At 39.2% G+C, this 115,343-nt stretch carries 98 protein-coding genes and 2 pseudogenes (2 of these 100 running past the window's edge); 35 read left to right on the top strand and 65 right to left on the bottom strand.

The features are described 5' to 3' along the window. Window positions 1–70, top strand: the 3' end of a protein-coding gene (locus AAGD16_RS18315) for a LysE family translocator (protein WP_377115696.1). It extends 575 nt beyond the left edge of the window; the window shows 70 of its 645 coding nt (coding positions 576–645); its start codon lies beyond the left edge, outside the window; it ends in the stop codon at window positions 68–70. 14 nt (window positions 71–84) lie between these two features. Here AAGD16_RS18315 and AAGD16_RS18310 read toward each other — a convergent pair whose 3' ends face one another. Both AAGD16_RS18310 and AAGD16_RS18305 read right to left on the bottom strand, forming a co-directional pair. Next, entirely contained in the window at window positions 85–621 is a 537-nt protein-coding gene (locus AAGD16_RS18310; RefSeq protein ID WP_377115693.1) for a DUF6942 family protein, read from the bottom strand. 1 nt (window position 622) lies between these two features. Further along, window positions 623–1,078, bottom strand: coding sequence for a YaiI/YqxD family protein (locus AAGD16_RS18305; RefSeq protein ID WP_008110780.1), 456 nt, complete (start codon window positions 1,076–1,078; stop codon window positions 623–625). 68 nt (window positions 1,079–1,146) lie between these two features. Between AAGD16_RS18305 and AAGD16_RS18300 the strand changes: the two genes are divergently transcribed. Then, window positions 1,147–1,680, top strand: a complete 534-nt coding sequence (locus AAGD16_RS18300; protein WP_262976780.1) for a lipocalin family protein — start codon at window positions 1,147–1,149, stop codon at window positions 1,678–1,680. A gap of 206 nt (window positions 1,681–1,886) precedes the next feature. Here the strand turns inward: AAGD16_RS18300 and AAGD16_RS18295 are convergent, their stop codons facing one another. From AAGD16_RS18295 to AAGD16_RS18285, 3 genes are read right to left on the bottom strand one after another with little or no spacing between them, the layout of a single operon-like run. Further along, a complete protein-coding gene (locus tag AAGD16_RS18295) occupies window positions 1,887–2,228 on the bottom strand; it encodes a DUF3325 domain-containing protein (protein ID WP_377115689.1) in 342 nt (113 codons plus the stop codon). Next, entirely contained in the window at window positions 2,225–3,814 is a 1,590-nt protein-coding gene (locus AAGD16_RS18290; RefSeq protein WP_377115686.1) for a PepSY-associated TM helix domain-containing protein, read from the bottom strand. Before AAGD16_RS18290 ends, AAGD16_RS18295 begins: the two co-directional genes overlap by 4 nt. Continuing rightward, window positions 3,811–4,155, bottom strand: a complete 345-nt coding sequence (locus AAGD16_RS18285; protein WP_377115683.1) for a hypothetical protein — start codon at window positions 4,153–4,155, stop codon at window positions 3,811–3,813. The genes AAGD16_RS18290 and AAGD16_RS18285 overlap by 4 nt, the downstream gene beginning before the upstream one ends. A 1,013-nt stretch (window positions 4,156–5,168) precedes the next feature. Between AAGD16_RS18285 and AAGD16_RS18280 the strand changes: the two genes are divergently transcribed. The 3 genes from AAGD16_RS18280 to AAGD16_RS18270 all read left to right on the top strand — a co-directional run bounded on the left by AAGD16_RS18280 (window position 5,169) and on the right by AAGD16_RS18270 (window position 9,795). Further along, window positions 5,169–5,678 (top strand): hypothetical protein, encoded by a 510-nt coding sequence (locus AAGD16_RS18280; protein ID WP_036955510.1) that lies wholly within the window; start codon window positions 5,169–5,171, stop codon window positions 5,676–5,678. Window positions 5,679–5,805: 127 nt separating this feature from the next. Further along, window positions 5,806–6,573, top strand: coding sequence for a hypothetical protein (locus AAGD16_RS18275; RefSeq protein WP_232311369.1), 768 nt, complete (start codon window positions 5,806–5,808; stop codon window positions 6,571–6,573). A gap of 141 nt (window positions 6,574–6,714) precedes the next feature. Continuing rightward, entirely contained in the window at window positions 6,715–9,795 is a 3,081-nt protein-coding gene (locus AAGD16_RS18270; RefSeq protein ID WP_290187431.1) for an SdrD B-like domain-containing protein, read from the top strand. Here the strand turns inward: AAGD16_RS18270 and AAGD16_RS18265 are convergent. After that, complete coding sequence (locus tag AAGD16_RS18265; protein ID WP_036955515.1) at window positions 9,782–10,111, bottom strand: hypothetical protein; 330 nt, start codon at window positions 10,109–10,111, stop codon at window positions 9,782–9,784. The genes AAGD16_RS18270 and AAGD16_RS18265 overlap by 14 nt on opposite strands. Before the next feature lie 163 nt (window positions 10,112–10,274). Between AAGD16_RS18265 and arfB the strand changes: the two genes are divergently transcribed. Further along, window positions 10,275–10,688: an alternative ribosome rescue aminoacyl-tRNA hydrolase ArfB gene (gene arfB / locus AAGD16_RS18260; RefSeq protein WP_013462803.1), complete on the top strand. Its 414-nt coding sequence runs from the start codon at window positions 10,275–10,277 to the stop codon at window positions 10,686–10,688. Between the two features lie 119 nt (window positions 10,689–10,807). On the opposite strand, the pseudogene AAGD16_RS18255 reads toward arfB, so the two are convergent. From AAGD16_RS18255 to AAGD16_RS18230, 6 genes and pseudogenes are all read right to left on the bottom strand, one after another. Continuing rightward, window positions 10,808–11,858, bottom strand: a pseudogene (locus tag AAGD16_RS18255) (DUF2955 domain-containing protein). Between the two features lie 11 nt (window positions 11,859–11,869). Beyond that, window positions 11,870–12,934, bottom strand: a complete 1,065-nt coding sequence (locus AAGD16_RS18250) for an HlyD family secretion protein (RefSeq protein ID WP_377115677.1) — start codon at window positions 12,932–12,934, stop codon at window positions 11,870–11,872. Between the two features lie 2 nt (window positions 12,935–12,936). Further along, entirely contained in the window at window positions 12,937–13,413 is a 477-nt protein-coding gene (locus AAGD16_RS18245; protein ID WP_008110790.1) for a MarR family winged helix-turn-helix transcriptional regulator, read from the bottom strand. A 91-nt stretch (window positions 13,414–13,504) separates the two neighbouring features. Beyond that, complete coding sequence (locus AAGD16_RS18240) at window positions 13,505–14,218, bottom strand: type 1 glutamine amidotransferase (protein WP_377115674.1); 714 nt, start codon at window positions 14,216–14,218, stop codon at window positions 13,505–13,507. 80 nt (window positions 14,219–14,298) lie between these two features. Further along, window positions 14,299–15,195: a spermidine synthase gene (locus AAGD16_RS18235; protein WP_377115671.1), complete on the bottom strand. Its 897-nt coding sequence runs from the start codon at window positions 15,193–15,195 to the stop codon at window positions 14,299–14,301. Continuing rightward, complete coding sequence (locus AAGD16_RS18230) at window positions 15,182–15,808, bottom strand: fused MFS/spermidine synthase (protein WP_377115668.1); 627 nt, start codon at window positions 15,806–15,808, stop codon at window positions 15,182–15,184. The genes AAGD16_RS18235 and AAGD16_RS18230 overlap by 14 nt, the downstream gene beginning before the upstream one ends. A 161-nt stretch (window positions 15,809–15,969) precedes the next feature. Here AAGD16_RS18230 and AAGD16_RS18225 point away from each other — a divergent pair, with 161 nt between their 5' ends. Continuing rightward, on the top strand, window positions 15,970–18,045 hold the full coding sequence (locus AAGD16_RS18225) for a TonB-dependent siderophore receptor (RefSeq protein ID WP_377115665.1): 2,076 nt from the start codon (window positions 15,970–15,972) through the stop codon (window positions 18,043–18,045). Between the two features lie 259 nt (window positions 18,046–18,304). Further along, window positions 18,305–18,913: a hypothetical protein gene (locus AAGD16_RS18220; RefSeq protein ID WP_335674466.1), complete on the top strand. Its 609-nt coding sequence runs from the start codon at window positions 18,305–18,307 to the stop codon at window positions 18,911–18,913. A gap of 292 nt (window positions 18,914–19,205) precedes the next feature. Here AAGD16_RS18220 and AAGD16_RS18215 read toward each other — a convergent pair whose 3' ends face one another. Further along, a complete protein-coding gene (locus AAGD16_RS18215; RefSeq protein ID WP_377115662.1) occupies window positions 19,206–21,287 on the bottom strand; it encodes a TonB-dependent hemoglobin/transferrin/lactoferrin family receptor in 2,082 nt (693 codons plus the stop codon). A gap of 137 nt (window positions 21,288–21,424) precedes the next feature. Between AAGD16_RS18215 and AAGD16_RS18210 the strand changes: the two genes are divergently transcribed. The 6 genes and pseudogenes from AAGD16_RS18210 to azu form a co-directional block, all read left to right on the top strand. Next, the gene (locus tag AAGD16_RS18210) at window positions 21,425–22,234 is read left to right on the top strand and encodes a hemin ABC transporter substrate-binding protein (protein WP_024602444.1); all 810 of its coding nucleotides are present in this window, start codon (window positions 21,425–21,427) and stop codon (window positions 22,232–22,234) included. Then, entirely contained in the window at window positions 22,231–23,283 is a 1,053-nt protein-coding gene (locus AAGD16_RS18205) for an iron ABC transporter permease (RefSeq protein WP_024602445.1), read from the top strand. Before AAGD16_RS18210 ends, AAGD16_RS18205 begins: the two co-directional genes overlap by 4 nt. Then, entirely contained in the window at window positions 23,280–24,068 is a 789-nt protein-coding gene (locus tag AAGD16_RS18200; RefSeq protein WP_029750413.1) for a heme ABC transporter ATP-binding protein, read from the top strand. Before AAGD16_RS18205 ends, AAGD16_RS18200 begins: the two co-directional genes overlap by 4 nt. Next, the gene (locus tag AAGD16_RS18195; protein WP_024602447.1) at window positions 24,065–24,808 is read left to right on the top strand and encodes a HugZ family protein; all 744 of its coding nucleotides are present in this window, start codon (window positions 24,065–24,067) and stop codon (window positions 24,806–24,808) included. The genes AAGD16_RS18200 and AAGD16_RS18195 overlap by 4 nt, the downstream gene beginning before the upstream one ends. After that, window positions 24,805–24,978 (top strand): hypothetical protein, encoded by a 174-nt coding sequence (locus AAGD16_RS18190; RefSeq protein ID WP_235190268.1) that lies wholly within the window; start codon window positions 24,805–24,807, stop codon window positions 24,976–24,978. Before AAGD16_RS18195 ends, AAGD16_RS18190 begins: the two co-directional genes overlap by 4 nt. A 257-nt stretch (window positions 24,979–25,235) precedes the next feature. Next, window positions 25,236–25,519: pseudogene (gene azu, locus AAGD16_RS18185) on the top strand (azurin); the annotation flags it as partial. A gap of 39 nt (window positions 25,520–25,558) precedes the next feature. Here azu and AAGD16_RS18180 read toward each other — a convergent pair. Then, window positions 25,559–26,491, bottom strand: coding sequence for a ChaN family lipoprotein (locus AAGD16_RS18180; RefSeq protein WP_036955592.1), 933 nt, complete (start codon window positions 26,489–26,491; stop codon window positions 25,559–25,561). Window positions 26,492–26,644: 153 nt separating this feature from the next. Here AAGD16_RS18180 and AAGD16_RS18175 point away from each other — a divergent pair, with 153 nt between their 5' ends. Next, entirely contained in the window at window positions 26,645–27,064 is a 420-nt protein-coding gene (locus AAGD16_RS18175; RefSeq protein ID WP_036955543.1) for a hypothetical protein, read from the top strand. A gap of 38 nt (window positions 27,065–27,102) precedes the next feature. Here the strand turns inward: AAGD16_RS18175 and AAGD16_RS18170 are convergent, their stop codons facing one another. Further along, complete coding sequence (locus AAGD16_RS18170; protein WP_033103202.1) at window positions 27,103–27,546, bottom strand: N-acetyltransferase; 444 nt, start codon at window positions 27,544–27,546, stop codon at window positions 27,103–27,105. A gap of 161 nt (window positions 27,547–27,707) precedes the next feature. Then, window positions 27,708–28,208 (bottom strand): lactoylglutathione lyase family protein, encoded by a 501-nt coding sequence (locus AAGD16_RS18165; protein WP_008130525.1) that lies wholly within the window; start codon window positions 28,206–28,208, stop codon window positions 27,708–27,710. Window positions 28,209–28,312: 104 nt separating this feature from the next. Between AAGD16_RS18165 and AAGD16_RS18160 the strand changes: the two genes are divergently transcribed. Next, on the top strand, window positions 28,313–29,179 hold the full coding sequence (locus AAGD16_RS18160; protein ID WP_024602450.1) for a LysR family transcriptional regulator: 867 nt from the start codon (window positions 28,313–28,315) through the stop codon (window positions 29,177–29,179). Between the two features lie 37 nt (window positions 29,180–29,216). Here the strand turns inward: AAGD16_RS18160 and AAGD16_RS18155 are convergent, their stop codons facing one another. Genes AAGD16_RS18155 through AAGD16_RS18130 form a run of 6 tightly spaced genes read right to left on the bottom strand, consistent with a single transcriptional unit; the run spans window position 29,217 to window position 37,316 of the window. Beyond that, entirely contained in the window at window positions 29,217–30,296 is a 1,080-nt protein-coding gene (locus AAGD16_RS18155) for a heparan-alpha-glucosaminide N-acetyltransferase domain-containing protein (protein ID WP_036955546.1), read from the bottom strand. Beyond that, complete coding sequence (locus AAGD16_RS18150) at window positions 30,280–30,918, bottom strand: hypothetical protein (protein WP_377115654.1); 639 nt, start codon at window positions 30,916–30,918, stop codon at window positions 30,280–30,282. Before AAGD16_RS18150 ends, AAGD16_RS18155 begins: the two co-directional genes overlap by 17 nt. Then, on the bottom strand, window positions 30,911–33,259 hold the full coding sequence (locus AAGD16_RS18145) for a GNAT family N-acetyltransferase (RefSeq protein ID WP_377115651.1): 2,349 nt from the start codon (window positions 33,257–33,259) through the stop codon (window positions 30,911–30,913). The genes AAGD16_RS18150 and AAGD16_RS18145 overlap by 8 nt, the downstream gene beginning before the upstream one ends. Before the next feature lie 24 nt (window positions 33,260–33,283). Next, window positions 33,284–34,462, bottom strand: a complete 1,179-nt coding sequence (locus AAGD16_RS18140; RefSeq protein WP_036955551.1) for an MFS transporter — start codon at window positions 34,460–34,462, stop codon at window positions 33,284–33,286. Beyond that, window positions 34,459–35,778 carry a lysine N(6)-hydroxylase/L-ornithine N(5)-oxygenase family protein gene (locus tag AAGD16_RS18135; RefSeq protein ID WP_036955552.1) on the bottom strand — a complete coding sequence of 440 codons (1,320 nt, stop codon included), beginning with the start codon at window positions 35,776–35,778 and terminating at the stop codon, window positions 34,459–34,461. The genes AAGD16_RS18140 and AAGD16_RS18135 overlap by 4 nt, the downstream gene beginning before the upstream one ends. Continuing rightward, window positions 35,778–37,316, bottom strand: a complete 1,539-nt coding sequence (locus AAGD16_RS18130; RefSeq protein WP_036955554.1) for an aspartate aminotransferase family protein — start codon at window positions 37,314–37,316, stop codon at window positions 35,778–35,780. Before AAGD16_RS18130 ends, AAGD16_RS18135 begins: the two co-directional genes overlap by 1 nt. Window positions 37,317–37,698: 382 nt before the next feature. Between AAGD16_RS18130 and AAGD16_RS18125 the strand changes: the two genes are divergently transcribed. Further along, window positions 37,699–38,148 carry a GyrI-like domain-containing protein gene (locus AAGD16_RS18125; RefSeq protein ID WP_013462788.1) on the top strand — a complete coding sequence of 150 codons (450 nt, stop codon included), beginning with the start codon at window positions 37,699–37,701 and terminating at the stop codon, window positions 38,146–38,148. 331 nt (window positions 38,149–38,479) lie between these two features. Here AAGD16_RS18125 and AAGD16_RS18120 read toward each other — a convergent pair whose 3' ends face one another. After that, entirely contained in the window at window positions 38,480–39,160 is a 681-nt protein-coding gene (locus AAGD16_RS18120; protein WP_036955556.1) for a haloacid dehalogenase type II, read from the bottom strand. 175 nt (window positions 39,161–39,335) lie between these two features. After that, window positions 39,336–40,001: an FMN-dependent NADH-azoreductase gene (locus AAGD16_RS18115; protein ID WP_036955558.1), complete on the bottom strand. Its 666-nt coding sequence runs from the start codon at window positions 39,999–40,001 to the stop codon at window positions 39,336–39,338. A 131-nt stretch (window positions 40,002–40,132) separates the two neighbouring features. Here AAGD16_RS18115 and AAGD16_RS18110 point away from each other — a divergent pair, with 131 nt between their 5' ends. The 4 genes from AAGD16_RS18110 (at window position 40,133) to AAGD16_RS18095 (ending at window position 43,498) form a co-directional block, all read left to right on the top strand. Further along, the gene (locus tag AAGD16_RS18110; protein WP_377115646.1) at window positions 40,133–40,984 is read left to right on the top strand and encodes a LysR family transcriptional regulator; all 852 of its coding nucleotides are present in this window, start codon (window positions 40,133–40,135) and stop codon (window positions 40,982–40,984) included. Window positions 40,985–41,333: 349 nt separating this feature from the next. Next, window positions 41,334–41,831, top strand: coding sequence for a hypothetical protein (locus AAGD16_RS18105; RefSeq protein WP_350608268.1), 498 nt, complete (start codon window positions 41,334–41,336; stop codon window positions 41,829–41,831). Window positions 41,832–41,915: 84 nt separating this feature from the next. Continuing rightward, window positions 41,916–43,076: a protein kinase family protein gene (locus AAGD16_RS18100; protein WP_377115641.1), complete on the top strand. Its 1,161-nt coding sequence runs from the start codon at window positions 41,916–41,918 to the stop codon at window positions 43,074–43,076. Window positions 43,077–43,144: 68 nt separating this feature from the next. Next, the gene (locus tag AAGD16_RS18095) at window positions 43,145–43,498 is read left to right on the top strand and encodes a hypothetical protein (RefSeq protein ID WP_377115638.1); all 354 of its coding nucleotides are present in this window, start codon (window positions 43,145–43,147) and stop codon (window positions 43,496–43,498) included. 249 nt (window positions 43,499–43,747) lie between these two features. Here AAGD16_RS18095 and AAGD16_RS18090 read toward each other — a convergent pair whose 3' ends face one another. Both AAGD16_RS18090 and AAGD16_RS18085 read right to left on the bottom strand, forming a co-directional pair. After that, window positions 43,748–44,788, bottom strand: a complete 1,041-nt coding sequence (locus AAGD16_RS18090; RefSeq protein ID WP_058553254.1) for a methionine synthase — start codon at window positions 44,786–44,788, stop codon at window positions 43,748–43,750. A gap of 31 nt (window positions 44,789–44,819) precedes the next feature. Next, window positions 44,820–45,794 (bottom strand): DUF1852 domain-containing protein, encoded by a 975-nt coding sequence (locus tag AAGD16_RS18085; protein ID WP_033103186.1) that lies wholly within the window; start codon window positions 45,792–45,794, stop codon window positions 44,820–44,822. 463 nt (window positions 45,795–46,257) lie between these two features. Here AAGD16_RS18085 and AAGD16_RS18080 point away from each other — a divergent pair, with 463 nt between their 5' ends. After that, window positions 46,258–47,067, top strand: coding sequence for a sulfite exporter TauE/SafE family protein (locus AAGD16_RS18080; protein ID WP_377115634.1), 810 nt, complete (start codon window positions 46,258–46,260; stop codon window positions 47,065–47,067). Between the two features lie 204 nt (window positions 47,068–47,271). On the opposite strand, the gene nhaR is transcribed toward AAGD16_RS18080, so the two are convergent. Continuing rightward, window positions 47,272–48,165 (bottom strand): transcriptional activator NhaR, encoded by an 894-nt coding sequence (nhaR, locus tag AAGD16_RS18075; protein ID WP_377115631.1) that lies wholly within the window; start codon window positions 48,163–48,165, stop codon window positions 47,272–47,274. Between the two features lie 109 nt (window positions 48,166–48,274). Between nhaR and AAGD16_RS18070 the strand changes: the two genes are divergently transcribed. Next, a complete protein-coding gene (locus AAGD16_RS18070; protein WP_008110823.1) occupies window positions 48,275–48,586 on the top strand; it encodes a hypothetical protein in 312 nt (103 codons plus the stop codon). Window positions 48,587–48,854: 268 nt separating this feature from the next. Here the strand turns inward: AAGD16_RS18070 and AAGD16_RS18065 are convergent, their stop codons facing one another. After that, a complete protein-coding gene (locus AAGD16_RS18065) occupies window positions 48,855–51,191 on the bottom strand; it encodes a S9 family peptidase (RefSeq protein WP_377115627.1) in 2,337 nt (778 codons plus the stop codon). Window positions 51,192–51,325: 134 nt separating this feature from the next. Beyond that, window positions 51,326–52,213 carry a LysR family transcriptional regulator gene (locus tag AAGD16_RS18060; protein ID WP_377115624.1) on the bottom strand — a complete coding sequence of 296 codons (888 nt, stop codon included), beginning with the start codon at window positions 52,211–52,213 and terminating at the stop codon, window positions 51,326–51,328. A gap of 104 nt (window positions 52,214–52,317) precedes the next feature. Between AAGD16_RS18060 and AAGD16_RS18055 the strand changes: the two genes are divergently transcribed. After that, a complete protein-coding gene (locus AAGD16_RS18055; protein WP_377115755.1) occupies window positions 52,318–53,181 on the top strand; it encodes an MBL fold metallo-hydrolase in 864 nt (287 codons plus the stop codon). A gap of 75 nt (window positions 53,182–53,256) precedes the next feature. Here AAGD16_RS18055 and AAGD16_RS18050 read toward each other — a convergent pair whose 3' ends face one another. The 5 genes from AAGD16_RS18050 to AAGD16_RS18030 form a co-directional block, all read right to left on the bottom strand. Continuing rightward, window positions 53,257–54,054 carry a class III extradiol ring-cleavage dioxygenase gene (locus AAGD16_RS18050; RefSeq protein WP_138561084.1) on the bottom strand — a complete coding sequence of 266 codons (798 nt, stop codon included), beginning with the start codon at window positions 54,052–54,054 and terminating at the stop codon, window positions 53,257–53,259. A gap of 104 nt (window positions 54,055–54,158) precedes the next feature. Next, on the bottom strand, window positions 54,159–55,628 hold the full coding sequence (gene rmuC / locus AAGD16_RS18045; RefSeq protein WP_028834611.1) for a DNA recombination protein RmuC: 1,470 nt from the start codon (window positions 55,626–55,628) through the stop codon (window positions 54,159–54,161). Between the two features lie 590 nt (window positions 55,629–56,218). Further along, a complete protein-coding gene (locus AAGD16_RS18040; protein WP_076923236.1) occupies window positions 56,219–59,365 on the bottom strand; it encodes a DEAD/DEAH box helicase in 3,147 nt (1,048 codons plus the stop codon). A gap of 426 nt (window positions 59,366–59,791) precedes the next feature. Continuing rightward, window positions 59,792–60,754 (bottom strand): transcriptional regulator, encoded by a 963-nt coding sequence (locus AAGD16_RS18035; protein WP_013462769.1) that lies wholly within the window; start codon window positions 60,752–60,754, stop codon window positions 59,792–59,794. 15 nt (window positions 60,755–60,769) lie between these two features. Next, window positions 60,770–62,008, bottom strand: a complete 1,239-nt coding sequence (locus AAGD16_RS18030) for an AAA family ATPase (RefSeq protein ID WP_008464468.1) — start codon at window positions 62,006–62,008, stop codon at window positions 60,770–60,772. 773 nt (window positions 62,009–62,781) lie between these two features. Between AAGD16_RS18030 and AAGD16_RS18025 the strand changes: the two genes are divergently transcribed. Beyond that, complete coding sequence (locus AAGD16_RS18025; RefSeq protein ID WP_013463357.1) at window positions 62,782–63,996, top strand: hypothetical protein; 1,215 nt, start codon at window positions 62,782–62,784, stop codon at window positions 63,994–63,996. A 62-nt stretch (window positions 63,997–64,058) separates the two neighbouring features. Here the strand turns inward: AAGD16_RS18025 and AAGD16_RS18020 are convergent, their stop codons facing one another. Then, a complete protein-coding gene (locus AAGD16_RS18020; RefSeq protein ID WP_377115617.1) occupies window positions 64,059–64,934 on the bottom strand; it encodes a DNA replication terminus site-binding protein in 876 nt (291 codons plus the stop codon). 591 nt (window positions 64,935–65,525) lie between these two features. Between AAGD16_RS18020 and AAGD16_RS18015 the strand changes: the two genes are divergently transcribed. Next, window positions 65,526–66,875 (top strand): class II 3-deoxy-7-phosphoheptulonate synthase, encoded by a 1,350-nt coding sequence (locus AAGD16_RS18015; protein WP_024602472.1) that lies wholly within the window; start codon window positions 65,526–65,528, stop codon window positions 66,873–66,875. An 89-nt stretch (window positions 66,876–66,964) separates the two neighbouring features. Here the strand turns inward: AAGD16_RS18015 and AAGD16_RS18010 are convergent, their stop codons facing one another. Further along, window positions 66,965–67,774, bottom strand: coding sequence for a pyruvate, water dikinase regulatory protein (locus AAGD16_RS18010; protein ID WP_008464475.1), 810 nt, complete (start codon window positions 67,772–67,774; stop codon window positions 66,965–66,967). Window positions 67,775–67,927: 153 nt separating this feature from the next. On the opposite strand from AAGD16_RS18010, the gene ppsA reads away from it, so the two are divergent. Further along, window positions 67,928–70,303 (top strand): phosphoenolpyruvate synthase, encoded by a 2,376-nt coding sequence (ppsA, locus tag AAGD16_RS18005; protein WP_016898933.1) that lies wholly within the window; start codon window positions 67,928–67,930, stop codon window positions 70,301–70,303. A gap of 47 nt (window positions 70,304–70,350) precedes the next feature. Here the strand turns inward: ppsA and AAGD16_RS18000 are convergent, their stop codons facing one another. Beyond that, window positions 70,351–70,569 carry a PGPGW domain-containing protein gene (locus tag AAGD16_RS18000; RefSeq protein WP_013463352.1) on the bottom strand — a complete coding sequence of 73 codons (219 nt, stop codon included), beginning with the start codon at window positions 70,567–70,569 and terminating at the stop codon, window positions 70,351–70,353. Between the two features lie 144 nt (window positions 70,570–70,713). Here AAGD16_RS18000 and AAGD16_RS17995 point away from each other — a divergent pair, with 144 nt between their 5' ends. Further along, window positions 70,714–73,761 (top strand): FAD-binding and (Fe-S)-binding domain-containing protein, encoded by a 3,048-nt coding sequence (locus AAGD16_RS17995; RefSeq protein ID WP_377115612.1) that lies wholly within the window; start codon window positions 70,714–70,716, stop codon window positions 73,759–73,761. 73 nt (window positions 73,762–73,834) lie between these two features. On the opposite strand, the gene AAGD16_RS17990 is transcribed toward AAGD16_RS17995, so the two are convergent. After that, window positions 73,835–75,034 (bottom strand): sodium:proton antiporter, encoded by a 1,200-nt coding sequence (locus tag AAGD16_RS17990; protein WP_013463350.1) that lies wholly within the window; start codon window positions 75,032–75,034, stop codon window positions 73,835–73,837. Continuing rightward, the gene (locus tag AAGD16_RS17985) at window positions 75,034–76,245 is read right to left on the bottom strand and encodes a tyrosine-type recombinase/integrase (protein ID WP_016898932.1); all 1,212 of its coding nucleotides are present in this window, start codon (window positions 76,243–76,245) and stop codon (window positions 75,034–75,036) included. The genes AAGD16_RS17990 and AAGD16_RS17985 overlap by 1 nt, the downstream gene beginning before the upstream one ends. A gap of 140 nt (window positions 76,246–76,385) precedes the next feature. Between AAGD16_RS17985 and AAGD16_RS17980 the strand changes: the two genes are divergently transcribed. From AAGD16_RS17980 to AAGD16_RS17970, 3 genes are all read left to right on the top strand, one after another. Continuing rightward, a complete protein-coding gene (locus AAGD16_RS17980) occupies window positions 76,386–76,949 on the top strand; it encodes a YSC84-related protein (protein ID WP_008108715.1) in 564 nt (187 codons plus the stop codon). An 86-nt stretch (window positions 76,950–77,035) separates the two neighbouring features. Continuing rightward, a complete protein-coding gene (locus tag AAGD16_RS17975) occupies window positions 77,036–77,224 on the top strand; it encodes a hypothetical protein (protein WP_377115607.1) in 189 nt (62 codons plus the stop codon). 376 nt (window positions 77,225–77,600) lie between these two features. After that, entirely contained in the window at window positions 77,601–78,674 is a 1,074-nt protein-coding gene (locus AAGD16_RS17970) for a DUF5677 domain-containing protein (protein ID WP_147154708.1), read from the top strand. Between the two features lie 72 nt (window positions 78,675–78,746). Here the strand turns inward: AAGD16_RS17970 and AAGD16_RS17965 are convergent, their stop codons facing one another. From AAGD16_RS17965 to AAGD16_RS17945, 5 genes are all read right to left on the bottom strand, one after another. Beyond that, on the bottom strand, window positions 78,747–79,790 hold the full coding sequence (locus AAGD16_RS17965; RefSeq protein WP_377115603.1) for a patatin-like phospholipase family protein: 1,044 nt from the start codon (window positions 79,788–79,790) through the stop codon (window positions 78,747–78,749). Window positions 79,791–79,892: 102 nt separating this feature from the next. Then, window positions 79,893–81,299, bottom strand: a complete 1,407-nt coding sequence (locus tag AAGD16_RS17960; RefSeq protein WP_377115600.1) for an alanine/glycine:cation symporter family protein — start codon at window positions 81,297–81,299, stop codon at window positions 79,893–79,895. A 330-nt stretch (window positions 81,300–81,629) separates the two neighbouring features. Next, window positions 81,630–82,625, bottom strand: a complete 996-nt coding sequence (locus AAGD16_RS17955; protein ID WP_377115597.1) for a patatin family protein — start codon at window positions 82,623–82,625, stop codon at window positions 81,630–81,632. Between the two features lie 224 nt (window positions 82,626–82,849). Beyond that, entirely contained in the window at window positions 82,850–83,842 is a 993-nt protein-coding gene (locus AAGD16_RS17950; protein ID WP_377115594.1) for an LLM class flavin-dependent oxidoreductase, read from the bottom strand. Between the two features lie 144 nt (window positions 83,843–83,986). Beyond that, window positions 83,987–84,733, bottom strand: a complete 747-nt coding sequence (locus tag AAGD16_RS17945) for a siderophore-interacting protein (RefSeq protein WP_377115591.1) — start codon at window positions 84,731–84,733, stop codon at window positions 83,987–83,989. Between the two features lie 102 nt (window positions 84,734–84,835). Between AAGD16_RS17945 and AAGD16_RS17940 the strand changes: the two genes are divergently transcribed. From AAGD16_RS17940 to AAGD16_RS17930, 3 genes are all read left to right on the top strand, one after another. Next, complete coding sequence (locus tag AAGD16_RS17940) at window positions 84,836–85,255, top strand: MarR family winged helix-turn-helix transcriptional regulator (protein ID WP_028834599.1); 420 nt, start codon at window positions 84,836–84,838, stop codon at window positions 85,253–85,255. 81 nt (window positions 85,256–85,336) lie between these two features. After that, window positions 85,337–85,750: a LexA family transcriptional regulator gene (locus AAGD16_RS17935; RefSeq protein ID WP_013463339.1), complete on the top strand. Its 414-nt coding sequence runs from the start codon at window positions 85,337–85,339 to the stop codon at window positions 85,748–85,750. Beyond that, window positions 85,738–87,000, top strand: coding sequence for a Y-family DNA polymerase (locus tag AAGD16_RS17930; RefSeq protein ID WP_096039104.1), 1,263 nt, complete (start codon window positions 85,738–85,740; stop codon window positions 86,998–87,000). Before AAGD16_RS17935 ends, AAGD16_RS17930 begins: the two co-directional genes overlap by 13 nt. Here AAGD16_RS17930 and AAGD16_RS17925 read toward each other — a convergent pair. The 6 genes from AAGD16_RS17925 to AAGD16_RS17900 all read right to left on the bottom strand — a co-directional run bounded on the left by AAGD16_RS17925 (window position 86,995) and on the right by AAGD16_RS17900 (window position 95,529). Next, a complete protein-coding gene (locus AAGD16_RS17925; RefSeq protein ID WP_058156080.1) occupies window positions 86,995–87,462 on the bottom strand; it encodes a hypothetical protein in 468 nt (155 codons plus the stop codon). The genes AAGD16_RS17930 and AAGD16_RS17925 overlap by 6 nt on opposite strands. Before the next feature lie 129 nt (window positions 87,463–87,591). Continuing rightward, window positions 87,592–93,903: a M4 family metallopeptidase gene (locus AAGD16_RS17920; protein ID WP_377115585.1), complete on the bottom strand. Its 6,312-nt coding sequence runs from the start codon at window positions 93,901–93,903 to the stop codon at window positions 87,592–87,594. A 281-nt stretch (window positions 93,904–94,184) separates the two neighbouring features. Next, the gene (locus AAGD16_RS17915) at window positions 94,185–94,703 is read right to left on the bottom strand and encodes a DUF4240 domain-containing protein (protein ID WP_215522212.1); all 519 of its coding nucleotides are present in this window, start codon (window positions 94,701–94,703) and stop codon (window positions 94,185–94,187) included. After that, on the bottom strand, window positions 94,700–94,894 hold the full coding sequence (locus tag AAGD16_RS17910) for a YwbE family protein (RefSeq protein ID WP_008468098.1): 195 nt from the start codon (window positions 94,892–94,894) through the stop codon (window positions 94,700–94,702). Before AAGD16_RS17910 ends, AAGD16_RS17915 begins: the two co-directional genes overlap by 4 nt. Before the next feature lie 131 nt (window positions 94,895–95,025). Further along, window positions 95,026–95,316, bottom strand: coding sequence for a hypothetical protein (locus AAGD16_RS17905; RefSeq protein ID WP_024601009.1), 291 nt, complete (start codon window positions 95,314–95,316; stop codon window positions 95,026–95,028). Between the two features lie 3 nt (window positions 95,317–95,319). Beyond that, on the bottom strand, window positions 95,320–95,529 hold the full coding sequence (locus AAGD16_RS17900) for a hypothetical protein (RefSeq protein WP_013463335.1): 210 nt from the start codon (window positions 95,527–95,529) through the stop codon (window positions 95,320–95,322). A gap of 100 nt (window positions 95,530–95,629) precedes the next feature. Between AAGD16_RS17900 and AAGD16_RS17895 the strand changes: the two genes are divergently transcribed. Beyond that, a complete protein-coding gene (locus AAGD16_RS17895; protein ID WP_174818639.1) occupies window positions 95,630–96,433 on the top strand; it encodes an ion transporter in 804 nt (267 codons plus the stop codon). Window positions 96,434–96,465: 32 nt separating this feature from the next. Here AAGD16_RS17895 and AAGD16_RS17890 read toward each other — a convergent pair whose 3' ends face one another. The 15 genes from AAGD16_RS17890 to AAGD16_RS17820 form a co-directional block, all read right to left on the bottom strand. After that, complete coding sequence (locus AAGD16_RS17890; protein WP_377115579.1) at window positions 96,466–98,424, bottom strand: methyl-accepting chemotaxis protein; 1,959 nt, start codon at window positions 98,422–98,424, stop codon at window positions 96,466–96,468. 178 nt (window positions 98,425–98,602) lie between these two features. After that, window positions 98,603–100,822 (bottom strand): EAL domain-containing protein, encoded by a 2,220-nt coding sequence (locus AAGD16_RS17885; protein ID WP_377115576.1) that lies wholly within the window; start codon window positions 100,820–100,822, stop codon window positions 98,603–98,605. Window positions 100,823–101,163: 341 nt separating this feature from the next. Continuing rightward, entirely contained in the window at window positions 101,164–102,033 is an 870-nt protein-coding gene (locus AAGD16_RS17880; RefSeq protein ID WP_058156069.1) for an MBL fold metallo-hydrolase, read from the bottom strand. A 148-nt stretch (window positions 102,034–102,181) separates the two neighbouring features. Continuing rightward, complete coding sequence (asd, locus tag AAGD16_RS17875) at window positions 102,182–103,321, bottom strand: aspartate-semialdehyde dehydrogenase (RefSeq protein ID WP_028834592.1); 1,140 nt, start codon at window positions 103,319–103,321, stop codon at window positions 102,182–102,184. Window positions 103,322–103,523: 202 nt separating this feature from the next. Beyond that, on the bottom strand, window positions 103,524–106,235 hold the full coding sequence (locus AAGD16_RS17870) for a TonB-dependent receptor domain-containing protein (protein ID WP_377115571.1): 2,712 nt from the start codon (window positions 106,233–106,235) through the stop codon (window positions 103,524–103,526). 93 nt (window positions 106,236–106,328) lie between these two features. Continuing rightward, the gene (locus AAGD16_RS17865; RefSeq protein ID WP_028834590.1) at window positions 106,329–107,930 is read right to left on the bottom strand and encodes a hypothetical protein; all 1,602 of its coding nucleotides are present in this window, start codon (window positions 107,928–107,930) and stop codon (window positions 106,329–106,331) included. A 314-nt stretch (window positions 107,931–108,244) separates the two neighbouring features. Further along, the gene (locus AAGD16_RS17860; RefSeq protein WP_377115567.1) at window positions 108,245–109,573 is read right to left on the bottom strand and encodes a tetratricopeptide repeat protein; all 1,329 of its coding nucleotides are present in this window, start codon (window positions 109,571–109,573) and stop codon (window positions 108,245–108,247) included. 37 nt (window positions 109,574–109,610) lie between these two features. Then, window positions 109,611–110,216: an energy transducer TonB gene (locus tag AAGD16_RS17855; protein WP_377115564.1), complete on the bottom strand. Its 606-nt coding sequence runs from the start codon at window positions 110,214–110,216 to the stop codon at window positions 109,611–109,613. A gap of 6 nt (window positions 110,217–110,222) precedes the next feature. After that, window positions 110,223–110,633 carry a biopolymer transporter ExbD gene (locus AAGD16_RS17850; protein ID WP_008111500.1) on the bottom strand — a complete coding sequence of 137 codons (411 nt, stop codon included), beginning with the start codon at window positions 110,631–110,633 and terminating at the stop codon, window positions 110,223–110,225. 53 nt (window positions 110,634–110,686) lie between these two features. Then, the gene (locus AAGD16_RS17845; RefSeq protein ID WP_008111501.1) at window positions 110,687–111,214 is read right to left on the bottom strand and encodes a MotA/TolQ/ExbB proton channel family protein; all 528 of its coding nucleotides are present in this window, start codon (window positions 111,212–111,214) and stop codon (window positions 110,687–110,689) included. A 3-nt stretch (window positions 111,215–111,217) separates the two neighbouring features. After that, window positions 111,218–112,585, bottom strand: coding sequence for a MotA/TolQ/ExbB proton channel family protein (locus AAGD16_RS17840; protein WP_064663210.1), 1,368 nt, complete (start codon window positions 112,583–112,585; stop codon window positions 111,218–111,220). 10 nt (window positions 112,586–112,595) lie between these two features. After that, the gene (locus AAGD16_RS17835; protein WP_016900178.1) at window positions 112,596–113,348 is read right to left on the bottom strand and encodes a DUF3450 domain-containing protein; all 753 of its coding nucleotides are present in this window, start codon (window positions 113,346–113,348) and stop codon (window positions 112,596–112,598) included. A 223-nt stretch (window positions 113,349–113,571) separates the two neighbouring features. Next, complete coding sequence (locus AAGD16_RS17830) at window positions 113,572–114,192, bottom strand: DsbA family protein (RefSeq protein WP_090494945.1); 621 nt, start codon at window positions 114,190–114,192, stop codon at window positions 113,572–113,574. Further along, entirely contained in the window at window positions 114,170–115,276 is a 1,107-nt protein-coding gene (locus tag AAGD16_RS17825) for a GGDEF domain-containing protein (RefSeq protein WP_377115559.1), read from the bottom strand. The genes AAGD16_RS17830 and AAGD16_RS17825 overlap by 23 nt, the downstream gene beginning before the upstream one ends. Beyond that, window positions 115,273–115,343: the end of a methyl-accepting chemotaxis protein gene (locus AAGD16_RS17820; protein WP_377115556.1), read on the bottom strand. 1,819 nt of this gene lie beyond the right edge of the window; the window shows 71 of its 1,890 coding nt (coding positions 1,820–1,890); its start codon lies beyond the right edge, outside the window — the gene reads right to left on this strand; its stop codon occupies window positions 115,273–115,275. Before AAGD16_RS17820 ends, AAGD16_RS17825 begins: the two co-directional genes overlap by 4 nt.

Below are 115,343 nucleotides of genomic sequence, written 5' to 3'. Positions count from 1 at the left end.
CATCCTATTTATTTTGGGTTCGCTCATGCTAGTTGATAGCGCTAACACACTGAGCGTAACACTTACCTAAAAAACGAAAGTGGCTTAGATTATTCGCAACTGAGCCACTAATTCACTCAAACGGGCAATTTTAATATTACTCAGCTGCCTATAATCAAAATAGGGGCATACAATAATATTCTGCCTTTTATCTATAGCAAACTCATCATCAAGCCAATTAAATTGGGCGTTTAATTTACCTTGTTGTATCAAGTTTTTAGCGTGAGTTCGCCCTGCTATAATGTGCAATTGATTTTTATGCTCAGTGAGCACCGGCGCACTAAAGAGTAATGCAGTCCCGCTATGCTGCTGTAACAACAGCTCATCTCGATATGCTTGCCAACTCACTGCTTGTTTAGCAAATGAGTAATACTCGCTTGGCAGCGCAAATAACACTTTGGCGTACACATTAAAAACTTTTCGCCAGCCATTGCCACAGTGCTGGTTTATGCTATTTATTTGCCCACTAACTACAGGCTCTAGCTGCGCAAGTGTTTCAAAGTAAGGCATAGGGGGCGCTTTTGCTATATACACAGCAACACTGAATGAGTCATCACCTAACCCTATTAACTGGCTGCTCACTTTAACTGCTCTTATTTTGCGCTAAAATACGATCAAGATTGTTAGCAAAGTTTTGTCTGTCACTTTGGCTTAATGGAGGCGGCCCACCACTCATTTCTACGCCACTTGAGCGCATAGTATCCATAAAATCGCGTACATTTAGTAATGAACGAATGTTTTCAGTGGTGTAAAGCTCACCGCGCGGATTAAGTGCTTGGCCGCCATTATCAATCACTTCACTTGCCAGTGGAATATCTCCTGTGATCACTAAATCGCCTTTTTCAATCCGTTTTACTATTTCATCATCAGCCACATCAAAGCCCGATGACACTTGTAGTCGGCTAATAAATTTTGACGGTGGGATGCGCATGGCATGATTTGCAACCAGTATTGTTTCTGTTTGCGTACGCTCTGCGGCTCTAAATAAAATTTCTTTTATTACCACCGGACAAGCGTCAGCATCAACCCAAATTTTCATGCTAAGTTCTTTAAATTGCTTTAGTATTAAGGCGATCCTATAGCAATTTCTAAAGAAAAGGAAACAACATGAAACTCGCTTTTAAAACCGCATTATTTATTACCACCGTGTTTTTACTCAGTGCCTGTACCAGCGCACCCGAAGGAATAACCCCTGTTAAAAACTTTGATTTAGAGAAATACCAAGGCAAGTGGTATGAAATAGCACGATTAGACCACTCTTTTGAACAAGGAATGGAGCAAGTAACAGCCACTTATTCAATTAACGATGATGGAACGGTAAAGGTATTAAACAAAGGGTTTATTAGTAAAGAACAAAAATGGGACGAAGCTGAAGGCTTAGCTAAATTTGTAGAAAACGCCGATACAGGACATTTTAAAGTGTCATTTTTTGGCCCGTTTTATGGTGCCTATATTATTTTTGAGCTCGACCAACCTGATTATCAATATGCCTTTATTACCAGTTATAGCAAAGATTACTTATGGTTTTTATCGAGAACACCTACAGTGAGTAAAGAGCTCAAGCAGCAGTTTTTAAGCCAAGTAAAAGCGCTTGGTTTTGCAACAGATGAGATTATTTGGGTAAATCAAAAATCGCTGTAAAGGGGGTTTACATGCCCCTAGGTTGTAATAAAACGTTCACCTTACTGTAAGGTAAACTAAATAAAGAGGGGCTATATTAGCCCCACTTGCAAAAGGAAAGGCAAGTACAAGACATAATGACAATCCCCCTTTTTAATTGGCAAGCCTGATGGCTTGCCATTTTTTACCTCAATTTAGCCTATTCTTTGGGATCAGGTTTTTACTAACTAAAGCCCATTTAAACCAAAAAATAACGTACTCGTGGCTAATATCAATAATACAAGCAAGTTAAAAAGCTTAGTTAAATTGACTAAAAAACTATAAAAAATCATTATAATTAAAGCACTTAACGACATAAACCCGCAAAACTGTAGAGCGCCATAGCCTTGTAATTCGCTAACACAAAGCAGCAAACTTAGTAAAATACTGATCCAAGCAACACTCAATAAAATTAAACGCTGCTGATCAGTCGGGCGCTTGTTAAAAACATCCTTAAAATGATTAAACTTAGCCAGTGCAAAGCAGTTAAAAGCCACCAAACATAAACTAAAAGGGAGCAATGCCATCATACTTTTTGCTCCTGAGTGTTTATCGGGTTAGGTTTTTTAGCTTGCAGTGCAGTACGTAATTTTTCGGTTTGTAACAAAAACAGCAAACCAAACAGTAAAAAGAGACTATCAAACATAAATAAAGCCCACTGTTCATTACGTAAATAACTGATTATATTCCCTTGTGTTGTTAGCGCATTAACCACTGGCACACTAAAACAAGCAATGCTGTTTATGGCAGCCATAACACACCACTGCAACTTGTCACGCTTTACAAAAGCGATAATAAGTACACACAGCCAAGTTAAAAAGAAGGCAAGTATCTCTTTATCCGCGCGCTCCATTGCGCGTGTGCTGATTAATCGGTTTGCTAAAAAGAACGCAGACGTTGCCAAGGGCAATCCCATTAAAGTTCCTAAATTAAGCGCTTCGACGAGTTTTAAACCCCATGATGGCTGGGCATTTTTTTTCATTCGCTCCCGAATACGCTTCGCCCACATAATACAGCCCGTGGCTATCATTATGCAGCCAGCAATGCCGCCTAAAAAGTATAAAACACGTAATAATGGCTCTGCTAAACGCCCAGTGTGCATTGAATTTAGTGACTCATACAGCGCTTTACTGCCGGTGAGTTCATCATCAGTTTGAGCAACAAGCTCACCACTCGCTCCACTAAATATCAAACGCGGTGCTTGATCCCTTAATGTTTTTCCAGGACTGACCAAAACCATAATAGTCGCAGCGGCCTTATTCGGCTTATTTATAATCACCCGAGTTATATCAGCCTCTGGCCACTTAGTATAAACCTGATCCAAAACAGTATTGATAGGCACTAACGGTGCAGTGCCTTGCAACGACTCTGTTGCAGAACTACTTGGCGAAACATCATTAAAAAAGCCTCGTATTCCATCCTCATAAACGGTTTGCGCGGGGTAGGGGAAAATCATAAATATCAGGGTAATAATGCCCGTATAAGTAATCATTAAATGAAACGGTAAGGCAAATACCGAACTTAAATTATGCACATCTAACCAGCTACGGCTGCCTTTATTAGCTCTAAAAACAAACATATCTTTAAAAATACGTTTGTGAATAACGACGCCAGATATCAACGCAATGAGCATAAATAAACTAGCAAAGCAGACAATCCAACGCGCCGTTTTTACATCAATATAATGCAAATCAAAATGCAGGCGATAAAAGAAATTACCCCCTCGAGTATCTACAAAGGGTGCTAAAGGCTGCATGGTATTTGGATTTAAACGGGCATTTTCAAACTGCGCTCTGCGTTGTCCAGGCTCTTTTGGTTTTGCATAACCATACGTTAAATAAGGTATACGCTCCTCAGGAAGCGTTATACGCCAATTAGGCGCATTAGGTGCTTGCGCATATAAATACTCAACACCCGACACGATTTGTTGTTTTTGCGCGCCAATACGATCTGCCTGCTGCTCAATATTATGGACACTTGGCTGATTCCATAAGCTCACTTCATCTCTAAAAAAGCTAATAGTGCCTGCAAAAAATATTAAATACAGTAACCAACACACGAGCAAACCCACCCATGTATGTAACCACGTCATTGAACGAAAAAAACTCCCTTTCATAACCATCCCTTCAATAGCGATAACAAGACAAGTTGCGCTGCAATACTTAGTAAAATACTGATCCAAACAGTTTTTAATGAATGAATATAAAAGCTATAAATAAACACTAGGGCATAAATTAAAATACTCGCAGACACACTAAGCAAAACCGCGTCAACTTTAGGCACAGGCACTACTGAACTTAATAGCGACACACTAACGGCTGTAAAAAAATACCCGCCAACAATAGCAATAAAAAAACGCGATAAAACCGCTAATTCATAGCTAAAGCGCTGCATAAATTGCCATAACATAGAAAAAACGGGTTTGGGAAAGTCTAAAAGACGGTTGGAGGCCTGCATAAACTGCAAATTCCTTTTAAACATAGCTAAAAAAAGATGGCGATATTATAACGCCAACAAATACAAAAGATAGTAATTCTTATTTGTATTTGAATGCAGCAATAGGCATTTAATTGAGTTAGTTAAATAGTGATCTATATAAAGATTAAAAGTCAGCTATAAAATAACCTATCTAAGTGAATGCTTGCTCTGGATGCGTTGCTGTTACCGGCTAAATACATAAAGACACAGTAAACACACGTCCGTGTATGAAATTAAAAGTTAAATAAAGCACTGTATTTAATAAGTTTTTCCATAGCCTTAACAGGTAATTTTGATATAAGAAGCTAATAATTAGAGACCTTTTAAGCTATAAATTTCTCTCAAATAACACTGGATCAGTATTTTACCAACAAGGCATAAAATACCGCTGGCATAAACCGATTTTTTACTAACTTATTACCAAAGAAAGCTAAAAAACAATCAAAACGATGAAAAAACAGGCTTGGAAAATTAAATTTTATACTTTTAAACCGACATGTTAGTAAAAATCTGATCTTTGATAAATGCAGTTTAATCCGTAATGATTTTAACTGGGAAGGTAACAATAGAGATACAACGCGTAAATTATGCTCAAAAAATAAACATTTCGCATAGATGTTGCAGTCACTTTATTTCACCGCTTAAGCACAGAGCGACTGCCATAAAAAACTACAAAGTGGTTATGAAAGATTAAAAATAGTTTATAAACATTCATATAGGCTCAACATCAATTAAGTCGCTTTGACTATGCCTTAAAATAACTCCCTCTAGTGTTAAAAAATAATTAACATCGGTGCTATTTTTCTTGTTGCATTTTGCTGGTCAAAATTAATAACTTCATACTAATTATCTCTTTTAAAAAGCCTTAATGTTAACAAAAGATTTCATTTTGATAACAATTGTGTTTAAATCCGAAACAATGGACTGAGATAACCCTCAAAACTAATTTGCACGGAAGTAAAAAAATAATAATTTTTAAAAATGGAAAAACTATGAATAAAAAAATCTTTGCTGCTTCCGCTTTGCTAGCAATTTCATCAACTTCTTTACTTGCATCTAACCAAACATTTCAAGCAAGTGTAAATGGTTGGACTGAGCCTACTTTTGCAGAAGATAGCCCACTGCACTTTGGTAAAATTCGCTTATCTACAAGCTCAACCTGTACGATGGATAATGCAGGCGCTGTATCGGGTGACTGTGATGCGTCAGATGCAAACATTCAATTAGGTGGAATTACTGTATCTGGTTTAGCGCCAAATTCAGCAATGAATATTACTGTATCTGGAAGCACAGGCACTAACTTAACTTTTGTTCCAGTAACAACGGCTACAGATGGCACAACCAGTGTAACAACTGCTGACAATGTTGCGTCTGCTTTCACTACTGATGCAAGTGCAACCGATATTACTGTTAGTGTATATGGTGATATGACAGTTGATTCTACACTGACAGCGGGCGCTGCTTACACTGTAGATTACACTGTAGATGTGTCTTTCCAATAAGACTATGAAAGCTGAGGCTAACTTACTTAGTTAGCCTCAGTTTATTTTTTTGCGCAATTGCGCATTAAAAATAAAATGTGTGGAGCAACGCGCTCCACTTTTTATTATCATGTTGTTGAGTTGTCCCATGATTCTTAAACTTTTTTGTTGGGCCGCCCTTTGCCTAACTCTTTTACTACCTGAAATTTGTAGTGCCAACCTTGCGCTGTCTGAATACCGTTTATACTTTGATGGACGTACTAAAAATAATTCACTACTTATCAGAAATACCTCTAATAAAAATCTCGATTTTAAACTTGTTGTTACCCATAAAGATATGACCGAAGAAGGAGCACTTATAGATGTTACTCCGCAACAAGTTGAAGGACGCTCTGCCAAAAACATGCTACGGTTTTCTCCACGTCGCGGCACTATTGCCCCAAAAGGGATGCAAGCTATCAGAATGACCGTTCGCAAAAAAGCTGAGCTTGCTGTAGGCGAATATAGGGCGGTGCTTAAAATCATAGCCTCTGAGTCACAAAACCCCGACATTGATGGAATAAGCATTAGACCTAAAGTTGCTTACAGCGTGCCTGTTATTGTTCGTCATGGCCAATTAGAGGCTGACTCAGAATTAATAAACCCGCAATTAATTACTCAAAATGGGCGTCCGACTCTAACATTTTGGCAAACACTCACAGGGAATCGCTCTGTGTATGGAAACTTTGAATTAGTCGATGAGAATAATGTAATGATTGGTGAAATAGCCAATGTGGCCGTTTATACCCCTTTATCACGTCGCAAGGTATACATCACTTTACAAGCCCCTGTGACAGGGCCTGTGACACTCAATTACAAAGAAAACGAGCTTTACGGCGGTAAAATCGAGTTAGCGATCCCTATTAATATCAAATAACAAATGCTACACATTAATGCCTTATACTATGGTATAACGGCTCGCTTGTTACTTTGTACATTACTGTTAATTGTACCCAAAGCAATCATCGCAAAGCAGTTACCGACTCTTTATCAATGGCCTATTGATGAGGAGTCTTTTGTGATTATAAATGTCAGGGTAAATGGGCGCTCAGTTGTCTCCGACTTAGAAGCTTACTACTCAAAATCAAATAAGTTGCTACTTCCCATAAGCGGCCTGAAATCGACCATGGGAATTAGCTTAAACGTGTCACAAAATACACTGTCTGCTAACGTTGACTCAAGTGAGCAGGTGCTGAATGCTGAGCTTTCCTCAACTTTAGCCCCCTCAGAAAATGTTTCATTGTGGGCTGTCGATGACTACGACCACTATGTTGATTTATCTGTTATAAATACACTTTTAAATACCGACTCGCGCTTTGATTACTCACTGATGCAGGTTTCATTTTCTAGTAACTTGCTTACTTATAATAACAACCAAGTAACGAGTGGTATTACAAAAAAAATTAAGTCCAAAGCACTGCAATACGACCACTTTATAGACGACCAATACCAAGCGCTAACCTACCCCGTGTCTGAATATTCGCTATCAGCAAGCTATAAATCGTCTAATAATCGTTATAAGGGACTACTCAGGCTTAATAGCTACTTTGACTTATTTCATCATCGAGCTGAACTACGATTCAACAAAAACGAAAACACCGCTAATACCTTTTTAAAAATAACTAAAGACTTTAACTTAAGTGAACAAGATCACTCACTGGCACGCATTCACTACCAATTGGGAGATATTCAATCTCAGTCAGATCAGCTTATTACTAGCTCAAACCAAGGCCGGGGATTTTATATTTCAAATGCTAACCCGCATTCGGCACAAAATTTTTCAACTATCACCATTGAAGAACCGGCACTACCGGGCTGGCAAGCAGAGCTGCATCGAAATGGCCAATTTATTGCCACGACTCAAGCTAACGACGAAAATTTGGTTCGATTTACCGATGTTGAAACTTTTTACGGCAACAATATCTTTGAAATTAAACTTTTTGGCTCACAGGGTGAGCAAATTACACGCACTCAAAAATATACAATAGGGCAAGACGCACTATCGCCCGGAAAAATAAGCTATCAGGTGGAGTTTTTAGAAACAGATAAAAGCGTTTTTAATCAATCCAGTAACTCCTCAACGGCGATGAGTAATGCCTTTAAAAGTAATCTCTCTTATGGCATTAGTGAGTTTATTACTTATGACGCTCAAATTACTCATTTGCAAACTGAACAAAATAACAGCAGCTACCTATCATCTGGGCTAAACACACTTACAGATCACGGCAGTTACCGTTTTTTAGCCACAAAACAACTCGATGCTGGCTATGCTTATTTTGCCGGTTTTAGAGGCCTACTTTCTAATAAACTTTATAACGATATCAATGTTAATGTTGAATACAGTGCCCTTAATAACTTTTCTAGCGCTTTATTTGTAGCAAAAGAGAACTCACTCAAAAATAGGCTGTCACTGAGCCTCAATGGCCGCACTGATTTTTTTAACTCCCTTAACTGGAATATGAGGTGGAACAATGAAGTACGTAAAAATACTAACACTAAAAATCGGTTCTCATTAGGCATCAATAAAAGTTATGTCGCAGGAACATGGTCAAGCCAACTATTTTATGATGACGATACCAATAACCTAATAAACCGGCTTTATTCTTCAATAGATATTGCCTCTTGGAAATGGACCAACACCTTAGATTGGCAGGCTAATAATGGCGCAGAACTCACTCGTTTGAGAAGTAGTTTACGCTGGCCACAAACACAAAGTACCTTTAATCAAACCCAGCTGACGTATCAGTCTAACTCTGCGGCAAGTACGCTTTTAAATCATCAATATACTTACCGCCATGAGATATTTAATATACAAGTATCAGGGCAAGTTGATAATCAAGGAGATTGGCGCTTATCTTTAGGTTTAAATGGCACATTTAGTTTTGATCATTTAGAAGCAGACTTTAACTTTGACACTCCTCGCTCATTAAATTCCGGGCAAATAGAAGTTAGTTCGTTCATAGATTGGAATGAAAATGAAATCTTTGACCAAGGCGATGAGCCAATTCAAGACGTTAATTTTACTGGCAACTACCTATGGCGAGATAAATACACCAATAATGACGGAAAGGTCTTGCTACCAAGCAGTTACGGTGGCCAGGTTTTAGATGTTAATTTACGCTCGTTGTCTAATCCTTACTTGCAGCCCTCTTTAGGAAAAATTAAAACATTGGCTCATAGAGGCGGACAAACCAAAGTAAATATTCCTTTAGTGGTCTACAACGAGGTTGAGGGGACTATTTATCTATCGAGCAATGAAAAGAGTAAACCTATCGCAGGACTGACGGTTGTACTTAAAGAAAAAGACGGCGAAAAGCATTATTCAACGGTCACTGAATATGATGGTTATTATTATTTCCCCAATGTTTCTCAAGGAAATTATATACTTGAAATAGAAAAAAATGAGCAACTCTCAGAAAACATAACTATAAAAAATCTTCCTGAGCAGGTCATCACTGAAAAAAGCGGCGATACCATAATATTGCAAGATATTATTGTATACACAAATAACGCTGATACCTTAACTGAACAAGCTACAATAGCGGCTGAATCAAACCAACAAACACCTTATTTTGTGCAATTAGGCGTATTCAAAAAGTTTCAATCGGCACTTACTGTTGCGAATAAAATTGATAAAGCAGCCTATGCTTTGCAGTTATATAAGCATGAACGTCGTGATAGCTATTACCTCGTTGCAGGCCCATATAACAATGCAGCTAAAGCACAACAAACCATTAATGATGTTTATTCAATACCAGCGCTTCATGGTAGCTTTATGGTTGATGCAAGGCGATATGCCTCACCACAGTGGCGAAAAATAGGGGAGTGGAGCGATATGCAAACCAAAAATACTGAGACTTATTTTTGCCAGTATGGTGCATATACCTCTAAAAAATCCGTTAACAAAAAACTACTAAGGGAAAACCCATCACTGTTCATAGCAGAACGAGCAATAAAAGGTAAAGCCCACTATTTGATGCTGTCAGGACCTAATAATGCAAAGCAAACAGCTTGTGATACGCAAGTGATTAAACAAATAAAAGGGCTCACCACCGCGATAAAGAAACCTTGGCACAGCATTTTTACTATAAATCAGTAGTAAAGTACTGCACCTGTGTTTTGCCATCACTGTTTAAATGCGACTCACATTTTATTTCACAACGCGCTCCCGCAGATTCAGCAACCCAAATCGATTGCGCGCTCTTTTTGATATAACACGCAGAATACAGAGCATCTTCTTTTTGCGCAGCAACAACAAAGCAACGCTGAAAATCACCCAAAGCTAATACTTTGATTGGATAAACTTGTTCTTGTGCAATTACACCAGCACTAAATGTTTGTGATGATTTAGCATAAACAGCATATGAAATAGCGAGCATACACACCAAAAACATTAAAATAGATATTTTTTTCATATAATTAAAGCGAATTAAAAAGCAATATAGTAAGTGTAGAATAAATTAGTTTTTATGTGTTTATTTAACAAATATTAGACTGTAAATAGCAATGACCGCTTGATTCACCACAAGTCAATGTACTGATGATATAATACATTTTTTGCAAAAAGAGCGGGGCACTATGTTAACTATTTCAAATACCGTAACCATAGATGAATGGGAAGTAGAGCTCAGCGCTATTCGCTCACAAGGTGCAGGCGGGCAAAATGTTAATAAAGTAGCCAGTGCTATACATTTACGCTTTGATATTAATCGCTCTAAATTACCTGACTTTTATAAAGAACGATTACTTGCTTTAAAAGATTCAAGGATCACCAAAGAAGGGGTATTGATAATTAAAGCGCAAAGCCACCGCACTCAAGAGCTCAACAGGGAAGATGCATTAAAACGGCTAAAAGATTTAATTTTAAGCGCGACTAAAGTTAATAAAGCACGTCGTGCTACCAAACCTAGCCGTAACTCACAGCGTAAACGCATGGACAAAAAAACCAAACACGGCCAAACCAAAGCCCTACGCGGTAATATTAAGCTATAACTTAAGTAATCTGAACTCTGGATAATAAATCTATCTCAAGCAGCTATTTTCAGCGCTAACTGCGTTGAATTTACTTGCAATAGGCTAGTATAAAAAAGGCTGCGGATGCAGCCTTTAATTTAATCATAAGTATGATGGCGGGTGACGCTAAATCGGTTGAGGATTCGATGCACTACATACACTGCACTTAAGCTTACTGTTACTGCAACAGCCACCGAGCTAAATCGATACATGGCGCTGTATATTAAATCTTGCCCTGGGCCTAACGACTGACCAAATAAAATGCCAAACGTGGTCAATACCCCAAACCCAACACCCGGTGGACCACCGCCTAAAATATGAAAACGACTGAATATAAAAGACAAAATCCATAATATAGCCACCGGAAAAAGCAAAACGTCAGTATGGTTATACAAAAACAATTGCGCAACTAAAGCAGCATTACAGCCTATCAGTGTACCAATAATACGTTGCCAACTTGCGGTGCCCGCAGCCTTAAAACACAACGAAAGCAAAATTAAAATAGACGCCGCTTGCGCCGAAATTGAATCTTGTAAGTCAAGTACCTGAAAAACAACGAATGATAAAGTCGCAACCGTGGCACATAACAACACCTCGTGACGAATACTTTCTTTATCCTTGTGCGGTACAGCCCGCATGGGCCGCGCTGTCACATCAGGAAACAAGCCATGCATCAAGAGCGCAATAATAATAGTAATAAAAATAGCCACACCATTACTTAAAATAAGTGGGTAAATGCTACTAGCTTGATCAACATGGCTGGCAAAGTGCAACTGAATCGATAAACTCACCGCACCTAACGCACCAAATAAAAATGCTCCACCAGAGCTCATTAAGTAAAACAATATACAAAAGCTGGCAAAAATAATGAGCGTCATTAACACCGGCAAGTGTGAAAATAAGCCCTGTAAAATAAGCACTATAAACGCACTGTAGGCAGCACTGGCAACAAATTGACGGATCACGCCTTTGTTAATACTTGGCACTAAACCGAGTAATAACATAGGGTAAACTGTAAAAAATATTCCATTTGGGCCAATTCATTAACTTGCACAAAGTAAAACCAATAGTGCAACCACCGGCAATCCGCAGCGCTTGGCGTAAGCCATTTGAATCGAGTTGTGGCGCTTGGCTAACATGTTGTGTCATTACTCGCCCCACTAATAAATGTAATGTAACCAACTAATAAAGCGGATCTGTACTGATCCCAACCATTGACCTATAGCCGATTGTGGAAGTAACTGCACAGTGGCACGCGCACCACTGGGCATATTATTTATAAGCTGAGTGTTATTTGGCAGCACTAAATGAATACGTTGACGCTGAGCGTCACGAACCCAGCGGTTGCTGGTTTCGGTGGTGCTAAGTAATCCATTCGCACTAAGTTGCCCGTCACTAACACCTGCTTCGAAGGTTTCAATTTTTGCGTCGAATACTTCACCTGGTCGGCTGTCAAACACTACTTTTGCTAAACTGCCTGGCTGCATATTTAATAGTGACTTTTCACGAAAATCAGCCACTAAATCTGCTTTTCTTGCCACAATAGCAAGTAATGGCTTACCCGCAACAGCATAGGAACCCTCAAGTAACTGTAAATTAGCCACTACACCATCACTTAAAGCACGCACTTGCGTATAGGATAAGTTAAGCTCGGCTTGCGCTAACTGATTGGCCGCATGGCGCAGCGCTAAATTATTTTGCCCCGAGTCGCCTCGCGCCAAAACAGCTTCAGAAAGCTGTGCTTCAAAGGCGGCTAAATTAGATTGGCTTGCTGCAAAATTTGCACGAATGCTTTCAAGCTCTTGTTCCGAAATAGAGTTTTGTTTATAAAGCGTTTCGCCACGCTTTTTTAATAGCTGCTGTTCATGCAATTTAGCGTTAGCTGCACTTATTTGTGCCTCAAGCGCTTTTACATTGGTATCAAGGCGTTTATTTTGCAGTTTGGCATCATCAAGCGCGAGCTGTGCTTGCTCAAGTGCTAGTTGGTAAGTATTTTTATCTATCTCAAATAATACATCACCCGCTTTAACCGCTTGGTTATTACTGATCAATACATCGGTAACACGGCCATTTATTTGCGGTGATATTTGCACAACCGGATGATAAACCCGTGCTTGTGGCGTAACCGGCAACCACACATCGGCAACAATATAATAAAAAAAGACAACAATAAAACCAACAAGCGAAACTTTAACGTAGCGGGCAAATTTTTGATCAGGTGTCATACTTATTTATCTCCAGATAAGCTTGCAATACAACGCCGCGCGTTTTCTTCCATTTGCACTAAACTGTGCGCCATACCATCAAGTTGCTCAGTACTTAAACCGGCATATAAACGCTGTTTAATATCGCTTGTTAGCTCTTTTAAGTGTTCTAATAACTTTATACCCTCATCGGTAAAGTACAATTTTTTACTACGTTTATCGTGTTCATCAACTTGTCGAATAACCAGATTTTGCTGCTCTAATTGCTTAATGGTGCGCGTTAATGAGGGCATTTCAATACCTAAACTGGTCGCCAACGCTTGCTGTGTTGCCCCTAAAGGTAAATGATGTAAGTGAATCATTGCCGTCCAGCGCGACTGAGTTAAACCTAGCGGCTCAACCGCCAGTGTCACCGCTTCTCGACATAAGCGGTGCACTCGACCCATATTGCCGCATAAGGTTAAATCGAGTGTTTCATGAAAAGGAATAGTGCTGCTCATAGGAACTCTTACTTGTGAATATCCAGCAAATTTTAGCATTAGTTAGCAGGCTAAGTAAATATTTGGTATTTTAACTTCACGTAAATAAGTATTATTTAGATAAATAGTGCGCAGCAAGCTTGTTTAAGAAGGTATAAAGCTTATTGTTCATTTCACTATAGTCGTGACTTAAGAGCTTTTCGGGCTGTTCAACAAAGCGGTAATTATGGGCATTGGTTAAATCATCGTTGGCAATGAGGAGGGTAACCACCTCGGTGGTCAATTCCATGTGGCATTGAAAACCAAATACTAAATCGCTATAAGCGACTATTTGCCTTGGACAACCTTCGCTATAGGCAATAATACTGGCCGTAGCAGTCAGCCCTGGCATATCGTTATGCCAATGCCCCACATTAAGCTCACTGCCAAAATGGCTAAATAACGGATGATTCAAACCTGCATCAGTGAGGGTAATAGCAAACTTACCAATTTCCTTTTCTGGACTAGGTTGATAAGCCGCGCCTAACGCTTCACCAATTAATTGCGACCCCAAACAAACGCCCAACACTACTTTGTTTGCCGTGATCATGCTGGCAATAAAGGCTTGTTCTTTTTTGCTATCAAAATAAGCGCATTCTGCAAGCAATGTAGCGGGCGATTGTGGCCCACCCATTACGATTAAAAAGTCTATATCATCAGCATGTTGCGGTAAGTTTTCAGCTAAATAAATACGGGTATAAGACAGCGTATGACCATTCATTTTAGCCCAGGTTTCATAAGCGCCTGGCGCTTCAAAATGTTCGTGAATAATAAAGTGAATGTGCATTATCGCTTCCTTAAAATATTATCTTTTTAATAATACCCTAAAGTAATGGCCACCCGATATAAGTGACCATGTAATAGCAATCAAAAATTAAGTAAGTTGGCAGGTGAATATTGATCTGTCAGCACCTTAGTATCACTCGGCCAATCTTGGCCATCTTTAGTGAAAAACATGCGCTGACTTATTGCCTCTATATCAACATCATAAGGGGCAAGTAACGGAGCTAGCTGCGTGACCCGCTGTGCTATTTGTTGCTCTGTAGGGATATTGCTATAACCGGCCAAAATAATACGATTACTGTTATTATTGGCTGTTACATTAATAAAATCGCCAAATACCGCATGATAGGTTGCCGACTCATGTTCATAGAGTTTACTTGATGAAAACGTGTTAGCAGCAACAATTCCGCCTTCGGCTAATACGCTTTTTATCTCTTCAAAAAACTCTTTTGTGAGTAAGTGCTCAGGAATGTAATCGCCATTAAACGCATCTAAAATAATCCAATCAAATTGCTGACTTTTAAGCGCCGCACGTTTAATAAAAATACGCCCATCTTGTACTTTAGTAGTTACGTTATCGGTTTCTATAAAGTTAAAATAATCGCGCGCCACTTTAATTACCGAAGAATCTATTTCAACATTTTCAATGTGTGCCTTTGGGTATAGCTCATGAATCATATTAGAAAGCGTACCGCCACCTAAACCAATAATGAGCACATTTTTAGGGTTATCAATCAGTAACAAACTAGAAATAGCCAGCTTAGTGTAGTTAAACACGAGTTTTTTAGGGTCGCTAATGAACATGCAACTTTGGCTGCTTTGTCGGGTTTTTTCATCAAACTTTAAACAGCGTAAATCGCCAGTTTCTTCAACGAGTAGATTTCGATACAAGGAGCGCTCTTTATGCACAACATTAGCTGCACTGTATGATGAAAGCAGTAGCGCCGTAATACAAACAAACAATAATTTAAGCTTGTGCATAAACGATCTCTCGCACTTTAAGTTTATCAAAGCTAATAGCAATTAGCCCAAGCGTGCCTAACACACCAGCAAAACCTAAAATAATGGTGTTAACATCAAACGCCAGTACCATATAAAAAGAGGTAATAATGGTGCCCAGCGCACTGCCTAAGGTACTTACAAAATAAAGGCCGCCAGCCACTTGGCCGCTGCGCTCACTATTGGTAACCAGCAAACGTACAGAGTAGGGCGAGATCATGCCTAAAATAATGGTGGGTATAAAAAATAACGCGGTTGAGGCGAGTAACGAGCCGTAGCGGCTGTCTTCAATATGCGAAAAAATAAATGCCATAATTGGCTCAGCAAACAAAGCAATGGGCACCACCATAATACTGGCAACTAAAAAGATTAACCCATATTTGGTCAACGAAGGATGACGAATAGACAGCTTCCCTCCCAGTAAATACCCGAATGATAAGCTAAGCATAAATACCGTAATAATACTGCCCCAGATATGTACGCTACTGCCAAAGTAAGGCGCTAAAATGCGCCCACCTAACAGCTCTATTCCCATAATACTAAAGCCACTGCTAAAGGCTAAAAAGTAAATTAATGCATTTGTTTTTGTTAACATTATATTGTTCTTATTGTGTTATTTTTATCCATCTTAACGTGATAGCTGTATAGCCGCTAGTGTAAAAATTAGACGCACACATAGAGCGCAAAAAAACATTTTGTTATAAAGTAACACATGCTATAGTTTTAGTTATAATATAACGTTACCAAAAACATTTTATGAAGTACTCATTAATTTACTTAGCCTGCTTAAGTGCAAGCGCACAAAGCATTGCCCAAAATCAACCAATAGAGAAAATTGCGGTTACATATAAACAAGCTTACCGAGGCGATATTCCTCAAAAGCAAATGCCACAATCAATCGAAACCCTCGATAACGCGATACTTGATCAAAAAGGAATAACTCAATTACAAGATGCGCTGGACTTTTCTGCCAGTATTTCACGTAAAAATAACAGTGGCGCATTATGGGATAGCTTTTCGATTCGTGGATTATCGGGTAACGAAAACATGCCATCGGGTTACTTAATTAATGGTTTTAGCGGTGGGCGCGGATTCAGCGGCCCTCGTGATGTATCAAACATTGAGTACATTGAAGTATTAAAAGGCCCAGGCTCCGCACTTTATGGCCGCTCAGAGCCCGGCGGTACAGTTAATATCGTGACCAAAAAACCTCAGTTTGAGCAACAGGGTGAGCTAAAGCTCAGCTTAGGTAGTGATAATTTTAATCGCGTTGAAGGTGACTATACAAACGGCATTAACGATAACACTGCATTTAGAATAAATGGCGCATGGCAAGATAGCGACAGCTACCGCGATGAGGTGTACACCCATAAAAAGGTGGTTACACCATCGATTTATCATCAAATAAACGCTTCAACCAGCATCACTTATGAATTTGAATACGTTGATTTAGCCCAGCTATTTGACCGTGGGGTTGTTGTACTTAATGATAATTTTAATACTGTCCCTAACTCGCGCTATTTAGGCAATCCAAACGATGGTGACACGCAAGTATATTCTCGTGGTCACCAAGTGACTTTAAATCATGATATAAACAATGAATGGTCACTCGTTGTAGGCGCAAACTACCGCAGCTCTACACTAACTGGGTTTTCGTCTGATGCTGAACTTGCACCCTCGCGCCAATCATTATTCGATGATGGCCGCACACTTACCCGCCAACAGCGCTACCGCGATTATGAAGTTGATGATACCAGCCTTAAATTTGAGCTAAGCGGGCATTTTGATACCGCAGGAATTACCCATCATTTATTAATGGGAGCCGATGCATACAAATACGACTTACGCACTGGACTTTATCGTTATCGCGGCGGTAACGGCACCTACACAATTGATATTTATCAACCTAATTATAACGTTGCGCGTCCTGAAGTAGGTTTACTCTACGAAAACAACGAACAACAAGATGCTTATGGTATATACGTTCAAGATCAAATAGATCTGACTGATAAATTTAAGCTATTAGTTGGCCTTAGGTTCGATAGCGTAGATCAAGACATTTTAGAAACCAAAAGTGCTGTGCTTTCAAGTAGCTCACAGAGCCAGGTAAGCCCGCGAATAGGCTTATTATACGAGCTAAACAACGCTGTAACCTTATACAGCAGTTACTCTGAAGGCTTTTTACCATTAAGTGGCACAGATGCAAGTGGCGACCCATTTGGCTTTGAATACAGTGACTCATTTGAAGTAGGCGCTAAATTTAGCTACCAAGGCATAACGGGAACCCTAGCATTATTTGATGCCACTAAAAGTAATATGTTAGTAGCCGACCCTGTAAACGTTGGTTTTTCAGCGCCTATTGGTAAAGCAAACAGTAAAGGTGTTGAACTCGATTTAAGTACTTACATTACTGATGATACAAAGTTTAATTTATCTTACGCTTATATAGATGCCAGTACGGCAAACGACATAATAAATGCTGATTGGGGCGTGCCAATAAAAAAAGGCAGCCCATTAGTCAATGTGCCTAAAAATAACTTAAACCTAACGCTTAGCCATCAAACAGCCTTGCTTGGTAAAGAGCTTGAGCTAGGGGCTAGTTATCAGTACACCAGTGAACGATTAGGCGATGCCGCCGATTTAACATTTAACTTACCGAGTTATCAACTAGTTGGTATTTTTGGGCAGGTAAACTTAACCGAGCGCACCAAGTTAAATATCAGTGTTAACAATATTTTTGATGAAGAATATGCTCAAAGTAGCTACAACGCATTATGGGTTTACCCCGGTGCGCCTACTCAATTTAAGATGTCATTGGCCTATCAATTCTAACAATTTCATAGTCCCGATTAGCTATTTTAACGTCTAGTTATTTATAGTTTTTCATCCAAAGCGTCTTAATGTAGTGGTTAAGGCGCTTTTTTATTTTTTTGTATAATACATAGCCGCTGTTAACCCCCTTTACAGTCACTTTCATATCATAAAATAGCTGTCTGCATTATGACATTTTAGGTACGCTGTATTATAAAACATGTTATAAATATCACACTAAAATACAGCGACTCCGGTTAGATTTAAAGGACAAAAATAAATGGATACAAGCAGCAATAATAGCTCGTTAATTATTTTTCTTATTTCTGCATGTTTATTGTTACCATTCCTAGAAAGCATGCACGGGGGAGCGCTATGGGGGTTAAATTGGCACTCACCACGGCTTATGGATACATTAAGCCATAATCTACTTTATATAAAATTAGTGTTGGTAATTACGGGTTTAATACTGCTTTTCACCAAACCTAAAAAAATTAAAAGCATAATTAAAAATAAAATAGCCCAGTGGTTGTTCTATATCATTCTTACATTAGTCGGTGTAATACAAATTCCTTTTTTGTGTTTAGGGATTTTAGTCAATGGTTCTTCATTATCAACGCCTGATTATATTCACAAACAAAGCACGTTTACTGATCGTACTATTTATATTTATACCGCAGACCCTGGGGCAATGGGGAAAGCCTATCATTATGCGTATTTAAATTGCCCGCTAGCATTTGGTCGTTATGAGCTAAAACAAATTGCTAAACTCAATTGGATGCGCGAATACACTTTTTACATTGAAAAGAATAACCTAATAGTAATTGATAAAAATTCTGATGGTTTAACGCATACTTTTGATATGAGTGATGTAACCTGTTCGAGCTGATACCTCCTTTTTATAATCAGCTTAGGTTTCTCGTGTTGAATACGCATGCCATAAGTGCCTTTAGTAAACCAATATTGATTTAAACGCACTCTTTTGAAAATGTATGCATAGTGCTATTGAAATATATGAGCAGTACAAAATTATAGAGACGTAAACCCCCTTTACACTATGGTGCAATACGCAGTGTTTTCTAGTGCTTTATATACCAATCAGCTTAAACATAAAAAAATTCAATCCGTTAAATTATTCAGATATTTATGCCGATTGGTATATATACAACTTTTAATATTAATTAAAACTGATAGCTTATCCGAGCCGAAACATTACGTCCTGGTTGGCTATATTGGCTAAAATCAGTACCTTTGGATTGACCAGCAATAAGTTCAAACGGTACGTACTCTTTATCGAGTAGGTTAAGTAAACCTACATTCATTTGCCATGCTTGCCACTGATAATTTGCATATAAATCAACAACACCATAACCGTTACCTTGTGTTGTTTTATTACCATTAGTATCAAGTACTACATCAGACTGCGCCTTAGCTAAACGCCAAGCAGCGGTCCAATTAACATTGCCAAACTCAGTGCTTACTAATATAGAACCATTTAACGGGCTAATACTAGTGAGTGGCTGGTCAGAGTCTTTGTTTTCACCATCTACGTAAGCAACATTGGCTTCTAATAAAATATCGTCGGTAACATACATAGCAATACCAGCTTCTACACCGCTGATCTGGGTTTCGCTAATATTTTGATATTGGTAAAATGTTTTATTTACATTAGGAATATAAGTTGGTTCAACACCCGCGATGGTTGTTTCGATAAAGTCATCATAGGCAGCATAAAAAGTACTTAGATTTACACTAATATCGCTACTTGCGTATCTTAATCCGATCTCGAATGAGTCACTGCTTTCAGGGTCTAAATCTGCGTTTGGTAATATTTGATAAAATGGCTCAACACCATGGCTTTGATAAGCTTGGTCATGTGGCGGTATTTTAAAGCCTCGAACATATTGCCCATACCAAGATAAATTATCGTCTACCTGATAAATCACACCCAGCTTTGGTGAAAACGCAGACTCGGTAATATCATCAAGCTCGATGTCAGCGTATAGCGCATCTTTTTTTGCTTCAAGTGCATAATAATCGTAACGAATACCCGCAACTAACGACCAATCAGTCTCATTAAATTTAATACTGTCTTGCATATATACACCAACTAAAGAAGTATCGGCGCCAGGAAATGCTTTTTGTTTTTCATTCGTAAAATCAACAGTACCATCATTTAATACACGGGTTTTTAAGCGTGGTCGAGTAGTATCATATAAATCAATATCTACTCCATAGACAAATTCATGCTCGGTATTTTCTCCTTTAACTTCCTTACTAAATACCGCTTTTAAGCCTAAAATATCTTGCTCAAACCCGTAGTCATTATAATCGATGTAATTTCTAGCTGCGCTTATTTGGTCACTTTGTTGCTCGTATCGACTATAAGATAGTTGCCCATACCATTTATCAAATATAGCTGTTGCCATATCTGAATCATAATCGAGTGCAAATGAGATATTTGTGTCTTCGTCTTCGGTTTCTTGAATGGATGGAGTGATTACTTGCTCTGTTGTTTGATTAAAGTAATCTAAGGTATATTTAAGGGTCCGCTTTTCATCAAGTTTTTGCTCAACTTTAAGCAGTAAAGCATCAGAGCGGGCATCGTAACCTGGTAAATCTTCAACGTAGTTTTGTACTTCTTCACTATCGCGATGGCTATAAACAGCGCTAATAGCAACGTCACCTAAATCTTTTGCTGCTGTAATATCAGCAGCAACCTGATTGCTTTGGCCTTGATAACCTAACGCTACTTTTACTAAGCTTTGTTGATCCACTAAATAATCACTCGGGTCTTTAGTTGTTATTACTACAATTCCCCCTAGTGCATCAGAACCATATAGCGATGATGCCGCCCCTTTTGCAACTTCAACTTGTTTAACACCTGCAACATCAAAGTAGTTTCGACCCACTAAATAACCGCCGCCGCCAGCGTAGCCATCGTTTGTGCGTCTTCCATCTTTAATAAAAACAACTCTGTTGCCACCAACACCCCGTACAGTTAATGTTTGCGCGCCTGCGCCACTGCCAGTACTTGAGATACTTGGATCGTATTTAAACATAGTTTGTAAATCTACAGCGAGCTGACGCTCAATATCTTGTTCGGTAATAACCGTTACTGAGCCAGTCACATCTTCAAGCTTTTGTTCAAAACGAGAGCCACTAACCACAATATGATCGTCAATAACATTTTCGGCCAGTGCGCTACCAGAGCTAATTAACAAAGAGGCTAATGCTGTAAATTTAAAAGAAAAGGGATTCATCTCCACTCCAAATGATAATAGTTATTATTTACTTTCAAATGGTACAACTAACCCGAAATAAGATCAATTGATTATGATAATCATTTTCATTTAGATTAAAGTGGTTATAATACTAAAAAATAAAATCGGAGTTTGTTATGAAGTACCTAATTTTTTTTCTGGCTTTAGCCACTCAATCAGCACTCGCGAAAGAGCGTGTGATCAGTGCTGGCGGCACATTAACTGAAATAATCTACGCACTAGAAAAACAAAATAGTTTAGTCGCGGTTGACCAATCAAGTATGTATCCGCAACAAGCAACACAGTTGCCACAGGTAGGTTACTATCGAGACCTAGCCGCTGAGGGAGTGCTTTCAATGCGCCCAACTACGTTACTTGCACTTGAAGGTGCAGGAAGAGAGCAGGCGCTCAAGCAAATAGAAGCGACCGGAGTGAAGGTTATTCACTATAAAAAACCGACTTCTGTAAATGAACTACTTGAGCTAATTAAGCGCCTTGGTAGTGATTTAGATGCAAACCTAAAAGCTCAAAACCTAATTACTAAAATAAAAAAATCGTTACCTACTAAAGCAAAAACACAGACTCACAACGCTTTGTTTTTACTTTCAGCTAATGAGCGTGGGCTCGTCGCAGCAGGACAAGAAACGGTGCCCAACTTGCTGTTTAATTATGCGGGCATTACCAATATAGCTGCTACGCATACAGGCTTTAAAGCAATTAACAGTGAAGTACTGGCTGTAAGTCAGCCCGATTTTTTAGTGGCGCCAGCGCATGTTGTGCAAAGCCTTGGTGGGAAACAAGCCTTTTGTAAACAACCTACACTTCGTTTATTAAAAGCAGCGCAAGAGTGTCAGTTACTGGTCATGGACAGCTTACTTTCACTGGGCATGTCGCCGCGTATTGCAACTGCGATTCAAGCATTGCATGAGTATAAAACACGCTTATGAGCACGTTAACTTTGAATCGTTTTAACGCCATAACACTGAGTAACCCGCATAAGTGGATGCTATTAAGTTATGGCTGCATTTTTGCTTTAGCATTACTTAGCATAGGCTATGGAGCCGCAGGATGGGATTGGCGTTTAGCTATTGCGTGGCTAGCTCCTGAACATTTTAGTCAATTTGATGCGCTACAAATCAATGTGGTTACACAAATACGCCTGCCTCGTTTTGTCCTTGCAGTGATGGTAGGTTTAGTACTTGCACAAACAGGGGCTGCAACCCAAGCGCTATGTCGTAACCCGCTTGCTGATCCCTCTATTATTGGTATAAGCGCAGGCGCTGCAATGGTCGCGGTTGCTTTTATCGCCCTTAGTGCACAATTTAATTTTAACGCCCAACACTACTTACCTTATGCCTCATTTTTGGGCGCACTCTCAGTAACGTCGCTGGTATATTTAGTCTCAAAACAACAAAAACAAATTAATATAAATACGCTTATATTAGTCGGTGTCGCCATTAATGCATTGGCATTCGCTGTTATTGGATTATTAAGTTTTTATGCCGATGACAGCGCACTGCGGTTAATTAACTATTGGACCATGGGCTCATTAGGCGGTGCGAGCTGGGATAATATAAAACAGGCGAGTCCTTTGCTTTTACTGAGCCTTATCGGGCTATGGCGATTAAAAGAGCCAATGAATCTACTTCTTATCGGTGAATCACAAGCTCAATACTTAGGAGTCGATACCAGCAAGCTTAAATTATACGTCATTATATTAGTGGCATTGGGCGTAGGTGCGGTGGTTGCGCTAACAGGTTTAATTGGCTTTGTTGGTTTAGTTGTCCCTCATATTGCACGCCTAATGGTTGGGCCTCATTTACGAAATATGCTGCCACTTTGTATGCTTTTAGGTGTCATAGTGTTGCTACTTTCAGATTGGTTAGCACGCTTGGTTGTTATGCCTGCGGAGCTGCCGATAGGCATTATAACGGCGTTACTTGGGGCTCCACTATTTATATATTTGATCATTAAAAATAAGCGAGATTGGTCATGATCACGTTTAACAACCTCAATATAGGCTTTAACACCCATCGTGTTTTAGAGGGTATTAGCGGCAATATCCAAGCAGGACAACTTGTCGCACTGATAGGCGAAAATGGCGCAGGTAAATCGACCTTACTGCATACTTTGGCAGGCATGCATCCCTTTGAGGGAGATATACTATTTAATACCAAACCTTTGCATTCATTTTCTAAAGAGCAATTAGCTAGCAAGCGCGCTGTAATGATGCAAAGTAACCATGTTGGCTTTGATTTTAGTGTAGTTGAACTCATTGCTATGGGTCGCTATCCCTATACAGAGTCTCTTAAAACACAAGCCAATAAAGTTCAAAAATATGCCTCACTTATGGATTTAACCCATTACCTAACACGTCGAATGAGTGCGCTTTCGGGCGGCGAACAACAGCGTGTTCATATGGCGCGCACATTAGCACAGTTAGATGCTTTTACTGCGCAAACGGGGCCTAAATTAATGTTGCTCGATGAGCCAACATCAGCGCTAGATATGCGTCATCAACATACTTTACTTAGCTGTGTTAGAACCTTTGTAGAGCAAGGAAACAGCGCCATTATTGCTATACACGATCTTAATTTAGCAAGCCTTTATGCAACCAACGCTATTTTATTACACAACCAAAAAGTGCTGCAAAGCGGGTCTATAAATACCGTTTTAACAGCACAAAACTTACAACAAATGTACGCCATGAAATTGCACGTTAACCCTCATCCTTATAACGATGCGCCCATGGTTTTTTCTCAACGTCAGGAGTTTTCATGAGAGAGCAAGCATTAAACGACGCACGTACGCTCGTTTTTAAAACCCATGCCGGCGTAATGTCGACCATTTCAAATAATTTACGCGGCTATCCGTTTGGCTCTGTTACACCTTATATGTGTGACGAACAAGGTCGCATCTACTTTTTTATTAGTGACATAGCTCAGCATACCAAAAATTTAAAACAGGACTCACGCATGAGTCTGACTATTTTTGATGCCGCCGATTATGGCGATCAAAACGAACATGGGCGAGTAACACTCGTAGGTGATGGCTCTATTGTGGCAAAAGAGCAAAGCGAAGTGCTACTTGATAAATATATAGCTTTGTACCCTGAGGCTGCAAGCTATCGCAATGCGCATGATTTTCAGCTTTGGCAATTAGATGCAGTACGGGTGCGTTATATTGGCGGTTTTGGAAAAATATTTTGGCTTGAGCAAAACGAGTGGCAAGCTCAGCCTAAAAAGTGGGATGAAAGCCAGCAGCAAAGCATGATCACTCATATGAATGAAGATCATCAAGATGCTATGTCGCTGATATTAATGCAGCACTATAACGTAGCCGATAACACCCCAATAATGAGCGGCCTACTACCCACAGGCTTTTATATACAAAGCCACAAGCGTAATTACTTTATTAATTTTGCGAACGAGTGCGATAGCCCATTAGCCGTGCGAAAAGCACTTGTAGCCTTAACAAATAAAGCTCGAAACAGCTCAAACCAACTAGCACAGACAGTATGAAAAAATTAATAGCCTTACTAAGCACTACACTGCTACTGAGTACCAATGCTGCATATGCAGACGAATGCACACTAAATATAGATGCAAACGATATGATGCAGTTTTCAACTAAAACACTAAGCGCCCCTAAAAGCTGTAAGCAAGTGACCGTAAAGCATAGGGCGTGTTGAACTTTGCGGATTGGAATTTGTTCAATCTAGGGGCGATTAAGTCGCGGCGCGAGATTTGTAACCTGGTGGGCTAAGTAAAAATCGAGCAACAATGAGTTTATCGCCCCTAGGCAGAACCCGAAGGACAGCGCATGTTTGGTATTTATGCTGCGTTATCGCCTATTTATGTGGAATAACCACACTTCATAGGCTCTGTCTTGCCTAAAAACCAAACACACTGCTGCAAATTCAACCATCAAAGATCAACACGCCCTTGCCACACCGGTAAATTACCTGCCAATGTAATGGGTCATAACTGGGTACTATCTACGATTAAAACATGCAAGGTATTATCACAGATGGCAACGCTGCAGGGCTTAGCAACCACTACATAAAGCCTAATGATAGTCGCGTGATTGGTGCTACAGACATTATTGGCGGCGGTAAAACAACCGAAGTTACTTTTAAAACCAGCGGCTTAACCGCCGGAACCGATTACACTTTCTTTTGCTCTTTTCCTGGCCATTACGCCATGATGAAAGGCACATTTACGCTTAAGTAAATATTAAAAAGTGTATTACACAAACACAGTGCCAACCTATTATTGGCACTGTGTTTTCTCCCCTCGTTTGGCTAAAGCTTTAAATGCAGCTTGTTGATGTGCTTTTTGCACATAGCGAGCAGGCAAAGCGTTAACTTCTAATTGATAACCACTTTGCTCAGATTGTACTTTTGATACTGGCGAAACCCATACAACATTAAGCTCTGGGGCAATTCGCTTAATTACCCGCGCTATGCCTTCACCATTTCTCACATGAAAGTCACCGGCTAAATGTATAACCTGCGTGCCCTTATTTTGACTAATATAGTTAACGATAGACTCAGCCATGGTTTCGTCCCAAGTAACTTGCGCGGCGTAAAGTTTTTCGTTTTTACTCGCCGTTCCATGATGCATGGATTGCATAAAGCGTTCTTTATAAAGGCTTGGAGAAGTATCTATCTCTTTTGCAATAAAACTACGCTGTTGTGGGTCGAGTTTATTAATATAATTAATACCTTGGCGACCAATACAGGTAACAATATGCTTAGGCGCATTTGCAGCTATTACATCGCTATTTTGTATCTTCGCCAATTCCACTAACGCACGATAATCGCTCTTATAATTAGGCCAAGCCTTAGTATTATCAATTAGGTATTGTTCACCTATTTTACTCTCAAGATAAAGGTTTAGTGTTTGCTGATCAGCGCGACTAAATTGCTCAAGCGATAAGGCAATAGGCTTATTTTGTGTGCTTAATTGCTGAAATAGCTGAGCCTGAAATAAGTGCACACCGGGGTGTGTATGCCATTCACCGACTAAAACAACATCGGCATTCAAAAGCGTGGACTCTGACAATATTGAATTAACTCGCTGACCCTTTGCATTATAAAGCCCATAATTATACAAGGATGAATTTTGAGATACTGATACTGTGTTTATACTGCAGCCTGATAATCCACTGAGTAAAAGAAGTGCTAAAAATGGGTTTTTCATATCGGTTTTTATAAAAATAAGAATCAAAACAATGACATTAGTATACACAACAAACTGCTTCAAACCCACAAATACAAATAAAAACAATTATCATTTGGTTTTTAGGGGTTTCTGTTTTACAGTCTTAAAAAATATACAGATATGGAACGCCCCATGGCCTTACCTTTTTTATGTGCTCGACACAAACAACATGTTTTATGTCAACCAGAACAAGCAATTATAGATATTCAAAACGCACAGCTAAGTGGCGAAGCGCTGTTTAAACGATACCAATTTGCACAAGCATTGCCATACTTGGGGTGTGCACTTGAAAGTGCGTCCTTATTAGCTCAAATGTATAACTGTGCGAATAAACAGCAAATCATACAAATTACCTCTCTTACAGAGCGCCTTTATTCCACACTTCACTTTTTAGGCGAACAAAGTGCTGCGCACAATGCACTCATACAATCTATTAATCTGTTAAACGAGATATTGTATAGTGACGATGAATATCATGACTTAGCGCTTTCATGCATTACACAGCTAAAAAATTTAGCACTGCAACATCCTCCACATCTTACTCAGCACTAATTTTTATGGCAATAAGCAACGCGCTAAACAAAATTGGGTTAACTTTTTATATTAATAATGGCCAACATATCTTCTTCATCTTCATCTAGGCCAACTTCTTCAAACCCAAAACTAGAATAAAAATCCTTAGCAACAGGGTTTTTCGGGTTATAACAAATCTCGATTTGTTCAAGCTTAGAAGTCGTTTTAATCTCTGCAATTGCCATGGTAAGTGCTTGGCGGCCAATACCTTTATTTTGATGATGTTCATCTACCATAAAACGCCAAATAGAAACTTTTGTAGGGGTTTCTTGCACCCACATAAAAAAGCCTACAGGCTCATTATTTTGGTAAATAGCTTTACAGGTATGCCCAACATTATAATGAGACTCAACAAGCGACCACATATTACACGCTACATATTCTTGTTGCGCTTCGGTAACGTCTAAATCGCATACCTCTTCGTAATTAGCAGAGGTGATATCTTCCAATAAAATGTTCATTATTGTCCTTAATTTCAAACATGGAGTTATAAGTAGTTTTGTTTTATCACGTTATCAGCACTAATACATCTAGGCAATGTATTCTTTTTAGGCACAAAAAGGCCGCAGTAATAAATACTGCGGCCTTTGTTTTTAGCTAAACTTTTTTAGACTAGCTAAGTTTAATAAGCGCCTGCGCTGTATATAAGCTCATAGCTGTGGCTGTAAATCTCAAGGATGTTACCAAACGGGTCTTCCATGTAGATCATGCGGTACGGCTTTTCGCCAGGGTAATAGTAACGTGGCTCTGGCATACGTTTTTTACCACCTGCAGCAACAATACGATCCGCTAAGCCTTCTACATCTGGGTCTTGTACACAGAAATGGAAGATACCGGTTTTCCAGTATTCAAAGTTGTCTTTAGGGTTTTCTTGGTCTTTAAATTCAAAAATTTCTACACCAATACGATCGCCTGTTGAAAGGTGCGCTATTTTAAATTTTTCCCAATTTGGACCAAATACATCGGTACACATTTCGCCAATTGGGCTGTTATCTTCAGTGATCACGGTAGGCTCCATTATGGTGTACCAGCCCATCACCTTAGTGTAAAACTCTACGGCTTTTTCAACATCCGGTACTGAAATACCAATGTGCGAAAAACTACGTGGATATGTATGACTCATAATAAATACTCCTACTTAACTATGTTTAGTTGATGGAGTTAGTTTACGAATTGACCAACATTAAGTAAAATTATCATTAATCATCATTTTGAGTATATTTTGTAATGATAAATCCGACATGGTTAAACACGTTTTGTACTTTAGTTGATGTAAATCATTTTACCCAAACCGCCGAGCGCCTTTATATGACCCAGTCAGGCGTAAGCCAACATATAAAAAAGTTAGAGCAGCAACTAGATTGCGCCTTGCTTGAGCGTCACGGTAAACAATTTACTCTTACTATTCAGGGTCAAAATTTATATCAGCAGGGTAGTCAGTTACTCAAAGAATGGCAGTTTTTAGAGCAGCAATTAAAAGATGATTCACCTTACAGCGGTTTAGTTAAAATACAGTCGCCAGGCAGTTGCGGGCTAAAGTTTTACAATCAACTATTAGCATTGCAAGTAGAGTACAAGGAGCTAATTATAGATTACCGCTTTGCTCCAAATACCAGTGTTGAACAAGCAGTGGCCAATCATAGTGCCGATATTGGCTTTTTAACTCAAGCGCCTACCCTTAGTGAAGTTACCAGCCACAAAATTGGTAAAGAATGCCTATTATTAGTAACGCCCGCACATATAGAAAACCCAACATGGAGCGCATTAAATCAACTAGGTTTTATTAGCCACCCCGATGCAAAACATCATGCACAGCTTTTATTAAGTGAAAATTTCCCAGAATTTGAACATGTTGATCAAATTAAGCAAACGGGGTTTTCTAACCAAATAAGTTTAATACTGGAGCCGGTAAGTTTAGGGCTGGGTTTTACGGTTTTACCAGCACACGCAGTAAGTGCTTTTAATAAACCTGCGCTTATTAAAACGCATCATTTAACCAAACCAATTAGCGAAAATATTTATGTGTGTCACCACCGAAATAGACCATTAGCAAAGCGTATGCATAGCGTTATTAACGCAATAAAAGCAGGCTAGGGCACCCAAATCAGCGCCCGTAAAGCCCCTTTACAGCTTAAGCTGTACGTTTAGTTTTTTGCGTAATGTCTGTGAAGCTCTGTTTGCTTTTTAAATAAACCTTATGCACAGCAAAAGTCAGTAAAGTCATTAGTACCATCATACAAAGTGTCGGCCAAAGGCTAAGGGTATGATAACCAAGCGCCCCCATAAACCAGCAAATAAGTACCCATTGAATAACATATAGCGCGGTTACATGTTTACTGGCATATAAAAGAGCACGTGTAATAGGACCATTATATTTATCAGCAAAAATATACTGTATAGCCGCTAGGGCACATAAATTTAAGCCAACTAAATAGCTAATACCGCCGCCATTTAAATGGAAAAAGTTGCCAAACTGTCCTTTAAAATCAATGGCTAACCATATGCCGCCAATAACAAGTAAAGCAGCACCAAGTTGTGCACATACTTTATATAAGTAATCGGCATTTTGTTGATTACTAAGGTATAAACGACCAAGTACATACCCCGTTAATATCGCACTTATCCAAGGAAATACCGGAAAATACACTTGATAGTTATTAGCAAAAAACAAATCGCTAATATAAGGTGAAAGCGTAAATTGTTGCCCCCTCACAAACTGGCTCATAACTGCAATTGCAATGGCTAAAACCGCAATCCATATTGTTTTCCAACGGGCAATATTAAGCACACCAAACAGCAATAAGCTAACTCCAGCCAGTTGTAAAATATCACCTGTTAACACCATAAATTGTAACTGCCCAGCACTGAGCGGACTTTGCCAGCCATAAGCATTTATAAACGCCTCGGGCATGGTATTAAATACTTCAATAGGTAGCCAAAACTTGGCCGCATTCATTAAATAGGCAAGCAGTAAAAGCTGTAAACCACGCTTAATTAATAGCAAGGGTGTTTGCCTGCGCGAAAGCGCCATAGATAGCCCCATTGCCACCAAAAACGAGGCGGTGCCTTTGCCAAGTATATGTACAACCGTACCAAATGCGCTTTCACTTTGAAGCGCTGTGGTGGCATACATCCATAAGGTATGCACAATAATCATAATGAAAACGCTCGCACCACGCGCAAGATCAATCGTTTTAAGACGTTGGTTCATTGGTTTTAATATCCTTTTTAGGGCAGGTTTGGCATTTGCTATAACCGGCTAAATAATAGCGGCAACAGGTTAAACGCTGGGGGTTTTCAGTAAATGGCGCATCAAGGCTAAAGTGCTCACAAATAAGGGTATGCAGCTGACGATGGCAATTATTGATATGTAAAGTGGTTGCAAGGGCTAAGCTATGAGCTCGCTCAATAGCACTACTTAACGAATCGAGTAATAACCGTGCTTGTTCTTTTTTACCCAGCGCGTAGTCGGTATTTACCCATTCACCAACTTGGCTTATAAAATGAGTAAACGCTTTGGTTTGCTCAGCTTTACTTACTAACACGTCATTATTCAGGTTAAACCCACGACAATAAGCGCCATTTACCGCTAACGGCATGTTAATGGGGTCAGCCGTACTTTGCTTGCAAGCAAACCAATAGCAATAAGCGTAAATAGCTTGCCAACAAAGCTGCAAATACAAATGCCGACTAATAAATTGCTTAGGCGCAGTCGGGTACTGCGCCTTACAATGAACTGTTAAAGCGCGCACTAATAATAAGCTCGGTTTAAAAGTTCGTTGTACGGGTTGATGGCAATATAAAAACTGCGCAAGGGTAATCGGTTTAGCCATACAGCTTTGCCGATACGGGGTTGTTTAAGTTACCAGCAAACTGCAAACTACCTGCCGGATCCGTTAAATCAACCATTTGCTCATTATTACCCAGCTGTAAGCGGTTTAAACAAGAGTGAGCAAACTCATCACTAAAAAAGTCATACTCTTTAAATCGCTCATTTAAAGCAGGGTTAGCATGTTGATATGCTTTAACACTTTGCGTAACACACTGCCAAAAGTCATGCTCTGTAATACGCTCTTCTCGCACTAAAATTGCCACTAAGTATCTAAAGAAGCAGTCAAATACATCGGTAAATATACTTAACAGCTCAAGCTCTTTAGGCATAGAAACATGAATACGTTCAACCCCTGCAGGCAATACTTCAGTGCTATTAAGTAAGGCAACCTCTTCACCTATGTCTTTCATATATGCGCCCACTGGCACCGAATTTTTAAGCTTTAAAATGAGGTTTTCACCGTGGGGCATAAACACTAATTTATGCGCGTAAAAGCAATGTACTAGCGGAATTAAATAGGCATTAAAGTACTCATGTAACCACTGCTGCGTGCTCAAACCACTTTGCGCTATCCATTCGCCCACTAAACTTTGGCCATTATTATCTAAGTGTAATAACGCTGCCATAGTGGTCAGTTGTTCATCACTATTTAAATTATGGTTTGGGTTTTCTCGCCATAAGCAGGCAAACATTTTACGATAGGGTGTATCCCCAAGGGCGTGTTGCTCAAACGTATGATGGGCATAACCTAAGGTGGCGTATTCTCTAAGCGCTGTAAAATTAGCGCCTGCGAGTTGTTGATCTTGGCTAACCTTTTCAAATACCCAATCGTTAATGGCAGGAGTCACCGCCATGTAAGCACGCGATAGGCCACGCATAAATCCCATATTTAAAATCGACAACGCCACTTTTAAATACGGCTTATGCGGGTGCGAGCAATTATATAAGGTCCGAATTGATTGTTGCGCTTGATATAAATCGTCACCTTCACCTAAATACACTAATCGCTGATTTGCCAACTCATTTGCAAATACCACACTCAATTTATGTTGGTACTGCCAAGGGTGAGCAGGAATGAGTAAGTAATCACCGGGGTTTAGGTTTTGAGCTTTTAGCGCTTTGTTAAACGCATCTCGGGTGGTTAAATCTAGCTCATCACTTATATGGCTTGGGTAATCGGCAAAGTATTCACTATGGGCAAAGTCGCATACCGCTTTATGCGCTGCTAACCACAGTACTTTAAACGGTTTGCCTACTTCTGGCGCATAACGTAAAAAGTCAGCTTTACTAAAACCAATGCGGCCATTATTAGCAACAAAGGCAGGATGCCCTTCACTCATTGCGGCTTCTATTTTTTGCAGCCCTAAATTAGCTAACTGCGCCGCTGTTAACGTGTTATTTTCACGTTTAAAGCACGCACTGGCTAAAGTAGCATTTAGCTCTTCAAGGTAGGTGGCAAGGCGCTTACCCGTTAAACCTAGCGCAGGCCCTTGCATACTAAAAAAGTTCAACACATCTAGTGGTTGCAGCTCTTCGTTAAGATTGTAAAAGCATAAGCTTGGCTCGTCTATATCAATGTGGTTTAGTGCCATAGCACGGCCATTAAAAATAAAGTAACCGCCTTCAACATTCACTTTAAAGCCTCGCTTTGTTGTCTCTGCGGCCAATAAACGCTCGTGCAATAGCTCGGTGAGTGCTTTAGCTTGTAAATGCCGATTTGCCCATTGCCAATGTGGCTGTATCACGTAATCAGTTTGCAAAGGCGCTAACGAATCAGTAAATAGTTGGCTGTGCCTATCAAAGGCTGCTTTATTACAAAAGCCTAAATAAGCGGCTTTTTCGCCCAGTTGAATTTGCTGGGTATGCACAAACCCCAAACGTTTATTTAACGTATGAATTTTACTATTAGCAATGTCGGGCTCAACCACAACACGGGCGGCACTGTTTTGAGCAAAAATACTTTGCAGCACGCACTGCATCATTTCAAAACTAAAATGGCGCTTAGGTGCCGTGTTAGGCGCTAATAAAATATGCATACCCACATCATTCGGTTCCACCTCGTACGCCGCTTTCATTAAGCTTTCGTGCTCAGGGCTATAAAGCTCAACTAAAGCCAATAGGTTATTATTTTGCTCGATCACGTATGCCTGATGATGAGGCGTATCAATAATAGCTTGATACACTTTAGTTATTTGTTGCTCGGTTTGCTGCTGCATCCCCCAAAAGTGCGCATACGGTTGCTTAAGCCAATCGCATATTGTTGGCATATCTGTTTGTTGTAATAACCGCATCGTCACTTTGCCGGTATGCTGTAGGGTGGTTACAAAAGATGAAAAATACATAAAAACTCCAATAAATCTTAAAAACTAAGACGCTGAACGCGCAGCTCGAGCAACAGCCTTAACCCGCCAAAGCAAAATAAAGGCAAGGCTTGCAAAGCCAATGGCAGCAAAGTAAAACACAACCGTAGTTGAAAGATGCTCTACGCTCATACCCACTAGTAACGACGCTAAAATAACCCCGACATTTTGAGCAATGTGCACTTTGGCAAAGTCGCTGCCGTAATGTGCAGGCTCACTTTTAGCAAATAGCATTACCTCTAGTAGTACCATCACTTGAAATAGCGCAAAGCCATATAAAACACGTGATAAAATCACTAACCCCACCGACGCCTGCGCTTGTAAATAAAGCCCAAGCGCCCCTAAAATAAGTGCACATAACAAAGTGCTAGTGCGGCTTAATGTTGGCAGTGGTAGATGCTGCCTGAAATGGTTAAAAACCAGCATAACAAGCGCTGCAAAAGCAGGAATGGCGTATACAACAGCGCTTTGCAAGGTGCTGCTTTGTGCGTTTAATGCTTGCCAATGAGTAGTAAAGAAAGGGCGAATTAAAAACGCGCTAAAATAAACCACCACACTTAAAAAGCAAAATTGCCAAATAAAATAGGGAATACGTTCTCGCGGTTTTTCAGTCGCTATTGCTTGTTGATAAATACCGGTTTTTAATGAATACATTAAGTAGGCACACAATAAAACCTGCACCATATCACCGGCACTACTGAGTAATAACGCATAGCGTGGCTCAGCTAAACTAAAGAAATAACCACCAATTAAAGCACCACCAATCGCACCAAAATGCATCAATACAGAAAACAAACCAATAATAGATAAATGCTTAGTTTGTTGCTCTAATCGCAGTGCAAATGGGTATATAAGTAGGTAGCTTGCCTTTAGCACCAACATTAGTTGGTAGTAAATCCAAAATTCCCACACATTGGTAGCAAAGTAGCAAAGCAGGCCAAAACCAGCGGCTACCACTTGGGTTACTAACCACAAAGCCAACTCATTGTATTTTTTAGCGACCTTAGCCCATAGCGGTAAAGCCAGCATTACAGTAATACAACAGTTAGCCACAAAGAGGCCGATTAGAGTGGCGTTACTAATAGCAAATTCACTAGCAAAAAATTGCGGATAAAACGGTAGCAACAAGGTATCGCATACCACCGAAATAACCGTCAGCAAAATTAGCGCTAAACGAAGACTCATGCGGCGCTACTCTGCTGTTGTGTTGATAGGGTGACATCGCTTAAATCAAAGTTTTGAAAAGCAATTTTTTGCTCAACCTGATAAGGCGAATAACCTAAAATTTCACGTAAAATAATACTATTACGGTAGCAAGCCATACCTAAATCTGGAGTTACAAAACCATGAGTATGCTGCTCGGCATTTTGTACAAAAATACGTTTTTGTTCGCTATCTACCGCATATTCACGACTCACTAAATAACGACCTTGCTCATCTTGGGGTAGTTGATGGGCAATATTATTTAAAAAAGCAGGGCGCTGATATTTAAAGCCTGTAGCACAAATTAAAAAGTCGGTTTCTATTGAAAAGGGCTGCTCAAGCTCCTGATGATAAAACTCAGTCAGTAAACGCTTACCTACTTTTTGAGTGCTTGTTAGCTTGCTGTTAGTTTTAAATGTAGTGGAAATTGGCCCATCAAGGCTTTGTGCGTAGAGGGTGTCGAAAATGTCGTTAATTAAATCGCCGTTAATGCCCTTAAATAGATTTTTTTGGTTTTGATTGAGCCAATCTCGCTGCTCAGTTTTTAAATTATAAAAGTAATCTACATACTCAGGAGAGGTCATTTCAAGGGTGAGTTTAGTATACTCAAGCGGAAAATAGCGCGGTGAGCGTGCTATCCAATCTAACTGCAAGCCTTGCGGTACTGCTTGCTGCAATAAGGTGTGGTAAATTTCTGCTGCACTTTGTCCAGCCCCTACCACGGTAACCCGTTTAGCCGCTTTTAATTCATCAAGCCGATGACAAAAATCGCTACTGTGCATTACGTTATTTGAGTTACTTTGCACAGCGCAATCAGGAATATACGGTGCAGGCCCTGTGCCCAAAACAATATGGCGAGTCACATAATGTTGTATGCCATTAGGGGTGTTACAGCTAACGGTATAACACTCACTTTGCGGGCAAAACTCAACTTGAGTCACTGTTTGTTCAAAGTTAACATTTGAAAGCTGCGAGCAAACCCATTGGCAATATAAGTTGTATTCACGGCGCAATAAAAAAAAGCTTTCGCGAATATAAAACGGGTATAAACGATTATTTAATTTGGCATAATTTAAAAAGCTATACTGGCTGGTTGGATCTGCCATGGTTACTAAATCCGACATAAACGGAGTTTGTAATGTAACGCCCTCAAGCATCATTCCTGGGTGCCAATCAAATTCACTGCGTTGTTCTAAAAATAAGCTTTTTACATCTTCGAGCGGTTCACTTAAACACGCTAAAGATAAGTTAAATGGGCCAAGGCCAATAGCTATAAAATCGTAAGGTTGATTATCCATTATGCAATTTCCCTATAAGTTTGCCATGCAATGTGGCTAATTTTCTCAATAACAGCGCGTACATCTGTTAATTGGCACTGCGCATTAAGCAATGTAAATTTAAGGTAATGGCGGCCACTTATTTTTGTACGGGCAACCATGGCTTCACCGGTTTGTAAAAACGTTTGTCGTACATGCAAGTTTAAAGAGTCGAGTAAATCAAGGTCATGTTTTAAATCATCAGGGGCAAATCTAAATACCAAGGCACTAAGCTCAGGGTAGTTAACTACTTCAAAGTCGGGGTGATCGTTAAGTACAATATGCGTTTGGCGCGCAAGGCCAATAACTTTATCGAACGCGCGACCAAGCGGTGCTTCTCCAGTGGTGCGCAGTGTTAGCCATAACTTTAAGGCATCAAAACGGCGAGTGGTTTGTAGGCTTTTATCTACCAAATTAGGCGTGCCATTACCGGCCTCTGCTAATGGGTTTAAATAATCAGCATATAAAGTAATGTGGCTAAAATGGCGTTTATCGCTTAATAAAAAGGCACTACAACTAACCGGTTGCATAAATGATTTGTGATAATCAATCGTTATTGAATCAACCAACTCAATGCCATTAAGCGTATTGCGGTGGTGCTCGCTCACCAACAAACCGCCACCATAAGCGCCATCTACGTGGCACCATAGCTGCTCTTCTTTAGCTAGCATGGCAATATTATGGATTGGATCGATTGAGCCAAAATCGGTTGTGCCTGCGGTAATAACCACTGCAATGGGTAAATCACCTTGCGCTTTGCTTGTTGCTATGGCGGTTTTAAGTGCCTCCATATCCATTTGCATTTCGCTGTTTGTAGCCACCGGCACCACGGCGTCGTAACCTAAGCCCAATAACGCCGCTGCTTTTTGAATACTAAAGTGCGCCACCTCAGAGCAGTAAATTTTAAAGCGCGAGGCAACAGCTGGTAAGCCCTGAAGTTTTACCTGATGTTCTGGCGCATAGCGGCTAACAGCCACTTCACGAGCAACCAACATAGCCATTAAGTTTGATTGCGTGCCGCCACTAGTAAATACCCCATCGGCAGTGCTTGGCAATGCTGCTTTTTGGCATGTCCAATCAATCAGCTTTTGCTCAATTAAGGTCGCACCTGCACTTTGATCCCACGTATCTACTGAGGTATTAATAGCAGCAATAATGTGTTCGGCCACCACAGCAGGGTAGGTTACAGGGCAGTTTAAATGAGCCATGTAGCGAGGATGATGAAAATACACGGCATGATCTAAATACACGCCTTTTAGCTCTTCAAGCACCGCTGGAAAGTCAGCCAAAGGCTTTGATAAATCAACATCGTTTACTACTTTTGCTAACGTATTTACCGACACACCTGAAAATGGCTTTTGGGCTTTAGCCATCGCTTGCTGTACTGCCGACAGCCCTTGCAATGACGCTATTTGATAATTAATGAACTGCTCTAAATTGAATTGTGGGGGCAGGCCGCTTTGTTCAAATACAGCCTGTTTTTCAATGGTATTAATATTTAACACGTGAGATTGAGACACATCAACATTCCTTTAGTACACTTTTTAGGTGCAAGGATCTTAATGATAATGATTTCTATTTGCAATAATGAAAAAAGATTAGATAGCAACTTTTTTTTAATTAGAGCTAATAAGCTTGTCGTATATTTTTAACAAAATCGATAAGCCATATTATTAAACGACAAGCATTACATGCAAAAATAAAGTTAAAAAAGAGGGAAGTTGAGCAATTATTTTAGCGGTAGCAAAGCTACGTTTAGCGATTGGCACCTATTTAAACATGAGCAATAAACACGCAATTGAGGTTAATAATCACTGTTTATGAAATATTTAATACAAAATTTAAAGTATTGGCGGTTTTTCTGTTACGTTGGTGTTTGTATTAACGCTAAAGGACGTCATGATGGAAGTAAAACAATTAGCAAGTCAGACCTTAATCGGCTTAAAAGTAAGAACCTGCAACGCCAATGAAATGAATGCTGGCACTGCAAATATAGCTGAACTTTGGCAAAAATTTGGTGAAAAGTTTGCCAACAGCCTTACAGAAAACACCAAAGTGTATGGTGTGTATACTAATTACGAAAGCGATCTCACTGGGGACTTTGACGTAATTGCCTGCTGCGATAATTTATCAATTAAACTCCCTGAAGCTAAAAAAGTAACCACCCAAGCGGGGCGTTATTTGGTATTTAAAGGTGAAGGTGAAATGCCCGATGCAGTAATCGATTTATGGGGCGAAATTTGGCAATACTTCAGCTCAGACGATTGCCGTTATGCCCGCACCTACACTAGCGACTTTGAGTACTATAAAAGCAGTAACGAGATAGAAATTGCCATTGCAATTGAAGACTAGGGTCTGTTGACCTTTGCGGATTAAAATTTGTTCAAACTAGGGGCGGTTTAATCGCGGCGCGAGGTTTGTAACCTAGTGGGCTAAGTAAAAACCGAGCAACAAAGAGTAAATCGCCCCTAGGCAGAACCCGAAGGGCACCGCCTGTTTGGCATTGATGCTGCGTTATCGCCTATTTATGGGGAATAACCACACCACATAGGCTCTGCCTTGCCTAAATACCAAACAGACTGCTGCAAATTTAACCTTGAAAGATCAACAGACCCTAAAACGGCTAGGTTTGTAAGCGCAAACCTAGCCTTTCATTGGTGTAATTTAACCCCTGCCCACTAAATCATTGGTTATTACTGGCTAGCTTGGTTTTTAAATCATGTATATCGCACGCCGTTATTGTAGGCTCAAGTTCCCAGGGGTCAAAAATAGCCTCACTTGAGCGCTGTATCCACGCAGCACGCATACCGTGCGATAACGCCCCAATAACATCAAACGGGTTACTCGATATAAGCCAGGTATTAGCGCCGGTTGAATTTGCCTCGCGTAAAAAATGACTATAAACACCGGGGTTGGGTTTAAAGGTTTTAATGTCATCGGCGCTCACTACGCCTTCAAAAAGCTCACTTATGCCTGCGGCTTCGAGCAAGGTATTTACCGCACTGGCCGCACCATTAGAAAACGCAAATAACCGATAGTTTTGTGCTTTTAAGCTCTCAAGCCCTGCTTTTACATCATCAAATGCGGGTAGGGTTTTATAGCGTGCTAATAACTGTGCTTTTTGCTCATCGCTTAAAGTTACCTTGTGCAGTAAACACGCATAATTAAGTGCCTGCTCAGTACACACCGAAAACGGCACGTAGTTTTGCATTAAGCCACGTCTAAACGAATATTCGAGTTGTTTTTCACGCCAAGTGGTCGAAAATGCGTGCGCGTTATCACCAACCATATTTTCAAGTAACGACACAACGCCATGGGTGTTTATAAGCGTACCGTATACATCAAACGCCAGTGTAGTTGCCATTAATGACTCCTGTTTAAATCGTTACTAAAACGCAATTTTATTGCTAAGTATTAATTACCTTATCAGTTAATAAAGTGCAGTAACAGCACCCGCGTTTTAAGCAGTTGCTGTAAACCCCCGTTACGGTTTGGGTAAAAATACCGCAAGGTAAATGCGGTATTTTTATATTTAAATATTATTTATTACTTAACTGTAGCCCTAGCGCTGCTGCTTGGCTATAAGCATTATCGAGCGATAGTTGATGGCGTACATCGGCAAACTCTTGATATTCTGAGGCAATTTCATGAATGGTGCTCACGCCTAAATATTTACTCAATGTACGTAAGTGCGGCACTAAATGGCTCATATGCTCACGTATACCACCTTGCTCAAAACCAAACTCACCGGTTGAGGTGATCACAACTAATGTTTTACCTCCAAGTAGAGGTTGTAGCGGAAAGTCACCACGGGAAAGATCAAAATCAAAAGTTTGGTTAATACGTATTACTTGATCAAACCATGCCTTTAACTGTGCGGGCATACCGTAGTTATACATAGGCGAGGAAATCACAATAATATCGGCAGCGGCAATTTCAGCGATTAATGTGTCTGACAAGGCCAGTAACTGCTGTTGCTCTGCGGTTTTTTTATCATCAGGGGTAAATACCGCACCTATCCAGTCTTGAGTAATAAAAGGCGGAGGATTCACACCAACATCACGGTAAAAATACTCATCTATAGCTTGGCGCTTTGCAAAGCTATCAATAAATTGCTTAGCAATATTTTTAGAAATTGAATCGTGATCTGGGTTGTCGTTTTTAATAGCTCTTACGCTTGCATCAACGTGAAGTAGGGTAGTCATACTGTTTATCCTGTTAGTAAATGTAGGTTAATCATCTTACTAACAGGCATATTTCACAAACGAGTAAATCTTAACTATAAATAAGTTATACTCATCTATAAGTTAATTCTATTTGGTGTGAATAATCCCCCATGCAAGTATCACTACAAGCACTCAAAGCCTTTGAAGCTGCGGCGCGTTTAGGCAGTTTTAAAGCCGCCGCGGATGAACTATCGCTCACCCCAACCGCGATTTCGCATCATATAAATAACCTTGAGAACCGTTTAAATGTGGATTTATTTTACCGCCAAGTTAGAAAAATCACTCTTACACCCACCGGTGAATATTTAAGTGAAGCAACATGCAATGGCTTTAACCTTATTAACCAAGCGCTAACTACCGTACAAGCTAAAGGCACCGCCGTTAAAATAACCACTACGTCATCACTGGCCGCACTGCGTTTAATACCCGCATTACAGGAGCTATCAAAAAGTCAGCCCAATCTTGAAGTGGATATATCAACCAGTGAAGCCGTTGATAAGCAATTACACACCTTACCGATTCGCTTTGGTCAACAGCAGAATATAAACGCATATGATATTATTAAAACCGAGCAATTTAACCTGTTTGGATCATACAAAGCCGCGGATATCCCATGGCAAAATGGCCCAGTTACGCTCTATACCACTAAATGGAAAAACAACGCGCTGAGTGAGCCACCAATTAAACAATGGCTTACTCAAAACAACTTAGCTCCTGCTTTATTTAGTATTAAAACATTTGACCAAGAGCTATTTGGTATTCAAGAAGCTATGGCAGGCTCAGGACTGGTTTTTTGCTCAACCACGCTAGTACAACGATTATTAGACACCGAGTTACTTAAAAACTTTAATACCCACGTAGTTGAATCTGACTTTTGCTACTACATACCTAATAAGCAGCGCTTTCAAACCCGAAATACTCGCCTCGTTTTAGAATGGGTAGAAGGGTTGTTGAGTTTATAAGTTCTGAGCAGCAATCAAAGTACGTAATAGCTAAAAGTAGTGTTTATTAGCCTATCTTTTCGGGGTAGGCTTGTGAGCAGTCAAATCTGAGCAAAAACTGAACATTGAGATTAAATAAATATAATAGCTAATCAATTCATCAAACAGCTCTTTGCTCACATATTTATAAAAATTAGCAAATAGCGCATATTGTTTTATTTAACTTTACTTTAAATTTTTAGAAAACTTAATGATAGTAATACCTTAGGTTATTTGCTAAAACTATATAAACTAGGTAAATGAGCGTTAAGTCTGCAGAAATATGCGCGATGAGCGCACTATTAAATTATGATATGTCAAAGGAGAGCCTGTGGTTCAATTAGCGAATATTGCAAGAATAGCTCCCGGTATTGAGCATCTTTCACTTGACGAGCTCCACGCCCTGCAAAGGTTTACGCTACTATGGACTTTGTTTGAGGCTCAAGTGCTAGATACTAACGCTTATGTTAGGAATATCTCCGAAAAAGTTGCAAGTATTGAACCGCACATCATTGATGGCGGATGGTTTGAAGAGCACTTAGCCTATTTTTCAAATAGGTATATTGAGAATGGAAAGACGAACTACCACTTTGAACACCTTAACTTGCGAGACAATGACAACCCAAGGTTGGTGCGTGCCGCGCTAGCCGGAGAGGATACTCGTACCTCTTCTCAGCTGATAGCCTGTTTAACTATAGTTTATCGATTTAGAAACAACTTTTTCCATGGTATTAAGTGGGCTTACGGCCTACGTGATCAACTCGCCAACTTAACGCACTCTGCAAGCCTACTTGAAAAGTATTTAGAGAAGGTGCCGAATGGCGTATAACATTACATTCTCTCCTGCGATCATACCTCGCGCCATTAATGTGAAGCATTATGGTTCAATCAAATTCAGGCTATACAATAATTTATGAATGCTGAAAACGCCATAGAGAGCCACTACAGAAAGCTCTCTGATATTATAAGTAATGAGTTCGAAGATCTTTACAAATCAATAAAGAATGACAAATTAAGAGTTTTATTCTCTACTCTTCACTCTAGTGTTACTAGTCTTTTTGATTCGATGAATAATAGACTTCCAACATATGAAAACCCCGCTCACTTTTGGGCAGAACCAAGCAGAGAATTAATTAGCTCTATAGAGATAATTGAAGCTCTAGAGAAATCTTTAAAGAACTCTGAACATGCATTCTCTATCGAGGATTATCATCAAGAGAGACTTACTTTTTGTAAGAGCTTTCTAAGCAAGAGTGGTGGGAGTGCAATTCCCGCTCATACTGAAAAATTAGAGATTTATTATACTATCCCAATATTTTTTCCACAAAGCTCAATAAAAATTGAGAATAAAAACAACACAGCTGACTTAAAAGCGCTTGGTAGTGGTTCTTATGCAAACGTCTATAGATATTATGACAGTTTCTATCTTAAAAATTTTGCTTTAAAACGAGCAAAGAAAGATCTAAATGCCAAGGAAATTGAAAGGTTCAAGCGTGAGCACGAACAAATGAGTATGCTAAGCTCGCCATATATTCTTGAAGTTTATGGGTATAACGAAAAAGATAATGAGTATGTTATGGAGTTTATGGACAGCTCTTTGGATAAATACATGTTAAAAAACAATTCCAAATTGTCGTTTCAAGATCGAGTTAAGTTGGGATTACAAATCCTCAGAGCTTTCTCTTACATACACTCCAAAAATATTTTACACAGAGATATTAGCCCTAAAAATATTCTACTTAGGGAATATGATGATGTAGCAGTTGTGAAAATAGCAGATTTTGGACTAGTGAAAATTATTGATAGTGAACTAACTTCGGCGAATACAGACTTTAAGGGGTATTACAACGATCCTAGCCTAATAACAGAAGGCTTTGATACCTATAGCATCTTGCATGAAACATATTCGTTGACTCGTATTTTATATTACGTCTTAACCGGAAAGAGCAAGACTGAAAAGTCACCAGAGAATGTACGTGCTTTCATTGATATAGGTCTTAGTAGTAATAAGTCTATTAGATTTAAAGATATTGATGAAATACGCATAGCTTTTCTAGCTATCGCACCAATGTGATTTAGCCGTGAACCATAACAGAGCCCAGCAGTTCGACGCTGAAGGCGGCGTTATGAGATAAGGAATATATGCATCAGATTAAGCACTCAGCAAGTCCATATCTTTATAAGATTGTATTAGATAGTGAATATAAATTATCAGACGCGGACATAAATAAATTTAAGAAGACGGTGAATCAAGGTGTCGCTGTTTATGGTTTTACTCCCAATATTATAATTATTTCTAATTCGCATTATGCTTACTGGTGCTCCATTTCGTTGTTTGCAAAAGCTATGGACACAGGTAAGTTAGCTATTTGTAGTAATGATAATTTAGATGATGTTATTAAAAATATCTCTACTGAATTTGCACCCATTAATGTAAAGCAGTTTAGTAAGAGCAATATTATAGACTGTAATAAGTGGGTTACCTCCAAAGTTTAGTTTATAGCAAATAGCTATAGTGCCAGCTTCTGCAATTGACACTCTCCACTCAGCCATTAATACCTTGCGGTTCGGTTAGGTTTGATTACTTAAGCTAATTTGTTGCACTCAACCAATATTCAACTAACTTAAAACCTTTTCCCTTTGACCTTGCACTTTAACTGTAAACCCCCATGACATTTTGATTAAAAAATCCACACTTTAACTTATGTTTAGGTGTGGCTTTTTTACAGCAGCTGTAACTAAAAATTAAGCAACATTCGCTGCTAATAGTTCGTTACGTACTAACTCTGCGCCTTTGCTTAGGGCGTTGAGCTTACCGTTTGCAATATTGCGGGGCAGGGGGGCCATGCCGCAGTTGGTGCATGGGTAGAGTTTGTCGGCATCTACATATTTAAGTGCTTCGCGTAGAGTTTTGGCCACCTCTTCGGGGGTTTCTATGGTATTGGTGGCTACATCGATTGCGCCCACCATTATTTTTTTACCGCGTACGAGTTCGAGTAGCTCTATAGGTACATGTGAGTTTTGGCATTCTAGCGAAATAATATCAATATTAGATTTTTGCAGCTTAGGGAATACTTCTTCGTATTGTCGCCACTCTGTGCCGAGGGTTTTCTTCCAATCGGTGTTGGCTTTAATGCCGTAGCCGTAGCAAATATGCACGGCAGTTTCGCATTTTAACCCCTCTATGGCTCGCTCAAGGCAGGCTATGCCCCAGTCGTTTACCTCGTCAAAAAACACGTTAAAAGCGGGTTCATCAAATTGAATTATATCGACCCCTGCGGCTTCTAGCTCTTTGGCTTCTTGGTTGAGTATTTTAGCAAATTCCCATGCTAGTTTTTCACGGCTTTTATAGTGATCGTCATACAGGGTGTCGATCATGGTCATTGGCCCAGGCAGTGCCCATTTAATTGGTTGGCTGGTTTGCTGGCGTAAAAACTTAGCGTCTTCAACAAATACCGATTTAGTGCGAGACACAGGGCCAACCACTGTGGGTACGCTGGCGTCGTAACGGTCGCGAATTTTAACTGTTTTACGGTTTTCAAAATCAACGCCATTTAAATGTTCAATAAAGGTGGTTACAAAGTGCTGACGAGTTTGTTCGCCATCGCTGACTATATCGACGCCTGCGGTTTGTTGCTCGTGCAGGGAAATACGCAGAGCGTCGTGTTTGCCATCTACCAGCTCGCTACCTTGTAATTTCCACGGTGACCATAAGGTTTCGGGTTCGGCAAGCCATGACGGTTTTGGCAAACTGCCTGCTGATGATGTGGGTAATAGTTTTTTCATAATAAATGCTGCCTTTAATTTTGTTGTGTGGTTAAGCGATACTTGCCGAGAACTGCTGCAGCACTGACTGATAAGGCTTAATAAAATGCTGCTCAGTAAATTTACCTTGCTCTACCGCTAATTGACCTCGCTCTGCGCGGTCATACACAATTTGCGTTAACGAATGGTCGTCATTTTTTAAATTCGGTTTATAACGGCTACCAGCGGCGGCGTTGGCGTTATAAATTTCTGGACGATAAATTTTTTGAAACGTTTCCATGGTGCTAATGGTGCTAATTAGTTCAAGGTTGCTGTAGTCGTTTAGTAGGTCACCAAAAAAGTAAAACGCTAACGGTGCAACGCTGTTTGGTGGCATAAAGTAGCGCACTTGTAGGCCCATTTTTTTAAAGTATTGCTCTGTTAACGACGACTCATTAGGCTGATACTCTACGCCTAAGATAGGGTGTAAGTTTTCGGTTTGCTGATAGGTTTTGTTATCAGACACGCTTAAACAAATAACCGGTGGCTTTTTAAAATGCTGTTTATAGGTATTTGAGTTTACAAAGCATTTAAACAACTTGCCGTGTAAGTCACCAAAGTTATCGGGAATGCTAAATTGCGGTTTGCTTTTGTTATGCTCAAGCAATAACACACTAAAATCGTAGTCGCGCACATACGATGAAAAGTTATTACCCACTATGCCTTCAATTCGCTCGTTCGTTTGGCGATCAATAATATTGGTTTTTAATACCTCAATTGACGGAAATGCTTGGCCACTGCCTGCAATGTCTAAATCAACCGAAATGATCTTGAGCTCAACCGCGTAACGATCCCCTTGCGGGTTATCCCAACTGGCCAGTGCATTAAAACGATTATTGATCATTTTTAGGGTATTACGTAGGTTTTGTTGGCGGCTTTCCCCCCTTGCTAAATTAGCGAAGTTGGTCGTAATACGTGTGTTATTTGATGGATGGTAGTTTTCATCCAAGTTAGTGCTTTTAATCGTAAATGTAAGATCAGTGCTCATAGCCGTATCCTTTCAATTTGAGTTGTTGCTGCTTTTATTGATGGCGCATTACTCGCTGTTAAAACCGACATAACGGGTTAGCTGTAATGGTGCTCTGCAGAGTTAATAAATTTATACGCGGTATGTAGCATGAAGAAAAACGGTATTATTTCAGGTAAAACATGAGCCAGATTCATTCTGTAGCAAAGTTAAATGGGTAAATTCAGCTAATTACCTATGACCCTCTCACAAAAACCACTTTAGAAGTCTAGATTTCTAGATGTTTTTACGGGTATTGTGATTTATTCATACAAAACGTGAGTATTATTCAATACTTATAAGTACTTAAAGTGCCATTTGCATAAACGGTTGTTGATATACTCGAATAAACCTTGGTGAGCTTAGATGTTTTATTAAACGTTTTTTACACGCAACTCACCGCCACAGAGCATAACAACCCTTAACATAAGAAGAGACAAAAGGAATGAGTGATTTAATAGTGTTAATTATATACTGCGCCATATTAGGTAGCGGTGTTGGTTTTTTAGCAGGCTTATTAGGAATAGGGGGCGGGCTGGTAATTGTGCCTATACTCAGCATGATATTACTGCACTTTAATGCTTTGCCACCTGAACAAGTAGTGGTAGTTGCCATTGCGACCTCGCTGGCCTCTATTTTATTTACCTCGACCTCGTCGGCTATTGCGCATCATAAAAATGGCAATGTACCCTGGAATATTGCACCTTGGGTGATGGCGGGCGTTGCCTTTGGCGCGCTCATTAGTGGCTTTATGGCTGCGCTATTACCTGAGCATGTAGTGCGTTTGGTATTTGCAGTAAGTGTGGTGCTAATTGCACTAAAAATGATTTTTTCTGGTAAGAGTGATTCAGCAATAGCGCGCCCGTTACCAAACAAAGGGTTACTCAGTGTTTATACGACCATAACCGGTGGCTTGTCTGCCATGATAGGTATTGGCGGCGGGGCAGTATTGGTGCCGTTACTGACGTTTTTTTCTGTTGATATGAAAAAAGCCATAGGCTGCGCCTCTGCCTCAGGCATTGTGATAGCGCTGTTTGGTTCACTGGGTTATATCAGCTCAGGCAGCCAGTTATTTAGCCTAAAACAAGGATTTGCAGGCTTTGTATATTTGCCCGCTTTATTGGGTATTGTATGCACCTCATGGTTTACTGCGCCACTCGGCGCTAAAGCCACCCATTATTTACCAGTTTCAACCATAAAGAAAATATTTGCCGGCTTATTAATTGTAATGGCAATCAATATGTTTACTCGATAAGGGCATTTATATGAGCCTTAAAAAGACGCGGCATAAAGCCGCTGCTACCGTATTAGCTACTAGTAGCAGCGGGTTCACCCCGCGTAGGTGTTGAGCGTTAGAGTCGGAACCCTTTAACCTTTAACCTTTAACCTTTAACCTTTAACCTTTAACCTTTAACCTTTAACCTTTAACCTTTAACATCATAAGACGATTAACTAAAATCTACGTCATTTGCGCGTGCTTTATAAACTCGTCATAAATACTGTCTTTAATGAGCCTGTCGGGTGTAAAGGCATAATAATGCTGATAAACATTATCAATTGTACCAATGTAATTAACGCCGTAATGGCGCTCCACTTCGGCTCTTACCAAAATAGGCGCAGGGAATATCCCAAACCCTTGCTCACCTAACGACTTCATTAATGCGCTGTCGTCAACATGGCCTGCTATTGTCATTTCAATGTCTTGCTCTTGCAGCCAATAATAAATAGCCCGCGCGACGGGGCTTTCTTTTGCAGGGAGCACTAGAGGCTTGTTATTTAAAGACTGCGGAAACTGCTTATGTAACTGCGAATGCCATGTTTCGTTACTAAAAAGAGCAATTTGGCTTTTACCTATTTCATGGCAAAACGCCTTAAATGGCAAGGTGGTATCGAGTGGTTTATCGGCTAACACTAAGTCGAGCTTATGAATCGCCATTTGTGCAAGCAGCTCATCTTGTTGGCCGTCAATACAGTGTAAGTTGGTAATACGGTCGTTATTAATTAAAGGCGCTAGCCACTTCGACACCAGTGATTTGGGTAACACATCTGAAATACCGACCTTTAGTGTTCGTGAATAGTGCGTGGTATCACCTTGCGTGGTTTCTAGCCATTCGTGAGCAATAGCAAAAATATCATTAGTGTATTGCTGAGTTACATGGCCAAACTCCGTTAACTGTAGGCCTCGCCCTTGACGAATAAATAGCGGTTTTCCTAGTCGTTGCTCTAAGTTAGTAATTTGCGAGCTGACCGTTTGCGGCGTTAAATTAAGTATTTTACTCGCCGCTGCAATACTGCCGTGCTTACTTACTTGCCAAAAATAATATAAGTGATTGTAGTTGATGTTGGTAATCATTCGAAAATACCTGTTTTAAAGTAAGAAATAATCAGCTTTTTCCTTTGCCACTAAGTTAGTAGATTACAGTCATGCCTGCAACATAGTTACTATTAAAAGGTGTAATTGCATGAAGCTAAAACTTACAGTTAAAAACAAGATAATTAACGCAAGTGAAAAGATGTCGCTTTTGAAGTTGATAAAAAGCCAATTGGCAAAACATGCTTTAAATATTCGTAAAGTTGAGATTCAAATAAATGATCTTTCGAGTGAGCGCCACGGCACTTTGCAGCAATGCAAAATTAATATTCTTTTACCTGGGCTACCCAGTATTAATGTAAATACAAAGGGAAGAAGTATGCTGCAAGCGATAAAGCGGGCACTTAAAAGTTTGCAGCACATTCTCGTTAATAAGTATCAACCTTCGCAACCAAGCTCTTAATATCGCACTTGTAGTAGCAAGGATGCTACTTTTTTAATGCCTCTCTAATTCCAAGTTATGTTTAGCAATAAATGATTCAATTATTGCCATTGAGCAGTATTTCCTTGTTGGGTTTTGTTCGACTCTACCCAACTCACCATAACTAAAAACCTTTGCCCTTTTTCCTTTAACCTTTAAACCCAGCTGTAAACCCCCGTTACACTTTGATTAAAAAAGCCGCACACTAATAATTAGTGTGCGGCTTTAGTATTTTATTTTTTTAAAGCGATTACTTGTTTAATAAGTGCTTTTCAAAAAAGTCGGCCATCATGGTGTGATAGTGCAAGGTGGTGCCTTTGCCTTCACTTAAGCTATGTGAGCGGTTTGGGTATGAGAAAAATTCAAACTGCTTATTGTGCTTTACAAGCTCGTCAATTAATCGCTCTGAACCTTGATAATGCACGTTATCATCGCCTGTACCGTGAATAAGCAATAGCTTACCAGTTAGATTTTTAGCAAAGGTAATCGGCGAGGTGTTATCGTAACTCTCAGGATCGGTGTTTGGGTTGCCTGCATAACGCTCTTGGTAAATGGTGTCGTATAAACGTATATCTGGCACGGGTGCTGAGGCAATGCCTACTTTAAATTTATCGCCATGGCGGAACAATAAATTAAGGGTTGAGCTACCGCCGCCTGAATGACCCCACACGCCAACGCGCTCGGTGTCTATTACATCCCAACGTTTTGCCATGGCATCTAGGGCGTCTACTTGGTCTTGCACGGTAATTGAGCCAATTTTTTTATAAATCGATTTGCGCCAATCGCGGCCTTTTGGTGCACGTGTACCGCGGTTATCAACCGATGCCACAATAAAGCCTTTTTGCGTTAACAACGATTTGTATAAGTAACTGTTACCTTCCCAGCGGTCTTGCACAGTTGAACCCCATGGTTCGCCGTATACGTAAAACACTATTGGGTATTTTTTACTTTTATCAATGTTCTCAGGGAACATAATGTAGCCGTCAAGCTCGGTACCATCTTGCGCGTTTACTTTAAAAAATTCATGCTTAGGTAAGCTTTGTTCAGCAAGCTTTTGTTTGAGCTTTGTATTTTCAACTAAGGTTTTTACATTACTATGATCGCTCACTTTAATGATCTCTTTAGTCGGTGGCGTACCAAATTTTGAGTAAGTATGCATTGCCCATGAGGCATCTTTTGACATGTAGTAGCTGTTTGATCCCTCAAACTCAGCAGGTGTTACCCGTACCGGTTTGCTGCTGCCATCAAGCGGTGTGCTGTATAAATAACGCTGACCAGGATCGTTTGGCGAGGCAATAAAATACATCACGTTTTTATCTTCATTGATGGTAAGCATATCAATAATGTCGTAATCGCCAGGGGTTAGGTCGATAATAGTTTTGCCATCGCGCGATACACGATAAAGATGACGCCAACCGTCGCGTTCGCTATGCCAAATAAAAAACTCGCCGTCTTTTGACCAGTTTGCTTTATAAAACCATTCGATAAACGCATCGTCTTTGTCTTCTAAAATCTTGGTCAGTTGCTGCTTTTGCCAATCAAACAACCACACTTTGTTATGGCTTTGCGGGCGGTTTAAGTCTTGAATCATTAATTCATTACCGGTGCCAGCCCAGCTAATACGCGGAATATAACGGTCGCGGTTATCGCCTTCAAGCTCAGCCCAACGGGTTTGTTTATCAGCAAGGCTTACCACACCAACACGCACGGCAGAGTTGGTTTCACCGGCCTTAGGATAAGGGAATTCTTTAAGGGTAGGGTACAGTTCGTCGGTGTTGTTAATCATAGTGAAAAATTTAACGTCACTGGTATCAAGCTGCCAATAGGCGATTGATTTGTTGTCGGGGCTCCAACGAAAACCATCGGCAATAGTAAATTCTTCTTCGTATACCCAATCAAAATTACCGTTAACTATGGTGGCGCTGCCATCGGTTGTAAGCGCGGTTACATCGTTACTGCCAACCGCTTGCATATAAATGTTGTTGTCGCGCACGTAGGCTACTTTTGAACTATCTGGCGAGAACTTAGCAAACATTAACTTAGTAGGCTCAACATCCAAGCCACCTAATTGCTGTAACTGGTTAGTCTCAAGGTTGAGTAACCAAAAGTCGCCTCTGCTGCGCGAACGCCAAACTTGCTCGCTGTTGGTAAATACCATCAGCCATTTACCGTCTTTTGACCATTGGTAGCTTTCGATTGCAAATGGCTCGTCTGCACCTTCTGGCAACAGCTTTTCAAACTCAACCAGTACTTTACGGCCTGTGCCGTCAGCATTGTAAAATACAATGTCGTTGCCTTTTACGCCGTGCTCTTTTTCATCATCAACGTTGTTATCGTCAGCTTTTTCTTTTTCGCTTTCGCGCTCTTCAAGCACTGTGTAGCCAGTGCCATCATCTAGCCATTTAAAGTAAGTGCTTCGCTGGGTTTTAAATTCTTTATCTTTATAAATTTGCGCTAGGCTTAATGGATTATTCACGGTACTCATCGCTGCATTATTGTTGGTTGTTATGCTGGTACTTGAACATGCTTGCAAGCCTAAGCCCGCAACAATGGCCAGTGCCAAGCCCGATGTTTTGATCAGATTCATTGTTTTTGTTCCTTGGGTCTGTTGACCTTTATGGATTAAGGCGCTTATTACATTTACTGTAACAAAATAACGTACACAATATCAGCATGCTTAACGCACAAAGCTATGGTTTAAACCCAAAATTTTATAATTAATTACCATGCTGGATTTTTAAATTCTTCACTGAGCGTGTCGATTAGTGCTCTTACTGTTGCTGATAAATGCTGACGAGAAGGGTAAAGCACATATATTTTCATTGGGTTTAATGTCCATGGCGCTAATACACGCTGCAAGCGACCATCAAGTATATATTGATTTGCCAAATACGTAGGCTGCACTGAAATACCAGCACCGGCTATGGCTGCATGAAGTAATGTGGTGGCCTCGTTTGCACTTAAATTACATTTAACATCAACCGATTGAAATTCATCCCCGTTGTGTAAATGCCAAATATATCGGTCAAAGTTTTTATAGCCTAAACATTGATGAGTGCTTAACTGTTGTGGTGTCGTTATTGGCGGATAATCAGCAAGGTAGCTGGCTGAGGCCACTAATATAGATTCACACTCGGCAATAGGTTTACCTATTAACGAAGGATCAGGATTGGCTGCAATACGTATTGCCAAATCAACACGTTGCTCTATTAGATCTGTGGTTGAGTCTTCAAGATCTATGTCTATTTGCACGTTAGGGTGACGTTTCATAAAACGTGTAAATATAGGGGCTAATTGTGCAAAACCTAACGACATACTGGTCGCTACTCGTATTTTACCTGACAACTGTTGCTGGCTTTTAGTTTGTTCAACTAAACGGTTAGCCTGTGCTAACCATTGCTCTATTTCGGGTAAACAGGCCTCGCCGGCGGTGGTAAGCGTTACTTTACGGGTAGTGCGATGCAATAAGCGCGTATTTAACCAGGCCTCTGCCGACTCAATATGACGAGTAACCATAGGGCGTGACATTTCAAGCCGATCGGCAGTGGCAGTAAAACTGCCTGAGTAGGCAACATCAACAAAAACCTGCGCTGCGGTGAGTTTATCCATAGTATTTGCACTATTTATGAAACAATGATGCTAATTATTGGTTGTTTTTCTGAACATATCAAACCTTTATTATGCTCGCATTAGCAACCAATGATGAGAATACCATGAACCTACGTACGCTTTTATTAAGCACACTATTAACCAGCAATATCGCTATTGCAGACGAAACCCCATTAACCCTTGATGTGTATAACGCTGACAGCAATAGCTTTCATGTTAATGCCACGCTGGTTTATGGCCGTACCGATGCAATTTTAATTGATACCGGATTTACCAAAGCCGATGCACTGCGCATTGCCGCTAAAGTAATTGACTCTGGTAAACAACTAAAAACTATTTTTATTAGCCAAGCCGATCCTGATTACTACTTTGGCGCTGAAGTGTTACAGCAGTTTTTCCCAAATGCAGAGGTTATTACCACACCGGCAGTGCACCAAAAAATAGCAGCAAAGCTTAAAGGTAAACTTGCTTTCTGGACCCCAAAAATGGGTAAAAACGCACCAAAAAACCCCGTCGTACCTAAGGTATTTAATGGTAATAGCTTAAAAATAGAAGGCCATACCATTGAAATTCGTGGCACAGAGGGTGAGCATAATCATCGCCCATATTTATGGATACCTGATAACAAGGCCATTTTAGGGAATGTGGCTGTATACGCTAATGTTCATTTATGGATGGCCGATGCACAAACTCAAGCAGAGCAAAATGCATGGGCAAAGCAACTTAATGAAATGAAAGCACTTAAACCTGACGTGGTGATCCCAGGGCATATGAAAGCAGGCACCCAATTAGATGCTGTAAATATTGATTTTTCAATCCAGTATTTAAAGGATTTTGCACACGCTAAGCAAAATAGTGATAACAGTAAGCTGCTGATAGATAAAATGACCAACTCATACCCAGAGGCTGTATTACCTATGGCTCTTAGCATTGGCGCTAAAGTGCATAAAGGCGAAATGAAATGGTAATTGCTTACGCTTAACCACTGTAATAAATACAGTAGAACCAAAAAACACGCCTAGCAAAGTCTGGCGTGTTTTTTATTATTGCCACAAATACATACTGGCTCGCTTATTGGCAATATTTAATTCAAATACCTCAGTGCTTGCACACATAGCAGCGCCATAGCATACATGTAGCGGTAACAAGTGCTCTTCTCTGGGGTGATTAAAGCGTGCAGCTGGAGCTTGCTGCCATGCTAATAATTGCTGTTCACGCTGCTGCTCGGTTAATGTTTGATCTGCGATTGTGCTTACCAGCCAATTTTCAAATGCCTGATTTTGCTGGTTAACATCGTTTGATTGAGTAACACCAAAAGCGCGCATATTATGGAAGGTAAAGCCTGAGCCTATAATTAATAAGTTATCGTAATCAATACTTTGCAACGCTTTACCAATTTCAACATGCAACAGCGGATCAAGGCTTGGATGCAAGGATATTTGCACACAAGGAATATCGGCCTCTGGGTACATAATTTTTAACGGTACAAACATACCGTGATCAAAACCACGCTGTGGATCGAGTTTTGAGTCAATATTATGTGTTGCGAGCGCTTGCTGCACTAAATTAGCAAGTTGCGGCTGGCCAGTACAAGGGTAAGTTAATTGGTACGCCTGCTCAGGAAAACCATAGTAATCATAAATAAGCGGCGGTGAAGAGTGCGCCGTTATACTAATTGGTTGAGCTTCCCAATGCGCGCTGACCATTAAAATAGCGCTAGGCTTTGGGATTGTAGCGGCAACTTGTTCTAAGCAGGCTCGCATTTCTGCATGGTTGGCATCACCTAGTAATGGCATTGGGCCGCCACCATGAGAAATGAAAAAAACAGTTGGGCGTTGCATGTGGTTAATCCTAAAGGACAGATATTATTATAGTGCCTGCGCAGTTAGTAAATAACTAGCCACATAAACGCACAACCTTAGTGCGCAAATATTATATGTGGTGTTTATTCATCAAGCTCTAAGTGAGCGCGTTCAACGCTTTCTTGAGGTAACTCTTTTTGCACCGATACACCCAACTCTTTAAATTCTGAGGCTTGTTTAATTAAGTTACCTTTACCACGGTATAACTGAGAAAATGCTTTATCGTAAGTTTCTTTGGCTTTATCAAGCTGTTTACCCACGCCTTCCATACTGGTTAAAAAGCCGTTGAGTTTACTGTAAAAACGCTCAGCACGATTAGCCAGCTCTTTTGAATATTTAGTTTGCTCTTCAAAGCGCCATAACTGCTTAACAATATTTAAACTGGTTAGCAGGGTAGTAGGAGTAGCAACCAAAATGTTTTTTTCGATTGCTTGCTGGTAAATGTCGCTTTGGTATTTAAGTGCTTCTACAAAGGCGGATTCAATCGGTACAAACATAATAACAACCTCAGGCGAGTTTATCCCTGGTAAACGGTCATACGATTTACTGGCCAGCTCATTTATACGGGCAGTTACGGCATTTACATGCTCTTTAATCGCTTGTTGAGACTCAAGCTCTGTTTCGGCATTTACATAACGGGTATAGGCATTTAACGATGTTTTTGCATCAATCACTAAGTGTCGACCTTGAGGTAAATACACCACTACATCAGGGCGCAAACGGCCGTCTTCGGTATTAAACGACACTTCGCGTTTATAGTCTGTGCCAGCTCGAAGTCCTGCGCTATCAAGCACGTTTTCGAGCATTAACTCGCCCCAATTACCTTGGGTTTTCTTTTGTCCTTGCAGCGCATTACTGAGCTTATCGGCCTGCTCGGTAATGGCTTGGCTTTTGGCTTGTAAATGCAATAGCTCGGTTTTAAGTGCTGCACGTTGTTTTAAATCTTCAACGTGAATAGATTCCATTTTATCTCTAAAGCCTTTTAGCTCACCTTGAACCGGCTTGAGTAACTGCTCTATGCTTTCTTGATTGAGGGTTTTAAATTTTTGCGATTTTTCTTCTAAGATTTGATTGGCTAAATTTTCGAATTCTTTTTTAAGCGTTTCTTTACTTTGCTCTATATGGGCGAGTTGCTCGCTGAAATGTTGCTGCTTTTGCTCAAGGGTAGTGCGTATATTATTAAGCTCGACATCGCGCAGATTGTATTGCTCGCGCAGGGCGGTTAGCTCAGCTTCGGTTTTACGCCAATATTGATTATAAAGTTGACTTTGTTTTTCTTGCTCAGTTAATCGCGTTTTAAAATGTTGCGCCTGATCACGTTGCTCTTGATGAGTAAGCCCTAACAAGTCGTGCTCTTCCACTAAAGAGGCATATTGATTTTGCGTATGCTCATACTGGCTTTGTAATAACAATAACTGTTGTTGCTGCTCACTCACTTGGCGCTTTATTTTTTTGCTTAACTGGACTGATACAACGCTGAAAATAGCCATACCGGCTATAGCGCCAGTACCAACACTTAACCAATCTAAATGGGATAAAAACGAAGTAAACATAGAATAAACTTTTAAAATTTAGTGACATGCCATCATAACGAATTACGCTCTTTAGCAGTAGGGTAAAACACTAAATTAAGCGCATAAAAAAAGCCAGCTAGTAAAGCTGGCTCAATATTACTAAATTAGTAATCAAACAGGGAAATCAACATGAAACTTGTAAAACAACATATCAACTACAAGCATAATTGTAGACGCGCTCTGATTAAATTAGTTCAAAATAATTTTAAAAAAGTTGAATTTGAGGCATAAAAAAAGCCAGCTAATAAAGCTGGCTCAATATTACTAAATTAGTAATCAAACAGGGAAATCAACATGAAACTTGTATAACAACACATCAACTACAAGCATAATAATAGACCCAGCCATTTGTGATTAGTTCAAAATAAATTAAATAAAAAAATAAATATTTTTAAAAGCAAAAAAAAAGCCAGCGCATTACTGGCTGGCTTAATCATTACTATGTCTAGTAACTACTATATGGGATATCAACATGAAAGCTTGGAGAAACTGCAATTTAACCAAGCATATTAATAGACGCCTACAATTTAAATAAGTTCAAAAACTCGTCATGATTTTTTAAAATTATTTTAGCTTTTAATTAAAGACAGCATTTGTTGTTCGTCAAACTGGGTAAAACTCATTGATTTTTCGGTAAATAATGCATCTACAAGCGCTTGCTTATCTTGCTGCATTTGAAATACTTTTTGTTCAATAGAGTTAGCCATAATTAGTTTATAAACAAACACTGGGTTTGTTTGTCCAATTCGATAAGCACGATCGGTGGCTTGTTTTTCAACGGCTGGGTTCCACCATGGATCAAAATGAATAACGGTGTCGGCTTGGGTTAAATTAAGCCCTGTACCACCGGCTTTTAAGCTAATTAAAAACACAGAAGTGTTACCACTGGTAAATTCGTCTATTACTTTATCGCGATGACGCGTTTGCCCAGTTAGCATACTAAAATTAATATTTAGCTCATTTAAACGCTCGGCAATTAAATCAAGGGCAGAGGTAAACTGGCTAAATATAATCACTTTACGGCCAAGGCTAAGCATTAAAGGTAAGTGACTCGACAACCATTCTAATTTAGCACTGGCTGCCTCAGTTTCAGGTTCAATGAGTTTAGGATGACAACAAATTTGGCGTAACTTTAATAGAGCTTCTAAAAAAGCGAGTTTACTTTTTTGTACGCCTTGCTCGGCAAATAAATCAATCAGTTTTTCTTCAAGCGCACGAGTTATACCTTGGTACATATCTTTTTGTTTAGGTTCAAACTCAAACTCTTTTATAAGTTCGGTTTTTTGCGGTAGCTCTTGAGCCACTTGGGCTTTAGTACGGCGCAAAATAAACGGCATAATTAACGCTTTTAGTTGCTCTGCACGTTCAATGTTGCTTTCGCGTTCAATAGGGCCTTGAAAATGCTGCTTAAAGTGCGCCTGTGAACCTAAAAGCGAGGGCATTGCAAAGTCGAGCAATGACTTTAATTCAAATAAATTGTTTTCAATTGGGGTGCCACTTAAACAAAGCTTAAAGTCGGCATTTAAACGTTTTACCAACCGCGAAACTTGTGCGGTATCGTTTTTAATATACTGGGCTTCATCAAGAATAATGTTTTCAAAATACAGCGGTGAGTAATAAGCAATGTCACGTTTTAATAGCGGATACGTGGTTAAAATACATTGCGCTTGTGCCAAATGCTGCAACGAATCATTTCGGTGTGCACCAAAAATAGTGGTCACTTTTAAGCTTTTTGCGAACTTGGTAATTTCGTTTTGCCAATTACTCACTAAACTTGTAGGGCACACAATAAGCGTAGGCCCTGCTTGCGGTGTATTGTATGAGCTTGCTAAGTAGGCAATCACTTGTAACGTTTTACCCAAGCCCATATCATCCGCTAAAATCCCACCTAACTGATTACGCTTTAAAAAGTTAAGCCAAGCCACGCCTTCTTGCTGATACTCTCTTAATACTACAGAATCGTGTAAGCCATGAATGGCAGTGTTAGGTGATAGCAGTGCATCGTTATTTAGTTCATCAAGGTAACGCTCTAGTGACGGGTCATGTAGCTCTACATTAATAGCTGTGTGCTGAACTAATTCAGGTAAGTATGAAAGCGGAATGTTAAATTCGTCACGGGTTTTAATAAATTCAAACCGCAGTTTAAACTCAATTAATAAATTAAACGCTGCTTTATCAATAACCCCAAATTGACGGCCAACAGGGTAGTAATAAAATAATTCACTTTGACGGTTTAACGATTCATACAGTTTATTATTTACATTTAATAGGGTGGCTACTTTGGTATCGTTTAGCATTACTTTACTATGCATTTGATGATTTGCAGCTCTGTTTACATGCAATGAGATTTGGCTTTTAGTATCAGCAACATTAACTTTGCTCATTGATACTTGCCAACCGCGTTGTTTAAAGCTGGGCAGTACCTCGTGCACTAGCCAATGTAAGTGAATAGCCGATTCCTGACTAAAAATAAACTCGCTGTGTAAACCCCCTTTACAAAAATCGAAGCCTAAGTTGACTAACTCATTGGTAACGGTGTTTTCAAAGGCGCTATTAATTAACTTTGCAGGCGCGGTACCCGCTAAATAGTTTTTATTTTTATACTTAAACGATAACGAAATAGCCATTACTGAGCCCGACATGCTGACTTTAAGTATGGCATTACTCAACGACTTAACAGGCGTGCTTGGTGTATTAGTAGGGTGGGGAATAACACCTACTCCAAAGTTATCAGCAAGCTGCTTATAAATTCGGTCAAAGTTTGTATCGTGCAGCGCCGGTATAGTTTGTAAGTGCGCAATTTCATCAGCACTGAGGGGCGTGCGAATACGGCCTAATTTATATTTATCTAAATCTAAGTAGATGGGCGGCGTTGTTTTAATTAAAGCCCAATTAGGAATTTGATCCAAGTGAATTTTTAACTGGGTTACCTCTTTTTGTTTTTCCCAAACAAAGTTAAGAGGTAAACCAGGTTGCGCTTTAATAGGTACTCGAGAGCGTTGTAAAAATAATCTGTCTGTGGCTAGTAATTGCTGCAGCGCATTAAAACCCCATTGACCTTTAAGCTCAATATTACCGACCGCATTTTGCGATCGGATCCAGCTATATAATCTAAAATCACTTTCGAGCAAATCGCTAGGGGTTACAAAACTATTAAGCTGTTGCTCAGTTAAATTTCGCCCAAGTGCATAATTATTATTTTTATCGTAGTTGGCAATTTTAGGGGTTAAAAATACTTTGTTGTTTTCTATGTCTAATACAAACAGTAATACTTGCGAGGGTTGAGCTTGGTCGGTGTTTTTAAGTGCGCTTAGTTCACTAAACCAATCATTAATAAAATAATCTTCACCGTACTCACCAGAATGCTCAATTTTAAGCTTTAACAAAATAGCGGCCAAATGGCGGCATTTAGTTTTAACATTACAGGTACAGTGGGTATCGACCGAATAACCAGTTGGTAATTTACTGATCTCAATACGTTGGTTGAACGCGATTCCTTTATCACCTTGCACCGTAGAGTCAACCACAGAAAAATCTGCATTATGTTCTAACCAACTGATTTGGCCGTTTTTATAGTACGATTTTCCTTTGGCCAACACCGCGGGTTTAAATAATTTTTTTATGAATCGCTCAGAAAGAGGAAACTGGGTAGCCTGCTCATTTTTAATTTCTTCAAAAATAGCCATTAAATCATTTTTTGATAAGTTAGCAGACATGTCACTCAAAGTATTAAAATTTAAAAACAATTTTTCCAGTATATGCCTTATCAGCGCTGAGCTAAAGCAATATTATTTTTAAAATAAACTGGTTGGATCTGATTGGTTAGTAAAAAATTGGTTTATAGCGAATTGGCGATCATTGTTTAATTTTGCTCACTAAAAAAGCACGTTTAAATTACAAAATAAAAACAATTACTTAACTTTAAAAGGAGGTTTAGTTAGGCTTAGATCAGGTTTTTACTAACAAGGTGAAAAATGGCATTAAAAGGAGGTGTTTAGTTAGTAAAAATATGATCCTTGATGGTTTAAGCCATGTTTTTAGCCTTTTTATACCACTAAAGATCAGATTTTTACCAACTAAAAAAGAGGTCTAGATCATGATTTAACTAACCCAACCCCTTTTACAGATCACGATATTACTAACTAATTAAAGGCACTTAATAACTTAGTAAGTTGCTCTAAGCGCTTGTCTGTCATCACTTTATTATTTATTTTAATTGAAACGTCACCACTTTTAAGGTTGCGTTGCACACTAATAAAGTCATTTTCTAAAACCGCTTCACGTTTTGATGCTGTTTTAGGCTCTGCAGTTAGATATTTAGTAATTAGCATAGCGCGCTTGTCGTCGGCTTCTAAGGCGTTAATTTCATCATTGCTGGCAAGTGCAACAACTAACTCGTTAAATGCTTCCTCATCGCGCTCCTTTGCGTTAATCAGCTTTTTAGCAACTTCTCTACCAACATGATTAGCTGTTGGGTAAAGGGCTATAACATCTGCAGATATTTGCTCATACGCTTTTATCGCATCAGCAATCGCTGTATGCGATACCCCTTCAATAACAGCAATCTCACGGTACGAGCCTTTTTTGCCTTGTTGAATAAGATCGTTTCTAGTTTGCTGATACGCTTGACCCAACTCCCAAAGACTAGGGGCAATGTATTGATCTGATGAAACCGCAAGTACTTTGGCATCTTGCTCGCTAAAGTCACTAGAACTCAATACGAGGTAGTCTGCGCCACCTAAAATACAGGCTTTACGACGTCTAGAGCCAGCTAATACAAGGCTCATATCACCTTGCTCCCACAATAGGGCAGGGTGCTGATTACGGCCATCTTCTTTAATAGCAGGAAGAATATCTGCGACTGACTTTTCGTTTAAAAGCGCTTGTACGCGACGATTTTTACCATAAACCTGAGTTGAGTTTTCAATCTCGTTATGTGCTATCACTTTACAAACAAGCGTAATTTCCCGATTAGGATCACTAGGAGCAGGCATACGAATAACGTCGCCTGCATTGGCTTGCTCTAAAAGGGCATCTAAGCTGCTACTGCCAACAGCGGTTGCAAAGGGATCTAAGCGGGTGTCATTTTTACGTTTTTTAGCCATTTTTAGTCAACATCCTTACTTAGGCGTATTTAATTTAGATTGAGTGGATTGCCAATTAGAACGAATTAGCATTTCGAGTTCATCCACTACATCTTTGATATTTTCTTGTGCGCGCATTAATGACTCTCTACTTGCTAAGCTGTCAGATGCTTTTTGGTCAAAGATAGTATTGAACGACGATGAACTGGCGGTAATTGCTGAACTATGATTAATAGGATAGCTCATTACTTGGCGACCAAAAGCACTACGCACATCTTTAACTATGTCGCGTTGTGAGTGATTGCCTTTCACATAATTAGTAACTAAAAATTGCATGAAATCCCAACCATCATGGCCAAGAGCGGCAACGGTATGATAAATCTCACCTAAGCGTTTTAAATATTTATTATTTGCATCAAAGTCTACCGCTTCAGGGTGAACCGGAATTAGCATCGCCGTTGAAGCCATTAATGCATTGTAAAACATAAAGTTAAGCGTTGGCGCTGTATCAATTAAAAGAATGTCAAACTCATCTTTTACCGGATTTATTACTCGTTCTAGTAGTTTGTGGTAATGGCGTGTTTGCTCATAATTGGAGGTGTCTTTGAGTAATGTTGCTGTTTCGTGCTCAAAATAAAAGTCATCCATACCTGATGGTAAAACACGAATATTAGGAATATGTGTTGGTAAAAAAGAGTTAGACACAAATTCAGGCCATGTTTCACCTTCATCAAGGTCAATGCAATCACGCATCAAATCACCAACGGTAATTGGATCGGGCTCTGAAGATGGGAAAAAGCTTGATGATGACCCTTGAGGATCTAAATCAATTATACCGATACGGTAACGTTTAATGTTAGTGGTAGCGAGTGCAGCAGCAATGTTAACCATGCTTGTTGTTTTACCACAACCACCTTTTAATGAATTAATAACAATAACTTGGAGTTTGTCTGTTGATGCGCGGTGATCAGGCTGTATGTCCATAATATCAGCCATAGCAAAAATATTAACTAAGGTGTAGGCATAGTGGCCGTTTGCACCGCGTTTTATATTTAAATCGTCAAAGTCACCATTGTCATGGCGTCTTTTTAAGGTACGATTATTACAGCCAAGTAAATCAGCTGCTGCTTTTTGGGTGTAAGTTCTTAATTCTTTTTCTTCAGATTTAAGATGGGCGCGATAATGTTGGATACGTCCTTCTAGTGATTTTTCAGCAACTTCTGCGGTTGCTTTCAAAAGTCGATAAGTATCTAGCGCGTTTTTATTGATAGACATACTTTATTCCTCAAAGTTAGGTGTTTAGTATAATGTCCATTCAATTAGCTGTAAACAACTATTTAAGGCGACATGTGTTTTAAATACATGACATATAAAATAATTTTTACCCTTTTAAGATTGCTTAGTATAAATAAAGAAGTTTAAGTATGGTTAAATATATAAGGTATTAAAGGCTAAGGGTGTAAAATACATATATAACGTAATGATTTATATAAATAATATTAAAAATAGTGGATCAGCATTGTACGTGGTTAAGATCAGATCCTTATCTACTTGCAGATCAGCTTTTTACTAAGCGAATATTTACAATCTAAGTTACGCACAGGTTAAGCACTGAGTTACTCACAAATACCTACCTGTAGATCATATTTTTACTAAGTAAATTATAAAGTTATGCACTAAGCAATAGTGATAATGCATGGTTTAATTAGTATAGATCTGATCTGTAGTAAGTACAGATCAGATCTATGCTAACTCGAACTAAGCTTATCCACAGGGGGTTAAGATTTTTATATAATTTGTCGTGTAAAATATAAAAAAAAACACTTTGTAATGGACAAAATTATTATTTAGTTAGTAAAAATTTGGCTTATCAACACTCAGTTAGTAAAAATGTGATCTGAAAACGCTTGTCTTAAGTTTTCCTTAGTAAAATACTGATCTGAGCATTTTATTTGAAGTCAGATCACTTTTATACTAACTTAAACATTTAACTTTTGTGGCTTTATGTGTTGTTATTAGCTGTCACAATAAAAACGGAAATAAAAACCATGAGCCGAAAGGTCAACATCTCGGTAGATAACTTGCCCGATACACTTAGGGGCCAAATTCACGGGGTGGAAAGTGCGATCGATAACGAAAGCCTAGCACTATTTACAGATAATAAAGATGTGCGAATTTCGATAGAAAATGCAGCCCATGGGTTACGCGCTTACTCTAACACATTTAACCATTATGATCTGTGGGGACGTTTTGTTCGCTCAGGCCACAAAAAACTGCCACTTGAAGAAGCCCCTAAAAAAACCATCATTACGCGTAAGATATCTGAAAAAGTAGATGGTATTTTATATGATGGCGAAATAAAAATAACACCGGCTGTGGTCAGTACTCGTAAAGATGGCGAAGATGTAGAATATTTAGTGTGGCCATCAGATAGAGAAGAAAAAGTAGAGCGCGCATTAATTCGCCTAGCTTCAAAAGGTAAAATTGTAAAAATTAATTTTAAGTCCGGTATTCAATATGCCGTTGTGTTTTCTATGAACGAATTAGCACAAGAGCTTAAAGCGGTTGGCCAATCTATGCCATATCCGCAAATTAAAGAGTCGCTTGAAGCATTGCAAGGTTCTAAACTTTCTTTTAAATATTCTGCAACGGATACTAAAAATTCTGATATTGATGATTCGTTTTACGAGTCGAATATGAACTTTTTATCGTCTTTGCACTTTAGTGGTAAGAAAGGCCAAGGCGGAAACGTAAAATGTGTTGCGTGTTTAAATGCATTTGTACACAACATGATTGATAACCTTGAATACAAAGGTTATTACTTTAACAGTGCACAAGAATTAAAACGCGGATTATCGCGTTGGATGATGCTGCGTTTATATCATTTATGGCGTTATGCAGCACCAGGAAAAACCTACCATTTTAGATTACTTTCTATTATGGAAAAATATGGCTCTATTTACTCAACGGATGATATTACCGAAAATAAATTAAAAGCACTGCGTCGTGATATGACAACCACGATGAAAGATTTAATTGAAAAAGGAGCAATATCTGAATACAGCATTACCAATGTTAAAGATGATAAAACCGGCAACATAGTCGATTACACTTATGAAATGCATCCGTCTGATCAATTTTGTGATGAGATATTGGCATTAAATAAACACAATAAGCGTATTGAAATACAAGGCGGCAAACGCATTGTTGAAAATGCGGTATTGATTGATGAAGATAAGCTGGAAGAAATTGTAGAAAAGTAATTCTATTTATTTTTACCAACAAATATATTAAAGGCCACATAATGTGGCCTTTTTAACATAATTTATTTAGTTACTTGTTCTAAATATAATCGGTCCACTAGAAAATCATATTCGCGTTTTCGGGGATGCGATAAGGGTTTTTGGTAACTCGGTAGTTCGCCAAATTTTACGTCGGGCTGTGGGTTAATTAGTATAAAAGGTAAAGCAGCACTAACATGATAGCGATTTTGTGCAGTGTACCTCACATTAACTTGAGGACTAACTCGAGTAGGGCGCCTAATTCGCAATTTTTCTTTTTCACCCAAACTGGCTACTCGAACCTGTTCTTGTGCAACCAGTGACTGCCATTTTTGCTGATCAATCATTCGCGGGTTTTTATAGCTTGCCGATTTTTCTAACATTTCAAGCGCCATTTTTTTTGTAAGTGTTTTGGTTGCGTGTTTATGCATCCAAGTAAAGCGAACAGAAAAAGGGGATTCAATTTCACTATGAATTTTACGATACGCCGCAAGCGTTATTAAATTTGGCATTGCATTATGCACCGCTTCAAATCGCGCGTCGTTATTATCTATTGCTAAAATACAATTTTTAAAAGCTGCTTTTGCACTATTTACCTGTGCTATGCGATCAATAATGGCTTGTTTATTCGCCTCTTTTATTACTAGCAAACCAGGGTGTCGCTTTAATACTCGGCTGCTTAGCCCTGGCTTTTTATAAATATCTGAGAAAGCATTTAAAATTGCCTTATGTGCCAATTCCCCTGTTATTTTTGAAACGCTTATAGACTCAGGGACTATATTTTCTTCAGTACTACTAATCTCAGGTAATTGAAAATACTCTGCTTTAGCAAAGCCAACCTCTTTAAGCTCATCAATTAAGCTAAGTGTTAATTCATTGAGTAAATCAAACTGACTTCTTATTTGTACCTTTGTAACCATTAGCTACCTACCTAGAACACATCTTACTTATCTACTATTCTCGCAAACAACCCTTTCTTTTGATAGTTACTTCTTTAAATAATATGATATAGCTAAGATTTACAATAATTTAATTTAAGTATGATGTGTTCTTTATTGTTTTTTAAAGTACTTTTGCTTCACATACTTTAAAGGAAATAATAGAAGGGCTGAGTTAAGGCACTGAGCTTTGTATGCAGCGTTAGCATAAATATTTAAAAGCGCATAATTGAGTAGCATTTTTTTTAAAACCACCCGTAAAGTTAAGATTACATAAGTGCAAATTAAGTATGATGTGTTCCTATTACTATCTGTATCACCATCGCTTAGCTGTTAAGCTTCTACTCAAGCCATTATAATGCATACTCTACCTACTTAGATTATTGTTTTTAAATGTTTATTTATTTTTGCTTTATAAACTTGCTCATCATAAGTAACTCAAAATAGGCTCTTAAATCTTATTAAAATTTAACTAATAACTAAATAATTGGTAAATAGTGTATTTAGTCCTTGAACAAAGCACACTGCATACGTTAATTTCATTACATCAGGTAATAGGAATGAGGAATGAACATGCAATCGTGGAACCCAAATAGCTGGAGAGAACTGCCAATACTGCAGCAACCACAGTACCCAGATCAAGACGTATTAAAGTCGGTAGAAAGCCAGTTGAAAAGTGCACCGCCTTTAGTATTTGCCGAAGAAACAAGAAGTTTATTTAAACAACTTGAAGACGTATGCGAAGGCCGTGCCTTTTTACTTCAAGGTGGAGATTGTGCAGAATCGTTTAGCGACTTTAATGCCGCTAATATTCGCGATACATTTAAAACCATCTTACAAATGGCTGTAGTATTAACCTATGGTGGAAAGTGCCCGGTTGTTAAAATTGCACGTATGGCAGGTCAATACGCTAAGCCACGTTCAGCCGACTTAGAAACAATAGACGGCGTTTCGTTGCCATCTTACCGTGGTGATATAGTAAATAACTTTGAGTTTACTGAAGAAGCACGTATACCAGACCCTCAACGTTTAATGACGGCATATCATCACAGTGCGGCAACGCTAAATTTGCTACGCGCTTTTGCACAAGGTGGACTTGCCGACTTACATCAAGTTAACCGTTGGAACATGGGCTTTGTTGCTGCTAATCCACAAAAAGCAAAATACCAACAACTTGCAGACAAAATTCAAGACGCGTTAGAATTTATGGAAGTGTGTGGTATTAATTCAACTATAGCGCCAAGCTTAAAAGAAACAGATTTATACACGTCACACGAAGCGTTATTACTAGGCTACGAAGAAGCATTAACACGTAGAGACCATTTATCAGGTGACTGGTACGATTGTTCAGCACACTTTGTTTGGATTGGTGAACGTACTCGCCAGCTAGACCATGCCCATATTGAATTTTTTAAAGGTATTAAAAACCCAATTGGCGTTAAAGTTGGACCAGGTATGGATCCAGACGAGCTTATCCGTTTAATCGATGCGCTTAACCCGGATAATATCCCAGGCCGATTAACACTTATCACGCGAATGGGTGCGGATGTATTACCAGAGAAGTTACCTGCGCTGGTGCGTAAAGTACAGCAAGAAGGTCGCAAAGTAATTTGGAGCTCAGATCCAATGCATGGTAATACTGAAAAAGCCAGCTCAGGTTACAAAACGCGTAGCTTTGATAATATCATGCGCGAAATTAGCCAATTCTTTGCTGTTCATAAAGCAGAGGGTTCTTACGCAGGCGGTGTTCATTTAGAAATGACCGGCCAACATGTAACAGAGTGTACTGGCGGTGCATACGGTTTATCTGATGATGACTTAGCCCAGCGCTACAAAACACAATGTGACCCACGCTTAAATGCTGATCAAGTATTAGAGCTTGGATTTTTAGTAGCTGATTTACTAAAAGACGCGCGTAAATAATACCCGCTCATAAATACCAAAAGCCGCTTTTATTTAGCGGCTTTTTTGTGTTTAACTGTGATTACGCGCTTAAATCACACATTAGTTTGTTAGTACTTACGACGCTCAAGGCCTGTATCAGAAATGATTTTTGCTGAAATTTCTTCAACTGAATGGTGAGTTGAATTTAAATGGGCAATTTTATGTTTTTTATACAGCATTTCAACTTCGCGTACTTCAATACGACACTGCCTAATTGATGCGTATTTTGAATTTGCCATGCGTCTGTCCCTTATTGCAGCCAGACGCTCTGGATCAATAGTTAAGCCAAACAGTTTGTGCTTATAAGGCACTAAGCATTTTGGTAAACCTTCGCTTTCTAAGTCGTCTTCAGTGATCGGGTAATTGGCTGCTTTAATGCCATACTGCAACGCTAAATAAAGACTAGTGGGTGTTTTACCACTTCGACTAACGCCAACTAAAATAATGTCAGCCTCCGCAAAGTTTTTAATGTTGCCACCATCATCATTCATTAACGCGTAATTAACGGCATCAATTCTAAAATCATAACTTTTTTCATGAATAGAGTGTGTTCTGTGTACTTTTGGTACTGGCGCCACATTTAATTCTTTTTCAATTTTTTCACTATAGGTACTTAAAAAATCGTATGAAACTGCATCCGCTGAGCGAATAATCTCAGACAGCTTATGATTCACAAAAGTAAAAAACACCAAAGGCTTTTCACCTTGCTTAGATGACGTTGCGTTAATAAGCGCTTTTATTTCATGCGCTTTTTCTTCAGTTTCTACAAAAGGGATTGTTTTATGATTAAATTCGACAGGGAATAAAGATAAAGTCGCATGACCAAACACTTCAGATGTGATTGCTGTGCCATCTGAAATATAAAACGCAGTTCTCATAAAGCCTCTTTTTTATTACATTTAATTTAAAATCAGTGTATCACGGTTTACGTGGGGACGTTTGCCAGTGTAGAATGGTGGCGACCTTTATAAAAGGTTTTCTTTCTTAACTCTCACAGTTACTACTACAATTTGTTTTTTGGAGAAAGATCCGTGCAAGAATACGTTCTCTGGTATCAAGAGCTTGGTATGCAAGATGTTCCTCGAGTTGGCGGTAAAAATGCCTCACTTGGTGAAATGATTTCAAACTTAGCTAACGCAGGTGTGCAAGTCCCAGGTGGTTTTGCTACTACCTCAGACGCTTTTAACGAGTTTCTAGAACAATCAGGACTCAACGCAAAAATTCATGACATTTTAGATACACTCGATGTTGATGATGTAAACACACTCGCCAAAGTCGGCGCCGATATCCGCCAGTGGATTATCGATACCCCATTCCAACCTAGTCTAGACAAAGCAATCCGCGACGCATACAGCCAGCTACATGGCGACACAACTGCAGATGTTTCATTCGCTGTTCGTTCATCAGCAACCGCTGAAGATATGCCAGATGCCTCTTTTGCAGGCCAACAAGAAACGTTTTTAAACGTTGTTGGTATTGATTCTGTAATGACAGCCATCAAACACGTTTTCGCTTCGTTATTTAACGACCGTGCAATTTCTTATCGTGTTCACCAAGGCTACGATCACCGTGGTGTTGCCTTATCAGCAGGTATTCAACGCATGGTTCGCTCAGATAAATCAGCATCAGGCGTTATGTTTAGTATTGATACTGAATCTGGTTTTGAAGATGTTGTATTTATTACATCAAGCTATGGTTTGGGTGAAATGGTTGTACAGGGTGCTGTAAACCCTGATGAATTTTATGTTCATAAACCAACGCTGCTTAAAAACAAGCCATCAGTAGTTCGTCGTAATATTGGCTCTAAAGCCATTCAAATGATTTACTCACAAGACAAAGCTCACGGCAAACAAGTAGAAATTGTTGACGTAGATCCAGCGCTTTCAAACAAATTCTCGATTACAGATGAAGAAGTGCAAAACCTTGCCAAACAAGCTGTAATCATTGAAAAACATTACGGTCGTCCAATGGACATCGAATGGGCAAAAGATGGTAACGATGGCAAACTATATATAGTTCAGGCGCGTCCAGAAACAGTTCGTTCAAACGAAGACACTAACGTAATGGAACGCTTCCAACTTAATGGCAGCAGCAATGTTGTTGTTGAAGGCCGTGCAATTGGTCATAAAATTGGTAGTGGTGTTGTGCGTGTACTTGATTCAATCAAAGAGATGGACCAAGTACAAGTAGGTGACATTTTAGTTACCGACATGACCGACCCAGATTGGGAACCTATCATGAAACGCGCGGCTGCGATTGTTACAAATCGTGGTGGTCGTACATGTCATGCTGCAATTATTGCACGTGAGTTAGGTATTCCAGCCGTTGTTGGTTGTGGTAATGCAACAGATTTAATTAAAGCTGGTCAAGAAGTTACCGTATCATGTGCCGAAGGCGATACAGGTTTCATCTATGAAGGTATTTTAGACTTTGAAGTGTTAACTTCACGCGTAGACGAAATGCCTGAACTGCCAATGAAAGTAATGATGAACGTAGGTAACCCAGATCGCGCATTCGATTTTGCTCGTTTACCACATTCAGGCGTTGGCCTTGCGCGCGTTGAGTTTATCATCAACCGTATGATTGGTGTTCACCCTAAAGCGTTATTAAATTTTGATGCACAAACAGATGCATTAAAAGCAGAAATCACAGACATGATTGCCGGTTACGAATCACCTGTTGAATTCTATATTGGTAAACTAGTTGAAGGTATTTCTACCCTAGGTTGTGCGTTTGCTCCAGAGCGTGTAATTGTTCGTATGTCTGATTTTAAATCAAACGAATACGCAAACTTAGTGGGCGGCCAGCAATACGAGCCAGAAGAAGAAAACCCAATGATTGGTTTCCGTGGTGCTGCGCGTTATATTTCTGAAGATTTCCGTGATTGTTTTGCCCTTGAGTGTGAAGCAATAAAACGCGTTAGAAATACTATGGATATGACTAACATCGAAATCATGATCCCATTCGTACGTACCCTTGAAGAAGGTAAACGCGTTATTGAATTACTTGAAGAGCATGGCCTTAAACGTGGCGAAAATGGTCTTAAAGTAATTATGATGTGTGAACTTCCGTCAAATGCATTAATGGCTGAAGAATTTTTAGAATACTTCGATGGTTTCTCTATCGGCTCTAACGATTTAACGCAGTTAACGCTTGGTCTTGACCGTGATTCAGGTTTAATTGCGCACTTATTTGATGAGCGCGACCCTGCAATCAAAAAGCTTCTTTCTATGGCTATTAAAACAGCAAAAGAAAAAGGTAAGTACGTAGGTATTTGTGGTCAAGGTCCTTCAGATCATGAAGATTTTGCTGCATGGTTAGTAGAGCAGGGCATTGATTCTGTCTCGCTTAACCCAGATACAGTACTAGAAACATGGTTATATTTAGCTGATAAACTCGCTAAATAAATTACCTTGTTAAAAAAATGCCAGCATCTGCTGGCATTTTTTATGGCTTAAAATGTGTGTTTTGCTAATTTTTTATCTAAATAGGCACATGAGCGAGTAAGCGCTTTTTGACACCACGCTAAATAACCTCTCGCTTTTGGGTAATACATAGAAAAGCACAGTAAACCTGCAATAAAAAATATTAACGAGGGTCCAGGTACTACGGCAAATAGTAGTCCTAATAAAATAAACAGTGTGCCGCTGATCTGTATAAGTAGTTTTTTCATATAAACCTCATAGTAGGCGTTTAATTTGATTATAATTGCAGCAGCTCATATTACGATTAAAAGAGTGTTACAAACTGTAAAATCTTCAATTTCTATTAGCCATCACCATGATATAATTACACAAATGCATTAAAAAGCGCCGCCATGATAGCAACGATTACACAACAAGATGCCGCGACCGAATTGGTTGCAAATTACTTAAATACCATACAAAATCAAGGATTTACTGGAGATACAGACGCCAGTTATGCAACGAGGCTGACTGCATCAACCGATAACAGTATTTACCAGCAGCTTCCACAAGGTGTTATTTTTCCAAAAAACGAAAAAGACATTCAAATTGCCTTACAAACTGCATCTCATGACCCGTTTTTGTCGTTAACTTTTGGTCCTCGCGGTGGCGGCACAGGCACTAACGGACAATCTTTAACCCCTGGTATTGTGGTTGATTTATCACGTTACATGCGTGAAATCCTCGAAATAAATGTAGAAGAAGGTTGGGTACGAGTTCAAACGGGCGTGATAAAAGATCAACTTAACGACTTTTTAAAACCGTATGGATTTTTCTTTTCACCCGATTTATCTACTAGTAACCGCGCCACTATTGGCGGCATGATCAGTACAGATGCATCTGGCCAAGGGTCATTAGTTTATGGCAAAACCAGCGACCATGTTTTAGGGCTAACCACGTATTTAGTCGACGGCACAGCAATGTCTACCAGCCCAATAGACATTGAAAAAGCAAAAATAATTGCCGATCAAGACACATTAATTGGTCAAATATACAAAACAGTTTTAGATATTTCAATTAGTGAACGCGACGCTATATTAGCCAAATTCCCACGATTAAATCGCTTCTTAACTGGGTATGACCTAGAGCATGTACTAAGTGAAGACTTACAAACTTTTGATATGAGTCGACTAATTACAGGTTCTGAAGGCTCATTAGGTATAGTTACTGAGGCGAAATTAAACCTAACACCCATTGCTGAATTTAAAACACTCATCAATATAAAATATGACAGTTTTGATTCTGCACTTCGCCATTCACCATTTTTGGTTGATGCCCGTGCTACCTCGGTTGAAACCGTTGACAGCAAAGTTTTGAATCTTGCGCGCGAAGACATTATTTGGCATTCAGTATCGGACTTAATAACCGATGTACCAAATAAAGATATGCAAGGACTCAACATGGTTGAGTTTAATGCTGTATCACCACAAGACATAAAAGACAAAGTAGACACTTTATGTAAATTATTAGATGAATGCGTTGAAAACCAAACTAATGGTGTTATTGGCTATCAGTTAACCAGCGATAAAAGCGATATACTAAAAATTTATGCAATGCGTAAAAAATCAGTGGGTTTATTAGGTAATGTAAAAGGAAGCCAAAAGCCCCTCGCGTTTGCCGAAGATACCGCCGTACCGCCTGAAAATTTAGCCGATTACATTGTCGAATTTAGAGCATTACTCGACAGCTATAATTTACAATATGGTATGTTTGGCCATGTTGATGCCGGTGTATTACATGTTAGACCTGCACTGGATATGTGCGACCCAGAACAAGAAAAATTACTACGTACAATTTCAGATGAGGTAGTAAAACTCACCGCTAAATACGGTGGATTAATGTGGGGCGAGCATGGCAAAGGATACCGAAGTGAATACGGCCCTGAATTTTTTGGTGAGCATTTATTTACTCAATTACGAAAAATAAAGTCAGCTTTTGATCCTAATAATAAAATAAACCCCGGTAAAATATGTACGCCAATTGAAAGTAAAGACTCACTAGTTAGTGTTGATGGGCAGAAACGTTCTTACTTCGATAAGCAAATTTCTATTGATGTTAAAACCAGTTTTAACAATGCAATGACCTGTAATGGTAACGGCTTGTGTTTTAATTATGATGAAAACTCGCCAATGTGCCCATCTTATAAAGTGACCGGCGATCGTCGTAACTCACCTAAAGGTCGCGCGGGTTTAATGCGTGAATGGTTACGACTTCAAGAGTCAAAAGATGTTAATTTGCTTGAAGTAGAAAAAGAGCTAAACAAAGGTGAAGTGATCACCTGGTGGGAGCGTTTTGTTCATAGCCGTGAAAAAAATAAAGGCATTTACGATTTTTCTCACGAAGTAAAAGCATCAATGGACGAATGTTTAGCATGTAAAGCGTGTACTACCGCTTGCCCAATAAAGGTAGATGTACCAACTTTTCGAGCTCGTTTTTTAAATTATTACCATAGTTATTATGCGCGCCCACTGAAAGATTATTTAGTGGGTAATATCGAAAATAGCGCACCGTTAATGTCAAAATTTGCTCGGATTATTAACCCAATTGTAAAAACATCATTGGTTAGTAGCATCATTAAAAAAACGGTCGGTTATGTTGATACCCCGCAGCTAAGTATTCCGGCACTCGGTAAACGTGTAAACAAAGCGCAAAAATTCGATTTAGATTTACTTAAAAAGTTAAGCGCCGATGAGCAAAATGATTATGTACTCATTGTTCAAGACCCATTTACCAGCTTTTACGAAGCAGAATTGGTTGAGAGCTTTATTACACTGATCACACAGCTTGGAAAAAAACCCATGTTGTTACCATTTAAACCCAATGGTAAACCTCAGCATGTAAAAGGTTTTTTACATGAGTTTAAAGTGACAGCTAAAAATGCCGCAGAATTTTTAAATCAACTTAACGAAATAAATGCGCCATTAGTTGGTTTAGATGCGTCTTTAGTTATGTGTTATCGCGATGAATATAATACAATTTTAGAAAATAACCGTGGTGATTTTCATGTGCAACTTGCTCATGAATGGCTAGAAACACAATCATTTAAACAGTTAACGGCTAAACAAAATTTAAATACTGAATTTACATTATTAAGTCACTGTACTGAAACAACCGCATTACCAAAAGCAGCAAACGTTTGGAAAACTATTTTTGATGAGCTTGGTTTAACATTAAAAACAACAAGTACTGGTTGTTGTGGAATGGCGGGTACGTATGGCCACGAAGCACAAAACCAAGATAACTCTTTATCGCTTTACGAAATGAGTTGGAAACCTATTATTGATAAAAATAAACCTGAGCAACTTTTATCAACGGGATTCTCATGTCGCAGCCAAGTTAAACGTTATGAAAAGTTTAAACCCAAGCATCCGATAGAGTTACTGGCAAATGTACTTAGTTAATAATTTAATTAATTAAGCTGAAAATAAAAAGGCGTAACTTATTATTAAGTACGCCTTTTTATTTTGCTTATATTTATTTAGTTTTTTTAGCAAAACTATCTGCTATAGGTTTTGTACTAATACCGTGAATAAACACACTAAATAAAATTGTTGTCATGGCAATGGTCGCAATTTGAAATTTGTTTTCTATTTGTGTGTCTATTACCATTAAGGTAAAAACAATTGAGGCCAATCCTCTTGGCCCAAACCAAGCAAATGTAAAACGCTCTTTAATTGTTAGTGCTGTAAATTGCAATGACAGCATAACCGGTATTATTCTAATTAAAGTCGTACTTAATAATGCATACGTTATTATCGCTAAATTTAATTTAGGTAAAACTAAATAAGCACATACAAATCCAAACAAACACCAGATCATTAAAGAAGTAAAGTCAGCAATATGCTCTGAGTCTTCTATCAACTCTTTGCTTATTTTAGTAGTGGCGTATTTATCAAATAATAAACCCGCAACAAACACCGCAATAAATCCACTGCCATGAAAATATTGCGTAATCGAAAACACCGCCATAGCAAAACCTAATAATAAAAAAGGACTCGTGTTTTGCGCAAAGTAATGGCGCTTCATTGCAAAATTTAAACACGGAATAAAAATAGCGGTACTTGTAAAGGCAATTAATAAGGCTAAACCAAGTTCTCTGCCAAACACACTTAACGTTTGCGTTGCTGTGATTGCAGATTCAGGATTTTTTGCCAGTAATATAAATATTAAAAAAATAGGAACACATAAACCATCATTCAAACCACTTTCGGTATTAATTCCTTCACGAATTTTTTCAGGTACCTGCGTACTTGCCAATAACCCTTTACTCAACGCCGCATCGGTAGGCGTTAATATTATTGCAAGTAACGCCGCTTGAATAACAGATAAATCGGCAAACAAAAATAACCCAACGGCAATCCCAAGTAATAACGTTAAGGGGAGGGCGATAAATAACAGTAAACTTGGATACTGAAAGCTATGTCTTAAAACACTTAATTTTGACTTAGCCGCATCAGAAAATAAAAAAATACTGAGTGTCAATTCTATAAAGGGCAGTAAAAAATCTATGCCGGTTTTTATTCTGCTACTTTCGTTAGGTAAAAGTGTGGCAAGCAATATCCCACCAATTACAAAAAACATTGGCCCCGTTACTTCGGTTTTTTCTAGTTGGCGAAATGTTAAGGAATAAACTAAAAATAAAACGCCAATAAATGAGATCACTAAGTATTCCATTAAATTTTCCTTTTAATTCCAGATTTAGCCCGCTCTTTTATATTTGTTTGAATATAAATTTGATCGGTTGTAGCAATTTTTGCATGGCCTAAATCTTCAGATAAATGTTTTAAAGGGCGAGTTTGCGCGTCATGCGTTGCCCCCGTATGGCGTAGCCAATGCGCAGTGGCCGCTTCTAATTGTTCCGCGTCATCTTTAAATCCATCATCAAGTAAAGATTGTTGCGCAATATCGAAACTTTGTTGTACCAATCTGCGAATTTGTCTTACGGTCATTCCACCCTGACCACGAATTTTATGAACTAGAGGGTCTGACTCATCAACGCGGGGCAGAGCAGGCAAGCCTCGATACAAGCGATAACGTTTTAAATACTCAAGAAAATCATCACTTAATGTTACATCGCGTAATTTATTTCCTTTGCCCATTATTCGTAAAAACCAAAAGCCATCATTATCTTGCCAAAAATGAGACATAACAGGTGACCATTGTGGTCGCTCTGATAATTCTGAAATACGAAGATAGAGTCCTTTTAAACAGGCGAGGGTAAATAAGTTTCTTTCATACTCTGGTTTTTTTTCGCATATATCTCTGGTAACGCCAAATACATATTCCCATTGAATATCACTTAATGTATCGGGGATTTGTATTTGCGATTGCACAACCAAGTAGGGACTATTTTTTTTAACAACAGGTACAAAGTTAGCAAAGGTTTTTTCTTCTAAAATAGCGAATTTATAAAATACATTGAGGGCAGTAAACATGGCCGATAATGTTTGCTGACTCGCAATAGATTCTTTTAACATGAAAGGGCGCCAATTTTGATTTAACCGACGAATTCCTTGCTCATCTTTATAACGCCATTGAACAGATTTAGATGCCCATTTTTTATCCGGTTCAACCATAAAATCAACATAGGCTTCAATATCTTCACGCTTAAGTTCAAATACAGATTTTTCAGCTATAAGCCATGACCATAAATAAAAACGTTCCAACTCATTACGAAAACGACTATAGGTTGCCTCAGATTTTCGTCCATAAACATATAAAAACTGGTATAAAAAATTAAGATCAGCCTTTGATTCAGTTACAGTCAAGCTGACTTGCTGTATAAAAGAGGCTAGTTCTGGATATTCTGATGAGAGTGTATTATCTTCAAGATGAGCTATTTGATAACGTAATTGTTTTAATGTATCGACCAGAGCAACAAGCATAATAGTAAAATATATAAGAAAATAATAGACTTATAGGTTAACCTTAAAGTCCGATACTGTCTAGTATTGGACATAATGAATTTTTGATATTTATGCTAAACGCAGATTTATTAACCATATACCTTATTAAAGGAAAAATCATGAAAAAATTACTTCTGTTGAGCATGTTAGTTATTAGCGTTTTATTAACAGGTTGCGCTACTACAGGCAGTGCTTCCCCTGGAGAAAAACGTGCTTTAGTACAAAGTATGAAATCGAATACATTAACTGCTCTATACGAAAAAAAACCAGATGTTAAAACCCAAATCGCAAACTCTGCCGGTTATGCTGTATTTGATAATGCCAATGTAAACGTTATTTTAGCCAGTTTTGGTGGTGGGTACGGTGTAGTAAAAAATAACCTAACCGGAAAATCTACCTATATGAATATGGGTGAAGCTGGTTTAGGCTTAGGTTTAGGTGTTAAAGATTTCAATATTGTGATGGTTTTTCACGATCAAGCAGCGTTAAATAGATTTATTAAACATGGTTGGGCGTTCGGTGGTAATGCCGATGCTGCTGCAAAATACCAAGATAAAGGTGGTGCTTTAGTTGCCGAAGCTATTGCTGACCAAGTTACTGTTTACTCTTTAACCGAAAGTGGCCTTGCACTGCAAGCTGTTTTAAAAGGTACTAAATTTTGGGTCGATTCTGAGCTAAATTAAGACCTCAAAACCCTATCATAAGTGGGCTAGTTTTATGGATTACGCCCACTTTAATTTAAATCACTCAATTTAACATAACGTAATTTATGGGTTTTCAGCTATCAGCTATCAGCTATCAGCTATCAGCTATCAGCTATCAGCTATCAGCTATCAGCTATCAGCTATCAGCTATCAGCTATCAGCTATCAGCTATCAGCTATCAGCTATCAGCTATCAGCTATCAGCTATCAGCTATCAGCTATCAGCTATCAGCTATCAGCTATCAGCTAAAATAATTTAACGCTTATAATTTCAAAGGTAAAATACTTATTATTATTTTCTTTTTATTACTTAATAAACTCTCTATTATTTAATGTTATTAACGTATATTTTCATTATTAATTACGTCTCCTTTCCCTAACTTGCCCATGCCCAGGTATAGAACTCCCTATTAAGACAACACTATGTCTAAACATTGAGGAAAAGTAAATCATCTGCGGTACATTAGTTAAGTGATATAAACTGGTCAGCAAAAAATATGAAACCATGTACAAAAAACTTATGGAGCAAATTAAGACTTAAGACCAATATTTATTTGATTTGCAAAGTCAATTACTAGATATTGTAGGTGTTCTAGCAAAAAACAGTAATCAAATAATTACAGGGAAATTCATGAAAGACATAAAAGATATTCTTACTCAGGCTCTTTATGATTTGTATGAATACGAATCAAAAAATGGGAAAAATACTTACCAAGAATATACTGAAGCTGATTTTCGGACTTATGTTCAAGAGTCCGTTGATAGCATTCTACCTAAACTATCATTTTATTTTATAGATGATTCTATCCTGAAATTTAACACAGAATCGGACGACATTTTTTTTAAATCCCATAATAAACAATGGGGTACTTTAATTGAAAAGCTTGAGCGCTTCATTTCATTTTCTGTTTTTGTGGGTTCAGAAATTAATGAAGAGTTCAGGTTGAGTGCATCTGAAACAAATGATGTAATGTTTGATGTTCTAATTAAACTTCATGCTAGAGCATCTTTAGCATCAAATGAAATACTATGCTTAATAAAAAATGGCTATCCTGATGCTGCTTTATCAAGATGGAGAAGCCTGTATGATATATTGGTTATTTTTATAAGCATTTTTACATATGGCCCTGAATGCGCTGAAAAGTTTTATCATCATCATATTGTTGATAAGTTTAATAATCTAAATAAATCTAAGCAAGCCAAAGATAATTATCCAGAAAAGTATAAAGACTTAGTCGTCGATGACGACCAAGCCAAACAAACAGAAGAACTTTATAATTATTTATTAACTACATATGGTAAAAAATACAGATTTGATTATGGCTGGTTGGATGGCTTTGTAGAGCCAAGTAATAAGAATGGTAAAATAACCTTTGCAGATATAGAAAAGACTTTGTCTTTAGATCATTATGCACCTTACTCTAAAATTGCTAGTCAAAATATTCATGCTAGCTCTCAAAGTTTAATTTTGAACCTTGCAACGAATGGTTCTTCTTATGATCAACTTTGTGTAGGAAGAAGTTCTTTAGGTGCTAAAGTCCCAATAGAAGGTCTTACTCTGTGTATGTTTCAAATAACAGCAAATCTTTTAAATTATTTTTCTACTAAAGATAATAAGATTTTTTTAGCCATGCTTCACTATCATTTTAAAAATATTATGAATTTTTTATCAGACGACAAACTGTCACTCAGGCAGAATCTATAAATATCTAATAAAAAAAGGCTTACGCCCTTTTATTTATACTGCATACCGTAATTTATGTATAGTAAGTAATAATTAAAAAATTTTTAAATCAAAGCTTTCATTTTCTAAATTATTATCAAATGTTTCGGCCAGTTTCTCAGTTTCACTAAACACGGTGTTCCAATATTTAATCCGCGTGTCTGCATCAAGATCAGTAAAGTCGTTTCTATCTGGGATTTTCCCGTAAGGTAAACCCGCGACAAATTCTTTTGATGGGGTGATCATCACAACGTTATCATAATTTTGTGGTGCGACTTTTCGTTTTAAATTTTTATCGAACCACCCTGCTTTTGGATCTGAATTAAAATGCGGATATAAAATTAAGCCTGGGTTATTAATTTTTAAATCAAAGTGGTAATCAATAATGCCGCCATCGCGGTAAATTCCTGGTGGGGAACCGGCAATATTTTTTATGCCTTGCATTATTAGTGGTATAGAGCCCGATGCCAATAAGGCATCTTTTAAATTAGTTTGGCTAAGGACTATGTTTTGCGTTTTAAAATTGTAACTGTCGGTAATACTTAAATTACTATTGGGCGCGCCAAAAATAAAACGCTCATATTGCCCGCTTAATAATTTTCGATTAACACGGTTAAGCATATAACTTTTTGATAAACCCAAAAGCTGTATTAATTTATGTTCGCTGGCAATAAACCCGTTAGATTTTGCCACTATAAAATGCGCTTTAAAAACGGGATTATTTATAATTTCAGTGACACCGTTATCACCAAACACATCTTCAAGTAATGCGCGGGCTTTAGTGGTAATTTCAGTTGGGGTGGGTTTATTACTAGAATATCGGGTTTGCGAATACGATTTTGCTAAACGTTCAATGGCTTTAACTGGATCGTTTTGTGCAAAACACGCAGAACGAAAAGCCCCTGCCGATGAGCCAATTAAATTAAGCGGTTGGGTGCGATGTTTAAAAAATTCGCCAAATATATATTTGTCTAAGCCAAATAAGGTAAACCATTTAGGGCCACCACTTGCCCCTAAAAACGAGGTAAAAAGCTCAGGTTTAAACCCTTGTTCGTTTATTATTTTTGCTGCAGTTTTACCTGCAAAAATGTCGATCATCTAAAAATACTACCTGTAGAGTCGCAGTTTAATGTTGTTAAAGCCAAACTTAAAAGTGAATACTTATGCAATAAAAAACTTTTAAACTTTTAAACTTTAATCTTAATCCCAAATTCCGTCTTCACATTTTCCCTGCACTTTTACGTTTTTTACCTTAAATTCAGGCTCTATGCCTTTGTCTCTTTGTGCGTGGTAGTCGTTAGTAACAGACAAAATAGTTGGCGTTAACAGTATAATAGCGATTACGTTCACCACTGTCATTAACCCTAGGGCAATATCGGCTAAATCCCATACTTGTTTTAATGTGGCTGATGCGCCCCACAACATCATTGATAAATAAAGCAAAGTATAAATACCGCGCCCTACTTTGTTATCAAGCTTAAATAGGTGCAGGTTACTTTCAGCGTAGGCGTAGTTAGCAACCACCGAGGTAAAAGCAAATAAAGTAATGGCAGCGGCTACAAAATACACGCCACCTTGTGCTAAATGTGAGGTCATAGCAGTTTGGGTTAAACGAATGCCTTCCATTTCGCCGCTTATGTTCACATCGGCCAATAAAATAATAACCGCGGTACAGCTACAAAGTACAATGGTGTCGAAGAACACGCCTAGCATTTGTATGTAACCTTGAGTAACCGGATGATTTGGGATGGGGCTAGCACTTGCCGATGCATGCGGCACACTACCTGCGCCCGCTTCGTTTGAATATAACCCCCGTTGAATACCATTTTTAATCGCCGCCCCCATGGCGCCTGCGCCGGCTTCTTGTAAGCCAAACGCTGATAAAAATATATCTTTTAGCATGCTGGGTACTTGGGTAAAGTTAATCAGTGTGATTATCACAGCAACCAGCACAAACACGATGCCCATAACAGGGACTACTCGCTCAGCAAAGCGGGCGATGGCTTTAAAGCCACCTAAAATAATTGAACCGGCTAACAAAGTGATCACGATGCCGGAGTAGTGAGTGGGAATTTCAAAGGCATAATTAAGCGCATCGGTAATGGTGTTGGTTTGCATGGCGCTAAAGGTAAAGCCGTAACCTAAAAATAAGCATAAAGCGAAAACAATGGCAAAGCCGCGACTGCCTAAACCTTGTTGAATGTAATAAGCAGGCCCGCCTCTAAAATCGCCATTACTATCTCGAATTTTATAAATTTGCCCAAGGATGCTTTCTGCAAAACCGGTCGCCATACCCAGTATGGCAATCACCCACATCCAAAATATGGCGCCACTTCCACCAAGTGATATAGCAACAGCCACACCGGCTAAATTACCAGTACCAACACGCGCACAAAGCCCGGTACATAACGCCTGAAAAGAGCTAATGTTATTTTTATCACACTTGCTACTACCTTTTAGCAAGCTAAACATATGTGTAAATTTAACGAGTTGAATAGCTTTTAAACGCACAGAAAACCATATGCCAGCAAAAAGTAAAATGTAAATGAGTACTTGGCCTTCGCCCCATAAAAGGCTATTTACACTTTTGATCAGCGTGTCGAACATCAGGCTTCCTTTTTATTATTATTTGCCACGGTATTAATTTAGCGACGTGAGTGTTTAAGTTTAGTAGAGACTTAGCCACTTTATAATAAAGCTAATTAGATGTGAATTATTTTTCTTTATTTGTGAATATAAATTCATCCAATAACTAATTTATATTGCAGTGTAATTGCTGATGTAAAAGGAATGTTTTAGGAAGGAATTAGTCGCGTGCTTTAATAACCGTTCGCGCGTTATTTTTGAGGTAAAAAAAACGAAAATTTCTCACGGCTAAATGACTGCCATGAGAACAATAAATGATGATTTATTACCTTGCTGATAATAAACACACAGCTACGCTATGTAGCTGTGTTTATTATCATCCTGATCTGGGTGATGGTTTTTTAAGTAGTTATGGCCTGCTGCTAAACCAAGTTTATAGTCAAATCGTAAGTCATCATTTGAGCTGCCTAATAACTTACTATACAACTTTTGATTTGCAAAAATTTGGATTATTTCTACATCTTTTGGTGGGTTAGCAATAAATGCTAACTCATCTTCGTAAGCTTGCTCATGTTGTAATAAGTAGTCTATTGTTTTTGGGCAATAGCCAGATACTTCAACAAATGATTTTAATTTACTTTCCCATGCTGATTGAGCCTGAAAGGCTTCATCAACGGTGCGTATAACCACAATTTTGCGTGCGCCACGATTATATGCTTCGCGTACAGGAAGCGGTGCGGCAAGGCCACCGTCTAAGTAAAAATCAGACTCTGACTGTATCTCGGTCTTACCTAATTCATTTGCGGCTAATGCATTTAACCACGGCGTCAATTTTACACCTTGCTTATATAAAAATGGCAGTGCACTTGACGCTTTTAATAGCTCTCGCCATTGCTGGCCTTCCCCTGTTGGGGATAAAAAATAAGGTTTGCGATCACGGGTATTAGTTGCAGTAATTAATAGCTCACGGTCGCCTAAACTGGCTTTTGCGGTTTTAAAATCAAGCGCTCTGTTCACTTCGGTAGTTTTATCAAAGTACCAATCTAGGTCAACAATATGTTTACCCATTAGGCCGCGACCTAATTGAAAAAAACGTTTATGACGCGAAAGGCCTCTGATCAGGCGTTTAGCATAGCCTTTTTGACGCGCCAAATAGCTTGTTAAGTTTTGAGAGCCTGCAGATGTGCCAATAAATAAGTCAAATGGATCATACTCCTGCTCTAACCAGGCATCGAGTACACCCGCGGTAAATATCCCTCGTTGTCCGCCACCTTCTGCTATCAGCGCTACTTTTGGCTGCACTGAGTTGTTGCCTGAATGGGGTGTCGTACTATTTTGAGATTTCACGCTTTACCTTCCTATTTATTTAGCTGAATTGTGTTGCATACCCTTATAATAATCGTTCAATATTCATAATTAAAATTGATTGTTTAAATCAGTTCTATTGAAAAAACAGAACAAGCTTTTTCATTGCCACTTTTTAAAATAATGTAAAATGGCCACGACTCAATTAACTTTAATCTGTTTAATAGCATAACAAGCGTTGAGTGTACGCTTGCTTAACCAATTGCTTATCCATGTTTTATTTGCATTAAAATTTCAAGCGCTTTATGGCGCTTTTCATTATCAAATAAGTCGTTGGTGAATATAATCTCATCAACCCCTAATTGATTTACAATCATTTCTAGCTTGTGTTTAATACTGGCTGGCCCACCGGTAACACTTAACCCTAAAAAGCTCTCAACATGAGCGCGCTCTTGTTCGCTCCACAAACCTTCCATTGTTTCTACTGGGGGTTTTAACCACAACTCGTCGCCTCTAATTAACGATAACACTCGCTGCTTGGATGTAGTTGATAAGTACTGTGCTTCTTCATCTGTATCTGCAGCCACTAAAGGTAATGCCAACATGACATAAGGCTTAGCTAATACATTTGATGGTTTAAATTCTCGTTTATACAAGGCTATTGCATCATGCACAAAACGCGGTGCAAAGTGCCCCGCAAATACATAGGGTAATCCTTTTTGTGCAGCTAACTGCGCACTAAATAAACTTGAACCTAAAAGCCAAATGGGAACATTGGTGTTTTCACCAGGTATTGCTCGCACGCGCTTAGTTCCCTCATAAGGGCCCAATAATGTTTGTAACTCGCTCACTTCATTAGGAAAGTTTTCAGCACGACTGATATCGTTATTTAATGCACGACTTGTCACAGGATCGCTACCTGGAGCGCGCCCTAACCCTAAATCAATTCGACCTGGGTATAAACTTTCTAAGGTGCCAAATTGCTCCGCAACAACTAAAGGAGCATGATTAGGCAACATAATTCCACCCGACCCTACGCGTATTTTTTTAGTGTTTCCGGCTATATGCCCCACCAAAATTGAAGTAGCCGCACAAACAATCCCAGGCATATTATGATGCTCGGCTAACCAAAAACGGTTAAAACCGAGTTCCTCGGCTTTTTGTGCGTAGGCTGTACTTTTATTTAAGGTGTCACTCACAGTGGCACCTTTAGGCATAGGCGCCAGTTCTAATAACGAAAAAGGAATGGTTGATAACAAAGTAGCACCTCCAAATTAAATAGCGATTTATAGCGCTAGCCATAAATAATGAGTCTACGCTAAGAGATGGGTGTGTATGACAGTCAATTCAAGGCGCCTTGCCTTTTAAAAGCTAAATAGCGATGTGATTGAACAACAATTAAGTTAACTATTTTTAGCCGCAGCGTGTTGACGCTTTAGTTTATAAGCTTCTGAATCAAGCCCTTTTTTCCAATAGCCCGATGCAACAATTTGACTGCGCGGTATAGCTAATTCATCAGTTAATACGGTTTTTGCTTTACGGACTAATCCGGCCTCAAGTCCCATAAATACAATAGGTTGTTGCTCACTAAGTGGTAGCGATTTTAGTGCGTTTATTATATCTGTATCGGGGTTATTTGTTATTAACCACGTTACATCACGCGAGGAGTCTAAGCTAATCACATCATCTTTTGTTGGTGCATGAATAATCGCGTCAATTTTTGCGTTTATAGGCAATTGTTGCACGTAGCCTTTAATTGCATTAACCGAAGTTAAATCGCCAAGTAATAGATAATATGAATGATCATAGTTATCCAACTTTTTAGGGCCTGGCCCTGCTATACCCACTTCATCGCCTACTTTTGCTTCTTTAGCCCAATTAGTGGCTGGGCCTTGGTGCATATTTATCACAAAGTCGAGGGTAAGTGCACCAGTGTGCTCATCAACATGTCTTATAGTGTATGAACGCATACACGTAGTTTTAATATTAAAGTCAACGCGGCCATTTTGTGGAATAAGCACCTTAACGTAGTTACCAATGTATTGGGCACTCAGGTCGTTAAACTCATCTGAGCCGACAATAATGCGTTGTAAATGTGGGGTTATTTGCTTTGTGCTTAATACGGTTGCTTTGCGTACTTTTTTACCCATATAAATTTACCTCACTAAAATGATGAATTGCACAACGCCCCATTGGTTGATAAAATCAACTATAGCAATTTAATTGACTTTGTCAACCATTATGGATTTATTATGAACTCTTCATTGGCCAATACATTATTTGCTTTAATGCAAAATTATCGCGTTACCATACGCGAAGCCATTAATGCAGGTGAGCTTGGATTAAACGCGATGCATGTGCGTTGTCTGCATATTATTGCAGCGACACCTCAGTGCACTGCTAACGATATTGTGAATCAAACCCAACGCGACAAAGCCCAAATAGCACGATTAGTGAAAGAACTGCTCGCGCTAAACTTAATTCATAAAAATGCCAGTGAGCATGACAAGCGTTGTTTTATTCTGTCGTTTACCGCACAAGGGTGCACGCTTTACGACAAATTATTAAACGCTGAGCAGCATGTAAATGCGCAAATGTGTAAAAACTTAAACCCACAGCAAATCAATGACTTCTTAGATACAGCTCAGCAAATGATCAAAAATATGGATTGATCGCAGATCCATTACTTGGCATAACTTATATAAAACGCATATACTGTACACTTATACAGTATATGCGTTTTAGGTTGTGTTATGTTTGTTATTCCCATTTATATAGAGGCCGGTGTATGCGGATTTGAGTCACCTGCAGCACAATATACAGAGCTTGGCGTTTCACTTGATGAGTTATTAATAAAGCACCCTGATGCCACGTTTATTGGGATAGCGTCTGGGTGCTCTATGCAAGAAATTGGTATTTTTGAGGGCGACTTACTGTTGGTTGACCGCGCTGAAATACCAAAAGATGGCGATGTTATTGTGGCTAACTTAAATGGTTTATTTGTGTGTAAGCTGCTTGATAAGACCAATGCACGCTTGCTATCAGCCTCTTCTGCTTATAAGCCGGTGCAATTGACTGAGTCAGATGAGTTTCAGCTTGAAGGTGTGGTAACTCGCTCTATTAGGCTGCATCGCCAAAGCCCTGAGTTACTTTCATGTATGCCTTAGTTGATGCCGTTGCTTTTTACGCCAGTGCTGAAAAAGTATTTGACCCCGCTATTCGCTCAAAGCCTGTGGTAGTGCTTACCAATAATGACGGCTGTGTGTGTGCGGTCTGCCCAATTGCGCGTAAGCTTAATATTCCTAAATTTGGCCCTTACTTTAAAGTTAAGCAGTTACTAGAACAAAACAATGTGGTTGTACGCTCTAGTAACTATGAACTATACGCTAATTTAAGCGACCGGATGATGAGTGTAATTGGCCGCTTTTGTGACACCCAGCATGTTTACAGTATCGATGAATCGTTTTTACACTTTAATGGTTATCAACCTTTAATTAACGATTGGCAAGCATATGGGCAGCTAATTAGGCGTACTGTATGGCGCGAAACCAAACTCCCTGTTGGGGTTGGCTTTGGGCCAACACCGACCTTAGCCAAAGCCGCTAACCATGCAGCTAAAAAACTAACTGGCTTTAATGGTGTTGCAGTGATTGACGATGAAGTAAGTCGCCGCACTATTTTACAACGAATGCACTGCCAAGATGTTTGGGGGGTGGGCAAACGTTTAGCTAAAAAGCTGGCTCTCATGGACATTCATACCGCGTGGCAACTGGCTGAGCAAAGCCCAAAAACTATTCGTCGCCAATTTAGTGTGGTGCTTGAGCGCACAATTAACGAGCTCAACGGCATTACCTGTTTAAACTGGGATGATGTACGCCAAGATAAACAAGCTATTTTTTCAACTCGTAGTTTTGGTCAGCGACTTTGCGACCCCGATGCAGTTAAAACCGCCCTAATAAATCATGCTAGTGTAGTTGCACAAAAATTAAGAGCACAACAGTCGCTCACTCATCGTATTTATATTTTTGCTGCCAGCTCATCACATGAACACGCCTTTTATAAAAAGTCAGTTATGTATCAATTTGATCCGCCCACTAACGATACTCGCGTTATGGCCAATGCGGTATCAAAGAGTTTTGAGCAAATATATCAACCGGGAATTCGATTTTATAAATGTGGTGTGGGCGCATTAGAGCTCAGCCCGCAGCAGTTTCAACAACATCATTTATTTGATAAGCAAACCGATAACCCGCAGTTAATGGGCTGCTTAGATGCGATAAATCATAGATACGGTAAAGGAATGCTTAGCGTGGCGAGCAGCCAATTAAATGATCATTGGCATATGAACAGGGCTTTTTTATCGCCGCAATACACGACTCGTTGGCGTGATATTCCAAAAATAAAATGCGATTTATAGACGCTTTAATTCAAACTTACATTGAACATTAGCATTTTTAATCGAATATTCTAACTGTGTGTCAGAAACAAAATTTAGCGTGCGGCTAACATCTAATGTATCGCTATTATTGTCACACCTGTCTTGGCGCAAATCCATTGTTAAACCAATATTCGTATATTTAAACTTAGTAGTCACTAGGCAAAAATCAGGGACTTTATTAGTTTGTGTTCCATTATGTAAATCAATAAAAGAAATTAAACTACCAAGTCTAAAACCCAAATCGGTATTATTTCTATCGAGCCACATTAATGAACCTGAATCACAATAGCGAGCATCGCCTGAAATTAATTCATAATCGCCAACTTTACTATTAAACAAGCTAACAAACTTAGTTTTGTTACTAGGTAAAATCGTTTTAGCAAAAGACTGATTAGCAAAAAACAAACAACCAATACACAATAGAACTTTATAATTCTTCATTAAAAAAACCTAACGAGTCACAATATAATTAGCTTAACACATTAAGCCTACTTACTTATTTTAAAATTTATGCAAAAAAAATCCCTTGATAACAATCAAGGGATTTAATAGTTATAAAGCAGACTGTTGTTATTTGTGTAACAACTGTACTCTTCTATAAACAAACAAAGCGGCTAAAAGTAATAAGAAGAAACTGAAAGAACCTCCTCCACTTTTATCACCTTCTTTAGGTGTTGCAAGTGCTTCAGGTACATTATTAATAGTAACGATAACACTTTGCTCTGTCTCCCCTTCACCATCAGAAACACTAAGTTTAAAGCCAAGTTCACTTGTTACAGATACATTTGGCGCCATAAACGACAATGTACTTGAATTAACATTTTCAATTGCGACTTCTATACCTTGTGTTTGAACCCATCTGTAAGTAAGTTCAGATGACTCTTTGTCTATCGCAGTTGCTGTAACGCTAACTTCTTTACCCTCATCAACCGATAAAGAAGATGAGCTCAACTCAACTGCTGGTAATTGATTAACGTGCATAAAGGTCACTGTATATATCTCTGTAAATTGCTCGTAACCATCTGAGATTAATAAAGTGATATCTGTAGTGAACGTTTGCTCTATTTCACCTACAGTCAGTGTCGCTTTACTGTCTGTCTCTGAAGGCGTCAGTGATAATTGAGGATGATCAATACTCCACTCAAAACTTAGTAGGTCACCATCAGGGTCTGTTGTTCCTGACGCATCAAGCTCAATAGTTGTAAGCTCTTCAATTGTTGCTGGAATTGTTACATCTAAAACTGGCGCTTGGTTTAAGCTTTCTTCAGCTAACTTAGCAACTAATTCAATCTCACCATTAACTTGACCGTCTAAGTCAAATTCACTGCCGTCTGTTACTGCAAAAGTAAAGCAACCTGAACAAATTTGCTCGTAGACGTTACCAGTTAGCATTGAAACCGACTGCCAGCCTGTATTAGATAACAAACGAATTTGCATTTCTGAACTTAAAATAGAGTTAACGTACTCTGGTATCGCAATTTCAGACGTACCCGATGAGTTTGAAAGAGTAATGTGAATATTTACAATATCACTTTTAGCTTGAAAGTGAGGTTCTGCAATGTCTAAGCTATCAAAGTAAGTACTTAAGTCTTGCTCTGAAATAGACATATCAGCAATCATTTGCGTTACAGTAGCCTGTTTAATATCACCTACTGACAAATGATTAAACTCATCGATGCTACGAACCATATCGCCTGAATCTAAAACAGCTGAGTGCGTAATAGAAGAGCTATCTAAGTAATCAACAATGCCGTCTTTATCGCCATCACTCACACCTTCTTCAGCATCAGAAATACCATCACCATCAGTATCTAACTCAGGATCATTGAAAGTAACTGCGTCAATCACACGTAAACTAATTTGATCCGTTGCAACAGCTTCGCTATTTTGTTTTATAGTGAATGCAATGTCTAGATTGTCAGAATCTGTAAGTAATTGAGGCGTAAATGTAATATTCCACTTTGAGGGACCAATTTTATTTACAAAGTAATCACCTTGTGAAGATAGCTGGAGCTCTATTGAGTTATCACTTGCTGCACTAGGTAAATTAACTGCATGAACATCAACAATAAAGTCTGACGAATCGCGTTGAACTATCTTGCTTATTACTTTTCCATTCTGATATAAATTAGTAATGAATTCAGGTTTTGCAGTTTCATTTAGAAATACTAACTGGCTAGTATCATTTCTATCAGTAAATGAACTGCTTCTCGTATTAATGCGAATATTCGACGCATTTTCAAAGAACTCACGTTCTAGCACTACCTTGACAAGACCATGCTGATTTGTAGATATATATTTACTAGTATTATTTCCAATCAGATCAAAGCTTACTGAACCGTAAGGGCTTTTACCACTTATGAATACATCAATAACCGCATTACCATCTTGGTAAACATAGGTAGTAGGCTGGATACTAACCTTAGGAAAAACACGAGCATTTATTTCACCTGTAGAAGTATTACCCGCCCCATCAGCCGCAGAAACAGGAATTAAAGTATCCCCCGTTCTGAACACAAAGTTACTATCAATATCGATAGTGACCACATCCGATACACTATCGTAGATAGCATTAGAGTTAAATAATGCCGCTTTTATGTCATCAATTGAGCTGCCATAAACATTAACTGAATAATAGTTTTGTATAACAGGTGGCGTTGTGTCAACCAAGGTTACCGTTTGAATAGCCGTAGTTTCGTTACCAACATAATCACGAGCAACCCATGTAATTTGATGTTCACCAAGGGGCAAGTAAGACCCAGAAGCAGCATAAACATAAGGTTCTAAATGTCCGTTATCAGTTGCCTCAGGAACAAAAATATTTGTAAGGTTAGTATTTTGAGAAGTTGCTTCAAGAGTAATAGGCTCTAAACTTGATACAAAAACAGGGGCTATATTTTCACCCAAACTAGAATCAGTTGGGTGGCTATCTTCACTATCTTGCACACCGTCGCCATCTGTATCTGTAGAAAGCGGATTACTCGACATCTGATACTCGTTTAAGTTAGATAAACCGTCGTAGTCTGGATCATTTGATGCATCATAAGAGTCAAGTGCATTTAGTCCATTCTGTGCTTCCCAATAGTCTGGAATACCGTCGCCATCAAAGTCACTAACTACATCCAGCTCAGCAGTCCATGAGATATTATCAACTGAAAAAGGCATATCTGCTAAGTAAGGGCTTTCGTATTTTACCTTCACAATATTAAAACCATCATTTACCGGAATTAACAAACGAGAGCGATAATGCTTAATATTGTACTGAGTACCGTTAACACTAATTTGAAATGACGAGTTACTGTTTGAAAAGTAATCTAAATTAATGAACCCCGCCTCAAATAACCCTGCAATTGCAAAGCCGCTTATACTACCTGCTGGAGAAGCATTTAGGCTTAAGCTTGATGTACCATCCGTAGACCAGTTGGTATTAAGCTGCCATTGAGTAGAGTGCTCTGCAAGCTCAGTAAACATAGCTGGCAAAAGCCCTTCTTCAAAGCTTTCATTTAGCTGAGAAAAAGACTGCACAGTTGATGTTGCGTCATTAGCAAGGCTTTGCCCATAGAACTCTTGGATATTAGTATAACCATCAGCATCAGAATCTAAACTCGCATCTGAAGGGTCAAGTGGTAGCAAGCCATTAATAACTTCATAGCCATCACTTAACTCATCAGAATCTGTGTCAGATGAATTTGGATTTGTTCCTAGGTTATACTCATCAAGGGCTGAAAGGCTGTCAGCGTCTTTGTCAGATAGTGCATCACTTGCATCAAAACGATTTAAACCATTTAGTAGTTCCCAGTAGTCTGGCATTTGATCGTTATCAGTATCGGTTTGATCACCGACTGGAAGCATAGCAAAATTATCAAGCCACACTGCATCAGCATCAGTTGATACTGATCCGTCTTTGGTATATTTGAACTCAATCTTATGCACCCCTTCACTAATATTAACTAAAAATGAAGTTGGTTCAGGTGCGTCCAAATTTCCACGTTCAGCATTACCAATAACTTCTTGACCATCTATAGTCACGATAAAAAAGTCACAACACGCTTCAGAATCAATCTTATAATCGAACGCTAAAACCCCTTCTTCAAATAAACCCGTGACGGTAAACCCGCTAAACTGAGAATCAGTGATGTCTCCCGAGCGAATACTTTGTGAACCCTGTGTGGCAAAGTCGTTTGTGATAAAAAACGGCGCACTTGAGTCTACTGACTCAGTCATCCATGTTGGAAGTGTATCGCCTTCGAATGACGTTGTGATATTTAAAACAACAGGGTAAGAAGTATCTGACTGAGGATCTGTATTTGCTTGATACTCTGTGAAGTTAGTAAATCCATCATTGTCAGCATCTTGTGACGCATCAGCGGCATCTGTAAGATTTAGACTGTTGTTATACTCCCACCCATCAGGCATTAAATCGCCATCAGTATCTGAGTTGTTAGGTAAACCGTTATTTAAAAACTCAAGAAGGTTAGATAAACCATCGTTATCTAAATCAAGCGCTGAGTCGTCAGTATTTATATCCAAACCATACGATAATTCCCACATATCTGACATACCATCACCATCAGAGTCAGGGAAACTAGGCCCAATGTATAAATTATCGATAAATACAGCATCTAAACCTTCAGACACTATAACGTCTTTAGTGTATACAAACTTAACTGTATTAAACCCAGTAGGTAATGGAAAAGAAGCCACCTTCCAATCAGTTAGGCCTGACTCATCAAGAACTAGTGTGTCGTTAATATAAACTTTAAAGAAGTCATAATTTGCTTCAGTTTCCAATAAGTAGTTAAAGTTAACAAAACGTTGTTCGTCACTTATAAATTGAAATTCAACACTCGTTTGTTGCGAATCAGTAATATCACTGTTAGTTAACACTAAGCCATCGTGGCCGTCATAATCAGTAATAAACCAAGGCGTTTGAGGGGTTGAAGAAACTAAAAATTCAGGGACAACTGCGTCATCAAAATTATAAGTAGTTTCAGGAAAAATAGAAGGTTCAGAGTTTGGATCAGTTGGGTCGCTGTTGCCATAGTACTCAATTAAGTTAGCCCAGCTATCGGAATCAAAATCAAGTTCTGCATCAGCTGCATCGAGTGGATTAAATGAAAAAGTGACTTCCCAGCCATCTGGCATACGATCGGAATCTGAATCCACGTTGTTAGGCAACGTCATGTAGACGTTTAATTCATCGTAATCAGATAAACTATCAGCATCAGTATCAACTGAGTTTGGAAGAGTATTTGCTAAGTATTCTTCCAAGTTAGAAAGACCATCTTGGTCCAAATCTAAGTTGGCATCATCGGCATCTGAAGGGTCTAGTCCGTATAACAGTTCCCAGTTATCATCCATTAAATCTGAATCAGTATCGACAAACTTAATATTATCGCAAATAACTTCTACTTCATTAAATGCTGAAATTACATCAGATGCATTATAACGTAGGTCAATTGCAGAGTTGATTGCACCACATGCACCATCGATAAAACCACTCGAGCTAACCCAGTAGTTTTGATTTGCTTTTAGCATTATTTCAAACGCTTTTTGAGGATCCCAACCATCAGTATTTGAAAGCAGGAAAAAAGCACGGTTAAAAACACCACTACTAAAGTGAACATCCATGCCCGGATAAAAATCGCTGGCTTTATCAATAGAAACACCATCTAATGAAGGCGTTTCAAAGTAACGAAGAGCTGGCTCTACTTTTGAAATATCCGCCCCTGATAACCAGTCGGTTTCACCACGTAAAAAATACTCTGCAGTTTCACCTGCCATATCAGAGAAAGACTCGTTAATTCCGCCTGATTGATTAGAGTAAATAAGATTGGAGTTTTGACTAGTAAAGCCATGGCTAACCTCATGAGATACAATATCAAGAGAAACCAGCGGATAAAACCTATCAGCGCCATCACCAAAGGTCATTGCTTGGCCATTCCAAGTGGCATTTTCCCAGTTATCACCACTGTGAACTCGCATTAACAATTGAAATGTAAGCGGTGCAGTGTTGTACCATTGTTGATACATATCAAAAACTGCAGTTCCAAATGCATGAGCGTCATTTAATGGGGAAAAAGCACCATTTATTTCCTTATGCGTATTACGATTACATGTGAATGAAAAGGCTTCACTTGGCTCAGAGCCCGATTCCATAGTGACTGTTTTTACTTTGTCATTTTCTAAAAAACAAGTATCGCCAACTTGGGTAACATTAAATGCGTCTTTATCTGTACCGTATTCATATTGGCCAATCTTTTGATTACCACCAGGTCCTTTACCGTCAACACTTTGAATATTATCCCACAGTTCAAAAATCTGATAAGTCGATTCACTTATTAAACCTATTGGCATTTTTTCAATGCCATTCTCAGTTACTTTGAGTTCAATTAAGCGAACATAGTACGCTTTTCCATCATGAATATAAATGTAGCGCTTATTATTTATTATTTCACTCTCTAGTGAATCATCTAATTTAGACTTAGTCAGCAACGATTTAACCGCTTTTAACTCATCAAAAGTAGCGGTCGCTGTTTTATTCAAAGATGCGAAGTTAATGTTTTTAGCAAAAAAACCACTAATATGTTCAGAGTTAGACTGAACTCTAATTTGCTGACCCCACACTGGAACCCCAGAAAAGTATTGCTGCATCTTTTTAGAAGATGCATTAACTTGTTGTGAAAGGCTCAATTGAGGTTGCTTTAATTCTACAAAATAAGAACTTGCAGAAGATGTATTAGCAATAGAAGGGTTTTGATTTAAAAGTTGCTTAACTTCTTGGGTGGATGATTTGTTTATTCGCTGTGAAACAGCAGCTTGGGAACTTAGCGTGTTCAAAAAGCAAAATGCTATCAATCCTGATGAAAGTGTTTTATACATAACATTCCTATGTCGTATATTATAATTATTCAGTGTTTATTCATTTAAAAACGTTTAAATGTAACATATTTGATAATGGAGAGTCATCCAAAAAACTAAATAAACAGGTACAATTGTTAACTAATGTAAGAGGTAACTAAATAATTAATTGAAACCGTGATTTGAATTTTAAGGATGCAAAAAATAAATGATAAAAGAACAAAGAAACTGCATAGAAAAATTAAATATCCACGCAGTTTTATGTTTCAAAAAGTTGTTAAGAATTATGCAATATTAACGTCTTACTGCCAATATTTTGCAAATAATTGCGGGTAATTTTGTTTTAAAAACTTAGATTTATCTTTAAAGCGCTTACCTTTAGGTTGTTCAAGCCCTGAGGGTATAAAGGGTAACTCATCGTCATTACGTTCTTCATATAACAAACCTGCAATTAGGTCATACTCATCTAAATACGGGTAAGGTTGCTCGTTTAAAAAATAAAGTGGTGTGCACTGTGCAAGGCTATCGGGGTTTTCTAACGCTGCTTTAAATACCGCTTCACCCCGAGAAATTAGCCAACAACGAAATTCAGAAAAACCATATTCATCATTACAACCAGCCATTACAAACGCCGCACCAAATAAATCCCAAGTATAACTTTGGCGCATACAAATACTAAACTGTTTATCAAATTCAATAAGCTGCTCGTCGGATAAATCACTCAATGCAGCCTTAAGGGATTGGCATACAGACTCAGGCTCTGCGGTTCTGTCGTTTACAGTTACCAATCGCCAAAAATCAGTTAAGGTTAAATCGCTCATGCAATGATCTCTTTTACCCGACCTACTTGACCATCTTCTAACTGTACTTTAATACCGTGCGGATGATTAGGTGACTTGGTTAATAAACGCGACACAATACCATTGGTTAAAGTACCACTGCGTTGATCTTGTTTAAGCACAATATTAACCTCAGTGCCGGGTGTTATTTGTGAACGTGTTGGAACAGCCATATATAATCTCTTTTGCTATTTTTGGGGATTATAGCCTGCTTAATAAAATCACTCCATATTAAAGCTTTTAAAGGCCCTATAAATGCCTAATTCAAGCTAATGTGAAGAATAAATAAAACCCATCGTACACATTATGGCTGCTTAGAAAATGAAATGGCATTGGCTTTAATATGTATGTTCAAGCTGGCTAACGCATTACAAATAAGCTGCTCAATGTAATCAAACTGATTTTTTTGTTTAGCCTGCTCTAGTGCAATATCATCAATAAAATAACAACTTACTTTAAACTTAGAAGGTAAATTGTTTAAGTCTGCTGAATGGGTAAGAAAGCTAAAGTCCTCCACAGTATCTTTTATTTGCTCACAAGCGAGCGTTAATTGCTGACGAATACGTTTATCTAGCTGCTTTTGGGTTTTGGTCATCGTTTATTGCTGCTCGCGAGCTTGTTGTTCTTTAAATTCTTTGTAACTGTCTTGCTGTTGTTTAACACACTCATGGTATTCCTTATCTGCCATGTAGCTGCATTCACCCAACCGCGCTGATTGAATTTCATGGTAGCGGCTATCGCTGCTACATCCCGCTAACACCAATAATGCGGATAACGAAAATAGATATTTTAACTTATTATTTAACATTCAAAATTCCTACTATTTTAACGGGAAAACTACTGATCTTCGTTATTTTTGCTGTATATTGCACTGGTTTTGTATTTATAACAGTTAAGGGCACGTTATGATGTTGTCGCAGTTACAAGAGCTGTTCCAGCGTATCGATAAAAGTAAACTATTTCAATCATTTGTTATTGCAGTTATTGTCATTTCTGCATTGACCGTGGGCGCACATACTTATTCATTGCACCCAACCGCCGAACTCGTTCTACATTGGATGGATATAGGCATAACGGTGTTTTTCTTAATTGAACTGATTATTCGCTATATTGCCAGCAAAGGTATCAAGGACTTTTTCTCCAAAGGTTGGAACATTTTTGACTTCATTATCGTGATCGGAAGTTTATACCCCGCGGCAGGCTCTACTATTTTTATTGCTCGACTGCTGCGTATTTTCCGCGTGTTACGATTAGTCTCAATGATCCCAGAACTGCGCTTATTAGTAAATTCGCTAATAAAAGCAATACCGCAAATGGGCTACATTGCGCTACTCATGTTCGTTATATTTTATATTTATGCCGCCACTGGCAGTATGTTGTTTGCTGATATAAATCCGGTACTTTGGGGCGATGTGTCTATTTCTATGCTCACCCTGTTTAGAATAGCCACCTTTGAAGATTGGACTGACGTCATGTACGAAACCATGGCCGTGTACAAATTAAGTTGGATTTTTTACTTAACCTTTATCTTTTTAACTGCATTTGTGTTTTTAAATATGATGGTTGGCGCTATTTTAGAAGTGATGAGTGAAGAGCATCGCAATGCACGCGAAGAGCAAGCCGATATAGACTCACTCCCTGCCACCCAAGGCCAAGTAAACGAATTAAAAGCACAACTAGCAGAATTAAAAGAACTACTTAAAAATAAGTAGCAGGGATAAAAAGGGCATGCATTTGCTTGCCCTTACACTTTAAATTTACCCACTAACCCCGTTAAAATTGACGAAAGACGATTCATTTCGTTGCCGTTTTCACTGGTGGTCACGGCAATATCACTCACCTCATCAGCCGCATTTTTAATTTCAGTAACATTGCGGTTTATATCTTCAGCTACATGTTGTTGCTCTTCAGCAGCGGTGGCTATTTGGGTATTTAAATCGCTAATATGAACGATAGATGCCGTGATCTCACTAAATTGTTGCTGCGCCGAATGCGCAAGCTCGACAGTTTTATTAGTGGTTTCTATACTGCGTTGCATGTCTTTAGATACCTTAGATGACATAGTACGTAGTTTATCAAGCTGTGAAGCCACTTCTTCGGTTGACTCAGCGGTTCGTTGCGATAACGCGCGCACTTCGTCGGCCACCACAGCAAAGCCGCGTCCGTGCTCACCGGCACGTGCAGCTTCTATTGCAGCATTTAAGGCCAATAAGTTAGTTTGTTCTGAAATACCGCGAATAACACTGAGTATCGACATAATGTTTTCGCTTTCAGTATCTAGCTGAGTAATATCTGCTGAGGCATTGTTTATTACATCACATAGCTGAACCACACTTTCCACAGTTTGTGTAATAACCGATTGCCCCAAGTCTGATGCTTGCTGTGTTTGAACAGCCAAATCCGCTGCATTTGCACAACTGCTAGACACTTCGTTCGCGGTGGCAGCCATTTCATTAATAGCCGTAGCTGCCATCTCTAAAGCTTGTTGCTGTTGGCTGGTGGAGCTTGTTAATTGTGCCGCTTGCGATGAGGTTTGTGATGAGGTTTTACTTACATTTTGCGCGCACTCATTAATTTGAGTTACCAGCTCGCTGATCAAGTTTAAAAATAAATTAAAGCTATTAGCCAGTTTAGCGGTTTCATCTTTGGTTTTTATTGTTAAGCGTTGGGTTAAATCACCGCCACCTTGCGATATTTCAGTTAAGCCATCACTCACTTCAACAATAGGGGCTGATATTAATTTAGAAATATAACTCGCTATAGCAACAAATACGGCAATTAATATCGCACTAATAACCAATATGGTATAAGCCATGGTATTCGCCGTGCTCATCACTTCGGCTTTCTCTACTACCCCAATAAACTTCCAGCCTAAGGTAGCAGAGGTATGAATATTAGCCATATATTGTTTACCATCTATCTCTACATCAAACAGCCCTTGGGTATTTTTAGCTAAGTCGGCGTATTTTCCCCCCTCAAGATCTGCTAAGTTTTTAAATCGGTAATCTGGGTGTTTAACATCCACCAGCACACTGCCACTATCTTCAATCAACATTAAATAACCGGTTTCGCCTAATTTAATATCGGCAATAATATCGGTAAGCCCGCCTAATGATACATCCATTCCTTGGGCGCCAATTAATTGCCCGTTATCAATAACCGCTTTAACCGTAGATACAATAACTAAATCATCAGCGGCCCAATAATAGGCATTAGTTCGCGTTGTTTTACCATTAGCCGCTTTTGCTGCCATATACCAGGGGCGCTCGCGCGGATCATAATTGGCGTTTACTTTCCCCATGGGCCATTGAATATACCCCCCTTGTTCGTTTCCCATGTAAATATAAGCAAGTCCAGGGTGTGTTTGGCCAAAATGGTCAAACAAGCTATATGCAGCTTGTTCTGTTGGGCTTTGATTAGGATGGTTAAGCATCACTGAGTTGGGAGCATCCATATGGGTTTTAACATTGGTGCGTGCGTTTTTAATGGTGGTGTGGGATGCTAAATAATCAACATTTTTGGCAATTTCGGCAAAAAACATCGTAATAGCGTTGTCTACTTGGCGCGCTTCTCGCTCACTCAATTGAGAAAAATTATCGAGTGCTTGCTCCCTCGTTTGCGATATAACAATAGCAGCAATTACAAACAAAGGCAGTGCGATAGCTGATGCAAAAGACAGCTTTAATTTTTTTGATATATTCATGTAGTTACATCCCAAGAAGCTAGATAAAATATAGTCTTGGAATATGTATTGAGCAAGAAATTAGCAATTATTTAAACATCACTCATTTAGTCTTCAACCAATGTCAGCTAAGCGCCTGTTTACTGTTTGTACGGTCTTCATAAATCATGAATATCATTTAATTAATAAAGATGGGAGGTTACTTTTCAAATAGTTCACTCAAGGACTGTGGTTTATGGATAGCATAACCTTGAACGTAATCGACTCCCATTTGTTTTAAGATAGACTTAATTTGCTCGGTTTCAACAAATTCAGCAATTGTCTTCATCCCCATAATTTGACCTATTTCATTAATAGCTTTAACAATAGCATGATCTATTGGGTCACTTGCGATATCTTTAACGAAAATGCCATCAATTTTTAGGTAATCAACTTTAAGATTTTTAAGGTAACCAAACGATGATAACCCACTACCAAAATCATCAAGTGCGAAACGACATCCAAACTTTTTCAGCTTATTAATAAACTTTCCTGCAAGCTCTAAATTTGAAATAGCTGCCGTCTCTGTAATTTCAAAACAAATTTTATGACTGTTTACCCCTAGCGTTTGTAGTTGCTCGATAATAAAATCAAGAAAACTCTCATCAGTCAGCGATTGCCCTGAAAGATTAATAGAAACAAAATTAATATTTCTAAGAAAAGCAGCGTTACGAACAATTAAACTAAAGGCGTTTTTAACAACCCATCTGTCCACTTTTACAATTAAATGATAACGCTCGGCTGCGGGTAAAAATGCACCAGGCGATATAACATTATCATGCTCATCAATCATTCTTAGTAACAGTTCGTAATGTTTATTTGAATCACTGGTCAGTGGCTCAGTTGCTTGTGCATACAGGCGAAAGCTGTCTTCATCAATCGCGTATTGAATGCGGTTTACCCACAGCATTTCACTTTGCCTTTGTACCAATTCTTTATCGTTTTCATAATGTACGTGAATACGATTTCGCCCTTTATCCTTTGCAATGTAGCAGGCTACATCGGCTACTTTTAACACTTCGATAAAGTCGAGTGCTTTTTCTGTAATTTGCATTAGCCCTATACTGGCACCAATACGAAAACTTCGCCCTTCCCATATAAATTGAAAGTCCTCAATAGCGCTTTGAATAGAGAGTGTTATGCGGTGCGCATCACTAAACGAGCAATCCTCCATTAAAATAGCAAATTCATCTCCGCCAAGGCGCGCCACTATGTCTGATTGCCGAACAGCTTTTTCCAGAATAAAACTAAGTTGGCGAAGTAATTCATCACCCGCTGAGTGACCGCAAGTATCGTTTACAACTTTAAATTGATCGAGATCCATATAACATAAAGCATGAACAGGCCGGTTATGAGCAGGAACAGCAAGTAGTAGCTCTGTTCGACGTTTAAACTCTCTGCGATTTAGCAACCCCGTTAGTGAGTCATGAGTAGACTGATAACTGAGTTTTTCCTCTGATTTTTTTCGTGCTGTAATATCAATATGAGTACCGACTAAACGGGTGATCTCCCCTTCTTCACTTTCAACCATGAAAGAACGAGATAAAATATTGATATAATGGCCGTCTTTATGGCGCATTCTAAATTCGACTTCATATTTTTTTATTTTCGCATCTATAAAAGATTGGATCTGCGCAAGCGTTTGTTCTAGGTCGTCAGGGTGTAATAAGCCTTCCCAGGTTGAGAAATGATCAACCAGCTCGTCCTCTGCATAACCTAACATTGATTTCCAGCGGGGTGAGTAATACATTTTATCGTTGGCTATATCCCAATCCCATAAGCCATCATTTGCGCCTTGCATAGCTAAACTCAAACGCTCTTCATTGGCTAGCGCTTTTTCTTTTTCGAGAATAAGTTCTTTATGTTGCTGCTCTAATGAAAGAGTCATTTGCGTCAATGAGTCAGATAATATATTTATTTTACTATTTGCCTGCGTTAAATCAGTAATATCGTAAAAAATCACCAAATACATTTGCTCAAAATCGGTTAAGGGCGCACAGCTGGCAAGCACGGTTCGTTGTGCACCATTTTTGCAATGTACATCTAACTTTATAGGTTCAAAGTCGGTATTTGTTTTTTTTGCTCGCTCAGTGTTTTTTTCCCATGAACTAATCACCCATTCACGGTATTTAGGGTTTGGGTAGGCTTTGGGCCACCAATCATTTAGTGTGGGAATATCGCTAAGTTTATAACCATAAAGCCTTGTAAACATGGGGTTTACATTAATAATATTTCCATATACGTCATTTAATGCAAAAGGCAAAGGCGAGGAATTAAAAATATTTAAAAAGATATGGCTTTGGGCTGAGCTTGTTTCTAGCTCAGATATTCGAGAATGTGCGATAGCTAATTCAGACTGAAGTTGCTCAATGCTATTCATTTATGCTTCCCAAGAATATAAATATCATAAAAAACCTGTAGTCAGGTTTATGCGTAAAACTGGCGAATAAATGCAACATTTAAATAGCATTTTGCGATGAAATTATTATACAGAGTCAAACGAGTGTTTAGTTGAGCATTGATAGTAGGCATTAAAACGGATTTAAGCAACTTATCATAATTATTAGGTAGTTATACGATGTTGCAACGTAAAATTATCACGCCTATTTTATAAAAATAACCATGCTATATTCAGGTATGAGAGATGGTTAAGCGCTCATCTAAATACAATAAATTTACTTGTGCTTATTACTCTATCCGAATAATCATTATGATATTGAACTATAATTGGTTTAAGGGAATTTTAAGGTAGCTTATGCCGTTATCTTCAGCGGGAGGTGGGTTGCCAGCTCTAATATTCATTTGAATAGCAGGTAAAATTAAGCGAGGCATAGGTAATTCTTCGTCACGGCTATCGCGCATTTCAACAAACTGCTCTTTGCTTATTTTAGTCTTTACATGAATATTTGTTTCTTTTTGTTCTTTTACTGTGACCGCAAAACGGTGATTTCGTTTTTCAGTCGGATAATCATGGCATACATAAATTGTTGCCTCATCGGGCATCAAGAGTAGTTTCTGGATTGAATCGTATAATGTTTCAGAGCTACCACCTGGAAAGTCACACCTTGCTGTGCCTACGTCAGGCATAAAAATCGTATCACCAACAAAAATGGCCTCTTCATTTATAATGTAAACTAAGTCGGCGGGTGTATGCCCCGGTGTGTGCATCACTCGTATTGATAACTGGCCAACATTAAAACTATCTCCATCTTTTAATAGTCGGTCAAAATCAGCCCCATTGGGTAAAAATTCTTTTTCAAGATTAAATAGCGCCTTAAAGCTTTGTTGTACCGTTTTGATATGTTCACCTATGGCGATTTTAGCACCAAAGTGTTTTTTAAAATAAGGAGCTGCAGAGATATGATCGGCATGAGCATGTGTTTCGAGAACCCACTCTAATGAAAGAGAATGGCTTTGAAGGTACTCGCCGATTTTTTTGGCGCCTGATTCACAGCTGCGACCTGATTTATAATCAAAATTTAAAACGGGATCAATCAAGATTGCTTGCTGAGAGTTACTATCAGAAACAACATAACTAAAGGTTTCGCTATCGTCATCAAGAAATGCGTGAACATGAAATTTACTGTGCATAATATTCTCCAATAAGTCTGAACTCATCACTTGAATTAATAAAAATGACCGGAAGCAATAATATAAACGTTGGTAAAGGCCATGAAGATATTAGCGATTTAATTATTAAATAAAAAGGGCTAGCCAATGCTAACCCTCAAAGTAAATATTATTTATTATCAACAATAATACGTAACATACGACGCAGTGGCTCTGCTGCACCCCATAAAAGCTGATCGCCTACGGTAAAAGCGCTAATATATTTTGGCCCCATGGCGAGTTTGCGAATACGGCCAACAGGTATACTTAACGTACCGGTTACTTTAACTGGGGTTAAGTCGGTACTGGTAATGTCACGCTCATTAGGAATTACTTTAACCCACTCATTGTGCGAGGCTAAAATTTCTTCTATTTTTTCTACGCTAATGTCTTCACGTAATTTAATGGTCATCGCTTGGCTATGACAACGCATTGCACCAATGCGTACACATAAACCATCAATAGGCACAGGTTGTTTAGATGAGCCTAAGATTTTGTTGGCTTCAACTTGCGCTTTCCACTCTTCTTTTGATTGACCGCTTGGCATAGGCACATCAATCCATGGGATTAAGCTACCCGCCAGTGGCACACCAAACTGGTCTTGTGGCAAATCGCTTGATGCCATTTTTTCGCTGACTATTTTATCAATTTCTAAAATAGCTGAACTTGGGTTATCTAGTTGCTGTGCAACACTTGCATGAATAGCCCCCATTTGAGCTATGAGTTCTTTCATATTGCGTGCACCCGCGCCCGATGCTGCTTGGTAAGTCATTGGGCTTACCCATTCGATTAGGTCTTGCTCAAATAAACCACCCAGCGCTAGTAGCATAAGTGAAACCGTGCAGTTACCACCTACAAAGGTTTTAACGCCTTGCTCTAGCCCTTGTTCAATGACATCTTTGTTAACAGGGTCAAGTACGATAATACTGTCGTCACTCATACGCAGTGCAGAGGCTGCATCTATCCAATAGCCATCCCAACCTGATTCACGTAATTTTGGATACACCGCATTGGTATAATCGCCACCCTGACAGGTAACAATAATGTCCATTTTTGCAAGCTCAGAAATATCGCTGGCATCTAAAAGCGGTTTAGCTGCACCCGCTAACTCAGGGCCAAGCTGACCTGCTTGTGAGGTGGTGAAAAAGGTGGTGTCGATATGTGCAAAATCATGTTGTTGTTCCATTCGCTCTAGTAACACTGAGCCTACCATGCCGCGCCATCCGACTAATCCTACTTTTTTCATTGTTTGTTCCACTGTTTGATTCATAAAAGGAGCCTATACATTAAAAATTAAAAATTCATTGCGTGAGATTTAATTTTTACAGCCCTAAGCTAACACCACCAGCACGCTAAAACTAGTCAATAAACTGTAACTTAAATATTTTTCATACACATAAAAAAGCCCTGTATAAAATACAGGGCTAATCAGTAGTTAGGCGTTGTTATAAATCCTATCCTTGGGCTTTTACTTAAAACTCGTAACTATAACTAATATCAAAGTTCATACCGACTTCTTTAGAGCGAACAATAATATCTGATTGCGATACTTCCTGATCTTCATTAAGTAGGTTTTTAACTTTAAACTTCACCTTAGAGTTAAAGTCAGGGTAAAAGGTATAAACTAAATCAAGTGAATGAAATGGCTGCTCATAAGCATCATCTCGACTCGCAACACCTGCTGCTAAAATACGTTCACCAAATACGTTATAAACCAAAGAACTACTGTGCATTCCGTCGAGTGAATCGTAGTTAAGTTGTAAATTAACTACGTACTCTGAGTGACCCGTCATACGTTTTTTAGGGTTAGTTAAGGTGCCCGCAAGCGCAGGATCGATAGACGCTTCTGAATCACTCAAAGTTATATTACCACTGGTAAATAACCCTTCAGATAAAAACGTAAGATCTTGCAACCATTCAGCTTCTATACCGTAGACCTCAGCGGTTTCACCATTGATAAATGAGGCTGAATAGTCTTCATCGCCAATATTTAGAACCGTTTCAATGGGTGAAGTAATATCTTTGTAAAAGGCAGCCACACTAAACGAATTACCGGCTTCACCGTAATATTCATAACGTAGGTCATAGTTTTTAATTGGGCTACTTTTAAGCCCTGTACGGCCAAATGTTCTAATATCGGTAAGTGGGTCAAAGTAAGTAACCGGTACCACTTCACGAAAATCCGGACGAACTACCGTTTCACCATAGCCTGCACGTATTTGGTAGTTATCAGCGCCTACATAGGTGACAGAAAGCGCAGGGTACCAATCGTCGGAAACAATAGAGCCTGCTTGAATTTTTTCAGGGTCGTAGAAAGTATTTAAGTCATCTTGATCAAATATTAGGCTAGATGTACCAATAGACGTTTGTTTAAATTGTTCATAGCGTACACCACCGCTAATGCGTAGCCATTGATCATAAAACACATCAAACGAGGCGTAACCCGCATCTACTTTTTGTCCTGCTAGGTAATCATCCGCATCAGGAGCTGTTGGCTCGTTAAAATCAACCAGTATCGCGTTATTATTAATAAATTCATCGCTTAGATACCCGCTATTATTTAGCGCATTATCACTGCCATCATTTATAGTGATACCAGCACCGCCACTGTTATTAATAGCAAAACTTGAGGTATTAAAAATACGCGCTCTATCTGAGAAGTCATACCCTACTTTAAACTCAACATCCATACTGTCAAAGCTAAGCGGTAAGTTTAAATTACCACTGTAAGACTTAACTCGTTCTTCCATGTTGGTGTATGACATAATCACACGATTATCATCACCCGTGATTTGAGAACCTGCATACGACCCGTCGGTGTTGTACTCATCGCGAAATTCAAAATCAGCATTCGTCGGAATATCCGTGGTTGCTTTCGCTTCGGTATACTGCCAATCAGCACCAATCCCCATGTAATCTAAAAAGGTGTGCTGACCAATAAACTGGGTAATATTGAGTTGTCGCTCTTCGTAGTTAAAAGTATGGTTACGATTAGCGACCCCATCCCCTGCAATACTAAATGTTGAACTACCCGCTGGACTCTGCGAAATCGCAATTTCAGACTCATCTTCATTATCAATAATGTAAAGCTGCTGCGCTGATATACTGTGAGTACCTAAGGTATAGCCTATGCTAAATGACGCATTATAACGCTCGTTTTCTGTGGTCACTTGGGAATTTTTTACAGTATTAAAACATGAATTTGCGACATCATCTGCAGTATTTAGCGCTGTCGTACAGTCAATTTTACCGTCTTCATTTTTTAAATCTTGGCTTATCACTGAGCTAAATCGGTCTTCAAAATCCCACTCATTTTTATAAGCGCCAGAAAGCATAAAGCCTAGCTTACCGCCAAAGTAAGATTCGCTAAAACTATCACCATAATGCGCTTTTATATTGTATTGTGGATCGAGAGAATCTTCTTTTAACTCATAACCACGCGGTAACGACTTGAGTAATTCGTTATTAATCGCAGTCGCTTGCTCTGCACGTGTTGTGTCACCATCGACTAAGCCATCGCGTTTTACTATGTTACCAATACCAAAATCACCACGGTACTGTGTTATTGCAGAAGATAAGGTATCAGGTAGCCCGCTTTCTTTACGGTTGTAAGTAAAGCCGTCGCTTGCCGCGGTGTTATAACCAACACCCACTTCTACACCCGCAGTAAATTCGCTCGGTGCAGTTTTGGTTCTAATGTCAATATTACCGCCACCAAACGCTGCGGGCATATTTGGTGAGTAAGCTTTTTGTACCGCCATGCTAGAAATAATACTAGCAGGAAAAATATCAAGCGGGATCACGTTACGGGTTAAATCGGGGCTGGGTATGTACGCGCCATTTAAACGTGCGCTCGAATAACGTTCACCTAAACCACGCACATAAATGAACTTGCCATCAACGAGGGTCAAACCGGTTACACGCCTAAGGGCAGAAGCGGCATCGCTATCGCCAGTACGTGCTAATTGCTCTGAGCCTAAAATATCGGCTACAAAGGCTTGATTTTTTCGCTCTTCAACCACAGCAGCAGCACTGCCTTGTAAGCGCGTACCTACTGCCACTACTTCTTCTATTTCTTGGGCTACATCAACATCATTTTGCGCAGCAAATAGGCTTACAGATTGGGCACACAGCCCTAAACCAATCGCCCATGTAATTTGATTAAGTCTATGCTTTTTAGACATAAGATACATCCTGATCAGATTATACAAAAGAGGCGCCAAACGCTTATTATGCAAGCTCCAAGGCGCCTTCAGAAGTTTATAAATAGTGCTAAATTAGTCTGCGTTAGCCGCGGCTACTGCTGCTTCAACCCATTTATACCAATTTGACGTTGTATCCTGGTCCGATACGGCACCGATGTAATTTACCGATTCAAAGAACGAATCTGTTGTACTTAAATCAGTGGCTGTAACGCTCACATCTGTAGAAGCCGTATTAGTAGCAAAACCATTAGCAGCAAGTACAGAGACATCATCTGTTAAAATTTCACTCGCACCGCCATTTTCAAACCATGCTGTTTTAGTTTGTCCTGCAAGCGGACCACCAGCAAAGGTATCTGTATTAGCGAAATTATTTGAACATGCCATTACTGAGCTAGTAAAAGAAATGTTATCGGCTTGCTTTTCACCATCACCCGAGAATTCGATACATTGTGTATTAACTGCGTTTTTCTTAACAATTAACGCGTTATAAATGCTTGAATTAAATTGATCATCAAACTTGTAGGCTTGTGAAGGGTCATCATCACGAACTGAATTGCCATCAGTAGTAATCACAGTCACATTAGCAACCATCGGGTTTGAAGGTGACACTTGAGCAGAAGATGAACCTTTAACGCCGTCAGACTCAAAACCATTATTACCCATATTAACCACAGAACCATCGTTAAGCGTTACCGTACCGTGTTGAACAAATAAGTACTGCGCCTTACCTTGCCAACCGGCATCAAAGTCAAACGAATCATCTTGAGTATCAGTCACTGCAATATGCTTAAGCGTGGTTGCACCACCAAAGATTTCAATACCGTCATCAAAGCCTTGGTGAATATGAATGTAATCAAACTCAGAGCCTGAACCAACAGCATTAAGTGTTAATGAATTTAAATCATCGCCTTCACCACCTACGCGAGGGCCAGAGCCTGCATACCATACTTTAGCCCATTTAATATTACCGCTTGAATCGCTATTATCGTTACCACCAAAGTAGCTTGTTATACCTTCAGAGGCTACGTTACATGTACCGCCATCACGCTCTGCATCTGTACATTGGTCAGTAATACCTTGACCATTAATGATAATGCCACCCCAGTCAGCATAACGTGCACCTTCACCAGCTGTATCAAAACGGTCAAAGGCATTAGCTGAGGTAAATACTACTGGCTTTTCTGCTGTACCCACGGCTTGAATTTTTGCACCACGTGCAATACGTAAAATCGCTTCACCTGATTGAAACGCAAGCGTTGCGCCAGGCTCTACAGTCATAGTTGGGCCATTAGTTGGAATAGAAAAGCCATCAACTGTGTTGCCATCTTCACCAATTTGCAGGGCATCAGCAAATACATGTACACCACCGCCAGGTAACTCTTTAAATGTAATGTTGTTAGTAATTGAAATAGTTTTACTTGAAAATGAATCGTTGTATAAGCAATCTATACCACTGACCACACCTGTTACCGTGCCTGCATCTGATTCATAGCTTGCACATACAGCCTCATCATCAGTTGTTGAACCGGTGTTGTTATTAGAATTATTAACACTGTTGTCTGTACTGGTGCTGTTATCATTAACGGTTGGTGTAATTTCTATATCACCACCACAACCAGCAAGTGTCATTGCTGTAGCCACTAAGCTGATTTTGAATAAGCCAGATAATTTCATTGTTCACTCCGTAAAAGTATTTAATTATTGTGTTAGCGCATTAAGTAATAACTTAAGTCACTTTAAGGCACGATACTCATGCATTAAGGTCACTTGAGTTATCGAATACGAAGTACAATACGGGAGTGATATGACAATGAAGTTACACTTTAATAAACATAAAATGACAATGTTAATTAATTAAGAATCAATTAGTTATTTTAAAAATGCAAGCAAAAAAACCACACTAACCGAATGTTAGTGTGGTTTGAGTAGTGCAATTATGAAATGGTTTTTAGTGCGTCAATTAAGAACTAATAATCGCACTATAAAAATTAAAGCAGTGCTGTTTTTAATGTTTGCGCATGCACTTTTTCGCGTTTTACATATTTGATCCATTGCTGGGCTAAACGTTGCGACTTTTTGTGCTTTTCGGCTTGTTCAAACGCAAGGATAGACGCATCAAAATTTTGTAAATTGTATTGCGCCATCCCTAAAGCAACAAACGCATTTGATTCAAAATCAAGGCCGCCTTTATCCAGTGCCATTCGCGCTGCATCGGCAGCTTCGTCATACTGCTCTGTGTTTACATACACTTCAGCCAAGCGCTGATCGTATTTACCATGCTCTGAACGCTCTGCAGCTTTGGTAAAGTAACTAATCGACTTAGCATCTTCTTTAGCTTGTACCATGGCCTCGGCTACAAAGGCATAATTTTTAGCAGTTGATTCAGCAATCCCCTGCTCTATTGCTTTACTCATTACACTGGCTGCTTTATAAGCAAGCTGATTATATAAATATACCTGCGCAAGCTGCCTTAAGTCAGATTTAGAGGTTAAAAATCCTTGCTGATAAGCAGCCTCTAAAACACTAAGCTGCTGTTTTTCTTGCCCAGTTTCACCATACATACCGGCTAATTGCACCCAATACTCAGGTTTATTGTAAAGCTTTACCATACGCTCAAGTACGCTCACTACTTTATCGGTTTGGTTAAGTGAGTAATACATAGCGCGTTGCAGTACCAGCCAGTTTTCTTTGGGTACTTTGCCTTCGCTATCACTTAAGTTAATGGCTTGCGTAATGTAACTCAGACCTTGCTCATAGTCTTTTAATTGATAGTAGGTTTGCGCCCTTAATAAATAATAGGCGTCGGTTTTAGGCTTAGTGTTTATAGCATCCCATTTGTCTAAAAATGCAATCACCTTTTTATAGTCACTGTTAGCCATAGCAAGCTGCGCTAGGCTGAATGTTGTGCTCAGGCGTAGTGTTTCTGGAATACCGTCTTCGGCAATCACTTTTTCAAATGAAGCAATCGCTTTTACAAGGTCGTTTTCATTGTAATAAATAAACCCATAAAAGTTATGCATCATCGCAATTTCATAAGAGTTCATACTTGATGAGCGCGCTTGTATGCTGTCAAGCGCAGCCAAGCCCGCTTTACTGTCGCCATCATCCGCAAGTTTTTGGGCGCGAGCCAATTGGCTGTATACTTTTTCACGCAGTGCGGGTACTCGTGTTGTTTTTTGCTGTTCAGCGGCCTGTACTGTCGCCAAATTTACACCCGGAAGTACACTTAATGCACTTGGTGTAACAATACTGGCACTGATTGCAACAGTGCACAGCATACTTAGCTTTAATAGCTTGGTTGTTAGTTTTAATTTCATAATTGCCTCACTTTCATTCTTTGCTTACTTAACAGAATTAACCATTAATTTGAAAAGAAATTTTATTTTGCACACCGGCTACTTCAACGGCTTCACCATTAACCACGCGCGGTTTATATTTAAACTTAAGGGCCGCATCCATCGCTGCTCTGTCAAACAATGACTCTGGCTCGGCCATAATAACTTGCGGGTCTTTCACTGTGCCTTGCTTTGTCACTGTAAATTCAACAATGACATACCCTTCAATACCACGCGATAACGCACGCCTTGGGTATACTGGTGCCACTTTTACTATGGGTAAATACTCACCATCACTGGTTTCTAACGCTAATCCACCCGCTAGATTTACATCCGCATCAACATTGGCAGCAAAATCAAAGTTGTTGCTAGCAGCGTTGTTATCGCTACTTTGCATTTGTGGCGATTCTATTGGCGGTGGTGGCTCTTTAGGCGTTGGCGGCTTTTGTGGTTTACGCTCCTTTTTTTGTACCGTTTCTTCTTTTTTCAAACGGACAAAATCTAACACATTCCCTTTGGCAGGCTCCGTCATGGCGCCTTCACCACCGGTGATCAATGCCTGCATACCTAAAAACAGCATAAAGGTCACCACACCCGCTATAATTAACGCAAGTACATAACGCATCACTCGTTACCCTTCTTGAGCCGCTATTGAAACATCAAATACACCCGCTGCACGCGAGGCATCCATGACTTTTATCAAGGTTTCTGTGGTGGCTTTTTTATCGGCCTGAATAACTACACTACCTTGCGGATTTTCAGCTTTTAAGCGCTCAATGTTGGCTTGTACAGCGCGTACATCAATTTGACGTTTATTGATCCAAATTTCGCCTTGATCTGAAATGGCCACTAATATGTTAGCCCGCTCTTTTTTAACTGCGGTTGCCGCTTCTGGGCGGTTTACATCAATACCCGCTTCTTTAACAAACGAGGCTGTCACGATAAAGAAAATAAGCATAATAAATACAACATCCAGCATAGGAGTCATGTTTATTTCTTCTGCTTCGTCTTCTTGGAATAAATTACCTAATGGGGCTCTCATTTTATTTCTCCTAGAATAAGCGGTGATTATGTTCACCGCTTTTCAATAATTATTTAGTGGTCTAACACCATAGTGTCTTGCAACAATTCAACTTCACGCTTTGCTTTTCGTTGTAAATAGGTTGAGGCAAACACCCCAGATAACGCACCGACCATTCCTGCCATTGTCGGTATGGTTGCTTTTGACACACCTGATGCCATAGAGCGTGCACTGCCTGTACCTGTAATGGCCATTACATCAAAGACTTCTATCATCCCTGTAACTGTGCCAAGCAATCCTAATAGTGGACACAGCGCCACCATTACATTAATCAGCGGTAAGTTTGCGTTTAAACGCATGCTGGCGCGTGACACCATGGCTTGACGTATTTGCTCTGCGTTCCAGCTGTTGCGTTCACTGCGCGTTTTCCACGTATTTTTAACGTCTTTTTTGTAGTGTCGATAGCCATTAAAAAAGTACATAAATCGCTCGAGTATCAATAACCACATCGCGAAAATTAACACGGCAATGACCAAGAGCACTTGGCCACCCGTGTCGAGAAAATCACGGATAGCATTGATTGAATCAATCAATAGCACCATGGTTTAGGCTCCTTTCTCGCTTCGCTCGGCAATAATACCTGCACTTTGTTCTTGTAAAATAAGCAGTAAACCTTTTGAGCGAGTATTCAATAAGGTGTATAAAAACACCGTTGGAATGGCAACAACAAGACCTAATACCGTAGTAACTAGGGCTTGCGAAATACCGCCCGCCATTAGTTTAGGGTCGCCAGTACCAAATAAAGTAATTGCTTGGAAGGTATTAATCATCCCGGTTACTGTACCGAGTAAGCCCAGCAATGGCGCTACTACAGAGATAATTTTAATAAGCGTTAAATTACGGGTGATTTTTGGCATTTCGCGTAAAATGGCTTCGCTTAACTTAAGTTCAAGCGTGTCGTAGGCCACATTTGGGTATTGATCTTTCACTTTCATGACGCGCCCTAACGGGTTGTCATCACGGGCTGTATCGTCTTTTAATTGACGACGGATTTTTCCACCCATCAGCATGAGCGATACAAAACGCTCTAGCGCAATTAATAACGCTAATAAACCAACGCCTAAAATAACGTAACCGACCGCACCACCTTGATGAACTTGCTCGCTGGTATCAGGGGCTTGTACTAACAAACCTAAAATTGAGCCGCCTGTTGGGTCAAGCGCAAACGGTACAACACCCGTGTTTGCTTGCTGCAAATCAGCCGCAGTCGCAGTAAAGCGGCTACTTGGTTGACGAGTAAGCTGGCTAATGGTATTGGTGGCCGGTGTATACTCTAAGTACTGACCGTCACTAATAAGGTTAAATGCACCCACACGTACCACTTCTTTTTGTACTTTATTGCCACCGTCAACAATTACATCAGTACTGAAGCGGCTTACTTTTCCTTGTTCGGTCATTTCGCGTTGTAGCTCAAACCAAACCTTTTCTATATCTTCAATAGACGCAAGCTTTGAAGTTGAACCCATTTTTTGCGCCAATTCGTCCATAAAAGTACTACGCCCAGGTAACTGTGCCGATACCACAGAGGTAGCAAACTTGTTACTTGAATCGCCAGCGACTTGTTGTAGCACACCAAATAGCTCTTTTAATGAACCCATACGCTTTGATAAGGTATCAGTTAGATTAGCCAATTTAATTTCGTTTTCTTCAAATTGCGTCTCTAAACGCTCTGACTCGCTAAGCATTTGGTTACGTTTAGCTTGGGTGTTTTTAAGCATTTGCACTTGTTCATTTTGGCGTGCTGCAAATTCTTGTTCACGTTGTTTATTTTGCTCTGATTGCGCTGATTTACCCTGCTCTAAGGTTTTTAATAAGGCATCTAAATTCATCGGCTCAGCGGCAATGCTGGTGCCCACAAAGCTTAAGCTGGCTGCAAACACGGCCATTTTTGTCATTTTCGTTAATAATTTCATGGTAAACCTCTTATTCTGCAGCGTGAATTGGCAGTGTTAACATATCGGGGGCAAGTTGTTTGCGAGCAATGCGAAGCCCTTTATTAATTTGGCTTATGGTTGAATCTGGTAGCGCAACAAACGACTGTGACTGCTGATCCCAACTACCTGCTTGTTTACCATCGCGGGTGAGGTAAATTAGCTCTAAACGACCAATGCGTAGGAAGTCGACTTCGCGTTCTTTATTATCCACATCAAGCAATGCGGTATACGCCTCAATAGTGCGTCCGTAGTCAACCTCAACTTGGTAAGCTTCTAAAACACGACGAAATTTTTCACTTGATGAAATATCAGCACGCGCCATCATTGCATTTAATGATTCAAGGCGCTGCTTACGCTCTTGCTTTAAAAACGGCACATCTAAGGCAACAAACTGTTCAAGCCCGGTGATCATACGAAGCATTAAAGGGGTTATTTGGCGTTCAATTATCGATACTTGATCCATCGATAAATTAATCGACTCCATCTCTTCTATTTGATTATTTAACTGTTTGGTAAGCTGTGCGTTATAAACGGCTAGGCCATCTATTTCTTTATTTAGGGTTTTAAATTGCTGTAAACGCCCTTGCATTGAATCTGCAATCTTGTCTATTTTTGTTTGTGATTGCGCAGCTAAATTATTAATTTCGCTGCTTTTATCAATTACCGTGTTTAAATCATTGGCGTGGACTGCTGCACTTGCGGCTACAATACCAGCTAAAATTAATGGTTTAACGCCTTTCATCGTATACACCTTTGCTCGTTAATTAGCGGATTTGCTAGTGTTTATTAATCGCTTTAGCTCGTTTATAAAAAACAATTTAAAGCGAGATAGTTTCAATGAGCGAAAGTGTATAGATTAAAAATGACAAGCGTGTTGCGTAAAAAAGTCGCTTTTATGACAACGGTAATAAATTAGCCTTATTGGCCTATTTTACAATTCAGGGATGAAAATAGTGGGATTAAGTTTACAGGTAGGATTGTATTTCAATCAGGGTTTGTCGCCAATCTGTGTAGTTAATAGCAATAGGGTAAGCGCGATTGTTATGTATTAATACTAACGACGGAAAACCTTGAATAGGTAAACTGCGAACATAATTAAGCTCATCATCAAAGCGACGCTTAAGCTCATTAGAGTGAAGTAACTGTGCAAATAAACGGGCGTCTAAACCAATTATTTCGCTCAGTTTAATTAAAACCGCTTCATCCGATGGGTTTTGTGCCTGTAAATAATATGCCTGCTGTATTGCCGCTATCATCTGTGGTTCTTTGTTGAAGCTGCGAGCAATTAAAGCGGCCCTGCAAGAGGGATAGGTAGAACGGCGAGGTTGGCAGTCTCGCCAAAAATCAAAGTTAAACTCTGTGCCTAACTGGCTACTAATTTTTTGCCATATGGCTTGTAGTTGCAACTGCATATCCTGACTCATTGGCAAGTCAGTATCTACAGCTAAGCCACCCACTCTGTATTCAATGGGAAGTTTGTTTACCAAGGCAGCCTCAAGCTTTTGCCATGTAGGTTTATAACCCCAGCACCAGCTACACATAGGGTCGTGTACATATATTAATTTACTCTGAGGCGTGTTGATCATGTACAGATACCACCTTATTTCTACCTTGCGCCTTAGCGCTGTATAAATACTGATCCGCTTGCTTTAACGCATTATTATAATCATCTACACTGTTAGCCTGAGCAATACCCATACTACACGTTAATGACACTCGCTGATGTTTGTCGGTTAGCATCACATGGTTTTGCACACATTCTCTAAAACGGTTGGCCAAAATGCTGGCCTCAAGGGTTGTTTGTTGCGGTAAAATAACCACAAACTCTTCGCCGCCATAACGTGCTTTAAGCGCTGTTGCAGGAAACTGAGACTCTAATAACTTAGTAAATTCAATTAAAACCGTATCACCAAAATCATGTCCGTAGGTGTCGTTTAATTGTTTAAACTTATCTAAATCAATGAGTAAAATAGACAGCGGCAAATAATGTTCTGGCCTTGAAGCAGCGAGCTTTAAAAAATGTGAGGTAATAAAACGACGATTAGGCGCCCCGGTAAGCTGATCGGTATGAGCATGCTGTTTTTGCTCTAAGGTGATATCAGCAATGGCAAGGTGGCTTCGGTGACGAAAATACTCACCGATAAACGAAAACACTAACACCAGCGAAAATGCAGCAATAAAACGGGTCTTTTCTACCGCGCCATAAATAACTTGCCCCATATCAGGGCCATACAACATAACAATACAGCTCAATAACATGGCACTGCTTAACCAGGCGCCAAACTTCACACCCAGTATGGCAAATACAGCAACGGGATAAAACATTAGCCAATATAAAGCAGTGTTTTCTTTACCGCCGGTGTATACCAAAGCTAAGCACATCACAAATACAATCACTAAAGTGATGAGGGCGATTGCATCAATCTGCTTTGTTTTCATAAAATAAATAATACACCCTACAATCGTTACGTTAACCACAATTAACGCAATAGTAAGGATTGGTGCATACACGTGATGATTGGCAATTACTAAATAGGTAATTAACACCAAGGCAATCGCTATCATGGTAAATAACGAAAATACTTGGCGTTGTTTATCAAAGCTATAAACGCTGTCAATATTGATTAAATTGAGCCAGCTTGGCTTATTTATTTTTGTTTTACTGATCATACTTTGAATTTTTTAACCATGCGCTCTAAGTCACTAAATTGATGCTTAAGTTTGGTACACTCTTCCA

Origin of the sequence: Pseudoalteromonas sp. M58 (assembly GCF_042604605.1) — a bacterium.
In the GTDB taxonomy this organism is placed as follows: domain Bacteria; phylum Pseudomonadota; class Gammaproteobacteria; order Enterobacterales; family Alteromonadaceae; genus Pseudoalteromonas; species Pseudoalteromonas tetraodonis.
The sequence above is the reverse complement of the archived record's forward strand: the minus strand, read 5'-3'. Positions and strand labels throughout refer to the sequence as shown.

Bases quoted from the DNA above. Each gene is read 5' to 3' on its own strand.
- AAGD16_RS17985 (WP_016898932.1), bottom strand. From the start codon at position 76,245: ATGCTTGTTGCTCTGGTCGATACATTAAAACAATTACGTTATCAAATA.
- AAGD16_RS18205 (WP_024602445.1), top strand. From the start codon at position 22,231: ATGAGCACGTTAACTTTGAATCGTTTTAACGCCATAACACTGAGTAAC.
- AAGD16_RS17995 (WP_377115612.1), top strand. From the start codon at position 70,714: ATGATAGCAACGATTACACAACAAGATGCCGCGACCGAATTGGTTGCA.
- AAGD16_RS17970 (WP_147154708.1), top strand. From the start codon at position 77,601: ATGAAAGACATAAAAGATATTCTTACTCAGGCTCTTTATGATTTGTAT.
- AAGD16_RS18100 (WP_377115641.1), top strand. From the start codon at position 41,916: ATGAATGCTGAAAACGCCATAGAGAGCCACTACAGAAAGCTCTCTGAT.
- AAGD16_RS18305 (WP_008110780.1), bottom strand. From the start codon at position 1,078: ATGAAAATTTGGGTTGATGCTGACGCTTGTCCGGTGGTAATAAAAGAA.
- AAGD16_RS18060 (WP_377115624.1), bottom strand. From the start codon at position 52,213: ATGGATAAACTCACCGCAGCGCAGGTTTTTGTTGATGTTGCCTACTCA.
- AAGD16_RS18285 (WP_377115683.1), bottom strand. From the start codon at position 4,155: ATGCAGGCCTCCAACCGTCTTTTAGACTTTCCCAAACCCGTTTTTTCT.
- AAGD16_RS18110 (WP_377115646.1), top strand. From the start codon at position 40,133: ATGCAAGTATCACTACAAGCACTCAAAGCCTTTGAAGCTGCGGCGCGT.
- AAGD16_RS18010 (WP_008464475.1), bottom strand. From the start codon at position 67,774: ATGAGAACTGCGTTTTATATTTCAGATGGCACAGCAATCACATCTGAA.
- AAGD16_RS17855 (WP_377115564.1), bottom strand. From the start codon at position 110,216: ATGCGTTATGTACTTGCGTTAATTATAGCGGGTGTGGTGACCTTTATG.
- AAGD16_RS18020 (WP_377115617.1), bottom strand. From the start codon at position 64,934: ATGGTTACAAAGGTACAAATAAGAAGTCAGTTTGATTTACTCAATGAA.
- AAGD16_RS18175 (WP_036955543.1), top strand. From the start codon at position 26,645: ATGGCCTTACCTTTTTTATGTGCTCGACACAAACAACATGTTTTATGT.
- AAGD16_RS18145 (WP_377115651.1), bottom strand. From the start codon at position 33,259: ATGTATTTTTCATCTTTTGTAACCACCCTACAGCATACCGGCAAAGTG.
- AAGD16_RS18200 (WP_029750413.1), top strand. From the start codon at position 23,280: ATGATCACGTTTAACAACCTCAATATAGGCTTTAACACCCATCGTGTT.
- AAGD16_RS18210 (WP_024602444.1), top strand. From the start codon at position 21,425: ATGAAGTACCTAATTTTTTTTCTGGCTTTAGCCACTCAATCAGCACTC.
- nhaR (WP_377115631.1), bottom strand. From the start codon at position 48,165: ATGATTACCAACATCAACTACAATCACTTATATTATTTTTGGCAAGTA.
- AAGD16_RS18035 (WP_013462769.1), bottom strand. From the start codon at position 60,754: ATGGCTAAAAAACGTAAAAATGACACCCGCTTAGATCCCTTTGCAACC.
- AAGD16_RS18070 (WP_008110823.1), top strand. From the start codon at position 48,275: ATGAAGCTAAAACTTACAGTTAAAAACAAGATAATTAACGCAAGTGAA.
- AAGD16_RS18160 (WP_024602450.1), top strand. From the start codon at position 28,313: ATGATAAATCCGACATGGTTAAACACGTTTTGTACTTTAGTTGATGTA.
- AAGD16_RS18220 (WP_335674466.1), top strand. From the start codon at position 18,305: ATGGATACAAGCAGCAATAATAGCTCGTTAATTATTTTTCTTATTTCT.
- AAGD16_RS17945 (WP_377115591.1), bottom strand. From the start codon at position 84,733: ATGGGTAAAAAAGTACGCAAAGCAACCGTATTAAGCACAAAGCAAATA.
- arfB (WP_013462803.1), top strand. From the start codon at position 10,275: ATGTTAACTATTTCAAATACCGTAACCATAGATGAATGGGAAGTAGAG.
- AAGD16_RS17990 (WP_013463350.1), bottom strand. From the start codon at position 75,034: ATGGAATACTTAGTGATCTCATTTATTGGCGTTTTATTTTTAGTTTAT.
- AAGD16_RS17965 (WP_377115603.1), bottom strand. From the start codon at position 79,790: ATGATCGACATTTTTGCAGGTAAAACTGCAGCAAAAATAATAAACGAA.
- AAGD16_RS18190 (WP_235190268.1), top strand. From the start codon at position 24,805: ATGAAAAAATTAATAGCCTTACTAAGCACTACACTGCTACTGAGTACC.
- AAGD16_RS18290 (WP_377115686.1), bottom strand. From the start codon at position 3,814: ATGAAAGGGAGTTTTTTTCGTTCAATGACGTGGTTACATACATGGGTG.
- AAGD16_RS17850 (WP_008111500.1), bottom strand. From the start codon at position 110,633: ATGAGAGCCCCATTAGGTAATTTATTCCAAGAAGACGAAGCAGAAGAA.
- AAGD16_RS17870 (WP_377115571.1), bottom strand. From the start codon at position 106,235: ATGTCTAAAAAGCATAGACTTAATCAAATTACATGGGCGATTGGTTTA.
- AAGD16_RS18295 (WP_377115689.1), bottom strand. From the start codon at position 2,228: ATGATGGCATTGCTCCCTTTTAGTTTATGTTTGGTGGCTTTTAACTGC.
- AAGD16_RS17905 (WP_024601009.1), bottom strand. From the start codon at position 95,316: ATGACCAAAACCCAAAAGCAGCTAGATAAACGTATTCGTCAGCAATTA.
- AAGD16_RS18120 (WP_036955556.1), bottom strand. From the start codon at position 39,160: ATGGCAACTACACTGGCGTTTGATGTATACGGTACGCTTATAAACACC.
- AAGD16_RS18275 (WP_232311369.1), top strand. From the start codon at position 5,806: ATGATTCTTAAACTTTTTTGTTGGGCCGCCCTTTGCCTAACTCTTTTA.
- AAGD16_RS17980 (WP_008108715.1), top strand. From the start codon at position 76,386: ATGAAAAAATTACTTCTGTTGAGCATGTTAGTTATTAGCGTTTTATTA.
- AAGD16_RS17895 (WP_174818639.1), top strand. From the start codon at position 95,630: ATGTTGTCGCAGTTACAAGAGCTGTTCCAGCGTATCGATAAAAGTAAA.
- AAGD16_RS17860 (WP_377115567.1), bottom strand. From the start codon at position 109,573: ATGAAATTAAAACTAACAACCAAGCTATTAAAGCTAAGTATGCTGTGC.
- AAGD16_RS17960 (WP_377115600.1), bottom strand. From the start codon at position 81,299: ATGTTCGACACGCTGATCAAAAGTGTAAATAGCCTTTTATGGGGCGAA.
- AAGD16_RS18095 (WP_377115638.1), top strand. From the start codon at position 43,145: ATGCATCAGATTAAGCACTCAGCAAGTCCATATCTTTATAAGATTGTA.
- AAGD16_RS18135 (WP_036955552.1), bottom strand. From the start codon at position 35,778: ATGGATAATCAACCTTACGATTTTATAGCTATTGGCCTTGGCCCATTT.
- AAGD16_RS17825 (WP_377115559.1), bottom strand. From the start codon at position 115,276: ATGATCAGTAAAACAAAAATAAATAAGCCAAGCTGGCTCAATTTAATC.
- AAGD16_RS18300 (WP_262976780.1), top strand. From the start codon at position 1,147: ATGAAACTCGCTTTTAAAACCGCATTATTTATTACCACCGTGTTTTTA.
- AAGD16_RS17975 (WP_377115607.1), top strand. From the start codon at position 77,036: ATGGGTTTTCAGCTATCAGCTATCAGCTATCAGCTATCAGCTATCAGC.
- AAGD16_RS18015 (WP_024602472.1), top strand. From the start codon at position 65,526: ATGCAATCGTGGAACCCAAATAGCTGGAGAGAACTGCCAATACTGCAG.
- AAGD16_RS18115 (WP_036955558.1), bottom strand. From the start codon at position 40,001: ATGACTACCCTACTTCACGTTGATGCAAGCGTAAGAGCTATTAAAAAC.
- AAGD16_RS18215 (WP_377115662.1), bottom strand. From the start codon at position 21,287: ATGAATCCCTTTTCTTTTAAATTTACAGCATTAGCCTCTTTGTTAATT.
- AAGD16_RS18150 (WP_377115654.1), bottom strand. From the start codon at position 30,918: ATGGCTAAACCGATTACCCTTGCGCAGTTTTTATATTGCCATCAACCC.
- AAGD16_RS18225 (WP_377115665.1), top strand. From the start codon at position 15,970: ATGAAGTACTCATTAATTTACTTAGCCTGCTTAAGTGCAAGCGCACAA.
- AAGD16_RS18165 (WP_008130525.1), bottom strand. From the start codon at position 28,208: ATGAGTCATACATATCCACGTAGTTTTTCGCACATTGGTATTTCAGTA.
- AAGD16_RS18195 (WP_024602447.1), top strand. From the start codon at position 24,065: ATGAGAGAGCAAGCATTAAACGACGCACGTACGCTCGTTTTTAAAACC.
- AAGD16_RS17935 (WP_013463339.1), top strand. From the start codon at position 85,337: ATGTTTGTTATTCCCATTTATATAGAGGCCGGTGTATGCGGATTTGAG.
- AAGD16_RS17835 (WP_016900178.1), bottom strand. From the start codon at position 113,348: ATGAAAGGCGTTAAACCATTAATTTTAGCTGGTATTGTAGCCGCAAGT.
- AAGD16_RS17840 (WP_064663210.1), bottom strand. From the start codon at position 112,585: ATGAAATTATTAACGAAAATGACAAAAATGGCCGTGTTTGCAGCCAGC.
- AAGD16_RS17890 (WP_377115579.1), bottom strand. From the start codon at position 98,424: ATGAATATATCAAAAAAATTAAAGCTGTCTTTTGCATCAGCTATCGCA.
- AAGD16_RS17885 (WP_377115576.1), bottom strand. From the start codon at position 100,822: ATGAATAGCATTGAGCAACTTCAGTCTGAATTAGCTATCGCACATTCT.
- AAGD16_RS18080 (WP_377115634.1), top strand. From the start codon at position 46,258: ATGAGTGATTTAATAGTGTTAATTATATACTGCGCCATATTAGGTAGC.
- AAGD16_RS18040 (WP_076923236.1), bottom strand. From the start codon at position 59,365: ATGTCTGCTAACTTATCAAAAAATGATTTAATGGCTATTTTTGAAGAA.
- AAGD16_RS17925 (WP_058156080.1), bottom strand. From the start codon at position 87,462: ATGAAGAATTATAAAGTTCTATTGTGTATTGGTTGTTTGTTTTTTGCT.
- AAGD16_RS18085 (WP_033103186.1), bottom strand. From the start codon at position 45,794: ATGAGCACTGATCTTACATTTACGATTAAAAGCACTAACTTGGATGAA.
- AAGD16_RS18140 (WP_036955551.1), bottom strand. From the start codon at position 34,462: ATGAGTCTTCGTTTAGCGCTAATTTTGCTGACGGTTATTTCGGTGGTA.
- AAGD16_RS18065 (WP_377115627.1), bottom strand. From the start codon at position 51,191: ATGAATCTGATCAAAACATCGGGCTTGGCACTGGCCATTGTTGCGGGC.
- AAGD16_RS17910 (WP_008468098.1), bottom strand. From the start codon at position 94,894: ATGGCTGTTCCAACACGTTCACAAATAACACCCGGCACTGAGGTTAAT.
- AAGD16_RS17930 (WP_096039104.1), top strand. From the start codon at position 85,738: ATGTATGCCTTAGTTGATGCCGTTGCTTTTTACGCCAGTGCTGAAAAA.
- AAGD16_RS18050 (WP_138561084.1), bottom strand. From the start codon at position 54,054: ATGCAACGCCCAACTGTTTTTTTCATTTCTCATGGTGGCGGCCCAATG.
- AAGD16_RS18090 (WP_058553254.1), bottom strand. From the start codon at position 44,788: ATGAAAAAACTATTACCCACATCATCAGCAGGCAGTTTGCCAAAACCG.
- AAGD16_RS18230 (WP_377115668.1), bottom strand. From the start codon at position 15,808: ATGTTAACAAAAACAAATGCATTAATTTACTTTTTAGCCTTTAGCAGT.
- AAGD16_RS18235 (WP_377115671.1), bottom strand. From the start codon at position 15,195: ATGCACAAGCTTAAATTATTGTTTGTTTGTATTACGGCGCTACTGCTT.
- AAGD16_RS18025 (WP_013463357.1), top strand. From the start codon at position 62,782: ATGAGCCGAAAGGTCAACATCTCGGTAGATAACTTGCCCGATACACTT.
- asd (WP_028834592.1), bottom strand. From the start codon at position 103,321: ATGAATCAAACAGTGGAACAAACAATGAAAAAAGTAGGATTAGTCGGA.
- AAGD16_RS17900 (WP_013463335.1), bottom strand. From the start codon at position 95,529: ATGTTAAATAATAAGTTAAAATATCTATTTTCGTTATCCGCATTATTG.
- AAGD16_RS17940 (WP_028834599.1), top strand. From the start codon at position 84,836: ATGAACTCTTCATTGGCCAATACATTATTTGCTTTAATGCAAAATTAT.
- AAGD16_RS18245 (WP_008110790.1), bottom strand. From the start codon at position 13,413: ATGAGCAGCACTATTCCTTTTCATGAAACACTCGATTTAACCTTATGC.
- AAGD16_RS17830 (WP_090494945.1), bottom strand. From the start codon at position 114,192: ATGATCAACACGCCTCAGAGTAAATTAATATATGTACACGACCCTATG.
- AAGD16_RS17880 (WP_058156069.1), bottom strand. From the start codon at position 102,033: ATGCACAGTAAATTTCATGTTCACGCATTTCTTGATGACGATAGCGAA.
- AAGD16_RS18125 (WP_013462788.1), top strand. From the start codon at position 37,699: ATGGAAGTAAAACAATTAGCAAGTCAGACCTTAATCGGCTTAAAAGTA.
- AAGD16_RS18180 (WP_036955592.1), bottom strand. From the start codon at position 26,491: ATGAAAAACCCATTTTTAGCACTTCTTTTACTCAGTGGATTATCAGGC.
- AAGD16_RS17915 (WP_215522212.1), bottom strand. From the start codon at position 94,703: ATGAGCGATTTAACCTTAACTGATTTTTGGCGATTGGTAACTGTAAAC.
- AAGD16_RS18030 (WP_008464468.1), bottom strand. From the start codon at position 62,008: ATGTCTATCAATAAAAACGCGCTAGATACTTATCGACTTTTGAAAGCA.
- AAGD16_RS18265 (WP_036955515.1), bottom strand. From the start codon at position 10,111: ATGAAAAAAATATCTATTTTAATGTTTTTGGTGTGTATGCTCGCTATT.
- AAGD16_RS17845 (WP_008111501.1), bottom strand. From the start codon at position 111,214: ATGGTGCTATTGATTGATTCAATCAATGCTATCCGTGATTTTCTCGAC.
- AAGD16_RS18240 (WP_377115674.1), bottom strand. From the start codon at position 14,218: ATGCACATTCACTTTATTATTCACGAACATTTTGAAGCGCCAGGCGCT.
- AAGD16_RS18000 (WP_013463352.1), bottom strand. From the start codon at position 70,569: ATGAAAAAACTACTTATACAGATCAGCGGCACACTGTTTATTTTATTA.
- AAGD16_RS18280 (WP_036955510.1), top strand. From the start codon at position 5,169: ATGAATAAAAAAATCTTTGCTGCTTCCGCTTTGCTAGCAATTTCATCA.
- AAGD16_RS18250 (WP_377115677.1), bottom strand. From the start codon at position 12,934: ATGACACCTGATCAAAAATTTGCCCGCTACGTTAAAGTTTCGCTTGTT.
- rmuC (WP_028834611.1), bottom strand. From the start codon at position 55,628: ATGTTTACTTCGTTTTTATCCCATTTAGATTGGTTAAGTGTTGGTACT.
- AAGD16_RS17865 (WP_028834590.1), bottom strand. From the start codon at position 107,930: ATGAAATTATCTGGCTTATTCAAAATCAGCTTAGTGGCTACAGCAATG.
- AAGD16_RS17920 (WP_377115585.1), bottom strand. From the start codon at position 93,903: ATGTATAAAACACTTTCATCAGGATTGATAGCATTTTGCTTTTTGAAC.
- AAGD16_RS18170 (WP_033103202.1), bottom strand. From the start codon at position 27,546: ATGAACATTTTATTGGAAGATATCACCTCTGCTAATTACGAAGAGGTA.
- AAGD16_RS18055 (WP_377115755.1), top strand. From the start codon at position 52,318: ATGAACCTACGTACGCTTTTATTAAGCACACTATTAACCAGCAATATC.
- AAGD16_RS18155 (WP_036955546.1), bottom strand. From the start codon at position 30,296: ATGAACCAACGTCTTAAAACGATTGATCTTGCGCGTGGTGCGAGCGTT.